The 115247-nt window shown below is 64.8% G+C and carries 94 protein-coding genes, 3 tRNA genes and 2 pseudogenes; 47 read left to right on the forward strand and 52 right to left on the reverse strand.

Annotation, left to right across the window (positions count from 1 at the left end):
• Positions 1–257 precede the first annotated feature (257 nt).
• Positions 258–1181: an acyl-CoA thioesterase gene (locus ZAL01S_RS05370; protein ID WP_370664270.1), complete on the reverse strand. Its 924-nt coding sequence runs from the start codon at positions 1179–1181 to the stop codon at positions 258–260.
• Between the two features lie 127 nt (positions 1182–1308).
• Here ZAL01S_RS05370 and ZAL01S_RS05375 point away from each other — a divergent pair, with 127 nt between their 5' ends.
• On the forward strand, positions 1309–2010 hold the full coding sequence (locus tag ZAL01S_RS05375; RefSeq protein WP_159421600.1) for a hypothetical protein: 702 nt from the start codon (positions 1309–1311) through the stop codon (positions 2008–2010).
• 139 nt (positions 2011–2149) lie between these two features.
• The gene (gene gdhA, locus ZAL01S_RS05380) at positions 2150–3490 is read left to right on the forward strand and encodes an NADP-specific glutamate dehydrogenase (protein ID WP_066080857.1); all 1341 of its coding nucleotides are present in this window, start codon (positions 2150–2152) and stop codon (positions 3488–3490) included.
• Between the two features lie 33 nt (positions 3491–3523).
• On the opposite strand, the gene ZAL01S_RS05385 is transcribed toward gdhA, so the two are convergent.
• The 5 genes from ZAL01S_RS05385 to ZAL01S_RS05405 form a co-directional block, all read right to left on the reverse strand.
• Positions 3524–4003, reverse strand: a complete 480-nt coding sequence (locus ZAL01S_RS05385; RefSeq protein ID WP_066080859.1) for a globin — start codon at positions 4001–4003, stop codon at positions 3524–3526.
• An 8-nt stretch (positions 4004–4011) separates the two neighbouring features.
• Positions 4012–4983 (reverse strand): mechanosensitive ion channel family protein, encoded by a 972-nt coding sequence (locus ZAL01S_RS05390; RefSeq protein ID WP_066080862.1) that lies wholly within the window; start codon positions 4981–4983, stop codon positions 4012–4014.
• Positions 4984–5082: 99 nt separating this feature from the next.
• Positions 5083–7635 carry an aminopeptidase N gene (gene pepN, locus ZAL01S_RS05395; protein ID WP_066080865.1) on the reverse strand — a complete coding sequence of 851 codons (2553 nt, stop codon included), beginning with the start codon at positions 7633–7635 and terminating at the stop codon, positions 5083–5085.
• 108 nt (positions 7636–7743) lie between these two features.
• Positions 7744–8379 (reverse strand): response regulator, encoded by a 636-nt coding sequence (locus ZAL01S_RS05400; RefSeq protein ID WP_066080867.1) that lies wholly within the window; start codon positions 8377–8379, stop codon positions 7744–7746.
• Positions 8376–9590, reverse strand: coding sequence for a sensor histidine kinase (locus tag ZAL01S_RS05405; protein ID WP_083523102.1), 1215 nt, complete (start codon positions 9588–9590; stop codon positions 8376–8378). Before ZAL01S_RS05405 ends, ZAL01S_RS05400 begins: the two co-directional genes overlap by 4 nt.
• Before the next feature lie 142 nt (positions 9591–9732).
• Between ZAL01S_RS05405 and ZAL01S_RS05410 the strand changes: the two genes are divergently transcribed.
• Genes ZAL01S_RS05410 through ZAL01S_RS05430 form a run of 5 tightly spaced genes read left to right on the forward strand, consistent with a single transcriptional unit; the run spans position 9733 to position 13724 of the window.
• A complete protein-coding gene (locus ZAL01S_RS05410; protein ID WP_066080873.1) occupies positions 9733–10815 on the forward strand; it encodes an FtsX-like permease family protein in 1083 nt (360 codons plus the stop codon).
• Between the two features lie 26 nt (positions 10816–10841).
• Positions 10842–11555: an ABC transporter ATP-binding protein gene (locus ZAL01S_RS05415; RefSeq protein WP_066080876.1), complete on the forward strand. Its 714-nt coding sequence runs from the start codon at positions 10842–10844 to the stop codon at positions 11553–11555.
• Positions 11556–11602: 47 nt separating this feature from the next.
• Entirely contained in the window at positions 11603–12220 is a 618-nt protein-coding gene (locus ZAL01S_RS05420; RefSeq protein WP_066080879.1) for a mycothiol-dependent nitroreductase Rv2466c family protein, read from the forward strand.
• Positions 12220–12762 (forward strand): ribose-5-phosphate isomerase, encoded by a 543-nt coding sequence (locus ZAL01S_RS05425; RefSeq protein ID WP_066080882.1) that lies wholly within the window; start codon positions 12220–12222, stop codon positions 12760–12762. Before ZAL01S_RS05420 ends, ZAL01S_RS05425 begins: the two co-directional genes overlap by 1 nt.
• Complete coding sequence (locus ZAL01S_RS05430; RefSeq protein ID WP_066080885.1) at positions 12762–13724, forward strand: Fpg/Nei family DNA glycosylase; 963 nt, start codon at positions 12762–12764, stop codon at positions 13722–13724. The genes ZAL01S_RS05425 and ZAL01S_RS05430 overlap by 1 nt, the downstream gene beginning before the upstream one ends.
• 17 nt (positions 13725–13741) lie before the next feature.
• Here ZAL01S_RS05430 and ZAL01S_RS05435 read toward each other — a convergent pair whose 3' ends face one another.
• The gene (locus ZAL01S_RS05435; protein ID WP_217995470.1) at positions 13742–17311 is read right to left on the reverse strand and encodes an SCO7613 C-terminal domain-containing membrane protein; all 3570 of its coding nucleotides are present in this window, start codon (positions 17309–17311) and stop codon (positions 13742–13744) included.
• Between the two features lie 762 nt (positions 17312–18073).
• On the opposite strand from ZAL01S_RS05435, the gene ZAL01S_RS05440 reads away from it, so the two are divergent.
• The 5 genes from ZAL01S_RS05440 (at position 18074) to ZAL01S_RS05460 (ending at position 29005) form a co-directional block, all read left to right on the forward strand.
• Positions 18074–19615, forward strand: a complete 1542-nt coding sequence (locus ZAL01S_RS05440) for a SpaH/EbpB family LPXTG-anchored major pilin (protein WP_066080892.1) — start codon at positions 18074–18076, stop codon at positions 19613–19615.
• Positions 19616–19707: 92 nt separating this feature from the next.
• Positions 19708–20568, forward strand: a complete 861-nt coding sequence (locus ZAL01S_RS05445; RefSeq protein ID WP_066080895.1) for a class C sortase — start codon at positions 19708–19710, stop codon at positions 20566–20568.
• The gene (locus tag ZAL01S_RS05450; protein WP_066080898.1) at positions 20565–21800 is read left to right on the forward strand and encodes a SpaA isopeptide-forming pilin-related protein; all 1236 of its coding nucleotides are present in this window, start codon (positions 20565–20567) and stop codon (positions 21798–21800) included. Before ZAL01S_RS05445 ends, ZAL01S_RS05450 begins: the two co-directional genes overlap by 4 nt.
• 5 nt (positions 21801–21805) lie before the next feature.
• Complete coding sequence (locus tag ZAL01S_RS10300; RefSeq protein ID WP_159421602.1) at positions 21806–28087, forward strand: DUF5979 domain-containing protein; 6282 nt, start codon at positions 21806–21808, stop codon at positions 28085–28087.
• Between the two features lie 81 nt (positions 28088–28168).
• On the forward strand, positions 28169–29005 hold the full coding sequence (locus ZAL01S_RS05460) for a class C sortase (RefSeq protein WP_159421603.1): 837 nt from the start codon (positions 28169–28171) through the stop codon (positions 29003–29005).
• Here the strand turns inward: ZAL01S_RS05460 and nrdG are convergent.
• Positions 29002–29532 carry an anaerobic ribonucleoside-triphosphate reductase activating protein gene (gene nrdG, locus ZAL01S_RS05465; protein ID WP_241179841.1) on the reverse strand — a complete coding sequence of 177 codons (531 nt, stop codon included), beginning with the start codon at positions 29530–29532 and terminating at the stop codon, positions 29002–29004. The genes ZAL01S_RS05460 and nrdG overlap by 4 nt on opposite strands.
• Positions 29529–31559 (reverse strand): anaerobic ribonucleoside triphosphate reductase, encoded by a 2031-nt coding sequence (locus ZAL01S_RS05470; RefSeq protein WP_066080903.1) that lies wholly within the window; start codon positions 31557–31559, stop codon positions 29529–29531. Before ZAL01S_RS05470 ends, nrdG begins: the two co-directional genes overlap by 4 nt.
• A 385-nt stretch (positions 31560–31944) precedes the next feature.
• Between ZAL01S_RS05470 and ZAL01S_RS05475 the strand changes: the two genes are divergently transcribed.
• From ZAL01S_RS05475 to ZAL01S_RS05515, 9 genes are all read left to right on the forward strand, one after another.
• Positions 31945–32018: transfer RNA gene (locus ZAL01S_RS05475), tRNA-Pro, on the forward strand.
• 45 nt (positions 32019–32063) lie between these two features.
• Positions 32064–32597, forward strand: coding sequence for a hypothetical protein (locus ZAL01S_RS05480; RefSeq protein ID WP_066080906.1), 534 nt, complete (start codon positions 32064–32066; stop codon positions 32595–32597).
• 64 nt (positions 32598–32661) lie between these two features.
• Positions 32662–32732, forward strand: a tRNA-Gly gene (locus tag ZAL01S_RS05485).
• Positions 32733–32912: 180 nt separating this feature from the next.
• Positions 32913–34445 (forward strand): trigger factor, encoded by a 1533-nt coding sequence (gene tig / locus ZAL01S_RS05490; RefSeq protein ID WP_066080909.1) that lies wholly within the window; start codon positions 32913–32915, stop codon positions 34443–34445.
• 144 nt (positions 34446–34589) lie between these two features.
• Positions 34590–35060 (forward strand): GNAT family N-acetyltransferase, encoded by a 471-nt coding sequence (locus tag ZAL01S_RS05495; protein ID WP_066080912.1) that lies wholly within the window; start codon positions 34590–34592, stop codon positions 35058–35060.
• Positions 35061–35160: 100 nt separating this feature from the next.
• Positions 35161–35787 (forward strand): ATP-dependent Clp protease proteolytic subunit, encoded by a 627-nt coding sequence (locus tag ZAL01S_RS05500; protein ID WP_066080914.1) that lies wholly within the window; start codon positions 35161–35163, stop codon positions 35785–35787.
• 24 nt (positions 35788–35811) lie between these two features.
• Entirely contained in the window at positions 35812–36489 is a 678-nt protein-coding gene (locus ZAL01S_RS05505) for an ATP-dependent Clp protease proteolytic subunit (protein WP_066080918.1), read from the forward strand.
• 126 nt (positions 36490–36615) lie between these two features.
• A complete protein-coding gene (gene clpX, locus ZAL01S_RS05510) occupies positions 36616–37899 on the forward strand; it encodes an ATP-dependent Clp protease ATP-binding subunit ClpX (RefSeq protein ID WP_066080921.1) in 1284 nt (427 codons plus the stop codon).
• A 176-nt stretch (positions 37900–38075) separates the two neighbouring features.
• A complete protein-coding gene (locus tag ZAL01S_RS05515; RefSeq protein WP_217995471.1) occupies positions 38076–38837 on the forward strand; it encodes a hypothetical protein in 762 nt (253 codons plus the stop codon).
• A gap of 146 nt (positions 38838–38983) precedes the next feature.
• Here ZAL01S_RS05515 and ZAL01S_RS05520 read toward each other — a convergent pair whose 3' ends face one another.
• Positions 38984–40357 (reverse strand): aspartate aminotransferase family protein, encoded by a 1374-nt coding sequence (locus tag ZAL01S_RS05520; protein WP_066080927.1) that lies wholly within the window; start codon positions 40355–40357, stop codon positions 38984–38986.
• Positions 40358–40579: 222 nt separating this feature from the next.
• Complete coding sequence (locus ZAL01S_RS05525) at positions 40580–41539, reverse strand: hypothetical protein (protein WP_066080932.1); 960 nt, start codon at positions 41537–41539, stop codon at positions 40580–40582.
• Positions 41540–41802: 263 nt separating this feature from the next.
• Between ZAL01S_RS05525 and ZAL01S_RS05530 the strand changes: the two genes are divergently transcribed.
• The 3 genes from ZAL01S_RS05530 to ZAL01S_RS05540 all read left to right on the forward strand — a co-directional run bounded on the left by ZAL01S_RS05530 (position 41803) and on the right by ZAL01S_RS05540 (position 46245).
• A complete protein-coding gene (locus ZAL01S_RS05530) occupies positions 41803–43512 on the forward strand; it encodes a PHP domain-containing protein (protein ID WP_244875344.1) in 1710 nt (569 codons plus the stop codon).
• Between the two features lie 131 nt (positions 43513–43643).
• A complete protein-coding gene (locus tag ZAL01S_RS05535) occupies positions 43644–44855 on the forward strand; it encodes a M20 metallopeptidase family protein (RefSeq protein ID WP_066080937.1) in 1212 nt (403 codons plus the stop codon).
• 64 nt (positions 44856–44919) lie between these two features.
• On the forward strand, positions 44920–46245 hold the full coding sequence (locus ZAL01S_RS05540; protein ID WP_066080939.1) for an MFS transporter: 1326 nt from the start codon (positions 44920–44922) through the stop codon (positions 46243–46245).
• A gap of 66 nt (positions 46246–46311) precedes the next feature.
• On the opposite strand, the gene ZAL01S_RS05545 is transcribed toward ZAL01S_RS05540, so the two are convergent.
• From ZAL01S_RS05545 to valS, 5 genes are all read right to left on the reverse strand, one after another.
• Positions 46312–48393: a M3 family metallopeptidase gene (locus tag ZAL01S_RS05545; protein ID WP_244875345.1), complete on the reverse strand. Its 2082-nt coding sequence runs from the start codon at positions 48391–48393 to the stop codon at positions 46312–46314.
• A gap of 41 nt (positions 48394–48434) precedes the next feature.
• The gene (locus ZAL01S_RS05550) at positions 48435–48686 is read right to left on the reverse strand and encodes a hypothetical protein (RefSeq protein WP_066080942.1); all 252 of its coding nucleotides are present in this window, start codon (positions 48684–48686) and stop codon (positions 48435–48437) included.
• A 40-nt stretch (positions 48687–48726) separates the two neighbouring features.
• On the reverse strand, positions 48727–49182 hold the full coding sequence (locus ZAL01S_RS05555; protein WP_066080945.1) for a PRC-barrel domain-containing protein: 456 nt from the start codon (positions 49180–49182) through the stop codon (positions 48727–48729).
• A 223-nt stretch (positions 49183–49405) separates the two neighbouring features.
• Positions 49406–50245: a PRC and DUF2382 domain-containing protein gene (locus ZAL01S_RS05560; protein WP_066080948.1), complete on the reverse strand. Its 840-nt coding sequence runs from the start codon at positions 50243–50245 to the stop codon at positions 49406–49408.
• A gap of 261 nt (positions 50246–50506) precedes the next feature.
• The gene (gene valS / locus ZAL01S_RS05565) at positions 50507–53116 is read right to left on the reverse strand and encodes a valine--tRNA ligase (RefSeq protein WP_066080951.1); all 2610 of its coding nucleotides are present in this window, start codon (positions 53114–53116) and stop codon (positions 50507–50509) included.
• Between the two features lie 166 nt (positions 53117–53282).
• Here valS and ZAL01S_RS05570 point away from each other — a divergent pair, with 166 nt between their 5' ends.
• On the forward strand, positions 53283–53690 hold the full coding sequence (locus ZAL01S_RS05570; RefSeq protein ID WP_159421604.1) for an amidohydrolase family protein: 408 nt from the start codon (positions 53283–53285) through the stop codon (positions 53688–53690).
• A 73-nt stretch (positions 53691–53763) separates the two neighbouring features.
• On the opposite strand, the gene adhP is transcribed toward ZAL01S_RS05570, so the two are convergent.
• On the reverse strand, positions 53764–54783 hold the full coding sequence (gene adhP, locus ZAL01S_RS05575; protein ID WP_066080957.1) for an alcohol dehydrogenase AdhP: 1020 nt from the start codon (positions 54781–54783) through the stop codon (positions 53764–53766).
• 206 nt (positions 54784–54989) lie between these two features.
• Entirely contained in the window at positions 54990–56849 is a 1860-nt protein-coding gene (locus tag ZAL01S_RS05580) for a phosphoenolpyruvate carboxykinase (GTP) (RefSeq protein ID WP_066081119.1), read from the reverse strand.
• Positions 56850–57102: 253 nt separating this feature from the next.
• On the opposite strand from ZAL01S_RS05580, the gene ZAL01S_RS05585 reads away from it, so the two are divergent.
• Positions 57103–58536 carry an XRE family transcriptional regulator gene (locus ZAL01S_RS05585; protein WP_066080961.1) on the forward strand — a complete coding sequence of 478 codons (1434 nt, stop codon included), beginning with the start codon at positions 57103–57105 and terminating at the stop codon, positions 58534–58536.
• A gap of 92 nt (positions 58537–58628) precedes the next feature.
• On the forward strand, positions 58629–59207 hold the full coding sequence (locus tag ZAL01S_RS05590) for a TetR/AcrR family transcriptional regulator (protein WP_066080964.1): 579 nt from the start codon (positions 58629–58631) through the stop codon (positions 59205–59207).
• 163 nt (positions 59208–59370) lie between these two features.
• On the opposite strand, the gene ZAL01S_RS05595 is transcribed toward ZAL01S_RS05590, so the two are convergent.
• The 5 genes from ZAL01S_RS05595 to ZAL01S_RS05610 form a co-directional block, all read right to left on the reverse strand.
• Positions 59371–60603 (reverse strand): AAA family ATPase, encoded by a 1233-nt coding sequence (locus ZAL01S_RS05595; RefSeq protein WP_066080967.1) that lies wholly within the window; start codon positions 60601–60603, stop codon positions 59371–59373.
• A 226-nt stretch (positions 60604–60829) separates the two neighbouring features.
• The gene (locus ZAL01S_RS05600) at positions 60830–61102 is read right to left on the reverse strand and encodes a helix-turn-helix domain-containing protein (protein ID WP_066080970.1); all 273 of its coding nucleotides are present in this window, start codon (positions 61100–61102) and stop codon (positions 60830–60832) included.
• Between the two features lie 87 nt (positions 61103–61189).
• Positions 61190–61753 carry a HipA N-terminal domain-containing protein gene (locus ZAL01S_RS10770; RefSeq protein WP_083523105.1) on the reverse strand — a complete coding sequence of 188 codons (564 nt, stop codon included), beginning with the start codon at positions 61751–61753 and terminating at the stop codon, positions 61190–61192.
• 6 nt (positions 61754–61759) lie between these two features.
• Positions 61760–62056, reverse strand: a complete 297-nt coding sequence (locus ZAL01S_RS05605; protein ID WP_083523106.1) for a helix-turn-helix domain-containing protein — start codon at positions 62054–62056, stop codon at positions 61760–61762.
• Positions 62057–62300: 244 nt separating this feature from the next.
• Complete coding sequence (locus tag ZAL01S_RS05610) at positions 62301–62771, reverse strand: hypothetical protein (RefSeq protein WP_066080977.1); 471 nt, start codon at positions 62769–62771, stop codon at positions 62301–62303.
• Positions 62772–63050: 279 nt separating this feature from the next.
• Between ZAL01S_RS05610 and ileS the strand changes: the two genes are divergently transcribed.
• The 15 genes from ileS (at position 63051) to ZAL01S_RS10485 (ending at position 78368) form a co-directional block, all read left to right on the forward strand.
• Positions 63051–66311 (forward strand): isoleucine--tRNA ligase, encoded by a 3261-nt coding sequence (gene ileS, locus ZAL01S_RS05615; protein ID WP_066080980.1) that lies wholly within the window; start codon positions 63051–63053, stop codon positions 66309–66311.
• Positions 66308–67810, forward strand: a complete 1503-nt coding sequence (locus tag ZAL01S_RS05620) for a bifunctional folylpolyglutamate synthase/dihydrofolate synthase (RefSeq protein ID WP_066080983.1) — start codon at positions 66308–66310, stop codon at positions 67808–67810. Before ileS ends, ZAL01S_RS05620 begins: the two co-directional genes overlap by 4 nt.
• Entirely contained in the window at positions 67807–68247 is a 441-nt protein-coding gene (locus tag ZAL01S_RS05625; RefSeq protein ID WP_066080986.1) for a DUF4233 domain-containing protein, read from the forward strand. Before ZAL01S_RS05620 ends, ZAL01S_RS05625 begins: the two co-directional genes overlap by 4 nt.
• Before the next feature lie 169 nt (positions 68248–68416).
• Positions 68417–68839: a nucleoside-diphosphate kinase gene (ndk, locus tag ZAL01S_RS05630; protein WP_066080989.1), complete on the forward strand. Its 423-nt coding sequence runs from the start codon at positions 68417–68419 to the stop codon at positions 68837–68839.
• A gap of 298 nt (positions 68840–69137) precedes the next feature.
• Positions 69138–71843 carry an Rne/Rng family ribonuclease gene (locus ZAL01S_RS05635; protein WP_066080991.1) on the forward strand — a complete coding sequence of 902 codons (2706 nt, stop codon included), beginning with the start codon at positions 69138–69140 and terminating at the stop codon, positions 71841–71843.
• Positions 71844–72054: 211 nt separating this feature from the next.
• Positions 72055–72363, forward strand: a complete 309-nt coding sequence (gene rplU / locus ZAL01S_RS05640; RefSeq protein ID WP_066080994.1) for a 50S ribosomal protein L21 — start codon at positions 72055–72057, stop codon at positions 72361–72363.
• 18 nt (positions 72364–72381) lie between these two features.
• Positions 72382–72633 carry a 50S ribosomal protein L27 gene (rpmA, locus tag ZAL01S_RS05645; protein WP_066080996.1) on the forward strand — a complete coding sequence of 84 codons (252 nt, stop codon included), beginning with the start codon at positions 72382–72384 and terminating at the stop codon, positions 72631–72633.
• 99 nt (positions 72634–72732) lie between these two features.
• Entirely contained in the window at positions 72733–74268 is a 1536-nt protein-coding gene (gene obgE, locus ZAL01S_RS05650; protein WP_066080999.1) for a GTPase ObgE, read from the forward strand.
• Between the two features lie 47 nt (positions 74269–74315).
• Positions 74316–74534 carry a hypothetical protein gene (locus ZAL01S_RS05655; RefSeq protein ID WP_066081002.1) on the forward strand — a complete coding sequence of 73 codons (219 nt, stop codon included), beginning with the start codon at positions 74316–74318 and terminating at the stop codon, positions 74532–74534.
• A gap of 19 nt (positions 74535–74553) precedes the next feature.
• On the forward strand, positions 74554–75186 hold the full coding sequence (gene nadD, locus ZAL01S_RS05660) for a nicotinate-nucleotide adenylyltransferase (protein WP_083523107.1): 633 nt from the start codon (positions 74554–74556) through the stop codon (positions 75184–75186).
• On the forward strand, positions 75183–76655 hold the full coding sequence (locus tag ZAL01S_RS05665) for a hypothetical protein (RefSeq protein WP_066081008.1): 1473 nt from the start codon (positions 75183–75185) through the stop codon (positions 76653–76655). Before nadD ends, ZAL01S_RS05665 begins: the two co-directional genes overlap by 4 nt.
• A gap of 109 nt (positions 76656–76764) precedes the next feature.
• Positions 76765–77166, forward strand: coding sequence for a ribosome silencing factor (gene rsfS / locus ZAL01S_RS05670; protein ID WP_066081122.1), 402 nt, complete (start codon positions 76765–76767; stop codon positions 77164–77166).
• A gap of 6 nt (positions 77167–77172) precedes the next feature.
• The gene (locus ZAL01S_RS05675; RefSeq protein WP_066081011.1) at positions 77173–77973 is read left to right on the forward strand and encodes a sulfite exporter TauE/SafE family protein; all 801 of its coding nucleotides are present in this window, start codon (positions 77173–77175) and stop codon (positions 77971–77973) included.
• Positions 77974–78069: 96 nt separating this feature from the next.
• Positions 78070–78142: transfer RNA gene (locus tag ZAL01S_RS05680), tRNA-Ala, on the forward strand.
• 22 nt (positions 78143–78164) lie between these two features.
• Entirely contained in the window at positions 78165–78368 is a 204-nt protein-coding gene (locus tag ZAL01S_RS10485; protein WP_159421605.1) for a hypothetical protein, read from the forward strand.
• 375 nt (positions 78369–78743) lie between these two features.
• On the opposite strand, the pseudogene ZAL01S_RS10775 reads toward ZAL01S_RS10485, so the two are convergent.
• The 8 genes and pseudogenes from ZAL01S_RS10775 to ZAL01S_RS05730 all read right to left on the reverse strand — a co-directional run.
• Positions 78744–79826, reverse strand: a pseudogene (locus ZAL01S_RS10775) (recombinase family protein); the annotation flags it as partial.
• 144 nt (positions 79827–79970) lie between these two features.
• On the reverse strand, positions 79971–80168 hold the full coding sequence (locus ZAL01S_RS05700) for a hypothetical protein (RefSeq protein WP_066081022.1): 198 nt from the start codon (positions 80166–80168) through the stop codon (positions 79971–79973).
• A 2-nt stretch (positions 80169–80170) separates the two neighbouring features.
• Positions 80171–80791 carry a hypothetical protein gene (locus ZAL01S_RS05705; RefSeq protein WP_066081025.1) on the reverse strand — a complete coding sequence of 207 codons (621 nt, stop codon included), beginning with the start codon at positions 80789–80791 and terminating at the stop codon, positions 80171–80173.
• A 16-nt stretch (positions 80792–80807) separates the two neighbouring features.
• A complete protein-coding gene (locus ZAL01S_RS05710) occupies positions 80808–81257 on the reverse strand; it encodes a single-stranded DNA-binding protein (RefSeq protein ID WP_066081028.1) in 450 nt (149 codons plus the stop codon).
• A gap of 83 nt (positions 81258–81340) precedes the next feature.
• On the reverse strand, positions 81341–83116 hold the full coding sequence (locus tag ZAL01S_RS05715) for a TraM recognition domain-containing protein (protein ID WP_066081031.1): 1776 nt from the start codon (positions 83114–83116) through the stop codon (positions 81341–81343).
• Entirely contained in the window at positions 83113–83661 is a 549-nt protein-coding gene (locus ZAL01S_RS05720; protein ID WP_066081033.1) for a hypothetical protein, read from the reverse strand. The genes ZAL01S_RS05715 and ZAL01S_RS05720 overlap by 4 nt, the downstream gene beginning before the upstream one ends.
• On the reverse strand, positions 83661–85145 hold the full coding sequence (locus tag ZAL01S_RS05725) for an ATP-binding protein (RefSeq protein WP_066081036.1): 1485 nt from the start codon (positions 85143–85145) through the stop codon (positions 83661–83663). Before ZAL01S_RS05725 ends, ZAL01S_RS05720 begins: the two co-directional genes overlap by 1 nt.
• The gene (locus ZAL01S_RS05730) at positions 85142–85930 is read right to left on the reverse strand and encodes a hypothetical protein (RefSeq protein ID WP_066081039.1); all 789 of its coding nucleotides are present in this window, start codon (positions 85928–85930) and stop codon (positions 85142–85144) included. The genes ZAL01S_RS05725 and ZAL01S_RS05730 overlap by 4 nt, the downstream gene beginning before the upstream one ends.
• Positions 85931–85994: 64 nt before the next feature.
• Between ZAL01S_RS05730 and ZAL01S_RS05735 the strand changes: the two genes are divergently transcribed.
• Together ZAL01S_RS05735 and ZAL01S_RS05740 are read left to right on the forward strand one after the other, a co-directional pair.
• Entirely contained in the window at positions 85995–86636 is a 642-nt protein-coding gene (locus ZAL01S_RS05735; RefSeq protein ID WP_159421606.1) for a hypothetical protein, read from the forward strand.
• A 41-nt stretch (positions 86637–86677) separates the two neighbouring features.
• Complete coding sequence (locus ZAL01S_RS05740; RefSeq protein ID WP_066081045.1) at positions 86678–87055, forward strand: VOC family protein; 378 nt, start codon at positions 86678–86680, stop codon at positions 87053–87055.
• 14 nt (positions 87056–87069) lie between these two features.
• On the opposite strand, the gene ZAL01S_RS05745 is transcribed toward ZAL01S_RS05740, so the two are convergent.
• From ZAL01S_RS05745 to ZAL01S_RS05825, 16 genes and pseudogenes are all read right to left on the reverse strand, one after another.
• On the reverse strand, positions 87070–88557 hold the full coding sequence (locus ZAL01S_RS05745) for an SCO6880 family protein (protein WP_066081047.1): 1488 nt from the start codon (positions 88555–88557) through the stop codon (positions 87070–87072).
• Complete coding sequence (locus ZAL01S_RS05750; RefSeq protein WP_066081050.1) at positions 88554–89927, reverse strand: conjugal transfer protein TrbL; 1374 nt, start codon at positions 89925–89927, stop codon at positions 88554–88556. Before ZAL01S_RS05750 ends, ZAL01S_RS05745 begins: the two co-directional genes overlap by 4 nt.
• 39 nt (positions 89928–89966) lie before the next feature.
• Complete coding sequence (locus tag ZAL01S_RS05755) at positions 89967–90287, reverse strand: DUF6112 family protein (RefSeq protein ID WP_066081053.1); 321 nt, start codon at positions 90285–90287, stop codon at positions 89967–89969.
• Between the two features lie 275 nt (positions 90288–90562).
• Positions 90563–92521 carry a hypothetical protein gene (locus tag ZAL01S_RS05760; RefSeq protein WP_159421607.1) on the reverse strand — a complete coding sequence of 653 codons (1959 nt, stop codon included), beginning with the start codon at positions 92519–92521 and terminating at the stop codon, positions 90563–90565.
• Positions 92522–93883: 1362 nt separating this feature from the next.
• On the reverse strand, positions 93884–94150 hold the full coding sequence (locus tag ZAL01S_RS05765) for a DUF6112 family protein (RefSeq protein WP_066081059.1): 267 nt from the start codon (positions 94148–94150) through the stop codon (positions 93884–93886).
• Between the two features lie 5 nt (positions 94151–94155).
• Positions 94156–95773 (reverse strand): annotated as a pseudogene (locus ZAL01S_RS05770) (M23 family metallopeptidase).
• Between the two features lie 7 nt (positions 95774–95780).
• Positions 95781–96479 (reverse strand): hypothetical protein, encoded by a 699-nt coding sequence (locus tag ZAL01S_RS05775; protein ID WP_066081062.1) that lies wholly within the window; start codon positions 96477–96479, stop codon positions 95781–95783.
• Between the two features lie 45 nt (positions 96480–96524).
• Entirely contained in the window at positions 96525–97565 is a 1041-nt protein-coding gene (locus tag ZAL01S_RS05780; protein ID WP_083523108.1) for a ParB N-terminal domain-containing protein, read from the reverse strand.
• Complete coding sequence (locus ZAL01S_RS05785; protein ID WP_066081065.1) at positions 97562–98455, reverse strand: hypothetical protein; 894 nt, start codon at positions 98453–98455, stop codon at positions 97562–97564. The genes ZAL01S_RS05780 and ZAL01S_RS05785 overlap by 4 nt, the downstream gene beginning before the upstream one ends.
• Positions 98456–99098: 643 nt before the next feature.
• Complete coding sequence (locus ZAL01S_RS05795; RefSeq protein ID WP_066081071.1) at positions 99099–99914, reverse strand: DUF2637 domain-containing protein; 816 nt, start codon at positions 99912–99914, stop codon at positions 99099–99101.
• 17 nt (positions 99915–99931) lie between these two features.
• Positions 99932–100852: a bifunctional DNA primase/polymerase gene (locus ZAL01S_RS05800; RefSeq protein WP_066081074.1), complete on the reverse strand. Its 921-nt coding sequence runs from the start codon at positions 100850–100852 to the stop codon at positions 99932–99934.
• Positions 100849–101934: an ArdC-like ssDNA-binding domain-containing protein gene (locus ZAL01S_RS05805; protein ID WP_066081077.1), complete on the reverse strand. Its 1086-nt coding sequence runs from the start codon at positions 101932–101934 to the stop codon at positions 100849–100851. Before ZAL01S_RS05805 ends, ZAL01S_RS05800 begins: the two co-directional genes overlap by 4 nt.
• Before the next feature lie 231 nt (positions 101935–102165).
• Positions 102166–102528 (reverse strand): helix-turn-helix transcriptional regulator, encoded by a 363-nt coding sequence (locus ZAL01S_RS05810; protein ID WP_306301592.1) that lies wholly within the window; start codon positions 102526–102528, stop codon positions 102166–102168.
• Between the two features lie 67 nt (positions 102529–102595).
• Positions 102596–103987, reverse strand: a complete 1392-nt coding sequence (locus ZAL01S_RS05815) for an MFS transporter (protein ID WP_066081084.1) — start codon at positions 103985–103987, stop codon at positions 102596–102598.
• Positions 103984–104652, reverse strand: coding sequence for an NAD(P)-dependent oxidoreductase (locus ZAL01S_RS05820; RefSeq protein WP_066081087.1), 669 nt, complete (start codon positions 104650–104652; stop codon positions 103984–103986). The genes ZAL01S_RS05815 and ZAL01S_RS05820 overlap by 4 nt, the downstream gene beginning before the upstream one ends.
• On the reverse strand, positions 104649–105566 hold the full coding sequence (locus ZAL01S_RS05825; protein ID WP_066081125.1) for an EamA family transporter: 918 nt from the start codon (positions 105564–105566) through the stop codon (positions 104649–104651). Before ZAL01S_RS05825 ends, ZAL01S_RS05820 begins: the two co-directional genes overlap by 4 nt.
• A gap of 79 nt (positions 105567–105645) precedes the next feature.
• On the opposite strand from ZAL01S_RS05825, the gene ZAL01S_RS05830 reads away from it, so the two are divergent.
• Entirely contained in the window at positions 105646–106566 is a 921-nt protein-coding gene (locus tag ZAL01S_RS05830; protein WP_066081090.1) for a LysR substrate-binding domain-containing protein, read from the forward strand.
• Here ZAL01S_RS05830 and ZAL01S_RS05835 read toward each other — a convergent pair.
• From ZAL01S_RS05835 to ZAL01S_RS09775, 4 genes are all read right to left on the reverse strand, one after another.
• Positions 106512–107801 carry an MFS transporter gene (locus ZAL01S_RS05835; RefSeq protein WP_217995472.1) on the reverse strand — a complete coding sequence of 430 codons (1290 nt, stop codon included), beginning with the start codon at positions 107799–107801 and terminating at the stop codon, positions 106512–106514. The genes ZAL01S_RS05830 and ZAL01S_RS05835 overlap by 55 nt on opposite strands.
• On the reverse strand, positions 107728–108615 hold the full coding sequence (locus tag ZAL01S_RS05840; RefSeq protein ID WP_083523109.1) for an NAD(P)-dependent oxidoreductase: 888 nt from the start codon (positions 108613–108615) through the stop codon (positions 107728–107730). The genes ZAL01S_RS05835 and ZAL01S_RS05840 overlap by 74 nt, the downstream gene beginning before the upstream one ends.
• Before the next feature lie 172 nt (positions 108616–108787).
• The gene (locus tag ZAL01S_RS05845) at positions 108788–109120 is read right to left on the reverse strand and encodes a helix-turn-helix domain-containing protein (RefSeq protein WP_244875346.1); all 333 of its coding nucleotides are present in this window, start codon (positions 109118–109120) and stop codon (positions 108788–108790) included.
• Between the two features lie 110 nt (positions 109121–109230).
• Positions 109231–109428 carry a zinc-binding dehydrogenase gene (locus ZAL01S_RS09775; protein ID WP_083523110.1) on the reverse strand — a complete coding sequence of 66 codons (198 nt, stop codon included), beginning with the start codon at positions 109426–109428 and terminating at the stop codon, positions 109231–109233.
• Positions 109429–109581: 153 nt separating this feature from the next.
• Here ZAL01S_RS09775 and ZAL01S_RS05850 point away from each other — a divergent pair, with 153 nt between their 5' ends.
• Positions 109582–110412, forward strand: coding sequence for a helix-turn-helix transcriptional regulator (locus tag ZAL01S_RS05850; protein WP_306301593.1), 831 nt, complete (start codon positions 109582–109584; stop codon positions 110410–110412).
• Positions 110413–110829: 417 nt separating this feature from the next.
• On the opposite strand, the gene ZAL01S_RS05855 is transcribed toward ZAL01S_RS05850, so the two are convergent.
• Positions 110830–112050, reverse strand: a complete 1221-nt coding sequence (locus ZAL01S_RS05855; RefSeq protein WP_244875347.1) for an MFS transporter — start codon at positions 112048–112050, stop codon at positions 110830–110832.
• A 628-nt stretch (positions 112051–112678) separates the two neighbouring features.
• Between ZAL01S_RS05855 and mobF the strand changes: the two genes are divergently transcribed.
• Positions 112679–115247, forward strand: a 2569-nt coding sequence (gene mobF / locus ZAL01S_RS05860) for a MobF family relaxase (protein ID WP_066081128.1), incomplete at its 3' end; no start/stop codon positions are given.

Below are 115247 nucleotides of genomic sequence, written 5' to 3' on the forward strand. Positions count from 1 at the left end.
TTTTTTTGTTGTGTGGTCGGGCTGTTCCCGGATGGCCCCTTTTGTTATCGCCTTGGATGGGCGGCGTAGCTGGGGGAGCATGGGCGGAGGGTCGGGCTCTTTTACGGGTTGCGGAAAGGGCTGGGCCGAGCCGCGATACTCGTGGGCTTCGCCCCCGAGAATCACGTCCCAGCCCAGCCCAGCCCAGCCCAGCCCAGCCCAGCCCAGCCCAGGTGGGTCAGTTGTAGTGGCAGTTCTCCTTGGCTGTTGCTGGAGCTCTACTCGGCGCTGAGGTCTTTCAAACGCACCATGCCCTCTTGCGTGATGCTTGCGACGAGCTCACCGTCGCGCGTGTAGATGCGCCCGAGCGTGAGGCCGCGTCCACCCTGTGCAGCGGTTGAGTTCTGCACGTACAAGAGCCAGTTATCGACACGCGCAGGACGGTGCCAGTGGACGCCGTGGTCGAGGCTCGCGAGCCTCAGGCGCGGATCCGTCCAGGTAATTCCGTGACGGCGGAGCACGGGTTCGAGAATCGTGTAGTCGGCGAAGTATGCGATGGCAGCCTGGTGGAGCACCGGATCATCGGGCATGGTGTCGACGGCCTTCACCCAGAGCGCCTGCTGGGCCGTCGCTTCCGCTGCCGGCGTGGTGTAGATCGGCTGATCCACGTGCCTCGTGATGAACGGTCGACGATGCATCCAATAGTTCGCCAGCTGCTCGCCGGCCGCTTCGATCTCTCCAGCCTCGGCGGGAAGATCCTCGGGAGCCGGCAGCCCTTCCGGCATCGCTTCACAATGCGCGAATCCGTCTTGTTCCAGCTGGAAGGAGCAAATCATCGACCAGATGGTCTTGCCATACTGGTAGGCCTGTACCCGTCGCGTCGTAAAGCTTCCTCCATCGTGAAGACGAGCCACGCTCAACGTAATGGGTGAGTGGATGTCACCAGGGCGAATGAAATAGCCATGCATCGAATGGATGACGCGATCTTCGGGCACCGTGCGTGCCGCGGCGACAATCGACTGCGCCGCCACCTGCCCGCCGAAGACTCGACCGTGCGGCATCCACTGGCTCGGCCCCGTGAAGATGTCTTCATTGGTGCAGGCGCCAGTGTCAATGAGGTTCAGGGTGCGCAGGAACGCCTCGAGCGGCGGTAGCTGCTCGAGCTCCTCCAGGCTCAACGGTGCCGGTGCTTTGACACTCACGGGATCCCAAATATGGGAGCGGTGATGTTCCCGCAATCCATCCGAAGTGTGAGATGCGGCGTGTCGTTCACCTGCGGTTTCCTCGGGCGCCTGGTTTGTCGGTGTCACGACGACTACCTTATGGGCCATGAGCGCAACTATTCGATTTGCAGACCCGGCCGGTGGCCGTGACCTGATGACCTACCTCCGCCGCGCGGCACGTATCGAGGACGGCTCGGTGCGTATCGTCGCTGAGCCCGGCTTCATCGCCGTGTGGACCCCCGTGCTTCGCCCCCAGGGCCTGCTCGACGCCGAGCCGATCGTCCTCGGCCTCCGCGTCATGAAGGGCGAGATCGTCGGTGCCGACGAGAGCGACCTTCGCGACGGTGTCTTTGACGCGGTCATGCCGATCCGCGGCTTCCTCGACCGCTTCGCCCACGAAGCACCGGGCCAGGAAGTTGAGCTTCCGGTCGAGCGTCGCAACGACGCCTGGGCCGGCGTCCTCCCGAGCCGCGAGGGCTGGCAGGCGATTGGCGAGCTCGATGAGCCGTCGCTCAACAAGGTCGCCCGCTCGGGCATCCAGCAGGTCGGCAAGGCGCTCGACGAGCTCAAGCAGGCTGGTAACGAAGACCAGCAGAAGCTTGCTGAAGCCCGCACCGCCACCTGGATGCGCCCGATTCCGCACGGCCTCCCGGCCGGTGTCGCATTCGGTGCCTTCGCGCTCGGCTTCCTCGCCCCCGAAGGCAGCGAAGCTGGCCGCGTTCAGGTTGCCGAGCAGCGCGGCTGGAAGCGTCTCTCGACGCTCCGCGGCCACGTGCTCGTCCGCGTCAAGGAGCGCCCCGCGGCGTAGCCTTCAGGCCTGACACAGTTCAGAGCCGATAGCCTGTCCGCCCCCGTCAGCCCACGCCGACGGGGGCGGATTGCTGCACCGGGACCTGCTCCCGGCCCCTGACCGACGCCAATGATGCCGTTGCAAGGAAGGAACGCGCATGACTCTCGAGACGATCAAGGCGGACATCTTCGCCCGAAATGCGGGCGAGCCCGAGTTTCACCAAGCCGTTGCTGAAGTGCTCGATTGCTTGGGGCCGGTGCTGGAACGGCATCCGGAATATTTCGACCTCGACATCATTCGTCGCCTCTGCGAACCGGAACGCCAAATTATCTTCCGTGTTCCGTGGATTGATGACAGCGGACGTGTGCACATTAATCGCGGGTTCCGTGTGGAGTTCAATTCCGCCCTCGGGCCGTACAAAGGCGGCCTTCGGTTTCACCCCTCAGTGAATCTCGGCATTGTGAAGTTTCTTGGCTTTGAGCAGATCTTCAAGAATTCGCTCACGGGGCTTCCACTTGGTGGGGGCAAAGGCGGTGCAGACTTTGACCCGCGTGGCAAGTCTGAACGTGAAGTGATGGTCTTTTGTCAGTCGTTCATGACAGAACTCCACCGCCACATTGGTGAACACACGGATGTCCCGGCCGGCGACATCGGTGTTGGAGCACGTGAGATTGGCTTCCTCTTCGGTCAGTACAAACGCCTCACGAATCGCTTTGAAGCCGGTGTCCTCACCGGCAAGCACACGCACTGGGGCGGATCGCAAGCACGCACCGAAGCCACCGGCTACGGGCTCGTGTTCTTCGTGCGAGAGCTACTGGCCACGAAGGGACGCGCACTCGATGGCGCATCAGTTGCCGTTTCCGGCGCCGGAAACGTCGCCATCTATGCCATCGAGAAAGCGCAGCAGCTCGGTGCCAAGGTCGTCACCGCTTCCGATTCGTCCGGCGTCATCTACGACCCTGACGGGATCAAACTCGAGGCGCTCAAGCGGATCAAACTCGAGCGCCGTGGCCGAATCCACGAATACCTCGACGAGGTTCCGGGGCAGGCAGAGTTCCGTGAAGACGCTACCTCCGTGTGGGACATCCCGGTTGATGTGGCGCTGCCCTGTGCGACGCAAAACGAGATCGATGCTCCACACGCGAAACGGCTCATCCGCAACGGCTGCTTGTGCGTTGCGGAAGGGGCGAACATGCCCAACACCGCCGCTGCCATTGAGATCTACCGTGAGACGCCGGGCATGCTGTTCGGACCCGCCAAAGCAGCAAACTCTGGCGGCGTCGCGACGAGCGCACTGGAGATGCAACAGAACGCGAGCCGCGACTCGTGGAGCTTCGAACACACAGAGTCCCGGCTTGAGGACATCATGCGCCAGGTACACCAGCGGTGCCGAGACACAGCGGAGGAGTTTGGTGCCCCCGGCGATTACACCCTGGGCGCGAACATCGCCGGATTCTCGAAGGTGGTTGAAGCGATGATCGCGCAGGGCGTCGTCTAGACGAGCAACCGCTGAGCCAGCCCGCGCAGCCGTCTAGGCGAGGATGCCGAGATCGGTGTCACCCTTCGGGCCACGCTCTCCAACGGGCGGCGTTGGCTCGAAGGTGTTGATGAGCGCGCGTGATGCCCGGTCGAAGTAATCGAGCATGGCCTCGCGGTGGATCGGGGCCGGCCCCATCTCTTCAACCGCGCGCGTCATGTGCTCAAGCCAGTGATCACGGGCTTCAGGATTCACGTGGAAGGGCGCATGGCGCATCCGGAGGCGCGGATGTCCGCGCTCAGCCGAGTAGCTGCTCGGCCCGCCAAAGAACTGAGCGAGGAAGGCGGCGAGGCGATGGATGGCGCCGTCAAGATCGTCCGCCGGATACATCGGCCAGAGCACCTCATCCTCGCGGACGCGCGCGTAGAAGCGCTCGACGAGCTCCTGGAAGAACGGTTCGCCGCCAACCTCGTCATACAGCGTCGGCAAGGCTGTGTCGCCGTCTTCGCCGCGGCGAAGGTGCACCTGGGCCATGAGTTGTCCTAACGGGTCGGGGGAGTCTGGTTGATGCGATCAATGCCGGTGCCATTGCACGGCTGCACATCAAGACCGTTCGGGCCGTCGAAGACGATCGTATTGAGCGCGGGGAGCTTGATGCCCTCGCGCTTGAACTCTGCCTGGATGTGCTGGCGCAGCGCACGCTCAACCTCCCAGCGCATGCCGGCGCGGGTCTTCGCCACAAGGCGAACCACGACAGCTTCGGCCGAGAGGGTCTCCATACCCCAGACGTTCGGTTCCTCAATGAACTTTTCCATCCATTCCGGCTCGTTCGCGAGGGCTGCGGCACCGCGCAGCATGACCTGCTTGGCGTGCTCGACGTCGACGTCGTAGGGGATTGCGAGGTCGATGATGGCGCGGTTCCACCCCTGCGAGTTCGAACCGACGCGGGCGATCTCACCGTTGCGGACGAACCAGAGCGTGCCGTGGACGTCGCGAACCTGCGTGATGCGCACGCCGACCTTCTCGACGATGCCCGTTGCGTGCTCGACATCCACTTCATCGCCGACGCCGAGCTGGTCTTCCAGCACCATGAAGAGGCCGTTCAGGACGTCACCGATGATGCGCTGGGCACCGAAACCGAGACCCGCACCGATCGCTGCCGAGAGCAGCGAGAGCGAGGCGAGCAGGTTCGGGTCGATGCGGTTCACGCAGAGCACGATCACGATGATCGAGAGGACGACCGTGACGACGTTCTGCAGCACCGAGCCGATCGTGCGCGTACGCTGCACGGTACGGACGGCGCTGAGTGGCGAACGCATGGCAATCGCCTGCGTGTCGGTGGTGCCGCGGCGACGCTTCACGCCCGAGACGATCTCTTCGACCGAGCGGCGGATGACGCGGCTCAGGATCCAGTGCAGGATCACGCCGCCCACGATGTACCCGACGAGCCAGAACAGGGTCTCGAACGGGGAAATCGCATCCTGGACCTCGGTCCACGTGATCAACGGATTCATGGGGCGTCCTCCTGAGGAATGTCGAAGCAGCCGAGTGTGCCACACGGGGCCGGACATCTGCTCGAAATCCGGCCCCGTGGCGGTGCAGCTCAGTGCGAGTTACTCCTGGTCCTGGCGGTCGCGGGCCTGCGCAGCGAGGGCACGCTCAACGCCAGCGCGGCCCTCGAGGACCATGCGGCGAAGGGCGGGCGAGGCATCCTCGTGCGAATCAAGCCATGCAGTAGCGGCGTCGCGGACTTCTTCATTGGCGAGCTCTGCCGGGAAGAAGCCCTCGATGATGAACGATGCCATGTGGAAGGAACGCTCTGCCCACACTGTGTCGAGCGCGTCGAAGTAGCGCGACACGAACGGCGCGATGAGCTCGGCGTCTGCGCGTGCAAAGCCGAGTGCCGTCGCGCGTACGACATCATTCGTGGCACCCGGGGTGACCACGGCACGCTGCCAGGCAGCTTCCTTGCCCTCTGCTGTCGGAAGCGCGGCAAGCGCGTGCGCTGCTGAGCGGGTACCGTCGGCCGTGCGGTCTTCCTCGAGACGAGCTTCAACGTCATCCGCGCCGCGGCGGCCACCAGCAACGAGTGCGATGAGCAGCTCCCAACCGAGGTCGGTGTCGATGTCGAGACCGACGAACACCTCGCGGCCCTCAAAGAGCGCCTCCACCGTGTCGAGCTGTGCGGGCGTGTGAGCGAGGCTCGCGAAGGCCTTCACGAAGCCGAATTGGGCGTCCGAGCCGGGCGCCGCGGTGCGGGCAAGCTCCAGTACGCCGTCGCCGGCCTCGGCGAGGAACTCGGCACGCACGCTCGGGTCGACGTACATGCGCGCAACCGTCTCGAGCTGGCCGAGGATCGTGCGACGGGTCGTCGACTCCGACTCTGCACCGGCAGCACCGAGCACGAGCTTGATGAAGTCGCGCGGGCGCATCTCGGCGTCGCGAGTGGCATCCCACACCGAGCCGAACACGAGGGCACGGGCCATCGGGGAGTCGAGCTCCGCGAGACGGTTGATGGCGGTCTCGAGCGAGTGCTCGTCGAGGCGGATCTTGGCGTAGCTGAGGTCGTCGTCGTTCAGGAGCAGGAGCGCGGGCTGCTTCTTCCCAACGAGCTCCATCACCTCGGTGCGCTCGCCGTCAACGTCCAGCTCGAGACGCTCAACGCGCGTGAGCTTGCCGTCCACCTCGTCGTACAGGCCAACGGCGAGGCGGTGCGGGCGGATCGTCGGGTAGTCGGGGTGTGCGCTCTGCTCGATGACGACCGAGGTGTAGTTTCCCTGCTCGTCCACCTCGACGACCGGGCGGAGTGTGTTCACGCCCGCGGTCTCGAGCCACTTCGCCGACCAGTCGCGCAGGTCGCGGCCGCTCGCCGCCTCGAGCTCGCTGAGGAGGTCCTCAAGCTCGGTGTTGCTCCACGCGTGCTTGTGGAAGTAGTTGCTCACACCCGAGAGGAACTTCTCGCGGCCAACCCAGAAGAAGAGCTGCTTGAGGACCGAACCGCCCTTGGCGTAGGTGATGCCATCGAAGTTCACTTCAACAGCCTGCAGGTCGGGGATGTCGGCGACGATCGGGTGCGTGCCCGGCAGCTGGTCCTCGCGGTACGCCCAGGCCTTCTCCATTGAAGCGAAGGTCGTCCAAGCTTCGGTCCACTCGGTGGCCTCAGCGGTGGCGAGTGTCGAGATGAACTCGGCGAAGGACTCGTTGAGCCACAGGTCGTTCCACCACTTCATCGTGACGAGGTCACCGAACCACATGTGGGCGAGCTCGTGGAGGATCGTGACGACGCGGCGCTCCTTGACGGCGTCCGACACCTTGGAGCGGAACACGTACGTCTCGGTGAAGGTGACGCAGCCGGCGTTCTCCATCGCGCCCATGTTGTATTCGGGGACGAAGAGCTGGTCGTACTTCTCGAAGGGGTAGGGCACCTTGAACGCGTTCTCGAAGAACTCGAAACCCCGCTTGGTGATGTCGAAGATGTAGTCGGGGTCGATGAACTCCTCAAGCGAAGAACGGCAGAACACGCCGAGCGGAATGGTGCGGCCGTCGCTCGAGGTGAGCTCGTCGCGGTGGACGACGTACGGGCCAGCAACGAGAGCCGTGATGTAACTCGAGATGCGTCGGGTGGGAGCGAACGTCCAGCGCGAGCGGGCGTCATCCACGACCTCGGGTTCGGGGGTCGTCTGGTTCGAGACGACCTGCCAGTGGTTCGGCGCGACGACCGAGAACTGGAACTCGGCCTTGAGGTCGGGCTGCTCGAACACAGGGAACATTCGGCGAGCATCCGGCACCTCGAACTGCGAGTAGAGGTACACCTCACCATCGACCGGGTCGACGAAGCGGTGCAGGCCCTCACCCGTGTTCATGTAGATCATGTCGGCCTCGACGACGAGCGTGTTGTGCTTCGCGAGCGAGGGAAGCTGAATTCGGATGCCATCAGCGTGCGTGGCGGGGTCGAGTGATTCACCGTTGAACTCGATCCGGTGCACGGTCTTCGTGATGGCGTCGATGAAGGTGCTCTCACCCTCAACACCGTCGAAGCTGATCGTTGAGACGACGCGGAACGTATCTTCGGCGGTCGTCAAGTCGAGCGAGACGTCGTAGCGGGCGTTGTCGACGACGCTGCGGCGCTGCTGCGCTTCGACACGGCTGAGGTTCTTTCCTGGCATGAGCAACCTTTCAGACGAGAGCGGGGAAGTCCCGGCGCAGCGGGACGCTGCGGATATGCCGCATCCTAGCCGGGCAGTGTGGGGTGGACGCCAGTGATTGTGGAGCCCCTACGGAAGCAGGCCCAGCGACCTCGCGCGTGCAACAGCCGCGGTCCGGCTGGGGACGTCAAGCTTGCCGTAGAGGCGGGCGAGATGGCTCTTCACGGTGGTTTGGCTCAGATGTAGCCGCTCGCCGATGTCCTGATTCGAGAGGCCCTCGGCGATGAGTTCGAGGACATCCCGTTCGCGGGCCGTGAGCTGCACGCTCGGTGCGCGCAGGTGCTCGACGAGCCGCATGGAGACGCGCGGCGCGAGCACAGTGCGTCCCGCGGCGGCGAGGTGGATCGCTTCGAGGAGCTCTGCGGGCGGAGCGTCCTTCAAGAGGTAACCGCTCGCGCCGGCCTCGATGGCCCCGACGATGTCAGCGTCATCCTCATAGTTCGTGATGACGAGTACGGCGGGCGCTGGCTGGCGGGCGCGGATGCGCTTCGTACCGATGACACCGCCATCCGACGGCCCAAAGCGAAGGTCCATCGTGACGACATCCACCGGTTCACCCTTGGCGTCGTGCGAGTCCAGGCGGGCGATCGCTTCGTCCACGCTGGCAGCCTCATCCACGACAGTGATCTCGGGGTCGGTGGCGATGACGGCGCGAAGGCCCTGACGAACAATCGGGTGGTCGTCGGCGATGAGGACACGAATCATGTGGTGGGCTCCTCAGCGTGAGCGAGGGGAATGGGGATGGATGCGCGCACGAGCGTGCCCTCGCCGGGGGCAGTCACCACGGCGAGATACCCGCCAAGCGCGGCGGCACGGGCGCGCATGCCCGGGATGCCGTAGCCCGAGCTGCCATCTGGTGCGGGCCCTGCCTCTTCAAGCACGAAGCCAGGCCCCTCGTCGGCAATCTCGACAACGACCTGGTCGTCTTCGCATTCGACGGCGACTCGACGTGGTGCATCGCCCGCGTACTTTGCTGTGTTCTGGAGGGCCTCTTGCGTGATGCGTACGAGCGCGGCCTCAACAGGTACAGGCAGTTTCGTGACGGTGCCCGTGCACTCGAACTCAGCGCCAGCATCGCGGGCGAGACGCTCGAGGACAGCCTCAAAGGACGCTTCCTGCAGAGGAGTGGGCGCAAGATCCTTGATGAAGGCGCGGGTGTCTGCGAGCGCAGCCGCCGCTGCTTCACGGGCTTGGACGAGCGCACCCGCGCTCGCGGCATCGCGGCCAGCACCGTGCGCTTCCGCCGCGTGAATGAGGAGCTGAATGCTCGAGAGATGCTGTGCCACGGTGTCATGCAATTCGCGGCCAAGGCGGGCACGCTCAGCAAGGACTCCCGCCTCGCGTTCGGTCTCGGCAAGGCGCGACTGCGTCGCCCGCAGCTCGGCGATGAGCGCGGCGCGCGCCGCCGACTCCGCCATGAGCGCGCGGAAGCCGATCATGACGACGATGAGGATTGCGGCACCGGCGAGCGGGCCGAGCACGGCGCCCGAGGACCAGCCGTGGTGGACACCCTGACCGGTCGCGGTGAGCGCCGCCAGCACGATCGCGGCGACAGATCCGGTCACCGGCGGCAGGAGCCAGAGGGCGAGGAAGTAGAGGGCGAGGCCGAGATAACTGGCGTCCGGGGTCAACACGATGAGCCACGACCACGGCACGCAGATGAGCGCGAGCCAGAGCGTATTGCGGACATTGAGCAACTGCGCGGGGCGGTCCAGGCTTGAGCGCACCACGAATGCGGGATGCAAGGCCGTGAGCAGGAGCACTGCCTCCACCGCGACAAGTCCCACGATGAGCGTGAAGACATCGGGACGATGTTCGAATGCGTCGCGCAGCGGCAGGGCGAGCAGGAGGAGCGCAAGCCCAACCGAACCGGCGAGCACACTGCGGCCGACGGGGGATGCCGCAGTCCTTGTCATACCTCGATCGTAGAGCGGCACGCGGGCGTCACTTCATCCTTTTGGACGAACTGAAGTCTGCTCCTTTGCATCTACTGCGTCCTTCTTCTCCCACCGAGAGTGGAGATGTGCTCGGGGACGTCCCGGGCCAGGAAGGACCACCGTGTTTGTTGCACTTCGCGAAATCCGCGCCGCCGCAGGACGCTTTGCCCTCATCGCGGGCGTCGTTGCGCTCATGACCCTCCTCGTCGGGTTCGTGAGCGGCCTCGCCGCTGGCCTCGGCGAAAAGAACGTCTCGGCGCTGCTCGCGAGCAACGCTGAACACGTCGTCTTCGCCATGCCCGACGGGCAACGTGAGAGCTTCGCCGATTCCGCCATCGACGAAGCGGTCGCTCAGCAGTGGGAAGCCGCCGCTCCCGGGGCTGTGACAGCCCTCGGTCTCGCGCAGGTGCCGCTTGAGCACGGCGCGACTGGCTCCGACAGCGCCCCGGTCACGATCTTCGGCGCGGATGTTGCGCTCCCCACCGCGGGTGAGCTGCCCGCGGGCGCCATCGCGCTCGACGCGGAGACTGCCGACAAGCTCGGCGTTGCTCAGGGCGAACAGATCGCCGCCTTCGGCGCTGAGCTCACGGTCTCGAGCATCGTGTCGCGCACCGACCACGCCCACATGCCTGTCGCGTACATGACCCTCGACACCCTCCACAGCGTGCTCGATGGCGCCCGCCAGCCCCACGCCTTCGCGAACGTTCTCCTGATCGATCAGGATGCGCTCCCGGCAGGATTCGACACCGCCGCACTCGACACCCACGCCGGTACGACCACCACGCCGATCCTGCCTGCCCTCCTCGCCATCGAATCGTTCAAGTCAGAACTCGGCTCGCTCGGCCTCATGGTCCTCATGCTCATGGGCGCTTCGGTCCTCGTCGTCGGAGTCTTCTTCCTCGTCTGGACCATGCAGCGCCGCGGCGACATCGCGGTCCTCAAGGCCCTCGGTGCGCCCACCGCGTGGGTTGCTCGCGACGCCCTCGCGCAGGCGGCGCTCGTCCTCGCGGCAGGGGTCATCGTCGGTGGCATCGCGGTCTTCGCCCTTGGTTCGGCCGCATCCGGCAGCGTCCCGTTCCTCGTGAGCTGGTGGACGCTCGGCCTTCCCTCGCTCGGCATGTTCATTGCCGGTCTCCTCGGTGCGCTCGTGTCGCTTCACCAAGTCACGAACGCCGACCCGCTCACCGCGCTCCAGAACGCTTAACCCGCAACAACCTCCAAGGACTCATCATGTTGGAACTTCACCAGATCACCTACCGCGTCCAAGACGGCGACAGCATCCGCGACATCCTCCGCGATGTGAGCCTCACCGTCACCGACGGCGAGATCGCAGGTCTCACCGGGCCGAGCGGCTCCGGCAAGTCGACCGCGCTCGCGGTGGCCTCGCGTCTCGTCCGCCCCGCTCGCGGCACCGTGCTCCTTGACGGCCGCGACATCACCGCCCTTCCAGAACGAGCCGCCGCTGCCGCCCGTCTCGAACACCTCGGCATCGTGTTCCAGACGCCGAAGCTCCTCGGCGCGCTCACGGTCCGCGAGCAGCTCGAACTCATGGTGCGGCTAGGCGCAGGCGATCTTGCGCGCCTGTCGACGGCAGAACAGAACGCACGGATCGACGAGACGCTCGAACTCGTCGGCATCAGCGATCTCGCGAAGCGTCGACCCGCCCAGCTCTCCGGCGGTCAACAGCAGCGCGCGAACATTGCCCGCGCGATCATCCACCGTCCCGGAACCCTCCTTGTAGACGAGCCGACATCGGCGCTCGACGTCACCCGCAGCAACCACATCATGGAACTGCTCACGAGCCTTACACACGAGCTTGGCACTGCCACCCTCGTCGTGACGCACGAACAGGCACACCTGCCACTCTTTGACACGGTGTACCGGATGCAGGACGGCGTGCTCGAAGCGCGGGAAGGACGCACGAGCGTTGGGGTCATGTCGTGAGCGAACGCCCAGCGCACGACGCTTGCTCCAGCATCTAGGCTTGCGGTATGGCTACGACGACGGTTGAGTTCTGGTTTGACCCGGCATGCCCGTGGGCATGGATAACCTCCCGCTGGATGGAGGACGTTGCCCGCCAGCGTCCCGAGCTGGACGTGCAGTGGACCCCGATGAGCCTCTGGCTCCTCAACAGCGCCCAGCACGCGGATGCCGATTACCTCTCGGGCCACGGTGCTGCCCACCAGCGCACCTTCGTCCTCACGAAGGCGCTCGCGGGCCTCAAGCAGGAAGCTGGCAACGAGCACGTGAAGGCGCTCTACGACGCACTCGGTGAACGCATCCACCACGAGGGCCGCAGCGACGACGCCCTCGTGGGCGAGGCGTTTGAAGCCGCAGGCGTCGACGCATCGTTCCTCGCTCGCGCCGAAGCTGGCGAATTCGATGAGGCGCTTGAAACCTCGCACCGCGACGGCATCGGCCGCGTTGGCCAGGACGTCGGTACTCCAATCATCGCCGTCAACGGCGTCGCCTTCTTTGGCCCCGTCATCTCGCCCGCACCGAAGGGCGAGCAGGCTCTCCGCCTCTTCGACGGCATCGTCATGGCCGCCGAATACGACGGTTTCTTCGAGCTGAAGCGTTCACGCACCCGCGGACCGGAGTTCAACTAATGCGTATCCATATCGCCACCGACCACGCAGGCCTCGAATTCTCGAAGGCACTCCAGGAGCACCTCGCCACGCAGGGCCACGAGGTCATCGACCACGGACCGGTCGAATACGACGCACTCGACGACTACCCGTCGTTCTGCATCAACGCCGCACAGGCCGTCGCGAACGACTGGCGCGAGGGCGCGTTTTCGCTCGGTGTCGTCTTCGGCGGCTCGGGCAACGGCGAGCAGATTGCGGCCAATAAGGTCGAGGGCGTGCGTGCAGCACTCGTGTGGAGCGTTGCCACCGCAAAGCTCGCCCGCGAACACAACAACGCGAATGTGTGCTCGATCGGTGCGCGCCAGCACACGCTCGAGGAAGCACTCGAGTTCATCGACGTCTTCATCGCTGAGCCGTTCCCGGGCGAAGAACGTCACGTGCGCCGCATCTCGCAGCTTGCCGAGTTTGAGCAGATTGGCCTCATCAGCGGCAAGGAAGTGCTCGAGCCGACTGAAGGCGCAACGCCTGCCGTGCTCGAGAGCGACGAGGCGGCGGCGAACTAGTGCCCGAAGGGCATTCCGTCCACCGCATCGCGCGCCAGTTCAACGCCAATTTCGACGGGCACCGGATCGCGGTCTCCAGCCCGCAGGGCCGCTTCGCGGACGGTGCTGCGCTCCTTGACGGGCACCTCCTCGAAGAGACCTTTGCCGTTGGGAAGCAGATGTTCTCGCGCTTCGAGCATGGCCTGTGGCTGCGCGTGCATCTCGGCATTTACGGGGCGTGGGACTTCTCGGGCGAGGTGTCGACGACGCTTGGACAGACGGGGGAGTATTCTCGCCCGAGCGGCAGCATCCAGGTTGAGGACTCGCGCGGCGAGACATCACTTGCCTCAATCGGGGCACCGCGGCGGACGCGCCTCCGTATGGCGGAGCATGAGGCCGAGGGTGAGCTGGCTGCCTGGCCGCCGGAGCCGGTCGGAGCGGTCCGTGTGCGTCTCCTCACCGAGTCCAGTTGTGCAGATCTCCGCGGGCCGACCGCCTGCGAAGTGATCGACGAAGCACAGCTCGAACGTCAACTCGACAAGCTCGGCCCGGATCCCCTCGTTGATCGCGGCGCGAAGGCTCGGGAACGCTTCGTCTCACGCGTGCTGGCGAAGAAGACGCCGATCGGGATCCTCCTCATGGACCAATCGGTGGTCGCCGGCATTGGCAATGTGTACCGCGCGGAGATCCTCTACCGAGCGGGGCTTGACCCGCATCGACCTGGCAACTCGCTCACGCGTGACGAAGCCGAAGCGCTCTGGACTGACTGGTGCAAGCTCTTGAAGATCGGCGTCGAAGTCGGACAGATGATGACGATCGACGGTCTCCGCGGCGCCCGCAGGATTGCTGCGCTCCGCAATCGTGAAGACCGGCACTGGGTGTACGGCCGCGCGGGGGAGCCGTGCCGCAGCTGTGGTACCCCGGTCGCGCTCGAGGAGATGCAGGCCCGCAAGCTGTACTGGTGCCCCGGATGCCAGCACTAGCTGGCTAGATCGGGCCACTAGCGAAGCTTCGAGAACGCCGTCGCCATCCGTTTCGCGTTGCGGATCTGCGCCTCGTAGGTGGCTGCGAAGACGACGAGCACGATGCCGGCAAGCGCCGTCCACATCCACCACGGGACGCTCGTCCACACGAGCACGGCGACCGCCCAGAAGGTGATGAAGGCGTGCAGTAGCGTCGTGACGGCACCGATGAGCAGCGGTGCCTGCATCCGGAAGACGGCTCCGAGGATGACCGCGAGCACGGTGCACACGGCGAGTACGATCGCCCGGATGCCGTGCGGCGCAGCAAGCTCCGCGAGCAGCATCGGCAGCGACAGGACGAGCAGCCCCGGCGCGAGGGCCTGCCATGACGACACGGCACGGTAACGGCGCAGGAGCAGAGCCCCGACCACGAGCCATGCGAGACCGAGGGGGAGGACGAGTGCTTCCGTGCGCCACCATGACGCGAGCTCGAGTGGGCTCGTCCCACCGACGATGAGTTCGGTGATGGCGGTGCAGATGATGACACCGGTCGTGAGCACGAAGACGAAGCCAGCATTTCGGGGCGCGAGGGCCTGACCCACTCGCTCCGGGGCAGCAGCAAGCGCCATCGTGAGCACCCCGAGGACGACGACCAAGGCGATACGGGTGAGGTCTTGCAGCAGCCGTTCTGGTGACCAGAACGCTGTGGTGAACACGAGGAGTTCGAGCATACAGAGCATGAGGACGAGCGCCGCGCGCGGGGTGGCCTGCTGTCGTGCCCGGGCGAAGGCGCTCGCGGCGAAACACCCGCCGATCGTGAGGACGACGAGGGCGGCGGCAGCGCCGAGCACGCATGGGATGCGCGTGGCGACCGGGGCAGCGAACCACAGGAGCGTCGTGATGCATGAGGTTGCGACGCCGCTCCACGCGAACAGCTGCAGGAGTCGACGAAGCGAGGCTCGGGTGAACGGGATGACGGTGACGCACGCGACGACAAACACGGCGGCGAGTACGGGGAGCGCAGTGTGCGGTTCGAGGTTTGGTGACCCGAGCGCTGCGACGAGGTGCGGCGTGAAGAGGAGCAGCGGCGCGAGTGCAGCGTAGAACGCGACGTTGGGGGCAAGCTTCGGCGACGTTGCCGCGCGCGTGACGCTCCACAGGAGCCAGGCACTCGCCATGAACAAGCCGCCGATGACGGTCATTCGCCAGCTTGCGGCGAGGCCTGGCATCCAGGCCTCGCACGCTGACCAGAACGCCAGCGAAACTAGTGCCGGCACCGGTGTGAGGAGCGAGCGGCGAACGCGTCGCGCGGCGGGTGAAACCGTGTGTGCATCCGTGACTCGGCTCGGGAGAGCGAGGAAGCTCAGCGTCAACGCGAGGCCCAGAAGGGTGATGGTTGCGGTAGCCGGTCCGCTCGCGAAGATCGTTGGCAAGGCCGCGCCGACGAGGCCAACCACTGTCCATTCGGCCGGGCGCAGGGCATCAGCCTGCGGGCCCCGCCGCGCGCTGCGCACGATGAGGACGATGCCCGCCGCGAGGAGTGCCCCAAGCATGAGCGTGAGCGGGGCGGACCCGATAGGCCCCATCGATTCGGCAGGCCGCTGCGGGAACGGCTCGAAACTCCGAAGGAGGAGCATGCTGATGCCCGGCAGCGCCGTGAGCGGGAGGATGGCGCTGGCTGCCGCGCCGAGGCATCGCTCGGGCAGCACCATACGCGCCCACACGAGCGTTGCCGCGAAGAGTACGAGGCTTCCCACGATGGCGATGGTGGCGAGCACGGGCAGCTCTGGCGAGTCGAACACGGTCCCAACCACGAGCACGAGGAACGGCAGCGCGAGCGTGCCGAGGGCCACACCAGTCGCCGTGCTGAGCACGCGAGCCAGCTGCTGGCGGTCAAAGGCGAGCGTGCGCGCAAGAAGTGCCGTGTTCACAAGCACACATGCAGTGAGCACCGGTGAGAACTCGAGCGGCTGCAGCTCTGCGGACCACGTCATGACAGTCACGACCGCGAGGAGCGTGAGCAGCGGCGGCATGAGTGACCAGATGACGGTGCGGGTCATTGCGCCGCGGCCCAGCGTCACAAGCCAGCAGATGCCAGCGATGACGAGGATCGTCGCCGCGCTCGCGGCGGCGTGGGCGAGAGCGAAACCGATCGTCTCGAGGAGGAGGTACGCAACGGCTGCGAAGACACCAGCAGACCGAGCTTGCACACCGGTCAGCGGCGGGGGTGTCGACTGGGCTCGCCGTGCGTCAAGCACCGCCAACATCGCCACGCCAAGGAGGCCGAGCCCTGCCACAAGCCACGCGGCGAGCCAGATCGGCATCCCGTTCGCGAGAGCTGCGACGGCTGCCGCAGCGGAGAGTGGCACCGCGAGCGAGGCAAGACGGCTCCGGCGGTGTCCGACCGTGAGGAGGATGGCGGCCGCGATGAAGCCGAGACCAAGACCGAGACGGTGACCGGCGGCCTCCGGCCAGACTGCAAGGAGTACGCCGTCGAGCTCCTGAACCGATGAGGTCGTGAACGCCCACTCGAAGGGCGAGACCAGGAGCAGGAGCAACCACACCGCGACCGGGATCGCGAACGTTGCGCTCGTGACGATGAGGAGCGGCAGCGTGTGCCCGGCGAGTGCGCGGACTCGGGTGTGCAGTACGTACGCCAGCGCGAGGGCGACCGGCAGCATGAGCGTGAAGACCGTGTCTCCTACGATGCGCGCCGCAGGGATGTCAGCGGAGAGGCTGAGCGCCAGGCCCATCACAGCGAGCGCAGCGAAGGGGAGCGTGAACGCCAGGAACCATGCACCGAGCGAGAACCGAGAGCGGGGTCGACGCTGCCAGCTGAGCAGCGCATGGCCTGCGGCGACGCAGGCAGACAGCGCGGCGAGCACACATCCCGTGAGGAAGAATGGCGCCCCAGCTGAGACGACGCTTCCTCCGAAGACGCTCCCGAGGAGGATAAGGAGGACAACCGCGAGTGAAACGACCGCGGCGGCCTGCAGCATCCGCGGCTCAAAGGAGCGGCGCTTGGGCGGCTGACCGGGAGCCCCGGCCGCAAGACCGTGCAATGCGCTTCGACGATCGAGGACAGCTTGGTAAGCAGGATGAACGAGCGCGAGGCCAGCCACAGCCAGGAACGCCATTGCGGCGGGCAACTCGATCTCGAGCACATTCGTGAGGCCATCAACCGTGACGAGGCCCGCGAACGGGAGCAGGAACGCCGACACAATGAGCGGCGCCCGAAGAAGCCCGATGGCGGCCCATCCCAGGTGGAGCGCCGACACCGCAACGAGCGCCGCACCCCAGGAGATGCCCGTCAGATGTGACGGGATGTTGAGGAGGTCTTCGCTCTGCAAGCCCCAACAATCCAGCAGCAACAGCACTGATCCGAGGACCGCGAGACCCTCCGCAGTGCCCCGTAGCTTGCCGCGTGCGAGCACCGCGGAGAGCACGAGCACGGTGAGCGTGAGGAACCCAACGACGATCGTTCGGCCAACGACACCCGCGATGACCCAAGCAAAGATGAGGAAGACGATCGAAGCGACCGACAAGAGCGCGATACCAAGCACGAGCATGAGGATCTGCACAGCGGAGCGCTTGGGTGCCGGCGGCACGGGTGCTACGGGGGTGTGCGCCGGTGTCGGGTGAGCACGTGGCGTGGGGTGCTGGTGGGGAGGCGCGCCGGATTGTAGCGCCGTGGCTTGCGGCGCTGGGTGCGGCGGGCGCCCCTGCGCGTGCGAAGCCTTGGCCGCCACGGCGTGCGCCCGGGCGACAGCCTCCCGCTGCTGGAGGAGGAGGGCCTGGCCGCGCTGATGCGCGAGTTGCAAGAGCTCCGCGCGGCGCTGGAGCGCACCAACCGCCTGTTCAGAGGCGCGCCACGCTTCGCCCGCTTCCGCGCAGCGGAAATCGAAGCCACAGGCTGGGCAGAGCGGCGCAGCGACTGGGCCGAAGGAACACCAGGGGCACCTCGACGGGGCGATGAGAAGATCGGCGCGGGGCGGAAGTGGAATCACGTGTGCTGGCATCACCCGCGGACGAGGCAATGCCGAGGAATGCGCGGGCCGGTCGTCCTGGCCCGTGTTCGTGCTGCCGATCATGGTTCGAGGCTAGGCCGAAACAAGGGCGGCGGGGACGGGCTGTGGATAACCCGCGCTCGAAGTGCTACCTGAGGATAAGCGAGGGCAACTCGCAAGATTCGCGGATGCGTGACAAATCGAACTTGTGGGACTGCTCAAAAACGAGACGTGCTTTATCCAACGTCACCCTGAAGGCGTAGTGTCGTGTAAGTGTTGCTTGCCCTGCAACTGCCCTGCCAGTGATGTTGAGTGTGCGCTTGCGGTCCGGTGGGGTTCGTCGTCACTACCTTGAGGTTGACAGTGAAATCACGTACCTGGAAGGCCGCTCTTGGCCTCGTTGGCGCCTGTGCAGCCGTGTTTGCTGGAGCGGTTGCTCCTGCTGCACCGGCTCAGGCAGCCGACACGATTGACCCGAACGCTGCCGTCACGCTGAACATTTATAAGTACGTGGGGGACCCGGTCAGCCCGCAGCCGGCCCCGGGAACCGCTCCCACAGGCCTGGACCCCCTGCCGGGTGTCACCTTTGAGGTGAAGCGCCTCACGAACGTGGACCTCACCACGAGCGCTGGCTGGGCGACGCTGTCGAGTGTGACGGCGGCTCAGCTTTCTGACGGAGACACCGCGAATGATGGCGGCGTGACCCTCGGCGGTCCCGTCACGAAGGTGACGGATGCGCAGGGCCTTGCGAGCTTTACGAATCCGGACATCAAGGTTGGTGCCTATCTCGTCACCGAAAAGCAGCTCGGCAACTACACCGTTGCAGCCCCCTTCATCGTGACCCTTCCCCACGAGGGTGCCAACGGTGCATGGGACTACACGCAGAACGTCTACCCCAAGAACCAGAAGATTCAGCCGACGAAGGCCGTGAACGATGACAAGGCGACGCTCGGCCAAAACATTGACTACACCGTGAACCTCCCGGTTCCAGCTGGCGACCTCACCGCCTTCGGTATGGAAGACCAGCTCGTGGCTGACCTCACGCTGGTTGCGTCGCCGGTCACGGTGAAGGCCAGTAACACGAAGGTGACGCTTGATCCTGCCACCGACTACACGATCGACACCGCCAACAACAAGCTCACGGTGACCTTCACCGAAGCTGGCCGCAAGAAGCTCCAAGAGCAGCGCGTGAGCGACCCGGCTCTCGCCGTGAGCGTCGGCTTCTCGGCCACCGTGAAGTCGATTCCGACTTCGGGCGTTATCACGAACACCGCTACGTTGATCGGCCCGAACGGCATGCGCATTACGACCGACGTGGACGCGAACGGTGACGGCAAGCCGGACCCGGCTTCGACTACCTTCGCGAACCTCGTCGTGACGAAGACTGGCCCGGCTGGAACGGACAACGCGGCCCTCAACGGTGCCGTCTTCGAGCTCTACCGCTGCACCGAGACCGCACCCGGCAGCGGCAAGTATGCGCTGAGTGGCAATGCGCTCACCATGTCGACCGACGCTGAAGGCAAGAAGGGTACGACCATCACCACGGCAAAGGGTGTCACCGGTGGTGCTGCCTCGACCGCGCAGGCCTTCGCCGTTCCGGTGTCGTCGACGAACACTGACGCGACCGGAACGATCTCGGAGACCTACTGTGTGCTCGAAACCGACGCTCCTGCAGGCTTCGTCCGTAACCCGGAGCCGATCCTCGTGACGTACACGCCGGGCGAGGGCGGCAACGCTGGCACGCTCACGGCTAGCGTGATGAACCAGAAGAACACGATCCTCGGCAACCTTCCGGCAACCGGTGCCTGGGGTGTTGGCCTCATCCTGCTCCTCGGTCTTGTGCTGGTGATCCGCGGTATCGTCACGAGCCGCCGCGACCGTGAGGACCAGCCCACCGTCGCCTAGCGTGAGGGCCTAGCGGTGACGGTGAGTGTGCCCTGCACTCACCGTCACCGGCCACAGCACGATCGGGGCATCAGCAGGACGAGGGGAGCATCGTGGCCACAACTCGGCGGCGACACCGCTACCGCTCAACGGTCTACCTCGCGCTCGGGATCCTCGTCCTGCTGACCCCCGTGGTGCTGACACATATCAACAACGTTGAACAGCAGCGAATTGCCGAACGGTATTCGCAGCATGCCTTGAATCTGAGCGAACAGGATCGATCCGCACTGCTCGACGAAGCACGGCAGTACAACCAGGATCTCGGCGAACACCCCGTCACAGACCCGTGGGGAGGCGTTCCTGACCGGCACTCCGCTGAATACCAGCGATACGAGCACTTACTCGCATCGGATGCCATGATGGCCCGCGTGCGGATTCCGTCGGTGGGCATTGACGCTCCCGTCTATCACGGAACGAATCAATCAACGCTCGCCATGGGCGTTGGCCATGTCTACGGCACTGCGTTGCCCGTGGGTGGCGAGAGCACCCACAGCGTCCTGGCAGGGCACACCGGTCTTGCCACGGTCACCATGTTCGACAACATCTCGCACGTGAAGGACGGTGACATCATGATCGTTGAGGTCGCGGGCGAAACGCTTGCGTACCGCGTCGATCAGATCAAAACTGTCCTGCCCAACCAGCTTGAGGATGTCATGCCTGAAGCTGGTCACGATCGCATCACCTTGGTGACCTGCACGCCCTACGGCATCAATACGCACCGTCTGCTCATCCGTGGTGAACGCACCGAGCTTCCCGCAGACGCGCTGACGCAGAGCTACTTCAGCCCGTGGCAGCCGTGGATGGTCTTCGCGATCATCATGGCTTTCATCGCCCTCATCGTCTTGCTCATGCGCGCGAGGAAGCGTCACCAGCGGAAGACTCAGACTCAGAACGAAAGGACAGCGGGCGCATGACGCACACACTTTTCGTGCGCATCCGGCTCATGGTGCTCCTGGGGGTAATCGTGATGTCGTTCGCTGTCGTCTGCGCCCCAGCCGCGAGCTCAGCTGCTGACCTTGGAACCTTCACGTTGCACAAAACCGAAGGAGAAGGAGACACCCCGGGGACTCCCATCGAAGGAATCCAGTTTCAGCTGCAACAGTTGCAGGGCATATCCGTCACCGACCAAGCCAGCCTCAACGAGCTCTCCACTCGTGACCCACGGGTTCTCGCCGACGGGGATGAATACCTGCTCGCGGCACCGATCGCGATGACGACTGATGCACAGGGCATTGCTACGGCGTCCGGTTTGGCGGACGGCGTGTATCTCGTCAAGGAATTGCCGAGCCGGTCAGGCGACGTCGCCTACAGCGTGATCGAGCCCTTCCTGATTTCGATCGGCTATGAGGGGAAGCGTGACATCGTGGTCTGGGCGAAGAACCAGGCCGTCTCCATCACACTGGCTGTGTCGAAGAATCCCGTCGTGGAAGGTGACGTGTTCTCGGTCACCGCGCAGGGGACGGTTCCTGCACCCGACCGTGACGGAAAGCTGCACCGCTACGTGGTGGTGGTCGAAACTGATCCACTCTTTCTCGACCCGATGGTGGGACGGGTGTGGATCTCCTCTGCCCTTGGCGACGTTGAGCTGCAGGAAGGTCGTGACTACACGGCCACGTGGAACAGCGAGTTTCGGCAGATGATGGTGACGCTGACGCCCCACGGGCTGTCGATGCTGGCACCGATTCGTCTGCACGCTCCCGATACTCATGTGAACGTACGCCTGGATGGTCGAACGGGAACACCGAGCTGTCACGCGGGCACGCCCGGCAACAGCAGCAGTGGTGACTCCGCAACGCTGATCTGCGAGCGACTCACATTCATGTCCGCGCTGTTCGTGGACGGATGGGCGGTACCAACGACACAAGACAAGCTCCTATCGCAGGGCATCTTGTCGAACCCTCAGTTCGTCGACGTTATTGTTCCCAATGCCACAGACGAAGTCGTTGACCCGTCTATGCGGCCGGGTTCAGAACCGACGCGATTGCCAGACATCTTGGTCGCGAGCGGTGGGCTGTTTGCGGGAGGAGCGTTGTTAACGGCAGCAACCCTCTGCGTGCTGTTGTTTTTCATGTTCACTCGGAGGCGCAGCGACGAAGATGAGGAACAAGAGCTAGTGCATGGAATGAGCGGGAGTGAGAGGAAGTGACGAAGATGGGGAACGAATATTTGATGCCTCTGCGGAAAATCCTTGTCCTGGTGCTCTCCATCGTGATCATTGCTGCCGGTGCGACCGTACTCTTGCCGCCTGCGCGCAAGGCTGCGGCAGCGTCAATCAGCGATATGGGGGATTGTGAATTTCGCACCTCATCGACGAATTCGGTGTCTTACAATGTTTCTCGGCAACTTTGTTTTCTTGATTTGACGGGTATTGACCCGAATATTACGGGTTCCCAGCCGGTAACGAAGCGGGTCGGTGCTTATACGCTGAAGTTCACGTGGAATACGATCCGCGCGCGGGCGACCGGTGACCCGGTCTACCTGGAATCTCGCGCAACATACAGCACGCGCGCCGCCTTTGGTAATGTCAACAATGACGGTGCCATGTTTCCTGGCGGTTCTGGGCGCCCGATTGTGCACCAGAAGGGGAGCCCTTGGACGGTTGCTGACGATAGTTTTGTTCGGTTTCAGATTAGTAATATCTCTATAACCGATACTCAAACCGGCGAACCCGTCAACAACTATGCCTTTAACGTTATTGACGCGGAAGAGACCTCGATTGGTGAAGGTATTAGTATCGATAACGGTGATTCAAGCTATGCTTCCCTTCCCATCAAGTACTTGACTCCTCCCGAGAATGGCCAGGCTTGTAGCATCCGGGCGGCTGCGGGAAGTGAGGTAACGGGCCGAAGTGTGCTGGAGCCGCGCCCAGCTTTGGACCGCGACTTCGTCTGTGAAAACGATCGAACAAATCCCGGTTCTTTCGTCGCAACATTGAACAATCCCAAGCAGTTCACGGTCACGACGTGGACAGACGCCGAGCAGGCGTTTGCGCTTTCGCTGACGCTCGGCCGTGCCGGTGGCGAGCTGAAGGGCGATACCCTCGCGCTGAACGGTGGCACTTCTGGGCCTTCCGCTTATGAGCAGCTTGTCTATGGTGCAGAAACCGGGTTCGACCTCAAGGTATGGAATACCGTATCGACGGAGTCTTCGCCTTTTGTCTACGTTCCGCGCTCTGGCGCAGATAAGTCTATCGGGCCCCAGGATGGCAGTACGGTGGGGTATTTTCGAGTTCCGGGTGTGGCGGCCGATGGATCCCCAACCGGAGCAGGCACACTCTACTATCAATCAACTGGTGACAACGTGCCGGGAGGTAATCGCTCGCTGGTGTTCCTTCGCTACAAGCCGAAATGGACTTGTTCCGTGTCTGTGGGGCAGAAGGATCAAAAGGTGGTGGATTTGCCACCAGCTAACCCAACATCCACGTTCAAAGCGGTATCTGATATCAGTGGAAGCGCGGTAACATTTCTGACGCGGAATGACACGGCAAAGGGTACCAGTACCGTTGAAGTGACGAACCCGGACAATCTTCCGATCTCGTGTCGGGTGAACTGGGTATCGAATTACGAGGCCTCTACGTTGGACGTGACCAAGCTTGTATCCGGTACCGCCTCTGGGTTTCCCGAAGTGCAAAACCGCAGCTATGTCCTCAACTACAGTTGCACGCTCGCTGGCTACAGCAAGGCTTATCCAAGCTTGCCACTCAGCGGTAGTATCCCCATCGAGCGCAACGCAACCGAACGAATGGTGTCTCTTCCGCAAGGTGCAAGCTGCACGTTTTCCGAGTCGTTTCCGCCAACGGCCGATCCGAATAACCCTGGTTTGACGACGACACAACCAGCGCTACCTGGAAAGACACTCACCCTTACCTGGGGCGATAATGCGACGGGTACAGGCACGTACGACAGCTTCGACGGCAGTAACACTCTGCCGAATTCGAGTGTGACGCTTGGCGCCCAGACGAAGGTGTCCGCAACGAACCGCTTTGACTACCGCGGTGGCACGGTCGACTTCTCGAAGACGATTACGGGTGAGCCCGTCCGAGAACTCGCCAACACCACTAGGACCTACAACTTCGCATGGGGCTGTAAGGACACGGACCGTTCCGGTACATTTTCAATGACCGTCACCTATGCCGCAGATGGCACTGCCAGCGGTACAGGCCCCACCCTCACTGATGTTCCCGTGGCGCGCGATTGCTGGGTTCGAGCAACGTCGAACCTCACCGACAAGGAGTCGGCCCGAGTCGAATCGCTGCCACGAACGATGACCACGAGTGGAGACGCGGCCGATGCTTCTGCTGATCAAGCAGCCGAGTCGGATCCAAATACATACCATTTTCGACTCAAGGACTACAAGGAACCGTCTGGCGAAAACTCGAATCTCATCACTTCTCCGAATGCTTCCCGCATGAGCGTGCATTTGGTGCATCCGTACCGGTATAAGACAGAAGAACTGAGAGTTCAGAAAACGCTCACTGGTACGGGTGCCGAAGGTGCCCGACGAGAGATCGGTTTGGCTGCCACTCCGTTTACGGTGAACTACCGTTGCACCTATGGAATTGATCGGGTGAAGGAAGGCACCGTTCACATCGGGTTGGACCCAACTCAGCCCGGCGTCGTGCCGAGTGTCCCGTTGGGAGCCAGCTGTTCAGTCTGGGAAACCACTGCGTCGGCCCCGAAGGGGACGAATGTGCAGTTTGTTGAACGCGATAGTTCTGGCAAGCCGGTTACAACAGTCGAAAGCGCTGACCCCAACGACGCGACAACGAAGCTCGACAACGCCGCAGCGCAATCGACTCCCGTACACACGATGCACGAAGCATCGAACGACAATTCGAACCTCATCAAGATCACCAACCGCTACGACCAGCGATTGGGAACGGTGTCATTGACAAAGCTCGTTGACCGCGGCGGTATCGTGGGTACGTTGCCCACCACCTACGATTTCAGCTTCACGTGTGGTGTCCGAACCGTACAGAACGCTGACGGCAGTTATGTGGGTGTCCCTATTGCAGGAACTGTAACCGCCCGAGAAGGTACGAGCCTTGCACTTCGAGCTACTGAAGGTGACGCTGCTTCGCTTCAGCTTCTCAATGACGGCGACAACGGTGAGTTGCGTGTCCCCTTCGGCAATGATTGTGAAATCACCGAACGCACCCCAGCGAAACTCCCGCCGGGTGTCTCGCTCGTTTCGGACCGCTCTGTCGTCGAGGTGGTCGACGCTGCCTCAAATTCAGTCACAGTCACGAACACATTTGCGGCGGCCGGAGCCGGTCTCACACTCGATCAGCAATTCCTTGGCAACAGCAAGCTTGCCCCGGCAACAGGGGCGAACTATCAGCTCACGTGTGAGAACGGATTCACCCAGGCCATCACGCTCACCCCAACGACACCGCGGACGACCATCTCTGCTGCCTCCACACCATCTGGCACCGCTTGCCGACTCGTTGAGACCGCGCGGGATGCAGGTGTGCGCACCATAAATGGGGTCACCTTCCCGATCGACCGCACCTCATCAGCATCGTTGCCTGCAGATGGTTCTCACCCGGGCATCGATGTTTCCTTGCCTGAGACAAACGGCGCGCCTCAAACGATCGACGTGAGCTTCACGGTCGGTGACTCGTCAGTGCTCACGCTGTCGCACGATTATCGATATGAGTTTGCCCCCGTCTCAGCAGAGAAGGTTGTGGCTTTCGATGCGGCAACCCAGCAGTGGATCTCGGAGACGAGAAAGCAGACCAAGCGTGACCGTTCCTTCACGCTCACCCTGACGTGTGTTCGACCAACTGGCGAAGTGAGTGCCAGTGAAATCACGCTCTCAGCGAGCGAGACCTCACTCGCTGGTGAGCTTGCCTCCTTGGGTGATGAAGCGGTCGGGTCGAGCTGTACCGCGGCGGAACTTGCCTCAACTACTGCTGCCGGCGTGAAGCTCACTACGGAAGCGAGCTACAACGGATCACCGGACGCAGACCCTGCTACGCCGTCGCAAGCGGTTGCCTTTACCGTGGGTGCAAGCAACACGATGACGTTGACGAACACCTATAGCCGCGACCTCATCAACGTCGAACTGAACAAGATCGCGCGCTTCCCGCACAACGTGGATTCCTCGATCCGCAGTCTGTACGGGGCTGCACTCAACGAGTACCTGCACGATCACACATTCACTCTTGACTGCCGCGACCCCGAGGCCGCGAATGCGCCGCTTGGATCGCCTCTCACCGGAGCGATCAAGGGTGAAGGGAGCTATAGCTTCACCGGAGTCCCCTCCGGTTTGAACTGCCACATCAGTGGCGACGGGTTCACGCAGCTTGACCTCGCTGATTCCACAAGCGGACGTGCACTTGAATCTCACTTCACAACGTCCAAGGTGGAGTGGATTGTTGACGACAACGCGGCCACGGAACATGTCGACACGAACCTTGGCGACGGCATCACGGATTCTCCGTACTGGCTCGTGCCGAGCAATGACAGCGCAACGCATCAGATTGATGTCGTCAACAACTACGAGTTTGTGATGCAGGACGTGGTGCGCTCGAAGCAGGTTATTGCAACTCAAGCTGGTTTGAATCTCCTGGACCAGACGCAGCCAACCTTCTCATTCACCTTCCGGTGCTCGGGCGTTGGATACGGTGACTGGGCGGGTATCAACGATCCGTCTATTCCAAACCCGCTGTCGTACCGCAGTTTTACCGATGCTCCCGTCACGACGGGAACCCCTGCCTCGGGCGAAACTGAACGCTTCGTCCGCACGTACACCTCTCCGAGTGTGCAAGTTCCTGCGGGCGCACTTTGCGAAGGTACAGAGCTTGACCCGACGGGAACTCCACCGGAGCTTCAGCACACGGCGAAGTGGCTCGACGTGGCGGGCAACCAGCACGACGGAACAACAATGAGGGCACGTATTGCTGATGGGTACGGACACGGTACGAACAACCTCACGTTCATCAATGAGTACACGCGACGTATGGTTCCGGTGCAACTGTCGATGCTGCATGCTGGCTTTTGGGCGGACGCTGATGCACGCGGCTACACGCTTCGCGTCACCTGTACTGATCCAAGTGCGACAACCGCCGAAACGACCGTTCCCTTGACATCTGCGATCGTTGACTCATCTGTTGCGCAGGCCTCTGCGCCGCAACGAGGTACCCTCGTCTCGCTTCCTGCGGGTGCAGACTGCTCATTGTCTGTAGCAGACAGTTCAGCACTGGCCCCGCGGAGCGACCTCGAGATGCTGCGTGGTAGTAGGACGCCGTTCGTGAGTTTTGGGCTGTGGACGGGCGAAGGAACCGCCTACCCGCCGAACGGGGCCGAAGCGAGCAACCCACGATTGGCTCCCGCCGAGAATCTTCCATATTCTTCCTCGGTTACTGACGCAATGAAGGACTACACCTTTGCGTTTTCGGTCCCCGCAAACGCGAACGTTGGAGCTGGCCGGACAGCTGCTCTGACGGTTGCGGCTGAGGCGGTCCATCCTCAGGCATATGCGGACATCACTCTGACCAAGAATGTCGCCGGCGACATTGGCAGGAGCGGGGAGTTCCGTTTCGAATCATCGTGCCTTCACGGAGGTAGTGTCACCGTTCGACCCGGTGAATCTTTCACCCTGCCTCGGGTGCCGGTCACCAATCGCTGTACCTTGACCGAGACAGATGATGGCGTTGCTGGATCGGAAGCACAGTTGAGCGTGACGTCACACGGTGAGCACATCAAGTTCGATGCTGCACGTGACCTCGAGAACGCCCCGTCGGCTCTGACTGGCCAGGCAGGGGAACACTCCGTCACGTTTGAGGTGCGGCCAGTGACAGATCCAGCCGACCCAGGCACATCTGGGTCTCGCTGGGCGATGGACCTTCTCAACACGTTCCCCGCGATCGATATTGAGAAGACCATCGCAGGTCCTACCACCCTGGTCCCGCCCGATAACGCGGTGCTGGATCAAAACGCGACGAGCTTCGAGGTGACCTATGCGATCCGGAATAACGGTGGCGTGGGGGCCTCAAAGCTGACGCTCAGCGACCCGAGCCTTGCTGGTCGGACCTTGACACGTGGGAACCAGAGCTACACGGTTCCGTCCGATGGCACGATTGACCCAGGCTTCTGTGGATTCGATGCCGCCGGAACCATTGCCCCCGATGCCACGCTGAGCTGCACGTTCACGGCATCGATTGCAGAACCGGTTCCGCAATACCTCGAGATCGACGGTGGGCCGGTGACGGTCACCGCGGCCACAGCAAGTGGTACGGTCAGCGATCAAGATTCCTTCAGCGCTGTGCGTCCCATCGTGGGTTTCCTGCCCATGACCGGCATGCAGACGCTTGTGCTCATCCTGCTGTTCGGCCTTGCGGTCGTCGCCTATGGGCTCTGGCGGAAACGTCGGTCCAGCCGCGATGAGTCGCGTGAAGTCGCGCCGATTAATGAGCTGGTGCACGGCTAAGTGCCCTGGCAACGTCAGGTGATGCCGTGGGCACGGAGGGGGCGGGGAAGAAGCCGAGGTGAACGGCGCCAGTCAGGCACCTTGTGGGTCGCGCTCGGCATCCTCATCCTGCTGACGCCTATTGTGCTGACCCTCATCAATGACTACCAGCTCAACGCGATTGCGGAGCAGTACAGTGAATCCGTAGAACACATCGAGCCCTCAAATCGAATCCGGGAGTACCTGGCCGAAGCTCAGGCGTACAATGAGCGTTTGGCGGCGACTGGCCATCATGCGATGCCGCCCAACGACCAGTCACCTGGATTTGACGACTACATGGGCACGCTAGACGCGCCGGAAACGAATGGCGTCATGGCCCGTGTGCGGATCCCAGACATCGAACTCGACCTTCCCATTTACCACACGACCAATCCCGAGGTGCTCTACCACGGTGTTGGGCACATGTTTGGCAGTGACCTCCCGGTCGGTGGGCAGGCACGAACATCGGTGATCTCGGCTCACACGGGCATGATGAGTGCCTCCATGTTCGACCAGATTGTGGCGCTCGGGAACGGCAGCGACATCTACATCGACGTGATGGGGGAGAAGCTCCGCTACCGCGTCACGGGGCGGCAGGTCGTTGGGCCGCAGGATGTGTCAGCCATCACCTACGAGGCCGACAAGGACAAGCTGATTCTCATCACGTGTACGCCGTACGGGATCAACACAGACCGACTCCTCATTGAAGCGGAGCGTGCGCCTTTGCAGGAGCCGCTCGTGCTCGACGGCGCCTGGCATCCTGTGCTGAGCTGGTGGATGATCCTCGACCTCTTGCTCATTCTCGCGATCATCGTATACCTCCTTGCGAGCCGCCGGAAGCGGCGTCGCGACGAGGAAGATGACAACGCTTCGTGCGTCCCCGACAGGGTTGTGCCTTAACCGCTGCCAAAAGGCACCGCCTCGTGCGCGTTCAGCGTCGCCGGCATATCAATGAGACGCTGATTCGTACTGCCTCGCCACGGGATCTCGAGAGAGCGTCGTGCAATCTGGAACGGGCCGTCGACGAGCACATCGACTTCGTGAAGGAGCTCAGCGAGGGCTGAGGAGTGCTGTGCCTCACGAAGCAGTGCCTCGACGCGGAACCCCGAATAGCACCACACATTCAGGCCACGCTCGTGGGCAAAGCGCGCCAGCTGGGCACACGCCGCAGGCTGCCGACTCGGCTCACCACCCGAGAGTGTCAGACCCGTAATCACTGGGTTTGCGGCGATCTCGCGCATGAGCGCGTGCGTTGACGAGCAGCGACCGCCCGCAGCATCCCAGGTCGAGGGGTTGTGACATCCCACGCACTTCAATGGGCACCCCTGGACGAACACGGTGGTGCGCAATCCCGGGCCGTCCACGATCGAATCGTGGACGATGCCCGCGATGCGGATGGGGAGATCAGGGCCAGGGAATTCGCTCATGACCGAGACACGGAGTGACGGACACGGTCGCGCTCTTCGGCACGCTTCGCGTCGTTGAAGCGTTCGAGCGTACCGACGAGGTAGCCGGTGATGCGGCGAATCCGGTCAAAGGGCTGCCCGTCGATCTCACGGCGACCGCAGCGAGGGCATTCATCACCGATCGTGCCGGTGAAGCCGCACATCGGGTCGCGGTCGACCGGGTGGTTGATGGCCCCGTATCCGATGCCTGCGTCGTGCATGAGACGGACGACGGTCTCGAACGCCTCCGGGTTGCGCTCAGCAGCGCCATCCAGCTCGATGTACGAGATGTGGCCGCCATTCGTGAGCGCGTGGAAGGGTGCTTCACGGGCGATCTTCTCGTAGGCGGTGATGGGGAAACCGACTGGGATATGGAAGGAGTTGGTGTAGTAGTCCTTGTCGGTCACGCCCGGGATGACGCCGAAGCGCTCGCGGTCCATGCGCAGGAATCGGCCCGACAGGCCCTCCGCAGGGGTGGCGATGAGCGAGAAGTTGAGGCCATGAGCCGCGCTCGTCTCATCCATGCGGGCACGCATGTGGCGCACGATGCGCTCGCCGAGCTCTTGCGCCTCGTGGGACTCGCCGTGGTGCTCACCGGCCAGCGCGGTGAGCGTTTCCGCGAGACCGATGAAGCCGAGGGCGAGGGTGCCGTGGCGCAGCAGCTCGCCGATCCGGTCATCCGGGCCGATCGTGTCGGAGTCGATCCACACGCCCTGTCCCATCAGGAAGGGGAAATTGCGGGCACGCTTCGCGGACTGGAGGGCGAGGCGGGCGAGGAGCTGCTCGATGACGAGATCGATGTGCTCGTCGAGGCAGGCGAAGAATGCATCAAGGTCGCCGTTGCTCGTGAGCGCGATGCGGGGGAGGTTCACCGAGGTGAAGGAGAGGTTGCCGCGGCCGTGCGTGATCGCTCGCTCTGGGTCTGCCGCGTTCGCCATGACGCGCGTGCGGCAGCCCATGTAGGCAACCTCGGTCTCCGGGCGGCCAGGGACGAAGTACTCCTTGTTGAAGGGAGCATCGAGGAACGAGAAGTTCGGGAAGAGTCGCTTTGCGCTCACGCGGCAGGCGAGCTGGAAGAGGTGGTAGTTCGGTTCGCCCTCACGGAAGTTCACGCCCTCTTGGACACGGAAGATCTGGATGGGGAAGATCGCGGTCTCACCTCGGCCAAGGCCCGCTTCCGTGGCGAGCAGGAGCTGCTCGATGACGAGCTGGCCCTCGGGGCTTGTATCGGTGCCGTAGTTGATGGACGAGAACGGCGTCTGGGCGCCGGCCCGCGAGTTCATCGTGTTGAGGTTGTGGAGGAGTGCCTCCATCGCCTGGTAGCAGGCGCGCGTCGTCGCGGCCAGGGCGCGTTCACGTGCGTGCTCCTGAGCCTTGGCGAGAGCTTGCCGGGCAAGGCTCGGGCAGGCCGCGAGGATGCGCTCCCGCTCGCGCAGGATCTCTTCATCGCTGGCGGACATGTGGTCGGCGAGGGGGAGGTCTGCGAGCGGAGCGGCTTCTGCAACCGGTGCCAGAAGCTCGAGCGCATCCTGCAAGCGCGTCCGATATTCGCGTGCGAAGGTCTTCGCAACGCCCGGGGCCATGTCTCGGTCGAAATTCGGCACGGCCTGGCCACCGTGCTGGTCGTTCTGGTTCGACTGAATCGCGATGCACGCGAGCGAGGCGTAGGCGCCGATCGATTGCGGCTCGCGAAGAACACCGTGGCCAGTGGAGAAGCCGCCCTCGAAGAGCTTCGACAGGCTGATCTGGCAGCAGGTCATCGTGAGCGTGAGGAAGTCAAGGTCGTGGATGTGGATGTCGCCGCGACGGTGCGCTGCCGCGTGGCGCGGGTCCAGAACGTGCTGGAGGTTGAAGTGCTTGGCAGACTCCGTGCCGAATCGCAGCATCGCCCCCATCGCGGTGTGGGCGTCAACGTTCGCGTTTTCTCGTTGCGCGTCGCTCAGGCGGTCGCTGTAGGTGATGTCGGTGAAGACCTGGGTGAGGTCGTCTCCAAGCGTCGTGTGTGGCATGACTTCTCCTGGCTCGTGACCCGCGGGAGTCGCGGGCGACTTGGAAGGTGTGCGGTCTGGCGTCGACGGCAGGCGACCGGAAGCGGTCGGGTGCGACGTTGGCGTGCAGGCCATTCCGGCGGACGCGACGTGATCGCGTGGCGGAACCCCATGCAGGGACCGCGACAACCACAAGATCTAGTGGTTGGAGCGTGGTCGATGCACTAGATACGGTAGGGCTTTGTCATCCGAAGTGGCGTTCATCTCGCAGGGTGTGTCGAGCGTGTCGCGCGGATGTGAGGTGAACGTTTCGTGACGGGCCGGGGAGGGGCCGGCCGTCCCTTGCTCGGTCGTGGCGGGAATTGCAGCCGCGAGCGGCTAAGCTAGACGGCGCTGCATGCAGCACCGGGACATAGCTCAGTTTGGTAGAGCACCCGCTTTGGGAGCGGGGGGTCGCAGGTTCAAATCCTGTTGTCCCGACCGTAGGAGACCACGAGCCCAGTCCAACCTGAATCAGGAACCGACATGACCCAGCCTCCGCAGTATCAGCCCATGTACGACGGGCAGGGGCCCACATGCGGTGCCCAGCAGCCTGGCTACGCACCGCAGCAGCTCGGTTATGGTGCACCTGCCGGTGAGAACGGCAAGTCCGCCTGGATGGTGAGCCTTTTCGCGTTCATTCCGTTCCTCGGCTTCATCCTGTGGCCGATCTTCGCGATCATGCAGAAGTCGAAGCTTGCTGCGCGCGGTGGCGCTCCCGCGGCCCACGGTCGTGGCGGCGCGAACTTCGCGCTCACCTGCATTGCGGCCTTCGTCATCCCTCTGGCTCTTGGCATCATCACGATGGTCATCACGGGTGTCGTGCTCGGCCAGTCGAACATTCGCTTCGACGATGCGCCCGTCTCGTTCGTCATCGCGATGGGATCGATGATCGTCTGGGCGATCGCCATGTTCGTCCTTGGCATCACCTACTGGGTTAACCTCTTCGTTGGCATGAGCAAGGCCGACAGGGGAGAGCCGTTCGAGGGCTACCTCGTGCTGCGCTTCTTCAAGGGCTAGACCGAAACTGGCGAGTGCGCACCCTCCGGGGTACACTTGCTTGGCTCGCCTCGTCGCGAGCAATGGGGATGTAGCTCAATGGTAGAGCCCCAGTCTTCCAAACTGGTCACGCGGGTTCGATTCCCGTCATCCCCTCACTGAGCAGCCACCCCGGCACCCGCGCTCGCGGATGCCGGGGTTCGTTGTTGCGTGCCACCCGCCGGGCAGAGCGCGTAGACTTGCCTAGATTCTGCCCAGTTCGGCTGGGCATGATGCACTGTGCACGCGCAGCCTGCGTGGTGCGCGGCCCAATCCCGCAATCAGGAGAACCAACACGTGAAGACTTCGGTCGAACAGCTCAGCCCGACGCGCGTCAAGCTCACCATCACCGTGGAGCCCGCCGAGCTCAAGCCCTACATGGACGCTGCCTACAAGGAGATCGCGAACCAGATCCAGGTTCCCGGCTTCCGCCGCGGCAAGATTCCGGCCCCGATCATCGACCAGCGTGTCGGCCGTGAGGCAGTCATCGAGCAGGCCATCAGCGAGGGCATCGACACCTTCTACCAGCAGGCCATCCGCGAACAAGAGCTCCAGATGCTCGGTCGCCCGACCGCTGACGTCACCGAGCGCCCCGACGCCAAGACCATGAAGGGCAACGCCGTCATCGTCATCGAGTCGGACGTCCGCCCGACGATCGAGCTGCCGAAGTACGACGGCATGAAGATCAAGGTCGACGAGGCCAAGGTTGAGGCTGCTGACGTTGACGCCGAGCTCGACGAGCTCCGCGGCCGTTTCGGCACGCTCAAGACGGTTGACCGCCCGATCGCTGAGGGCGACTTCGTGACCCTCGACCTCAAGGCCACCGTTGATGGCGAGGTCGTTGACGAGGCAAACGGCATCTCGTACGAGCTCGGCTCGGGTCAGCTCCTCGAGGGCATCGACGACGCCATCCTCACCCTCACCGCTGACGAAGAGACGACGTTCCGCTCGACCCTCCTCGGTGGTGAGCACGAGGGCGCCGAGGCCGAGATCGCCGTCAAGATCGGTGCCGTCAAGGAGCGCGAGCTTCCCGAGGCCGACGACGACTTCGCCCAGATGGCGTCGGAGTTTGACACGATCGCTGAGCTCCGCGAGGACCTCGAGAAGCAGGCACTCCGCAAGAAGACCTTCGCTCAGGTTGAGCAGGCTCGCGAGCTCGCGCTCGAGCAGCTCCTCGATAAGGTTGAGATCCCGATTCCGGCCGGCCTCATCGATGACGAGGTCGCCGAGCACCTCGAGCACGAGGGCAAGGCTGGTGACGACGAGCACGGCGTTGAGGTTCGCAAGAACGCCGAGCAGTCGTTCCGCCAGCAGATCCTCCTCGACGAGATCATCAAGGCTGAGAACGTCCAGGTTGAGCAGGACGAGCTCACCCAGTTCCTCCTCCAGTCGGCCGCACAGTACGGCATGGCTCCGCAGGAGTTCGTGGACATCCTCCAGCAGACGAACCAGCTCCCGGCGATGGTCGGCGAGGTTGCCCGCTCGAAGGCCATCCTCCACGTCCTCGACAAGGCTGAGATCGTCGACGAGGCTGACAAGGCTGTCGATATCTCGGAGTTCACCGCGTCGATCAAGAAGCAGGACGACGCTGAGGATTCGGACCACGAGGCTGCCAAGGACGAGAAGCCGGCTAAGAAGCCTGCCGCCAGGAAGACGACCGCGAAGAAGACCGCAGCCAAGGACGCTGAGGCTTCGGACGACACTGAGGCTGCCGCTGAGGAGAAGAAGCCTGCCGCGAAGAAGACGACGCGCAAGCCGGCCGCCAAGGAGACGGTTGCCAAGGCTGACGACGCGAAGGCTGACGACGCGAAGGCCGCTGACGCCGAGTAGTCATTCCACGCACACGGTGGGCCCGCTGCACAACTGCAGCGGGCCCACCGCTGGTTGTGGACGTGCATCCGGCGAGCACGGACTCCTGAGAGCCACATGGAGCCTTGTCTCGTAACGTCGAAGGACCGACGGAAGGAACGCGCAATGACGAACGCCACCAGCATCCGCCACATCGCCGCGAGCGACCGCACTGAGTGGGAGCGCCTCTACGCGGGCTACTGCGACTTCTCGGACGCTGCGCCAGATGAGGCTGCGCGAGATCGACTCTTCTCGTGGTTCCTCGACGAGAACGCTTCGATGCGATGCCTGGTCGCTGAGGGCGAGGACGGCGGCCTCCTCGGGTTCGCGAACTACACGCCGTATCGCAGAACGGTGACGGCCACGATCGGCATTTACCTTGACGACCTCTACGTGTCGCCGGAGGCCCGGGGGAGCGGTGTCGCGGATGCGATCTTCCATGCGCTCCGTGACATCGCCCTCGAGAACGGCTGGACCCTTATCCGCTGGATCACGCAGGATGACAACTACCGCGCGCGCTCCAAGTACGACCGCCTCGCGACGCGCACGCACTGGATCACTTACGACATGGATCCGAACGCACCAATCGACGACTGATGCCGCTACCACTGCCGGGCAGGGAATCCTATGGCGAACAGGCCCGCGCCCACCGGCGTGCGGCAGGTAGTGTCAGAGCATCCACAGACAAGGAGCGACCGTGGCTGAACTGCAACTGCCCAATAGCGTCTTTGAGAAGCTGCTCAAGGACCGCATCATCTGGCTGGGCTCCGAGGTCCGCGACGAGAACGCAAACGAGATCTGCGCCAAGATCCTCCTGCTCGCCGCCGAAGACCCTGAGCGCGACATCTACCTGTACATCAACTCGCCCGGTGGCTCGATCACCGCAGGCATGGCGATCTACGACACGATGCAGTTCGTGCCGAACGACATCGTCACGGTCGGCATTGGTATGGCCGCCTCGATGGGCCAGCTCCTCCTCACCGCCGGTGCTCCGGGCAAACGCTACATCACGCCGAACGCCCGCGTTCTCCTGCACCAGCCGCACGGTGGCTTCGGTGGCACGGCCAGCGACATCCAGACTCAGGCCCAGCTCATCCTCTCGATGAAGCAGCGCCTCGCCGAGATCACCGCTGAGCGCACTGGCAAGACCGTCGAGCAGATCAACGCTGATGGCGACCGCGACCGCTGGTTCACCGCGCAGGAAGCCCTCGAGTACGGTTTCGTCGACCACATCCGCGCGAGCGCCTCCGAGGTCGTCGGCGGCGGCGGAACCGACCAGCGCATCAGCGACAACCCCTCCGAGACTGCAGGCCAGCCCGAGTAGCGCTCGAGCGAGAAAGCGAGAACCATGCACACGCCCAACTTCACGGCGGCAGGCACTGCGTTTGAAGGCATGCGCGCGCCCGGCAGCCGATACATCCTTCCCTCCTTCGAGGAGCGCACGGCCTACGGCTACAAGCGCCAGGACCCGTACGCGAAGCTCTTCGAAGACCGCATCGTTTTCCTGGGCGTCCAGGTGGATGACGCATCCGCCGACGACGTCATGGCCCAGCTGCTCGTGCTCGAGTCGCAGGACCCGGACCGCGACATCACGATGTACATCAACTCGCCCGGTGGCTCCTTCACCGCCATGACGGCGATCTACGACACGATGCAGTACATCCGCCCGCAGGTGCAGACGGTGTGCCTCGGGCAGGCCGCTTCGGCAGCGGCCGTGCTCCTCGCGGCAGGGCAGCCCGGCAAGCGTCTCGCGCTGCCGAACGCACGCATCCTCATCCACCAGCCGGCGACCGGTGATGCTGGTCACGGCCAGGCCTCGGACATCGAAATCCAGGCGAAGGAAGTGCTTCGCATGCGCACTTGGCTTGAGGAGGCGCTTGCTCGCCACTCCGGCCAGGATGTCGCCAAGGTGAACGAAGACATCGAGCGCGACAAGATTCTCTCGGCCCAGGAAGCCAAGGACTACGGTCTCGTCGACCAGGTGCTCACAAGCCGCAAGGGTGCACAGCCCGTCATCGTCGAGTAGGCACCGCGGGGTCGCCCCGACAAGAGATGCTCGATGCCCGGCGGAGGAATCTGCCGGGCATCGGGTCGTAGTACAGGGAATGTCCGAGGTCGCCGTTATGCTGACAGGCACAACGGGAGGAGTCACATGGCAGGCATGAGGGAGAGCAGCGATCTGCTCAAGTGCTCGTTCTGCGGCAAGAGCCAGAAGCAGGTCAAGCAGCTCATCGCTGGTCCTTCCGTGTACATTTGCGACGAGTGCATCGGCCTCTGCAACGAGATCATCGAAGAGCGCATGGCCGCCGAGCAGAAGGACGAGCACTCGGGTGAGGTCGACCTTCCCAAGCCGCGCGAGATCTTCGACTTCCTCGAGGAATATGTCATCGGACAGGTGCCAGCCAAGAAGGCGCTCGCTGTTGCGGTCTACAACCACTACAAGCGCGTTCGTGCCCTGAACTCGCCCCGCGCTGCCGACTCTGACGACGACGTCGAAGTTGCAAAGTCGAATGTCATGCTCCTCGGCCCCACGGGGTGCGGCAAGACGTACCTCGCGCAGTCGCTCGCGAAGCGCCTCAACGTGCCCTTCGCGGTGGCCGATGCAACCGCCCTCACCGAGGCGGGCTACGTCGGCGAAGACGTCGAGAATATTCTCCTCAAACTCCTTCAGGCGGCTGACTTCGACGTGAAGCGTGCCGAGACGGGCATCATCTACATCGACGAGATCGACAAGGTCGCCCGCAAGGCAGAGAACCCGTCGATCACGCGCGACGTGTCGGGTGAAGGTGTGCAGCAGGCCCTCCTCAAGATTCTCGAGGGCACCGTTGCTTCAGTGCCGCCGCAGGGTGGGCGCAAGCACCCGCAGCAGGACTTCGTCCAGCTCGACACCACAAACGTGCTCTTCATCGTCGCGGGTGCCTTTGCTGGCCTCGACGAGATCATCTCCTCGCGTGCGGGGAAGAAGGGCATCGGCTTTGGTGCCCCCATCCACACGAAGGACGACAACGCCGACATTTACGGTGAAGTGCTCCCGGAAGACCTCCACAAGTTCGGTCTCATTCCCGAGTTCATTGGTCGTCTCCCGGTCATCACGACGGTGTCTCCGCTCGACCGCGACGCACTTATCCGCATCCTCACCGAGCCGAAGAACGCGCTCGTGAAGCAGTACCAGAAGACCTTCGAGCTGGATGGCGTTGAGCTCGAGTTCGACGAGGGCGCGCTCGAAGAGATCGCCGATCTCGCCGTCGCGCGTGAGACCGGCGCACGTGGCCTGCGTGCCATCCTCGAAGAGGTGCTCGGTCCGATCATGTTCGAGGTGCCGAGCGACAGTGACATCCACCGGGTTGTCATTACGCGCGACGTCGTGCAGAAGAACGCTGCACCCACGATCGTGCGCCACAGCGAAGAGCGCACCTCAGCCAAACGGAGCGCCTAAACGGGTGCGCTGACCCTGCTCGGTGATGCTCGTTCCCTCCGATGGAGGACGCGGCTCAACGAGTTTCGCGGGAGAATTGATCCATGGGTAGGAGGTTGTGGCGTCGCCTGTCCGAGTGGACACGCAAGCTCACCACGAAGCGGTGGTGGTGGCACCTAGGCCATGCCCTTGATGCATTGTTCAGCGTCGCCATGGTGCTCTTCTTCGCTGGGATGCTGCAGACGGCTCTCTCTGCGCTGAAGAACGGTGCGCTTTCGGTGCCGCCGATGGCCACGCTCGTCCCGGGCTCAGCTTGGGGGATCGCGATCATCTTCGTCACTTCCTTACTCACGGGGGTTACCCGTCTCATTGACAGTGTTGAACTGCAAGACCTTGATGCGTCAGGGCTCACTGAGGAAGAGCAGCGTCGCCGTCCTTCTGAGCGTGCTCGGGCAAACCTCGCCAGTTTTGCCGCAATCGAGATGACACTTCTCACCAACAGTTGGTTGCAGAACATGATGAGCGGTCAGAGCTTCGATACGCGCGGGCAGGATCCATTCCTGAACTGGATGGTGTACGGCGTCGGAGTCATGTTCCTCGTGGCCTCGCTGGCGTGCGTGGCGATTTCTACGGGCGCACGCGAGCGGGGGAGCGTACCTGTGCTGGAGCGCGCACTGTATTTGCTTTCCGCACTCACGACGTTCTCGCTCGGCCTGCTCTTTACACTCTGGGCCTGGCTGACCTCGTGGGGCGGCGCTCTGTCGTTCACGGGAGTCATCGCTGACGTGAGTGTTGCCGCCGGTGGGAACGGCCTCTTCATGGTGCTTGTTCCCGCTGTAGCCGGCATTGTGACGAGTGGTCTCGGTATTGCGCAGGCGGGCATTCGTTGGTCGAATCCGCCAGTCACTGGCCTCGAACCAGTGCAGCCAATCTCGGACGAGGGTGCCGCTGGCGATTAGCTCGCCGCCACGTCACACCGTGTCACGAGGGCTCCGCCTTGTCTCGCTGTGGCCCGCTCGCATTGTGGCATCCAGATCTCCAGCGGAACATACGGAAGAGGGCCCCGAAGCGGAACGCTTCGGGGCCCTCTGAGCGACTCAGCCGCTTACGCGGTGAGCTCCTGAGCCATCTCATCGAAGACAGTGATGTAGCGGTCGATGGCCTCGTCGGTGTGGACGACCGAGAGGGTCCACTCTTCCTCACGACCCGGCGTCATGAAGATGCCGCGGTTGAGGTTGTAGAGCCATGCGAGGTCGGCGAGCTCGCCGTCCTGGTTGGCCTTGTACGTCTCGTAGTCGACGACCTTTTCGGTCGAGAAGGTGACGCAGCCCTTCGAGCCGATGCCTACGGCGTAGCCAGCGAGGTCGTACTTGTCGACGACGGCCTGGCAGCCCTTGACGATGCGGTCGTTGAGGTGGGTAAGGTGCGCGTAGGCCTCGGGGGTGAGGACCTGCTCGAGCGAGGCGCGAGCTGCGACCATGGTGAGCGGGTTGCCGTTGTAGGTACCGACCTGGTAGACGGTGCCGTCTTCAACGAAGTTCATGATCTCTTCCGAACCACCGATGGCACCCGAGGGGAGGCCGCCACCGAGGGCCTTGGCGAGGGTCACGAGGTCAGGCTTCACGCCGAACTTCTCGGTTGCGCCACCAGCAGCGATGCAGAGACCGGTCTTGACCTCGTCGAAGATGAGGACGATGCCGTGCTTCTTCGTGATCTCGCGGACCGCCTCGAGGTAGCCGGGCTCGGGGAGCACAACACCGAGGTTCATCATGGCAGCTTCCATGATGACGCAGGCAGGCTTGCGGCCTTCCTTGTCGAGAGCGATGATGCGCTGCTCCATGGCCTCGGCGTCGTTGAACGGAACCGGGATGGTCATGTCGACCGTGGCCTGCGGGATGCCGCCGCCGTATGCGAGCGAGTTGTAGTTGTCGCGGGGACCGGTTTCACCGAGCGAGGTACCGATCGACACCATGACGGTGTCGTGGTGGCCGTGGTACGAACCGAAGATCTTCATGACCGTGTCGCGACCGGTTGCGGCGCGGGCGATACGGATGGCGTCCATCGTGGCTTCCGAACCCGAGTTCGTGTAGCGCCACTTGGGGAGGCCCCAGCGCTTGGCGAGCTCGTCAGCAACGACGATGTCGTCGTCGGTGGGGCAGCCGAAGTGCGTACCCATCGGGTAGCGCTTGGCGATGGCCTCACCGATGGCGGGGTGCGCGTGACCCTGCACCATCGAGCCGAAGCCGTTGTGGAAGTCCCACATCTCGTTGCCGTCGACGTCCCAGATCTTCGCGCCTTCACCGCGCTCGATGTAGATGGGCCACGGGTCACGGAGCTGGTAGGACGAAGCGACACCGCCCGAGAGGTGCTGTGCGGCGCGCTCGTACATGGCCTTCGAAGCCTGGGTGCGGGCGTTGAGGCGCTCTTCTTCGCGAGCGGTGAGCTCGGCAATACGAGCGCGGTCGAGGGTAATGGGCATCGGGTTCTCCTACTCGGCCGGTCTGGCGCCGAGATTCGCGAGGTGACCCCGATCGACCTGGCATCGGGGTGGAGTCGTCTGTGACTCTCCTCTCTAAAATATCGGAGATTCATTTCGATGTCGAGAGACTCGACGCCGCGATTCTTGGTTTTCAGTGAATACAAGGAAATTGGGGGCACAAGCGTTCGTTGCTCGTGCCCCCGAACTCCCTGTTCGGAAGAACTAACCGTTCGTGATGCGCCGCTTGTGCGCGAGGTAGCCGCCGCCAAGGAGCACTGCCGCGGCGCTCAGTGCGATGAGCGCAGGCAGGACACTCCCACCCGTGGAAGAGAGATCACCCTCCGTGGTTGCCTCGGGTGTTGTCGTCGCGGTGTTGGTGTCAGACGTCGCTGAGGCGGACGGTGCGGGGGCAGGAACGCCCGCGATCGTGATCGCGACGGGAGCACTCTCGCTTTCGGCAACAATCCGGGCATCCGCCGGTGTGAAGAGTGCCTTGATCGTGGCCGACGCGGAGAGGGTGAGCTCTGTGCTCGCGACGCCATTGGTGAGCGCAGCCGAGCCGAGCTCGACGCCCGTCGTGGCATCAACAAAGGTGATCGTGCCGTCTGCGGCAGGGTCGACGGTCACGTTCGCGGTCACGGTGGCGGGAGCGGTGCTCGGCTCGACCGGATCGACCGTGAGCGTCACCGTCGAAGTGTCTGGCACAGGAAGCGGGTCAACGCGGTAGGTGGTCTCCGTCGGGAACGTCACGTGGAGCGTCGTCATCTCGGGTGCAGGGTTTGGGAAGTCATCGGGTTCATTCGCGAGGCACTGGATCCCGAGATCACCAGCAGGCGCGCCACCGGCGACATCGATGAAGGGGATCTCCGGCGTGAGCTCTGCAGGCTTTGCTGGGTCGGCGAGCTTCGTGTCGGCTGAGATCGCAATGGGCTCGCCGCCTTCCGGCGTGAACATGAGTCGTGCCGAGGTGTTGTAGCCGCTTGGGCACGGGGCGGGCGCGATGGCTCGCTCGAACATTGGGGTGCCGTCGGAGGGGCCCTCGACAATGAGCAGACCCGCGGCGTCGCGAAGTGTGATCGTGCTCTGCTGCTGGGGGAGTGCGACCGCCGGGGTAGCAGTGAGCGTCGCGGCGAGAACGATGCCGCTTGCGATCGTGCCGATGCGGGTGAGGGAGAACGTCATGATGCCTCGAGATTCGACGAGAGGGCCTGGACGGGACTGTTTGTAGTGGGGGTAGGTGGCCATCTGTTGGACGACTGACCAACAGTAGGTAGACGGAAGCCGATGATCGGTCACGTACAGTTTTTCTCGCGTGAACCTCAGGGAATTACCGTGCCGCGAGGGCCACTCGGCTCCATGTCGTTCGTCACTCCCCGAGATCAGGAATCCATATGTGCAACAGCTGTTCGCATGCGCCAGAACGCCCCGACTGGGCTCGCTCCGAAGTGAGCGATGACGCGCTCGACGAACTCTCGCTCAGCCGCCGTCGCCTCATGCAGGCTGCCGCAGCCATCGCAGGGACCATGGCGCTCGGTGCAGCCGGAACGTCGCAGGCTCCCGCTGCCATGGCAGCACCGCTCGCGCCGCGAGTGAACAACACGGGGGAATACGACTACCTCGTGGGTGACCACCACGTGCACTCGCAGTACAGCTACGACGCGAAGTACAAGATCTCGATGCAGCTCGACAACGCTGAGAGGTTCGGGCTCGACTGGATGGCCTTCACGGACCACTCAAACATCGGTTACGCCAACCGTGGTGGCCTGCTCAACTCTCACGCAGAGATCGTTCGGGAGCGTGCGGCACGTCCGAACCTCATGATCTTCCAGGGCCTTGAATGGTGGATCCCGGGTGCCGAACACGGCACCCTCCTCGTCCCGCCCTGCACGAACGACACTCGTCTCATCCGGCTCTTCCAGCTCGCCCACGACGGCCGCCTCAACGGCATGGAGAAGCCCGAGCGCGGCACACAGCAGGAGCAAGACTGGGAAGCCAAGGCCGTCAAGGCGATCCAATGGCTCAAGACACAGCGGGACAACGGCTTCGTGGATGACATTGTCGTGCTCGCGAACCACCCGATGCGTCTTGGCATCAACTCGCCCCACGAGATGCGTGCCTGGCGCGATGCTGCGCCGGAACTGTTCATCGGGATGGAAGGTGCACCGGGGGCGCAGGCCTACGCCTACGCGACGAACGTCGACCCGGGTGACGTCCGCGGCGAGTACACGAACGGTCCTGGCGGCAGCTACGGCCAGTCCACCTATCTCGGCTACGCGGAGGCGCTGTACAAGACCTTTGGCGGTTTCGACTCCATGACGGCGCTTGTCGGCGGCCTCTGGGACTCGATGCTCGCCGAAGGCAAGCCGTTCTGGATCACTTCCAACAGCGACAACCACCTCACGGCCCGCGACACGTGGCGGTTCGACGAAACCAAGTACCCCGACACGCCTGCCTACCAGGCGGCTGGCTCAGAGCGGAAGAAGTACGAGGTCGCGGGGCGGCGCCCCGACCCGGTTGCGACGAACACCCCGCAGGGCGGATCCGATTTCTGGCCTGGTCAGTTCTCGCGCACCCACACCGGCGTCACCGAGCGAAGCTACCGCGGCGTCCTCGACGCGATGCGGGCCGGGCGCATGTGGGTCGACCACGGTCATCTCATCAACGGATTCGAAGCTCGCGTTCGCGTGGTCGGTTCAGCAGAGCGGGGCGTCACGCTCGGCGGACGCCTCCAGGCACCGAAGGGCTCGGATATTGAGATCGAGCTGACCGTTACCCCGACCACCTACGCAAACTCGTTCGGGATCACGCCGAAACTTGCGCACCTCGACATCATCGAGGGCCTCGTGACGGGACCAGTCACCGACCCGGACACGCTCACGACGCCGAATACGAAGGTGCGCGAGCAGATCGATACGAGCAGCAACGGGAGCGAACCGTTCACGATCAAGCGCGTGTTGCGCGGGGTCGACAGCTCGCGCTACGTTCGGTTCCGCGGATCGGATGGCCGTCGAAACGGTCCCGGGTACTACGGCGCGGACATCGACCCGGCTGGCCCGCAGCCTCACGGATACGACGTGAGTCCGACCGCAGACGAAGGCAACCCGTGGCTCGACACGTGGTTCTACTCGAACCCCATCTTCATTGACGTGAAGTAGGTCGATCCCTGAAGGCGGGGAGGAGCAGCACGCTGCTCCTCCCCGCCATCGTTTGCTCATCACCGAGGGAACATCGACAATGAACAGATGCCAACCGCCCGCAACGGAGCAGGGCATGGAAGGACATCCACGTGAATCTCTCCGACACCGCACGTCAGATCGAGGCCGAGCTCATCGCACTTCGCCGTGAGCTGCACTGCCACCCTGAGCCTGGTCTCGAGTTGCCGTGGACGCAGCGACGGCTCCTGGACGAACTTGAGCAGCTCCCGGTCGAGGTCACGCTCGGAACAACAAGCTCGTCCATTACCGCGGTGCTACGTGGTGGCGCCGTGACAGTGGCTCCAGCACCCGCCGTCCTGATCCGGGGTGACATGGATGCGCTTCCGGTCACCGAGGACACTGGTCTGAGCTTTGCTTCAGAGATTCCGGGTGCCATGCACGCCTGCGGCCACGATCTGCACATGACGATGGCGGTCGGCGCAGCAAAGATCCTCGCGGCTCATCGCAAGGAACTCGTCGGCGACGTCGTGTTCATGTTTCAGCCGGGCGAAGAGGGGCATGACGGTGCCCAACGGATGCTCGACGAAGGTGTGCTTGACGCATCCGGTACGCGAGTGAGCGCCGCGTACGCGCTGCACGTGTTCAGTTCGCAGATTCCCCACGGGAAGTTCATAGTTCGTGAGGGCGCAGTCATGAGCGCGTCCGACACGGTGATCTTCCGGGTGCGGGGGAAGGGCGGACACGGCTCGACACCGCATCGTGCGATCGACCCGATTTCTGCGAGCGCCGCGATGATTCACAGCCTGCACCAGATGGTCACCCGCGAAATCAGCCCATTCCGTCCAGTCGTCCTGAGTTTTGGTGCCATCAACGGCGGCCACATCGAGAACGTCATTCCCGATGTCGTCGAGGTGAAAGCGACGGTGCGCAGCTTCGATGACGAAACGCGTCGTCACATGCAGGAAGCGATAATCCGGGTGCTCCGCGGGGTTGCCGAGGCGCACCGCGTCGACGTCGAGATCGACTACACGCTGCTCTATCCGCCGACGGTGAATGCTGCAGAGGAGTGCGAACTCGCGCGCGAGGTCATCACAGAACTCTTCGGTGAAGATCGCGTCTTGACCGCTGTTGAGCCGATGTCGGCCTCCGAGGACTTCTCGAAGGTGCTCGCCAAGGTGCCCGGCATCTTCATCCCGATCGGCGCCGGTCACCCGGACGTCGAGGTCGAAGATGGCCCCTTCAACCACGCACCTCAAGCCGACTTCACCGAGGGCATTCTCTGGGAGGGCGCTGCACTTCTCGCAGGACTAGCTAGCGCCCGGCTCGCGCGCCTCGTAGGCTGACACTCTCTCGAATCGGAATGCGATTTGAACCACCGCGAATCATCGCCCCACGCAAGGAGACTTGATGACCGAAACCACCGCGACGACGGGAACGGCTGCACCGTCGCAGCTCACCCCCGCCGAACGGCAGGCCGTTCGCAAAAACCTCATCGGCATTGGCATGGGCAATCTGCTTGAGTGGTTTGACTGGAACGTCTACACCACTTTTGCCGTCTACCTCGCTGCCCAGGCGTTCTCGAAGGAAGACCCGACCTCGGCGTTCCTGCAGACGCTCGCAACATTCGCGGTCGGCTTCATCGCTCGCCCCTTCGGTGGCTTCCTCTTCGGATGGATCGGTGACCGCCGCGGCCGTAAGTTCTCGCTCACCCTCGCGATCCTCTTCGCATCCTTCGGCAGCCTCCTCATCGCCGCGCTCCCGAGCTTTACCGACGTGGGCGTGTTCGCCTCGCTCACGCTCGTGGTCGCCCGCATCATCCAGGGCCTCGCACACGGCGGTGAGCTGCCCTCCTCGCAGGTGTTCCTCTCGGAGGTTGCTCCCGACCGTCACCGCGGCCTCTGGTCGAGCTGGATTTACGTCTCCGGTACCGCGGGTGTGCTCCTCGGTGTCATCTTCGGCGCAATTCTCAATATGACCCTCACGCCGGAGCAGCTCGACAGCTTCGGCTGGCGCATCCCCTTCGTCGTCGGTGCGCTCGCGGGCCTCTACACGCTCTACCTGCGCCGCAACATGAAGGAGACCGACAACTTCACGGAGGCGCAGGAGGCGGGCCTCATCCGCGAAAACATCTTCCTGCAGCTGTTCCGCCACTGGGACGCCGCACTCAAGGTTATCGGCCTCACCGTCGGCATCACGGTCGCGTACTACGTGTGGGCGATTAGCGCGCCGACCTATGCGAACAAGGTGCTCGGCATGGACCGCGGCGAGACGCTGTGGGCGGGCATCATCGGCAACATCGTGCTTATCATCGCTCTGCCGATCTGGGGCATCGTTGCCGATCGTTGGGGCCGTAAGCCCGTCATGATGCTGAGCGCCTTCTCGACGGCGGCACTCACGCTCCCGCTCAACGCGATCGAGCTCGACAACTTTGTCTCGCTCACGCTCGGCATCTCGGGCATGTCGATGCTGCTCGCGGGCGCGCTCTCCATCATGCCGGCCCTGTTTGCCGAGCTGTTCCCAGCAGAGGTTCGCACCGCTGGAGTTGGCCTTCCCTACTCGATCGCGGTGGCGCTCTTCGGCGGTACCGCGCCGATGCTGCAGGCATGGTCGGCGGACCTCGCCTTCGACTTCTTCCCGTACTACGTGGTGGGCCTGCTCATCCTCACTGGATGCACGGTCTTCCTCACCCGCGAGACGAAGGGCATCGTGCTCGACGAAGCACACAAGCACTAGCGCGTAGCACAGAACACAGTGGTGGCCCCGGGGAACGTCCCCGGGGCCACCACTGTTGGTGGGACGCTATGCGGCGAGACCGCGGCGCTTCAAGAGCGGCTGAATCTCAGCATCCCGGCCCATGAAGGAGCGGAACGCTTCCATCGGGTCCTTCGCGCCACCAACGCTGAGCACTTCGCGGCGGAACCGCTCGCCATTCTCGCGAGTTGCGCCGTTCTTCGTGAACCACTCGGCCGTGTCGGCATCCAGCACCTCAGCCCAGATATAGCTGTAGTAGCCCGCGCTGTAGCCACCCGAGAAGATGTGCTGGAAGTACGGTGTCGAATAGCGAGGCGGAACGACAGGGTTGAGGAGCCCCGCACGTTCGAGGGCAGCACGTTCGAAGGCCTCAACATCGGTGACGGCGTCGGCTTCTGCGCGGGAGAGCGTGTGCCATGCGTGGTCAACGACCGTCGCGGCGAGATACTCGCTCGTGCTGAAACCTTCACCCCAGAGTGATGCGGCACGAATCTTCTCGATCGTCTCGCGGGGGAGCGCCTCATCCGTCTCAATGTGACGGGCGTACTTCGCCGCGAGCTCCGGCCACAGCATCCACATCTCGTTCACCTGGCTCGGGAACTCGACAAAGTCACGCGGCACGTTCGTACCACCGAAGCTCGGGTACTCCACCTGCCCAAAGAGGCCGTGGAGGGCGTGCCCGAACTCGTGGAACATCGTGATCGTCTCGTCGAAGGTGAGCAGCGTCGGCATGCCCTTCGGCGGCTTCGGCACGTTGAGGACGTTGACGACGACGGTGGGCTTGTTCTCGAGACGGTTCTGCTGCACGAAGTCGGTCATCCACGCGCCACCGCGCTTCGAGTCACGCGTGTAGAGGTCGAGCATGAAGAGACCCACGGGGGAGCCGTCCTCGTTCGAGACCTCGAACACGCGGACGTCCTCGTGGTAGACCGGCAGGTCGTGACGCTCGGCAAAGGTGATGCCGTAGAGCGCCGTCGCACCCGCGAACACGCCATCCTTGAGCACGCGCTCCGCCTCAAAGTAGGGGCGAAGGGCTGCCGCGTCAACCGCGTAGTCGTGGGCACGAACCTTGGCCGCGTAGTAGGCGAAGTCCCACGGTTCGAGCGTGAAGCTCTCCTCGCCGCGGGCAGCCTGCTCTTCGTCGATGAAGCGCTGCAGACGCTCCTGCTCAGCGGCAGCGTTTCGAGCCGCGGGAGCAACGAGGAGCTCGAGGCGTTCCGTGATCGCCTTCGCGCTCTTGGCCATTGCATCCTCGGCGACATAGTCGGCGTGGCTCGCGTAACCGAGGATCTCGGCGCGCTCGGCGCGAAGCTTCACCATCTCGAGGCCGATCGCGCGGGTGTCGTGCTCGTTGCCGCGCGAACCACGGGCACGAGATGCCTCGAAGAGGCGCTGGCGCGTCGGGCGGTGTTCGAGAGACTCCATGATCGGCTGGCTCGTCGGAAGCACGAGCGTGAGCACGAACTTGCCGTCGAGACTGCGTTCCTTCGCAACCGCCCTAGCCGCCTCGATGTCCGCTTCGCTGAGACCCGCGAGTTCCTCGCGGCTGTCGACGACGAGAGCCAGATCGTTCGTGTCGGCAAGCAGGTGCTGCTCGAATGACGTGGCAAGGCTCGAAAGGCGTCCGTTGATTTCGCTCAGTCGCGACTTGCTCGCCTCGTCGAGGAACGCGCCTGCCCGTCGGAACGCGGCAAGCGTCTCGGTGACCAGACGCTGATCTTCACTGCTGCGCTCGGCAAGTGAAGGGTCATTGGCGACAGCCTGCACCCGCTCAGCCAGTCGTGTGTTTTGCAGGATTGCGTCGCTGTGGGCGGCAAACTTCGGTGCGTACTCACTCTCCAGCTCGTCGAGAAACTCGTCGCTATCGGTGCCGGAGAGATTGTTCATGACCGTGCTCACACGATTGAGAAGCGCGCCAGCACGCTCCAGTGCAACGAGCGTGTTGTCGAAACTTGCCGGTTCAGGATTGCTCGCGATTGCCTCAACCTCGGCACGTTCTTCACGGAATCCAGCCTCAAGGGCAGGGCGGAAGTGCTCATCACGGATGGCGTCAAACGGCGGCATCTCAAACGGGAGCGTGCTCCGTGACGCGAACGGGTTGGTAGCAGGAAGCGTCATTGCATCAGTCATGCCGACCAGCGTATGACGCTCCATGCGGTAAGACGGTGCCCTTATGGAAAGAGTTCGTCGTCCTCGTCTGAATCGTCCAACTCGCTCTCAGCACTCTGGCGACCGACTGAACCGTCGGGAAGCTCCCGCAGCCGGAGGCCATCGTCGTGTTCCGCAACCGCCCGGCCTTCGAGCCAGGTGAGTGTCCACCAGCCATCCGGCGTTGCTTCTGCCGCGAGCACGGCGTCGCGAAGCGCCGAAGGCAGGGACGAGGGCGGAGCTTCGGTTGTGCGCCAGCGGGTTCCGATCTGCATGCGAGACATCCTTTCATGGCGCAGCTCTGCGACGATCAACTTACGTGTACGACGATGTTCGGCCTGGAGCGCCAAGCTGTTCCACCGGGCCCTCGGAGGTAACCGTGGAAGGCTCCTCGCGGCGCCTACGTTGGCTCTTGGGCTCGCGAGTCACCTCGACCGGGCCAGTGTCGCCGGACGGCACCGTAATGCCGTAGTGCTCGTAGAGCGTTGTTTCTTCATCGGCTGTGAGATGGCCTTCGCGGTGTTTGATTCGGGGAGCACGCTGAATGGCGCGTCGGGTGACGGCGACGACAACGCCTCGCGGGCGGATCCTGGCATCCTCCAGCGGAACAAGTGCGCTGTGCCCCCAAAGAAAGCCCGTTCGGACTATGGCCCAACTGGGGAGTCGATACCGGTCGTCGAGAAAAATGCGGTCGAGTGTGCCGAGCGCCGCGCCGTTGCAGTCGTAGACGCGGCGCCCAAGGAGCCGCTGCAGCGGCATCGCAGGAAGCATCGCGGTCTCCTTTCTTGAACCCAGAACTCACGATCCTGTGTGTGAGGAGCATAGGCAGCGGTTCTGCGTAGATCTTGGCCATAGGCCGGTCATCAGCTGGGACTTCTGCGTTTGAGCGGCGTGCGGGGAGCACCGGGACCGTGGTGGTGGCGGACGCGGGCGTACAAGCGTTTGGCCCCGGACCGAAGTCCAGGGCCAAAGGTGATCGCTGGCAGAGTGCGAACTAGTGGCGCGCCTGACCGTTGTTGTCGAGGTTCTCGCCTTCGACCTCAATGTGCTCGCGGGCAACTTCACCCTGCACGGTCTGCTGCTCGGTGACCTGCTCCTTGCCGATGCGGACGTGCTCGGTCTCGACGGTCTCCTTGCCGACCACGGGGCGCTCCTCACGGAGGGTGATCGTCTCGTCGATCGTCTCGGCGTTGTCGTGGTCGATGCCACCAGCAACCGGGCGACCCTCAGCGGGCTCGCGGTCGACGACGAGGCGCTCCTTTGAGACGGGAACCGAAACCTGCTGCTGCTCGGTGGTCACGTACTTGCGAATGCGAACCTGGCCCGCCTGGCGCTCCTCGGTGCCGACCTTGAGACGCTCCTCGTGCGCCGTTGCGTCGATGTCGCCGTGAGCAACGTTGCGCTCGCGGTCGAGGTCGCGGTCAGCGACGTCCTGGCCGGCAACGCCCTGGCCAGCAACGCCCTGCGTGTGAGCGTCACGGTCTGCGTCACCAAGCTGTCCGTGCTGGGTGGTGGTGCCTTCACCGAGGTCGTAGTAACGGTAGAGCTCAGCCTCTTCCTCAGGCGTGAGGTGGCCGTTGTCAACGTCGATGTTCGGTGCGTCCTTCACGAGACCCTTCTCGTAGGCGACCTGAAGGTCGTCGCCGTTCTGCTGCGCGCCCTGAAGCGGGATGAAGGTTTCCTTCGTGCCAAAGAGGCCGGTGTTGACCGTCACCCAGGTGGGCTCGTTCGTGCGGTCGTCAAGGAACACCTGGCCGACCGAGCCGATCTTGTCGCCGGTCGAGTCGATGGCCTTGGCGCCGATGACGCGGTCAATGTTGTCGTGCGTGAACATTCGTCCTCCTGCTGTCGGTGTGAACAGTCCCTGACCAGAGCGAGCAGATCTCGCGTTCTGTCTGATCAACAACAGCTTCGACGTTAGGAGGCGAACATTGGGATGCCATGGCCGTCGGCACAGCGTCCCATGACCGTCCACTGCACGTCCCATGACCGTCGACCGAGCGGTGTCTGATCGGCTGCAGTGGATCCCCTGAATGCGGAGCGGCTCCGGCATCCCCACGAAGGGGACGCCGGAGCCGCTCGATGCCTGGCCTGGCTAGGCTTGCTTCGGGGGAAGCTCGCCGAGCTCGATGTCGCGAACGCTGAGCTCGTCTGCAGCTTCGAAGCTCAGCGACTCGATCCGACCGACGCTCGCGAGATCGCCCTGCACTTGCTCGAGGAGCGCGACGTCCTCTGCCGGAGCCGCGATCGTTGCGCGCAGCACCGGCGTCTTCTGCGAGGCCTTCGCGTCGGTCTTCGCACCACGGATCGAGGTGAGAGCCTGGCTGGTGAGCTCGAGCAGGCGCGTGTCGCCTGCCTCGGCAGCGAGTGCATCTGCCGGAACCGGCCAGCTCGCGAGGTGCACCGAGCTCTCGTGCGTCCACGACCAGGTCTCTTCGGTGGCGAAGGGGATGAACGGCGCGAACAGACGGAGCATGACATCCACGGCGCGACGCATGGCCACAACCGCCGAGACGCGTGCCGGGTCGTTGACGTCCTCCGTGTAGGCGCGCTCCTTGACGAGCTCGAGGTAGTCGTCGCAGAACGTCCAGAAGAACGCCTCGGTGACCTCGAGTGCGCGGGCGTGGTTGAACTCGTCGAAGGCTGCCGTCGCCTGCTCGATCACGGTGCCGAGGGCGGTGAGCATGGCGCGGTCGAGCGGCTCGGTGACGCGCTCGACGCTCGCCTCACCCTCGAGCTCGTAGCGGAGGACGAGCTTTGAGGCGTTGAGCACCTTGATCGCGAGACGGCGACCGATCTTGATCTGCGTCGGGTTCTTTGGGTCGAAGGCGGCATCCGTGCCGAGGCGGCTCGAGGCTGCCCAATAGCGGACGGCGTCCGAACCGTGCTGGTCGAGCATGTCGGCCGGCGTGACCACGTTGCCCTTCGACTTCGACATCTTCTTGCGGTCGGGGTCGACGATGAAGCCGGAGATCGTGGCGTTCTTCCACGGCACGACGCCGTGCTCGAGCTCCGAACGAAGGAGCGTCGAGAACAGCCACGTGCGGATGATGTCCTGACCCTGCGGGCGGACGTCGTAGGGGAAGACGAGGTCGAAGAGTTCCGGATCGCGCTCCCAGCCACCCGCGAGCTGCGGGGTGAGGGAGGAGGTCATCCAGGTGTCCATGACGTCCACCTCGCCGATGAAGCCGCCAGGCACGCCGCGCTGCGATTCCTCGTAGCCGGCCGGGACGTCGGTCGAGGGGTCAACCGGGAGCTGCTCGGGCGTTGCCGCGATGGCCTTGTCGTAGATCGGCTCACCCTCGGCGTCGAGCGGGTACCACACCGGGATCGGCACACCGAAGAAGCGTTGACGCGAAATGAGCCAGTCGCCCGTGAGACCCTCGACCCAGTTCTCGAAGCGCACGCGCATGAAGTCGGGCCAGAAGTCCATCTCGCGACCGCGCTGGATGAGGCGGGCGCGGAGGTCCTCATCGCTCGCACCGTTCTTCACGTACCACTGGCGCGTGGAGACGATCTCGAGCGGCTTGTCGCCCTTCTCGAAGAACTTCACGGGGTGCTGGATGGGCTTCGGGTCGCCAACCATGTCGCCCGAATCCTGCAGCATCTCAACGATGGCCTTCTTCGCCGAGAAGATCGTCTTGCCGGCGAGCTCGGCGTAGGCAGCCTTGCCACCCTCGGAGGTGATGGCTTCCGGTGCCTCGGCGATGATGCGGCCGTCCTTGCCGATGACCGAGCGGTTCGGGAGGCTGAGCTCGCGCCACCAGATGACGTCGGTCACGTCACCGAAGGTACAAATCATGGCGATACCGGCGCCCTTGTCGGGCTGAGCCAGCTTGTGGGCAAGGACAGGCACCTCGACACCGAAGAGCGGGGTCGTGACGGTCGTGCCAAAGATCGGCTGGTAGCGCTCGTCATCCGGGTGGGCCACGAGCGCAACACAGGCGGGAAGCAGCTCAGGGCGGGTGGTCTCGATGAAGACCTTCTCGCCGTCGGGCTTCGTGAAGCCGAGGCGGTGGTAGGCGCCGGGCTGGTCGCGGTCCTCAAGCTCGGCCTGAGCAACGGCGGTGCGGAAGGTGACATCCCAGAGGGTAGGGGCATCGGCCTGGTATGCCTCGCCACGCTCGATGTTCTTCACGAAGGCAAGCTGCGACTGCGCACGGGCCTCGTCACCGATCGTGCGGTAGGTCTGCGTCCAGTCGACCGAGAGACCGAGCTGACGCCAGAGCGCCTCGAAGGCCTTCTCGTCTTCGACCGTGAGCTTTTCGCAGAGTTCAATGAAGTTGCGGCGTGAAATCGGCTGCTGGTCGGCCGCCTTGATCGACTTGCCGTCGCCACCGTCGTGCGGCGGGACGAAGTTCTCGATGTAGGGGAGGGACGGGTCGCAGCGCACACCGTAGTAGTTCTGCACGCGACGCTCGGTGGGAAGACCGTTGTCGTCCCATCCCATCGGGTAGAAGACGCGCTTACCCTGCATGCGCTGGTAGCGGGACACAACATCCGTGTGCGTGTACGAGAACACGTGGCCAATGTGGAGCGAGCCGGATGCCGTCGGCGGGGGAGTGTCGACCGAGTACACCTCGGCGCGAGTGGCACCCTCACGGTTGAAACGGTGGATGCCGTCCGTCTCCCAACGTTCACCCCACTTCGACTCGAGGCCTTCGAGCTTGGGCTTGTCCGGGATATTCGCGGGCGTGGAAGTCATTGGCCATCCTTCTGTCGATGTGGGCGGCACCGAGTCCTGGGGTGCCTTGATGTGACCTCGACAACCCTACCCGGAGCGGAGCGAACTTCCCACGATCATGCGGGCGACCACCGACATTGTTGAGGAGGCCGACCCGAGCACTGCTCAACGGGCGTCGCCTGACTGCATGATGTCGCACGTGCTCCTCCGCAACGTTGACATTCTTGATCTCTCGTTGTCGGCTGAGTCGCGAGTGGGTGAGGCGCTTGATGTGCGAATCGAAGGTGGCCGCATCACCGAGATTGGTGAGGGCCTCGCAGCGGGTGGCGCCATCGTCCACAAGGGCAACGGCGGCTACCTTGCGCCGGGACTCTGGGATGAACACGTCCACCTGAGCCAGTGGGTGCTCGGTTCGCAGCGCATCAACACGGGCGGCGGCGTGCGTGAGATCGTCGAAGGGATGACGGCAGACCTCATCTTGCTCGAGGAGAACCCGCTCGAGTTCACCGGCAGCTCGCGTGAGGTGTTCGAGCGGCTCACCGCCGTGCGACCGCTCGCAACCTTCCTTGAAGGCGAGCTCGTCGCCGAGCGCTAGGCCCGGCCACCGAGCCAGGCACGACGAGGGGCCACGCCGCACACCGGCGTGGCCCCTCGTGTTCATCGCGGTACTACTTCGAGTAGTCGATCACGATGCGGCCATCGATGGCACCGCGGTGCATTTCGTCGAAGATGTCGTTGATCTCGTCGAGGGTGCGGGTGGTGAGCGTCGGCTTGATGAGGCCACGAGCGAAGAAATCGAGCGCCTCGACCATGTCCTGACGCGTACCCACGATCGAGCCGCGAATGGTGATGCGGTTGAGGACGATGTCGAAGATCGGCACCTCGGTCTTCGCCGGCGGAAGGCCAACGAACACAATCGTGCCGAGCTTGCGCGACATGCCAATGGCCTGATCGAAAGCCTGCGGGTGGACTGCGGTCACGAGGATGCCGTGCGCGCCGCCCTGCGTGGCTTCAACGACAGCCGGAACCGGGTCGCCGTCCTTGGCATTCACGACGACCTCTGCACCGTGCTTCTTTGCCAGCTCGAGCTTGTCGTCAGCGATGTCGACGGCCACGACGCGCATGCCCATGGCGACGGCGTACTGCACCGCCACGTGGCCGAGACCGCCAATACCCGAAATGACGACCCACTGGCCGGGCTTCACCTCGGTTTCCTTGAGGCCCTTGTAGACGGTGACGCCAGCGCAGAGGATCGGGGCCGCCTCGATCGGGTCAACGCCCTCCGGAATGCGCGGTGCGTACCGGGCATCGACGAGCATGTACTCGCCGAACGAGCCGTTCACCGTGTAGCCACCAAGTTGTTCGTCGGCACAGAGCGTTTCCCATCCCTGGCGGCAAAACTCGCACTTGCCACAGGCCGACCACATCCATGCGTTGCCGACCATGTCGCCAACCTTGAGGTCGTCGACGTCGGGGCCGACTGCCTCAACTACACCGACGCCTTCGTGGCCGGGCACGAACGGGGGAGCCGGCTTCACCGGCCAGTCACCCTCAGCAGCGTGAAGGTCGGTGTGGCACACGCCTGACGCGACGAGCTTCACGAGCGCCTGGTGCGGTCCGGGCGTGGGCTTCTCCATCTCGTTGACATCGAGCGGAGCATCGAACGAGCGAACAATTGCAGCCTTCATGGCGGGTTCCTTCCCTCGGGCAGGGACCGAACGGGCATCGGCGCCTCTGCCGCACTTCCATCGTGACTGCTCAATCCGTCGAGGTGGTAGCCCTTCGGCGACATCGTGAGGAACTTCACGGATGTAAGGACGAACCATTCTCAACATGAAGGGCGGGGCTGCAGCTTTTGCCGCAACCCCGCCCCGCAATGTGACGTGCTCAGTGCTTAGACCTCGGCGTTGTCCTTGAGCTTGTCCTTGAGCTCAGCGTCGACACGGGCGAGCTCGGAGCGGATGGCCTCCGGCAGCTTCTCGCCGAGTTCGTCGAAGTACTCGCTCGTGACATCCATCTCGATGAGCCATGCGCGAGCCGGGACGTCGAAGAGCTTCTCCATGTCGCGCTCGGACACCTCGATGCCCTCGAGGTTGATGTCGTCAATCTTCGGGAGGTAGCCGATCGGCTCGTCAACAGCGTCCACCGCGCCATCAAGGCGGTCCATGATCCACTGCACGGCCCGGATGTTCTCGCCGAAGCCGGGCCAGAGGTACTTCCCGTCTTCGTCCTTGCGGAACCAGTTCACCTGGAAGATGCGCGGAGCCTTGTCACCAAGCTTTTCGCCCATCTTGAGCCAGTGGCCCCAGTAGTCGGCCATGTGGTAGCCAGCGAAGGGCTGCATGGCGAAGGGGTCGCGGCGAAGCTTGCCGACCGGGCCCTCAGCGGCAGCGGTCTGCTCCGAGGCGAGCGTGGCGCCCATGAATGCGCCGTGCTGCCAGCTCTTCGACTCCATGACGAGCGGGACGTTCGAGGCGCGGCGGCCACCGAAGAGGATTGCGTCGACCGGCACACCGTCAGCCTCCTGCCAATCGGCAGAGATCGAGGGGCACTGCTCGGCGCGGACGCAGAAGCGGGCGTTCGGGTGTGCTGCGGGGGTCTCGGACTCGGGCGTCCAGTCGTTGCCGAGCCAGTCGATGAGGTGCTCGGGCGCCTCCTTCGTCATGCCCTCCCACCAGACGTCGCCGTCATCAGTGAGTGCAACGTTCGTGAAGATCGTGTTCTTTTCGATCGACTCCATGGCTACCGGGTTCGTCGAGAAACCCGTACCGGGTGCAACACCGAAGAATCCAAACTCCGGGTTGATGGCGTGGAGGCGGCCGTCCTGGCCCTTGCGCATCCACACGATGTCGTCGCCGAGGGTCTCGACCTTCCAGCCCGGAAGCTTCGGACGCATCATGGCGAGGTTCGTCTTGCCGCAGGCCGAGGGGAAGCCCGCAGCAATGTTGCGCGAGACGCCATCCGGCGAGGTGACCTTGATGAGGAGCATGTGCTCGGCCATCCACATCTCGTCACGAGCCATGACGCTCGCGATGCGGAGGGCGAAGCACTTCTTACCGAGCAGGGCGTTGCCGCCGTAGCCCGAACCGTACGAGATGATCTCGCGGGTCTCGGGGAAGTGGGTGATGTACTTCGTCTCGTTGTGCGGCCAGGCGACGTCTTCACGCGTGTTGCCGTCAGCGTCAACAAGCGGGTAGCCCACCGTGTGGAGTGCCGGAACCCACTGGGTGTCGGGCGTGAGGTACTTGAGCGCCTCGTCACCAGCACGCGTCATGAGCGCCATGCTCGCGACAACGTAGGGGGAGTCGGTGATCTCGACACCGTACTGCGTGATGGCGCCGCCGAGGGGGCCCATCGCGAAGGGAACGACGTACATCGTGCGGCCGCGCATCGAACCGTCGAGAAGCGGGTTGAGTTCAGCCTTCATCTCGGCCGGTGCACGCCAGTTGTTCGTGGGGCCGGCGTCTTCTTCACGCTCCGAGCAGATGAAGGTGCGGCTCTCAACACGGGCGACGTCGTCCGGGTTCGAGCGAGCCAGGTACGAGCCGGGGCGCTTCTCTTCGTTGAGCTTGATGAGGGTGCCTGCGGCGACCATCTCTTCGGCGAGGCGGTCGAACTCGGCCTGCGAGCCGTCGCACCACACAACCTTCGCGGGCTTCGTGAGCTCCGCGATGCTCGCGACCCAAGCGTTGATCTCAGGGTTTTCGGAGCGCTGAGGGATGTCAGCGGGGGACACGATGGAGGTTTCGCTCATGTGTGGTGCCTTCACGTTTTCCGGTGGGTAACGGCTTCCTTCAAGTGTCGCGCATTCGCCAGGATTTCGCTCGCAGTTCACCTATAAAATTTCGGAAAAATTCACAAGCTCGCAAGAATCTGGGGCTGTTGTGGTGGGATCTCTGGGGTTTACGCTCGAACAACGAGAGAATTTTGCTCAAGGGCACGAAGGCGCGTTGTTGGCGTCAACGCGCAGGTGACCACCAGGTCAACTCGAGAAAGGAAGCGTTCGTATGGACAAGCTCGTCCTCGGACGACGCATCCGCTTCTTCCGGAAAGAGCGCGGGCTCACCCTTGAGGGCCTCGGCGAACTCGTCAACATGCTGCCGAGCCAGCTCTCGCTCATCGAGAACGGCAAGCGCGAGCCGAAGCTCTCGGTGCTGCAGGCGCTCGCGGAGGCATTCGAGCTTGAACTGAGTGAACTTGTCGCCAACCGTCCGCCCGACGAGCGTTCGCGCCTCGAGCTCGACGTTGAACGGGCGCAGAGCTCTGAACTGTACGCGGGACTCAACCTTCCTCGCCTCGGCTCCACGAAGGGCCTCTCTGATGACGTCCTCCGGGTGATCGCGGGGATGCACCGCGAACTTGAACGACGTGAAGTTGAAGCAAGCCTCACACCCGAAGAAGCTCGTCGCGCGAACACGGAACTGCGTCTGTGGCTCCGCGAACGCAACAACTACATGCCCGAGCTTGAAGAAGCTGCCGACCGGCTCATGTCGAACGTTGAGCCCGCTCGCGGTGCGCTCGCGCATCACACAGTCGCCAAGCTCGCCAAGCACCTCGGCTTCGAGCTCATTTACGTCAATGACCTGCCTGATTCGACCCGGTCGATTACTGATTTGGAAAACGGCCGCATCTACCTCCCGCCGGCATCCATCCCTGGCGGGCACGGGCTTCGCGCCATGGCGCTGCAGGCGATGGCGCACCGCGTCCTCGGCCACAACCGCCCCCGCGACTACGCCGACTTCCTCCGGCAGCGCCTCGAAATCAACTACTTCGCCGCGGCCTGCCTCATGCCACGCGACCGCTCAGTGGCATTCCTCGCCGAAGCGAAGAAGCGCCGCGATCTCGCGGTAGAAGACTTCCGCGACGCCTTCGGCGTGACGCACGAGGCGGCAGCGCTTCGCATGACGAACCTCCTCACGAGCCACCTCGATATTCCGCTGCACTTCCTGCGCGTGAACGATCAAGGCGCGATCATGAAGGTGTACGAGAACGACGGGCTGCCGCTGCCCGAGGACGTCACCGGCTCCATCGAAGGCCAATTTGTGTGCCGCAAGTTCTCAGCCCGACGCGCCTTCGAGCGCACCAACCGCACGACCGAGACGTACCAGTACACCGACACCCCGCAGGGCACCTACTGGTGCTCGACGCAGACCGGCCACACCACGCGTGGCGAGTTCTCGATCACGATCGGTGCGCCCTTCGACGAAGCGCGGTGGTTCCGTGGCCGTGAGGGAAGTGGACGCCTCACCTCGACCTGCCCGGACGACCCCACCTGTTGCCGGACCGCGCCGAAGGAACTCAACGAACGCTGGGCGATGAAGGCGTGGCCAAGTGCACGCGTTCACGCGCACGTGTTCTCGCCGCTGCCCTCGGGCGATTTCCCGGGCGTCGACCAGCGCGAAGTCGTCGAGTTCCTCGACCGTCACGACCGCCGCGAGTAGTGCTCGGCGTTTCGCAGACACCGTAAGCTCACTAGAGAACGCGCAACGGCGAGACGTTCCTCGCCCGCTCGACGCATGTGAAGAGGGGACACATGGCACGATCCCGGGGACGCCCCGCACTCGCCGACCGCGCGCAGATCGACGAGGCTGCAGCCGAGCTCTTCCTGGAACAGGGCTACGAAGCGACGAGCGTCGACGACATCGCCCGTCGGGCCGGCGTCGCCCGCAGCTCTTTCTTCAACCGTGCCGCATCGAAGGCTGACCTCCTGTGGACCTCGGTCGACCACTGGCTCGATGTCGCAGAGCGTGAACTCCTCGAAGGGACGGAGGCTGCGGAAACCGCGCTCGAGCGGGTGGCTGCGCTCTGTGATCGCATCCCGGACGAAGACAAACCTTGGGCCATCGTCCACCGCGACGCCATGGGGACCCGCGATGCACTCCTCATCGGCGTCGGTCCTCGCCTTGCCCGCTACGAGCAGCTCCTCACCCTCGTCTTCGGTGGGCCGCGCACCGCGGAGGCGACTCGTGTACGGGTGCTCATGGCTGTCGTCGCCACGCGGCTCGCAGGGGAGCGATGGGTGCGCGGGAGTGGCGTTCCGCTTGGCGTGCATCTTCGTGAAGTGTGCCGCGAACTTGGCCTTATCGATGCTGATGGCAACCCCGGGAGATAGCCCCCTCCGATCGCTTCAACGGACAACTGCCTTCACTGGTACATGGCGGGCTTGTCGCGCTGCTCGCCCGGCTGCTCGATGGACTGCCGGGATCGAGTGGCACCGGGTTGCTGCACCGTTCGGGTGGAGGGGACGAACGTTCAGCCGCTCCTGCTGTGTGGGCCTACTCGTGGAGCGCCGCAATGTCGGCGGCACTGAGCCGGGTGAGGCCGTGCAGCTCGAGGAGGTACCGGTCGAATCCCGGAGCAGTGAAGCGAAGCGCGCCCCGCTGCGGGGATGCGATGAGGCCCTTGTTGATGAGGCGGCGGCGGAGCTCACTCGTGTCTTGGGCGGTCTTCCCGAGGAGTGCGTTGAGGTCGCGCGCCTGCGCGATGTAGTCAGGGCCCATGACCTGCGCCATAGCCGTGAGGTACTCGCGCTCGGCTGGGCTCGCGTTTCGCCACCGGCTCGGGAAGGACCCCTGTTCGAGGGACTTTGCCACGGACTCGATCGCGCGTGAGGCCATCGCCGTGGTGATCGTGCTCCCGTTCGTGAGCTGCGCGTCCATCTCTTCGGCGGCTCGCCAGCTCGCGTCCCCGAGCTGCTGGATGCGCCACGGATTTCCTTGCGCTGCGCTGAGCGTGAGTTCAATCGCTTCGGGGGACCACGAGACCCCCACGCGTCGCGCTGGTTCGACGAGCGCCTCGAGCGCCGCATCCGGATCGAGGCTGCTCACGGGCAGGAACTGGCTTCGCTCGCCGAAGCTGCTGCCGGAGGCGCCAATAATGACCGGTGTGTCGGGTGTGCCCGCCGCGATGATGGCGAAGGGATGCTTCGAACGCTGAATCATGTGCTGCGTCGCCATGTAGAGCATGTTGATGTCGGCGGGGGAGCCGGTGTGAAGCTCGTCGATAAGCAGCATGAGACCAGCCTTGCCGTTTTCGACGTGCGCGGCGGTGGCGGTCTCGAGGGTTTCCGCGAGCCCCATCGGTCGGTGGTCGCCGTCCTGGAACTCCTTCGTGACCGTGACGAATCCCGTATTGATCTCGATCGAGAACCCGGCGAGGTAGTGCGCGAGCTTCTTCATGAGGGGACGCTCGGCATCGAGCCCATCTTCGAGGCTTTCGGCAACACTCGTCGCAAGCTGCTGCGTGTTGTTGCGGCCACTCGCGACAAAACTCAGGGATGCGGTCGCGAAGCCGTGATCCCGGGCCTGCTCCTCGATGAGGCCAAGGCTCACGGTCTTCCCCATACCTCGCGGGCCCACGAGCACGATCGGCGCGAAGTGCGGCTGGTTGAAACTCGTCATCGCGACCATGGCGTGCTTCGTCTCGCGCAGCAGCTGCTCGCGACCCGCGACGACGAGCGGACGCGCGCCGAAGCCGGGGCGATAGGGGCTCAGGGGAGTGGTGTCCACGCAACCTCCAGGGTTGTTATACAAGGGTCAATGTATAGCAAGATTGGATGCTGTACCTGTTGGTCGAAGATGAAGGCTGCCGAGCACGTGTGCCAGCAAGTGGTGTCAGAGGTGTGGTCTTGAGGTTGCTCACCGGTGAGCGCTGTCGTAGTGGAACGTGACGCGGTGGTCATCGTTTCGGTGGAACTGTCCCACGTGCTCCCCGTCGCGAAAGTCTTCGAGAATGTCAGAGCTCATGGGAGGTTCCGTCAGGGTCAGGGCCCGCGGTCCAGTGGTGGGGTGTGGGGATCGCTCGGGGTTCGATGTCGAGTGCGTTGAGGACGGCGAGGACCTTGGCGAGTTCTGGCCTGTGTTCTGCGGCTTCGATGGACTCGATGAAGCGGGGTCCGACGCCTGCTCGTTGCGCGAGTGTGGCGGTGGTCCAGTGTCGTTCGGTGCGCGCCTGGGTGACCGTGGACGCGAGGCGTTCACGGTTGTGGAGGAAAGGGCGGCTGACCATATGAGTCAGCCTAACTTTGGGACTCCGGGTCTTTTCGAACTGGCTTAGTGGTTGGCGCAGCTTGGTCCGATTCCGCGCGCGATTGACTCAGCAGAGCGAAGGGGGGCGGCCGCATCGTGCGCATGCAGTCTCTGTGGTTCCCGGTGCAGGTGCGAGGTCAATCCGGGTTGGGGTATCTGGGACGTGGTTTCGGGCGTGTTGTCGCGGTGGGCCGACGAACCCTGGTGCAACATGGCGGTCTTGGCGTTCGAGGTCCAGCATTTTGGGGATGCGGGAGCTGGTGTCGAGGTGTTCTCCGTCGTGGGTATAGCGGAGTGCGCCCATGCGGAGTCGATCGTTGACTGCAAGGAGGCAGTCAATGTCGCTGGGTTTGCCTCGGCCTTCGTTCTGCCAGGCTCGTTGGATGACGCCTCTGCCCCAACGGTCGGGTGCCGAATCGGAAAACACTTGCGGGATACGGCCTGCCTCAGCCACGAGGGGTTGTGCGCCGGTGACGAGGGGAAGTGTTGGAGAGAGTGCGTAGCCGTTGACTACCCAGTTGGTGTCGTATGTGAAGACTCCGCCGCTGCGTGGATGTGGGTACCAGGTGCCCACGGGTTGCTCGTGGCCTCTTTCCAGGGAGGTCACGAGGATGGGGGCCGTGGCAGACATGGTGGTCTAGTCCTTGAGAGTGCGGGTGGTCATGAGCGCGCGGCCGCGGCTGTGCTCGTAGGGGTCGGTGGCTGACACGATCTGATCCATGATCGGCACGGTTCGCGCGATGCGGAGGAGGTTCTCGAGGCTTGCCCCTTCGCCGGCTTCGAGGCGTCGAATGGTGGCGACGCTGACGCCGGAACGCAGCGCGACGAGTTCACGGGAGACGCCGTTGAGCGTGCGCCACATGCGCATGTTTTCGCCGATCTGCAGTAGTGCGGATTCAACTGCGCGCGGTGTCCGCTTCCTGGTGGTGCTCATATTTGACACTATAGGCCGCAAACCAGGTCAAATGTGAGTAGTTGTGGGGCTGCTAGTTGTCCTCGCGATTGGTAGGTCAGCAGTTCTGCGTGGAAACAACGTGTGTAGCACGCATAGCCGGTGGTGTCAGCAGTTCGGCTGGCACTTACTGGACGGAGAAACCGATGTTGCGTTGTTGTTCACGCTGTGCGTGCGAGCGGGGACAGGTTCTCGCTCGTCGTTGGTGGGTGCCCTGAAGACACTTCTACTGGTCGCAGTACTTCGAGAGCTCGCCCGCGGCGGTCTGCAGCTCGCTCGACTTCGCCGCGAGGGCACCAGCCTCCGACCAGCTCATGCCGTCCTGCAGCATGGTGGTGATCTCATCGAGCTTGGCGGTCACTGCATCCACGCGCGTCTTGAGCTGCGGGTCGTCGATCCCCTCCGCAAGCTGCTTCGCGTCATCCGCGACGCCCTGGAGATCAGCTGTGCCACCCGCCACATCACCGTTGGTGATCGTCGTGACGGCAGTTTCGATTTCCGTCTGGATCTCGTCGGTCTTTGCCGTGATGTCGGCACAGGTCACAGCCGTGCTCGCGGGAGTCGAGGGCGCTGCCTCGCTCGGCGCTGCCACTTCGCTCGGCGACAGCGAAGAGGCCTCAGCCTGACATCCCGTGAGGGCAAGAGCAGCCAGCGCAAGGCTGACCACGGCAGTCGTACCGCGCAGCGACATCGTCACAAGATCTCCTTCTGTGTGGGGTTCCCGAATCCAAACACACACCACCGACAAAGCTCCCGTAGACTGTCCGGCAACGACTGCGATCCGCCATCAACGGGGAGTCTTCGGAAGAACGGCAGATGCTTTGGCATCCGCTCACTAGAACCGAACGGGGCTGGCCCGTCACAGCCAAGGAACGAGAGGCCTCCACACCAGAGGCAATCGAGGTGGTACCGCGCCCCATAGGCGTCCTCGAGGAAGAGCGCACCCGCGCGAGCACACCTCGAGGAGATTCCCCCAATGAGCGACACGAGCTACCCCAAGTCCGCGTTCGGCCAGGCCGCCGACACGCGTGGCGTCACCGCATCGCCCTCCTTCCCCGACATTGAGGAAGCGGTGCTCGCGCGCTGGAAAGACGACAACACCTTCCAGGCCTCCATCGACCAGCGCGAAGGCGCACCCGAATGGGTCTTCTACGACGGCCCTCCCTTCGCGAACGGCCTCCCGCACTACGGACACCTCCTCACCGGCTACGCCAAGGACCTCTTCCCGCGCTTCCAGACCATGCGCGGCAAACAGGTCAAGCGCGTCTTCGGCTGGGACACGCACGGCCTGCCGGCCGAACTTGAAGCGATGCGCCAGCTCGGCATCCAGTCCAAGGACGAAATCGAATCCATGGGCATCGACGTGTTCAACAACTCCGCCAAGGAGTCGGTACTCCGCTACACGCGCGAGTGGAAGGACTACGTCACCCGCCAGGCACGCTGGGTCGACTTCGACAACGGCTACAAGACTCTCGACATCACGTACATGGAGTCGGTGATCTGGGCCTTCAAGCGCCTCTACGACGACGGCCTCGCCTACGAAGGTTTCCGCGTTCTCCCGTACTGCTGGAACGACGAGACGCCGCTGTCGAATCACGAGCTGCGCATGGACGATGACGTCTACAAGGACCGCACCGACCAGACGCTCACCGTCACCTTCCCGCTCGTTGGTGAGAAGGCCGCCACGCTCGGCCTCGAAGGTGTGCTCGCGCTCGCCTGGACGACGACGCCGTGGACGCTCCCGACGAACGCCGCGCTCGCGGTCGGCCCCGAGATCGAGTACCTCGTCGTGACGGCAGGCCCGGATGCTGCAGCCCCCGAAGGCACGAAGTACCTCCTCGCAGCAGAGCGCGTCGGCGCGCACCTCAAGGAGCTCGGCTACGAAAGTGTCGAGGACGCCACCGCAGCTGCCCAGTCGTTCCGCGGCACCGAGCTCGAGGGCCTCCGCTACGAGCCCGTCTTCCCGTTCTTCGCGGGCAAGGACGGCTACGGTGAGAACGCCTTCCAGTTCCTCGTCGCCGAGTACGTGACGACGAGCGACGGTACCGGTATCGTCCACCAGGCACCCGCCTACGGTGAAGACGACAAGGCCGTCTGTGACGCCGCAGGCATCCCGACCCTCCTCTCCGTGGACGAGGGCGGCCGCTTCCTCGACCGCGTGACCCCGGTTGCCGGCGTCCAGGTCTTCGACGCGAACTCGACCCTTATCAAGCTCCTCAAGGAAGATGGCCGCGTCTTCAAGCAGGCAAGCTACGCCCACTCCTACCCGCACTGCTGGCGATGCAAGAAGCCGCTCATCTACAAGGCTGTCTCGAGCTGGTTCGTGCGCGTCACCCAGATCAAGGACGAGCTGCTCGCCCTCAACGACCAGATCGAATGGGTGCCGGAGAACGTGAAGTACGGCCAGTTCGGAAAGTGGCTCGAGGGTGCCCGCGACTGGTCCATCTCGCGCAACCGCTACTTCGGATCGCCCATCCCGGTGTGGAAGAGCGACGACCCGAACTACCCGCGCATCGACGTGTACGGCGCGCTCGATGAGATCGAGCGCGACTTCGGTGTGCGCCCGGACGACCTCCACCGTCCGTACATCGACGAACTCACGCGCCCGAACCCGGACGACCCGACCGGCAAGTCGACGATGCGCCGCATCCCGGACGTGCTCGACGTGTGGTTCGACTCCGGTTCGATGCCGTTCGCGCAGGTGCACTACCCCTTCGAGAACGAAGACTGGTTCGACACGCACTCGCCGGCCGACTTCATCGTCGAGTACATCGGCCAGACGCGCGGTTGGTTCTACGTCATGCACGTGCTCTCAGTGGCACTTTTCCACCGTCCCGCCTACAAGCGCGTCGTGAGTCACGGCATCGTGCTCGGTGACGACGGGCAGAAGATGTCGAAGTCGCTGCGCAACTACCCGGACGTCGCCGAGGTGTTCAACCGCGACGGCTCCGACGCGATGCGCTGGTTCCTCATGTCGAGCCCGGTGCTGCGCGGCGGCAACCTCTCGGTCACCGAGGGCGGTATCCGCGAGGGCGTGCGTCAGTTCCTGTTGCCGCTGTGGTCGACGTACTACTTCTTCACGACCTACGCGAATAACGGCCGCGGTGCCGGTCAGCCGTACGAGGCAACATTCCGCACCGACTCGACGGACGTGCTCGACCGCTACATCCTTGCGAAGCTGCGCCAGCTCGTTGAAGAGCTCACCGACGACCTCGAGCAGCTCGACTCGACGACCGCCGCGGCGCGTCTGCGTGACTTCGCCGATGTCCTCACGAACTGGTACGTGCGCCGCTCGCGCGACCGCTTCTGGGAGGGTGTCGCCGAGGACGGCAGCGGCAGCGAAGCCTTCGACACCCTCTACACGGTGCTCGAAGTGCTCACGCGTGCCGCCGCTCCGCTCGCGCCGCTCGTGAGCGAAGCCGTGTGGTCGGGCCTCACCGGTGGTCGCTCGGTGCACCTCGAGTCGTGGCCGGATGCCGCTTCGCTCCCGGCCGACGATGAACTCGTGCAGACTATGGACACGGTTCGTGCGATTACGAGCCAGGCCCTCGCCCTCCGCAAGGCCGAAAAGCTCCGCGTGCGCCTGCCGCTCGCCGAGCTGCGCGTGGTCGCTCCCGAGCCCGCCCGCATCGAACCGTTCGAGGCGATCCTCCGCGACGAACTCAACGTGAAGCGCATCGTCCTTGAAGAGCTCGAAGAGCAGTCGGCCGCAGCCCTCGGCATCTCGAAGGCGCTCGTCGTGAACGCCCGCGCCGCAGGTCCCCGCCTCGGGAAGCAGGTCCAGCAGGTCATCAAGGCCTCGAAGTCCGGTGACTGGAGTGTCGACGGCGACCGCGTCGTCGCGGGCGGCATCGAACTCGTCGAAGGCGAGTACGAGGTGCGTCTCGAAACCTCCGAGACGGTCGAAGACCGCGCCCTCACGCTCCTCGACGACGGCACGATCATCCTCCTCGACACGAAGGTGACCGAGGATCTTGCCCGCGAAGGCCTTGCCCGCGACATCATCCGCCAGGTCCAGGATGCTCGAAAGGCTGCTGGTCTTGATGTCTCCGACCGCATCGAGCTCACCCTCGAACTCGATGGGGAATCGTTCGCGGCCGCCGAGGCGCACCGCGAGTTCATCCAGTCGGAGACGCTCGCGACGAGCCTCTCGCTGGGCACGAACCCAGGCGAAGATGCTGAGACCACGACGACGATCAAGGCCATCCGCATCAGCCTCGAGAAGGCGGGCGCATGATCGACGCGTTCTCGCGCGGCGACCGCGACGAACGGGACGAAGCCTTCGACCGCGCCATCAATGGCAACATCGAAGGCTTCGAGCCCGACGCCGACGACCTCATCGCTGATCTCGAAACGGATGGGGGAGGAGTCCCCGACGCGGACGAGCTCGAAGCAGACGTTGAGCGAGTCCTCGAAGCGCTCTACTCCCGCATTGGCGAAGGCTCGCCCGAGCCACGCCTGCACGCCACGCGTCGCGTCGTCGAACTTCTCGGCGACGTGCACGAGGCGTACCCCGTCGTCCACGTGACGGGCACGAACGGCAAGACCTCGACCTCGCGCATGATCGAAAGCATCCTGCGCGCTGCAGGCCTTCGCACGGGCCTCATCACGAGCCCGCACATCGAGCGGCTCAACGAGCGCATCCAGCTCGACGGTGCGCCGATCGACGACGAGCGCCTCGTGCGGATGTGGGACGACGTGAGCCACTTCCTCGACCTCGTCGACCGTGAGCTGGAGCAGCAGCACGAGCAGCCCCTCACCTTCTTCGAAGCCCTCACTGTGCTCTCGCTCGCGGTCTTCGCCGACGCCCCCGTCGACGTCGCCGTGATCGAGGTCGGTATGGGCGGCGAGTGGGACTCCACGAATGTTGTCCGCGGTGACGTGGCCGTCTTCACCCCGATCGGTCTCGACCACATGGATCGCCTCGGTAACACGCTCGCCGAGATTGCCGCGACGAAGGCGGGCATCGTCAAGGACGGTGCGAGCGTGGTGAGCGCTGAGCAGGCGCCCGAAGCACTCGAGGTGCTCGCGGCACGCGCCGCCGAGCGGGACGCCTCGTTCGCGGTTGTCGGGACTGATGCTCGCCTCACGGCCGACGCGACGGCGGTCGGTGGCCGACTCATCAGCGTGCAGGGCCTCGCCGGAAGCTACCAGGATCTCTTCCTGCCGCTGTTTGGTGCACACCAGAGCCAGAACGCGGCGCTCGCCACCGCGGCGGTCGAGGCATTCTTCGGCGGCGAACGTGAGCTTGCTCACGACGTCCTCGAGGAAGGGCTCGCAGAGGTGCGTTCCCCGGGACGCCTCGAAGCGATTGCGAAGGATCCGCTCGTCCTCATTGACGCGGCCCACAACCCGCACGGAGCGACAGCCCTGGCCACCGCTATCGAAGAGAACTTTGCCTTCGACAAGCTCGTGCTCGTATTCGGTGCCCTCGAAGGGAAGGACGCCGAGGGCATTATCCGTGCCCTTGAGCCGGTTATCGATCACATCGTCGTCACCGAATCCGATTCGCCGCGTGCTCGCCACGCAGAGGAACTCGCCGAGGACGTCCACAGCTGGACGTCGCTCGAGATCGACGTCGAACCGGAGCTGGACCGCGCACTCGACCTCGCCCGTGGTCTGGCAGGGCGAGGCGACGACAACGCCAGCCAGCAGGGTGTGCTCGTGGCCGGTTCCATCACCGTCATCGGCGCCGCCAAGACCATTGCACGCGAGGAAGGATGGTTGAGCGCATGAGCCGCACACGAGTCACCACGATGACCGCAACGCTCGGCATGATCCTCCTTGGCAGTCAGCTGTGCGTGACGTTCCTCTGCGTTCTCGCGATCGTTGGCCTCAAGGTCGTTCCGATGGAGCTCGGTCTCTGGGCTGGTGGTGGCATCCTGCTCTTCCAGCTCGTGGCAATTGCCGTTCTCAAGCTCACGAACTACACGTGGCTTGGCTGGGTTGTCGAACTCATCTCGGTCGCAGCCGGATTCCTGCAGCCCGCCATGTTCATCGTCGGCGGCATGTTCCTCGCGGCCTGGATCTACTGCATGATCCAGGGCAAGAGGATCGACGCGGAACGTGCCCCGGTCATTGCCGAATACGAGCGTGCTCTCGCCGAGGGCGCAAGTGAAGAAGAGGCCGCAGCACGGGCCCGCGAGTTCACCGCGAACCGTGGAGCCGCGTAACTCGATCCGCTCGGGAATCTGAGGGAACCGAGTGTTGCCAGAGCATCTCCTTGTGGGCATCTGACAGATTCCGGATGCCGTGAACTGGCCTCGATATCGTGAGGTGTCCGCCGGTGCGCGGCCATTGGTTGACCCGCACTCCACCGACCACATACCTAGGAGTCCAAGTATGTCCGCCATCGAAGAAACCCTCGTCCTCGTGAAGCCTGACGGCGTCCAGCGCAACCTCACGGGAGAGGTGCTCGCTCGCATCGAGCGCAAGGGCTACTCGATCGTTGACCTGCGCATGGTTCAGGCCAAGCGCGACCAGCTCGCTGCCCACTACGCCGAGCACGAGGGCAAGCCCTTCTTCGAGTCGCTCATCGAGTTCATGTCGTCGGGCCCGATCGTTGCTGTCCGCGTTGCCGGCACCCGCTGCATCGAGGGCTTCCGTTCGCTCGCTGGCGCCACCGAGCCGACGACCGCTGCCCCCGGCACCATCCGCGGTGACTTCGGCCGTGCCTGGGAGGATGGCATGGTCCGCAACATCGTGCACGGTTCGGACTCGCCCGAGTCGGCACAGCGCGAACTCGCCATCTGGTTCGCTGACTAATCACGATCTTCGCGTAACGACCCCGGCCATCCAGTCGGGGTCGTTTGCTGTCTCGGCAAGGGGCAGGGGAGGGCGTGCGATAATGAATCGGCTCGCCAACCGGCGACCCCACAGAGAAGACTTTGCAAGCTGTGCGCCACCGCGCCGCTTGAGAGCCGCGCACGCGGCACATGAACACCGAAGAACATGTGGCCCGTCACCACGGATGGGCCGTGAAGACACCGAGGATGCGCCGCATCCCAACAGCTTTTCCGGACCGCACACGCAATCGTGGCGCCGGGGTAGGAGTGCACCAGGAATGGTGGAAGACACAACGAAGACGCAGCCCGAGGACGAATCGCGCACCGCGGAAGCCGGTACATCAGACGCAGCACTCGAGGCGAAAGAATCGGGCGACGAACAGGCCAGCGCTGAGCACGATGACGCTCAGATCGATCAGATCGACGTGAACGCCGAGGCAGTGGCCGAGACCGAAGCCGCCGCTGACGCCGCGGACGTTGAAGGCGACGAGACGGCTTCAGCAGCTGAGGCATCGGACGCTGAGGACGCTTCGGCTGAGGACGAGAACTCGTCTGAGACGGATGCTTCCGCAGGGGCTGAGAGTTCGGCAGAGACTGAGCAGGGGAGCGATGCTCCCGCTGAGGAGAAGCCCTCACCCATCCCCGCGGAAATCACGACGACGACGCTCTTTTTCCTCGCCCCTGACCTTCCCCCGATGCCGGAGCGTCCGCGCCGTGAGCGTGACGACGAAGACCGCCCGGGACGTAAGCGCCGCAACCGTCGCCGCGACGACGACGCGCAGGACAACGACAGCGAGAACGAGCAGACGAACTCTGGCTCGAGCGACGAGGAGCGCGAGGGCAAGCGTTCGCGTCGCCGGGGACGCCGAAACCGCTCGAACAGCAACAGAGAGAGCGAGAGCTCGAACGACGAGCCGATCACCGAACCGCAGAAGATCAAGGGTTCCACGCGCCTTGAAGCGAAGCGCCAGCGCCGCCGCGAAAGCCGCGAGACGGGACGCCATCGCCAGAGCATCACGGAGACCGAGTTTCTCGCGCGCCGTGAATCCGTCGACCGCACGATGCTCGTGCGCGCGAAGGGCGGCCGCGTGCAGATCGGTGTGCTCGAAGACCGCGTCCTCGTCGAGCACTACGTGGCCCGCTCGTCTGAGGCTTCGCTCATCGGCAATGTGTACCTCGGTCGCGTCCAGAACGTCCTTCCTTCCATGGAAGCCGCCTTCGTGGACATCGGCCGTGGCCGAAACGCCGTCCTGTACTCGGGCGAAGTGGACTGGTCGAAGGCCTCGCTGCCCTCGAACAAAGCCCGCCGCATCGAGAACGCACTCAAGGTCGGCGACCGTGTGCTCGTCCAGGTCTCGAAGGACCCGGTTGGCCACAAGGGCGCTCGCCTCACGAGCCAGATCTCGCTGCCCGGACGCTACCTCGTGTACGTCCCCGGCAACTCGCTCAACGGCATCAGCCGCAAGCTGCCGGACACCGAGCGCAACCGCCTCAAGAAGATCCTCAAGGAAGTCCTCCCCGAGGGCATGGGGGTCATCGTTCGCACCGCCGCTGAGGGCGCGACGAAGGAGCAACTCGAGCGCGACGTCAAGCGCTTGAAGTCGCAGTGGGAATCGATCGAAGCCCGCGTCCAGCGCGGCAATGCGCCGGCCATGCTCCACTCGGAGCCGGACCTCCTCGTCAAAATCGTCCGCGATGTCTTCAACGAAGACTTCAACCGGATGATCATCCAGGGCAAGCAGGAACTCGAAACCATCCGCGAATACCTCGAGGCAGTCGCCCCGGATCTCGTGGACCGCATCGAAGAGTTCGAAGGCGACGACCTCTTTACGGCGCACCGCGCGAACGAGCAGATCGAGAAGGCCCTCGACCGCAAGGTGTGGCTGCCCTCGGGTGGCTCGCTCGTCATCGACCGCACCGAGGCAATGACCGTCGTCGACGTGAACACCGGCAAGTTCGTTGGCTCCGGCGGCAACCTCGAAGAGACGGTCACGAAGAACAACCTCGAGGCTGCTGAGGAAGTCGTTCGCCAGCTTCGCCTTCGCGACATCGGCGGCATCATCGTTGTCGACTTCATCGACATGGTGCTCGAATCGAACCGCGACCTCGTGCTGCGCCGCCTCGTCGAATGCCTGAGCCGTGACCGTACGCGCCACCAGGTGGCCGAGGTGACAAGCCTGGGCCTCGTCCAGATGACCCGCAAGAAGATCGGTCTCGGCCTGCTTGAGACGTTCTCGGAGTCCTGCGACTGCTGCAACGGCCGTGGCGTCATCATCCACCACGAACCGATCGACCAGAAGCCGGCCGCTGATGCGACAGGTCGTGGCCGCCGCAGCCGCAAGAACCGTGACGCCGACCGTCGCACGCGCACCTCCGGCTCCTCGAGCCAGATGCACGAGGTGACGGATGCCGCTCGCAGCGCGCTCTCGCAGATCGCCGCCTCCACCATTGCTGGCAGCAAGGATGAGACGCGCGACGAGGACGTCAAGGAGACGGTCCCCGTCGACATGCCGGACGTCGCTCCCAACTCGACTGAGGAGTCGGGGCAGCAGGAACGTCGCTCGAAGCGTTCGCGCCGTTCGCGCCGCAACAAGAACCGTGACCGCTCGGAACAGAGCGAAGCGACGACGAACAGCGACGCGACCGCGGGGGACGCGCCGACATCTCTTGCTGAGGATGAAGCGGCTCCGGAAACGCTGATCGCTCAGGATCTCGCACAGCTTGTGCCGCAGACCCCCGAAGCGTCGAGCGAGGAGCCGACGCCGGACCTCGCCGCCCTCGACAAGGTGCTTGCCGCCCTGCCGAACCCGGATGTGGACGACGAGGCTGAGGCTCCCGAAACTGTTGCAGAGGGTGAGGAGCAGGCCCCTGCGGCCGAAGCGCCTGCCGCTGCTGCCGAGGAGCAGGGCACGAGCTCGCGTGGCCGTCGCCGTCGCGGTGGTCGACGCCGTGTGACGACGGACACGATTTCCACGGACGAATAGCGTTCGTGCGGCGTGTCCGGGCGATACCGCGTCGGGCGCGCCGCGCGCTTGCGCCACGCTGCATGCTCCGGTAAAGTTGCTCGCTGTTGCACGCTCTCAAGATCTGCGAGGCGCTCCCGCGTTACTCCGATCACGGAGCGACAAGGAACTTCCTCGTTCACGAGAACGATTAGACGCCCGCCAAGTTTGGGCACGAAGAAGAGGTACTGAAGTGGTATTCGCAATTGTGCGCGCCGGCGGCCGTCAGGAGAAGGTCGAGGTCGGCTCGATCGTCACCATGAACCGCGTCGTCGCAGACGACAAGGGCAAGGTCACGCTCCCCGCTGTTCTCCTCGTGGACGGCGACACCATCACGAGCGACGCTGAGAAGCTCGCCAAGGTGCAGGTGACGGCTGAGGTTCTTGAGGACCTCCGCGGCCCCAAGATCAGCATTCAGAAGTACAAGAACAAGACCGGCTACAAGAAGCGCCAGGGCCACCGTCAGGAGCTCACGCGCGTCAAGGTCACCGACATTAAGTAATCGAGGAGCGAGACTTCAATGGCACACAAGAAGGGTGCGAGTTCGACTCGCAACGGCCGCGACTCGAACGCTCAGCGCCTTGGCGTGAAGCGTTACGCCGGCCAGGTTGTCAACGCAGGTGAGATCATCGTGCGCCAGCGTGGCACGCACTTCCACCCCGGCGTCAACGTCGGTCGTGGTGGCGACGACACGCTGTTCGCGCTCTCGGCCGGTACGGTCGAGTTCGGCGAGAAGGGCCGCCGCAAGGTGGTTAACATCGTCGCGGCATAGTCCGACGATTCACGATTTTTCAGCGAGGGGCGGTCATATCGGCCGCCCCTCGCTTGCATGTTCGCAAGAATATGCAGAGACAAGCCTTAAGGAGGCGAGATGGCGACCTTCATCGATGAGGTGACCCTGCACCTGCGCGCCGGGTCCGGTGGCAATGGCTGCTGCTCGGTCAAGCGTGAGAAGTTCAAGCCCCTCGCCGGCCCCGACGGCGGCAATGGTGGCGACGGCGGCGACATCGTCCTCGTCGCAGACCCGCAGGTGACGACCCTGCTCAACTACCAGCACAAGCCGCACCGCACGAGTGAATCTGGCGGCTTCGGTATGGGCGACTTCCGAAACGGCACCACTGGTGAAGATCTCTTCCTGCCGGTTCCCGTCGGGACGGTCGTTCGTGACGCGAACGGCGTCGAACTCTGCGACCTCGCCGAAGCTGGGATGACCTTCCTTGCCGCCGAGGGGGGTCAAGGTGGACTCGGCAACGCAGCCCTTGCGACCACGAAGCGCAAGGCGCCCGGCTTCGCGCTGCTTGGCACCGAGGGTGAAGAGACGAGCATCATTCTTGAGCTCAAGGTCGTCGCGGATGTTGCCCTCGTGGGGTTCCCCTCGGCAGGCAAGTCGAGCCTCATCGCAGCGATGTCGGCAGCGAAGCCGAAGATCGCCGACTACCCCTTCACGACTCTCCACCCGAACCTCGGCGTCGTGCAGGCCGGCGACTACCGCTACACGGTTGCCGATGTGCCCGGCCTCATTGAGGGCGCGAGCGAGGGCAAGGGCCTCGGACTCGAGTTCCTCCGCCACGTGGAGCGCTGCTCGGCGCTCCTGCACGTGCTCGACTGCGCGACGCTCGACCCGGGTCGTGACCCGTTGAGCGACCTCGACGTCATCCTCGCAGAGCTTGAGGCCTACCCCGTCCCGCCGGGCCAGACGCCGCTGCTTGAGCGTCCGCAGCTCATCGCCCTCAACAAGGTCGATGTACCCGATGCACGTGAGCTCGCAGAGTTCGTGCGCGCCGATCTCGAGGGTCGCGGCTACCGCGTGTTTGAAGTCTCGGCGGCAAGCCACGAGGGTCTGCGCGCACTCACACTCGCCCTTGGCCAGCTCGTGGAAGAGAACCTCGCCCGTCGCGCGGAAGAGGCCGAGCACCGTCCGCGCATCGTGCTGCGCCCGAAGCCCGTCGACGAGCTTCCTTTTGAACTCAAGGTCGAAGGTGGCACCTACGGCCCGGTCTACCGCATCCTCGGCCAGAAGCCCGAGCGCTGGGTGGCGCAGACCGACTTCGGCAATGACGAAGCCGTCGGCTACCTCGCGGACCGCCTCAACAAGATCGGTATTGAAGAGGCCCTCTTCAAGGCTGGCGCGCAGGCCGGTTCGACCGTCGTGATCGGCCCCGGCAGCGGCATTGTTTTTGACTGGGAGCCCACGCTCACCTCAGCTGCTGAAGTCATGTCGAGCCCGCGCGGTACCGACTCGCGTCTTGACGAGAACACGCGCGCGACCCGTCGTGAGCGTCGCGAGGCGTACTTCGAGCGCATGGATGCTAAGGCTGAGGCCCGCGAAGAGCTCGAGCGTGAGCGTCGCGCCGGGCTCTGGACCGAGTCGGTCGAGCGCTACGACGACGACTGCGACGACGAGTAGCCAGCGGCTGGCAAATCGCCAACAGGGAACCAGGTACGATAGACCGCATGACCGACCTCACTTCTGTTCTCGCGTCGTCGGGCCACGTCGTCAATGAACTGCCGATGCCGCCGTTCATGTTCGGCGTTGTTGCCTTTGTTGCGCTTGCTGCCCTCGCCCTTGTGACCTGGACGTTCCGCAACGTCGCCGAGAAGGGGCCGGAGACCTCGCGCGTTATGCCGCCGAAGGCACCCCTCGGTGGTCACGACGTCGACCCGAGTCACTAACTCGAGTTCGCACGCCCGAATGACCAGCCCTGCTGTTTCGTCCGCGGCCGCGCCGCGACGACAGCGGCTCGGCATTATGGGTGGCACCTTCGACCCCATCCATCACGGACACCTCGTCGCTGCGTCGGAAGCCGCTGAGCATTTCGACCTCGACGAGGTGATCTTTGTTCCCACGGGAAATCCCTACCGCAAGACCGGGGTTTCGGCGGGGGAGCATCGCTACCTCATGACCGTCATTGCGACGGCATCGAACCCGCGATTCCGGGTGAGTCGGGTGGACCTTGACCGCAAGGGGCCGACCTACACGATCGACACGCTCCGCGATCTTCGTGCCGTGTATCCGGACGCTGAGCTGTTCTTCATCACCGGCGCGGATGCTGTTGAGCAGATCCTGAGCTGGAAGGACGCGGAGCAGATGTTCGACATCGCACACTTCGTTGCGGTGACGCGTCCCGGGCACGAGATGAACGTTGGTGGCCTCTCGCACGACGATGTGAGCGTGCTCGAGATTCCCGCCCTCGCCATCTCGTCGACTGACTGTCGTGCCCGCGCTCGAGCAGGAATGCCGGTCTGGTATCTCGTGCCGGATGGCGTCGTGCAGTACATTGCAAAGTACTCGCTGTACACGCGTGAGGAGGCTGAACTTCGATGAGTGAGCAGCCGATGACGCGTCGCGAGCGGCGAGAGCTTGAACGCCGCGAGGCCGAGCGCCTCGAAGCAGAGCGCAAGGCGCAGGAAGCGGCGGCTGCGGAGGCGGAGCGCAAGGCGCGCGAGGAAGTGGCAGCCGAGGCTGCTCGCGCTGCTGAAGCAGCCGCGCAGACGCAGGCTGAGTCGGAAGCCGTGTCGGTGGCAGAGCCCGCCGCGGGGATGCCCACAGCGTCCGACATGCCGGTCGTCGAAGTCGCCCAGCCGATGACGCGGCGCCAGCTTCGCGAGCTCGAGCGTCGCCGCGAGGCGGAAGCAGCCGCAGCTGCTGCCGCGGCTGCTCCTGCAGAGGCGTCCGCTGCAGACGCGTCAGTGATGGACGAACCAAAGGCTGCCCCAGAGGCCGAGAGCGCGGTTGAACCGACTGCCGAGGCCACTGTCGAGCAGGCCCCGGACACCACGACCGAGGCTGTCGAGGACGACGTCCAGACCGCTCCTGCGGACGACATCCAGGTCGAGGACGTCACCGCCGACGCGACGCCGGTCACTTGGTCGATCCACGACATGGACGATCCCGCGCCCGCCACTGGCCAGCCGAGCCCGCTCTTCCCCGAAGTGAGCGCACCGCGCAGCCGCGACGAAGGCCCCGTGCTGCTGTGGAACCCGAGCGCAACCGCAGAGGATGCCCCGCGCCGCGCTCGTGCCAGCTTTGGCCTGCCTGTCAACGAGCAGCTCCCCGTCGTGCGGGACACGCACCAGACGCCCGAGCCGGGATCCTCGCCCGAAGACATCGACGACTACTTCTCGCGCCTGCTCGAAACTGGTCAGCAGGATGAGCCGCCGACGGGCAGCATCACCATGCCCTCGAGCCTCAACGTCGACGAAACCGATGCGCTGCCCCGCACCGCCATCGAGCGGCACGAGGAGCAGAACGAACCCGGCTGGCGTGACACCCTCAATCCGGCTGGCGCCGCTGCCGTCGATGACGAGACCGACGGTATCGACGACCCGGGTATCCTCGAGGAACTCTTCGGTCCGCGTGCTGCGAATTCGGCAGTCTCGGCAAAGACGGTGACTGGCTTCACGGCACCCGCTGATGCTGGCGAGTACGTCGATCACCTCTCGCGCTCGGGCGCGGTTGACAGCGATCCGCTCTCGTGGCTCCCAGCTGACCGTCCCGACACGACGCTCATGATGCCGGCCGACGATGACGCAGACGCGACCCTGCGACTCCCCGCTGCAGTGGCGCCCGTCGTCACGACATCGGAGTCGACGCCCACGTCCGAGGCAGACGCCGACGACGCACTCGTGCCGCAGACTGGATCCCACATGTGGAAGGGCGCCGAATCGGCCTCGCTTGAGGACGACACCGAAGCCATCCCCACCTCGTGGAAGATCGCGGCGGTCGGCGCAGGCGCTGCCGCCGTCGGCGTCATCATCCTCGCGTGGAACCTCATTCAGGGGTGGTTGGGCTGATCATCGCCCACGCCCACATCGACGGATGTTCTCCGGCATCCACACATACCAAGCTGGCACGATGCTCATGCCAGGCATCACCCGCAACGACCCTGGAGGTCCTGCCCCTATGACCGCAAGCGAACGCGCCCACGAACTCGTCGCCAAGGCTGCCACCGCAGCCGACGAGCGATCCGCCTTCGACCTCGTCGCCCTCGACGTGTCGGAGACGATGCCGCTCACCGACGTCTTCCTCATTGCCAGCGCCCGCAACGAACGCATGGTGCTCGCAATCGCAGAGGAAATCGAGGACGCCCTCGCCGAGATCGGCCAGAAGGCAATCCGCCGCGAAGGACGCGAACTCGCCCGCTGGGTGCTGCTCGACTTCGGCGATCTCGTCGTCCACATCTTCCACGAAGAAGACCGCATGTACTACGGCCTCGAGCGTCTCTGGAAGGATGCGCCGGTCATCCCTCTCGGCATCGCTGGCCCCAACGGCGCCGGTGGTGAGCACACAGGTGCCGCCGAGTAGCAACAAGTGACGGCCACGCGAACGGTAGCAATTGCCGCCATCGGCGTTGCTGCGGGGCTGCTCTCTGGGCTCTTCGGCATCGGCGGCGGCATCATCCTTGTGCCGGCGTTCATCGCGATCGCCAAGCTTGACCCGAAGACAGCTGCGGGAACTTCGCTCCTTGCCATCGTGCCGCTCGCTGTGTCTGGTGTCGCGAGCTACGCCCTCATCGGCGGCAGCGTCGACGTCGTGCTCGCGGCTGGGCTAGCGGCAGGATCCGTCTTGGGGGCACCGCTCGGGGCGAAGATACTCTCGATCATCTCGCGTGCGCAAGCACGATGGGCGTTTCTTGTCTTCCTCGTCGCCGTTGCCATCTCACTTGTGCTCACGGTGCCATCGCGTGACGGCGTGTTTGTGCCGAGTGTTGGCGCGCTCGCAGCGATCACCGGGCTTGGTTTCGTTGTCGGCATCGTCTCGGGCGTGCTCGGTATCGGGGGAGGGGTGATCGTCGTGCCCGCGCTCGTGCTTGCCTTTGGCATCAGTGACCTCGTCGCGAAGGGATCTTCCCTTCTCATGATCATTGCAACGGGGCTGAGCGGAACGATCGCCAACGCAAGGCTCCGACAGTTTGACGCGTCTACCGCGCTCATCGCAGGAACCGCAGCGGCCCTCACGGCGCCCATCGGTGCCCTCGGAGCTGCTTGGCTGAGTCCAGTCGCGGCAAACATCGCCTTCGCGGGACTCCTGATGGTCATCGGAGCCACCACGTTGCGCGGGCTCCTGCGGGAGCGTCGGAAGCAGCGGCCAGGGGGTAAGGAATCCAACTAAGGTCCTCACGACACGCGAACACGCCGAAGTTGCACGACGTCATGTCGGGTGGGTATATTGGCGTAGTTGCTTCGAGAGCAGCAGCAAAGTGAATATGGGTCTGTGGCGCAGCTGGTAGCGCACCTGCATGGCATGCAGGGGGTCAGGGGTTCGAGTCCCCTCAGATCCACGTAAGATGAGAAAATCGAAACTTGCCCCGCCTGATGGCGGGGCAGTTTTGTTTCTGCGGTGACGTGGGCCGGGGCATCGATGCTGGTGTGTGCGAGGACGCTGGCGGTGGTCTGCTCGGGGGTGTAGGTGGCGTTCTCTTCGTCGTCGATGGTGATGCGGGTGAACAGGGCGCGGTTGAGGATGCGTCGTTCGGCTGGTTCGCACTTGTTGTAGAGGTCGTCTAGGTCGACCAGGAGTTCAGTGAGCTGGTCCAAGCCTGTTCGGGCCTCGGCGTAGGTGTCGGTGAGGTTGTCGAGCCGGGTGGTGATCTGGTCGAGGCTGGCGCGGATGCGGTCTTGTTCGCTTTTGAGGAGGTCGAGTGGGATCGCGTCGGCGTAGTGAGCTTGGACGAGTTTGAGGCGTTCGGCCTCGAGCTTGTCGCGCTGGGCGGTCAGGAGCTTGCGTTCGTCCTCGCTGGATCCTTCGAGCTGGTCGAACACGTCGTTGAGGACCTTCCGGACGTGCTCCGCCTGGGCGTGGCTGAGGGAGTTGCGCTGGTAGGTGCGTTCGATCTCGGCTTCGGCGCGTTCGGCGAGGATCGCGGAGCGGGTGCAGTTGGTGGTCTTGCGGCGTCGTCCGGAGCAGGTGAAGTACTCGTAGCGGTCCCCGGACTTGTCGCGGGGGCGTTCGATCATGAGCTTGGCTCCGCAGGCGCAATACAGGGAGCCTTTGAGGTAGTGGTCGTACTTCTGGGGTCGTTCGCCGCGGGCGTTGTTGGCGTCCAGGTTGGTCTGGACGCGCAGCCACGTCTCCGCGTCGACGAGGGGCTGGTGGGTGCCGTCGTAGGTGACGCCGCGGAAGGTGACGGTGCCCTGGTAGTAGGGGTTGGTCAGGATCTTGTGCAGCCCGGTGGTGGTGACCGGTTTGGCCGGCTGCGAGGGGGTGGGCCGGGTGGTCAGGCCGCGGGCTGTGAGTTCCTTGGCCAGGCGCGACAGGGACCAGTCCCCCGTGGCGTAGGCGGTGAAGGCGAAACGGACGAGGTCGGCGCGTTCGGGGTCGATCTCGATCTCGCGGGACTCGCGTCCTCGGGCGTCGGTGGTGCGGACGTTGAGGTAGCCCAAGGGGGCTTTGGTGGGGGTGCCGCCAATAGCGGCCTTCTGGGTCATGCCTTTGAGGACTTCCTGGGCCAGGTTCAGCGAGTAGAACTCGGCCATAGAGGCCAGGATGCCGTGCATCAGCATCCCTGAGGGGCTCTCGTCGATGTTCTCGGTGACCGACACCAGGCTGATGTTCGCATCCCGTAGCGCGGCGTGGATCATGGCGTCATCGAGCCGGTTGCGGGCGAGGCGATCGACCTTGTTGATGATGCAGTACCGCACCGGGTGCGTGGTCGCGTAGTCGAGCATCTCTTGGAGCGCGCGTCGTTGGGCGGTCTTGGCGGACTCGCCGGGCTCGATGAACTCCTTGATGATGACCGCGCCGAGCTGTTCGGCCTTGCGCTGCGCGGCTTCGCGCTGGGCCGGGATCGACAGGCCTTCTTCCAGCCCGTTGCGGGTGGCCTGATCCTTGGTCGAGACCCGCAGGTAGCTGATCGCCGCCACCTTCCCGTCACCCGTAGGCGCTGTGGCGTCTGGGCTTGGTGTGGTGCGGGCGAGCCGTCGAAGGCCTGAGATGTCGAGGCCGGAGAGTTGATCGAGTGTCATGGTGACCGCCTTTCACAAGCCCCCACATGTCTGGGGGCGGGTGGGGCGCCGGAGGCGGTCACGTCAGAGTCGAAAAGAACACCCCCGCGAACGGGGCTTAGCAAGGCAGGTGCCAACAGCGCCGAAACTTGATGTGGAACCAGTTTAGCGATCGGCTACGAGCAGGCGACGAAGATGGGCACCGGACTGCCCCACGGGCTGGTCGCCAGCGGTGCGCAGCGCGATCAGGATCAACACTTCCGCGACCTTCGCGGCATCGATCTCCTCACGCGGCTCGTACTGTACGCTCAGGGGCCTATCCGCCTCGACTCGGGCGGTGGTGCGGTGATACCGGCGCACCATCCTCATCCACCCTCAGGACCCAGAACATCGTCGCGAACCTCATCGGTCGCCGGGTCGATCCGGTCATCCAGGCTGGCGTAGAAGGCGTCTTCGGCAGCCTGTCGTTCGTTGACTTGGTCGAGGACGTATTGGACGAAGTCGGCGTCTCGGTCGGTGATGATGGATTCGTCGTGGGTGGGTTGGGGTTCTTCGCCGGGCCAGGTGGTTTGGCGGGTGGGGCGGTCGCGGTCGAGGCGGGTGCCGGAGGCGGTGACCCAGTCGCGCAGGCGGTGGCGGGCGTCGGCGAAGTCGCGGTGCCAGCCCAGGGGTGCGGAGCCGTTTTGTTCGGGGTCGTAGGCGCATAGCCAGTGCAGGTGCAGTGCGGACAGTTCCCAGACCAGTTCGGGGTGGCGGTGCCAGTAGGGCGGGATGACTGAGGCGGGGAGGCCGTAGGTGTGGCGGAGCCAGTCGACCCACCGGTTCAGTTCCAGCAGTTCGGTTTCCAGATCTTGCGCTGACAGGAGGTTCCAGTTGATCGGGTGCGGTGGTTCGGGCAGCGCGCTGGTGTCGGGGGTGTGGGGGTGGTCGTCGAGGATGTCGGGGTCCTCGTACTGGTCGTCGGGCTCGGGGCCGTGAGTGCTCATGATCAGTCCCCCCGGGTCACATGCTGAGGCTGTCGGCGGTGGGCGTGGCCTGGTGGTGCTGGGGTGGTTCGAAGGCCTGCCCGGCCGCCTGGCGTTCGAGTGCTTGGCGGGGTGTGCGGTCGACGTCGTAGCGGGTGCGGGCGGTGTCGTGGCCGATCTTCTTGGCGACGAACTCTTCGCCGGCGATGCGTTGGCCGTCGCGTTCGTAGGTGTAGTCGTGGGCGTAGCCTTCGGCGACGAACTGGTCGCCTTTGGTGAAGCGTTCGAAGGCGCGTTCGGCGGTGGCGCGGTAGAGGACGAGGTTGCCGAAGGAGGGCTCGAGTTTGGTGAAGGTGCCGTCTTCTTCGCGTTGGAAGTTCTCCTGGCCGAAGCGGGCGTAGAAGCGGGCATCGCCGCGTTCGGTGTAGGTCAGCTGCGGGTCGGATGCGATGAACCCGGACAGGGATTCCTGGGTGCGGATGGCCATGACGCGGTACCTCTCAACTCGTGGACTGCAGCCCGCTGGTGGTGTGGGTTGCTGGTACCGGTCAGGTGCACCCCGGGCCCCGGTCAGGGGTTCTGCAGGAGCTGTTCGAGGCGTGCGCGATCCTGTTTGAGGGTCTCGGCGTCGGGGCGGGTGGGCCAGGCGGTCAGGTCGGTGATGATCGGCGGGGCGGAGCGGAGCAGGGTGACGCCGGTGCCGAAGGGGAGGGTGCGGATGCGGTCGGGTGGCAGGATCGGCACCCGCCGTACGGAGCGCTGGTTCGACCTGTTGCCGTGGTCACCGAGGGTGACGGAGTCGGTGTATTCGTCGCGTTCGCCGATGAGGGTGGTGAGGTCTTGGAGGTCGCGGCTGCTGGAGGCGCCGCCGAGGATGAGTTTCACGATGGCGGCGTCCCAGATCGCTCCGGCTTGGTGATCGGACCACTTGTCGCGTGCCTGGGCGAGCGATTGGAGGACCGGCAGGGTGGTGATGCCGGTGCCGCCGCCTTCGGCCATCAACGTCGGCAGGGACGGCAGCGGTGCGAGGTTCCCGATCTCATCCAGGGCGAGCAGGAGGGGTGGGTCGAGGCGTGCGCCGGGTGAGCGGGCGGCGAGGCGGCGGGCGGTTTCGATGAGGTCTTCGATGAACGCCGCCACCAGAGCGGCCGATGCCCCGGCACCGGCACCGGTGGCGAGTAGGTAGAGGGTCCCGGACTCTCGCAGGAAGGTTTCGGGGTCGAAGGGGGTCTCGCCCTCGCGTGGTGTGACTGCGTCGAGGACGCGGGGATCGGCGAGGGCGCCGAGGGCGAGGGCGACGCCTTGCCAGATGGAGTCGCGGGTTTTGGGATCGGCGTCGATCATCGCCCCCAGCGAGTCAGCCCATCCGGCCGCCGCGTCGGGGTGGTTGGTGAGGATCGCGACGGCTTCGGCCGCGGCGGCGGGGTCGAGGGTCCACCGGAACAAGTCCGCCGGCTTTCGAGAGTCCAACGCGGCGGCGTGGAGGAGGGCTTGGAGGGCGGTGCGGGTCTTGCCTTCCCAGAACCCACCTGACTCCACCCCACCAGCCGACAACCCGGTGGCAGACGCCAGGCCGGTCGCGCGGATCATCGCCGTCAGCGGGTCTTCACAGCCCCGGACGGGGGACCAGCGCATCCCCGCCGGGAGCCCTTCGGCCAGGTGCTGGGGGTCAAACACCGCCACCGGGCCACGACGCTGCCGGGCGCGCAGGGTGGCGGTGAGATTGTCCGGCCGGGTCGAGGTGGTGACCACGGGGCCGGGGGCGTCGAGGATGGCGGGGATGACGATGTGCAGGCCCTTGCCGGAGCGGGGCGGGCCGATCAGCAGGATCGAGTCCTCCACACTCGCCCACACCCCCTGTCCCTTCGACGTCCCGAGCCGATACCCCACCTCACCCGGGGCCGGGTCCTTCAGCGACGGCCGCAACGTCGAGGCCCGTTTCAGCAGCACCTTCTCCGAGGCGACCTGCGCGATCTCGTGCCGCGTCGCCGTGCCCGCCAACCGATGCGGATCCACCTCCTGAGCATGGCAACGGCGCCGCCAGACGACCCATCCCCAGCCCGCGAATCCGACCAGCCCGCCCAGAACCACGACAGTCGTGACCCAGTACGCGACCGGACTGAGACCAGGCGCCCCCAACGCGACTGCGGGGTTGGCGGGGTTGAACAACACCCCAGCGCCGGCAGCCCAACTGCCTGCTGGTTGTGGGATACCGGTCAGGAACGCAGCCACCGACCCAGTCGCGCGGAGTACGAGGGTGAGGAGGAACAGGGCGATGAGGCCGAGGAGGGCGGCGTTGGTCAGTTCCTCACCCATCGACCCACTCTGCCGCTGCGAGGCACTCATCGCGCCTCCAGCACGATCAGAGTCCCCGAGGTCCGCCCAACCACCACCACCGGCGTCACGGTTGTGCCGGGTGGGGTGATGGTGCCGTTCTCATCCGCCGCCACTTCCTCAACGATCTGGGCGAGGAGCACCGTCTCACCGGGCAGGAACCCCACCAACCGCTCCGATTCCGCCGTCCGATTTGCTTCCTCAGGTTCAGGATCACCCGTGGCGGCTTCCTCGTCGGCAGGGGCTGGGGTGTCTGGCTCGGGTTCGGGGTTTCGGCGTGGTCGGTGGGCGTGGATGATGTCGGTGAAGTGACTGCCGTCGGACTCGTACACATCTACCCGCACGGGAATACGGCGCTGCTCGGTGAGGTCATCAAGGATCGCTGCGAAGTCACTCCGACCCCACACCTCACCGGCCGGCGGAAGATGCGGCTGTTGGTCGACGGTCACCGTCAGGGTGCCGGTGATGTCGACGGTGATGACCACGTGCCGCAACACCACCGGCACCGTCTCGCTCGGGTCGTTGCGGCGGTGTCTCAGGGCGGGAAGCTTGGGCATTACTTGACTCCTGCGGTGAGGCGGCTGCTGGTGTCGAACAGCTCCAGCTCGCCGGGGTGGAGCTGGTGCTGGATCACGAACGAGCGGTTCTTGATCCGCCACAGCCCCTGACCCACGCCAAGGTTTGGCAGCAGGGTCTGTTCGGTTCCGGTCAGGCCGAGGGCGGTGGCGGTGGGGCCGAGCTGGTCGGATTCCTGGCGGTAGACGATCCGCGTCTCCGCATTCGCCAACAGACTGTTGGCCAGCGAGCGCATGGCGGAGCCTTCGTCGCCGACGTTGTCGAGGTCGGAGAGTTTGTGGAAGATCAGCATGTTCGCGATCCCGTAATGCCGGGCTAGACGCCAATGCGCATCCATCCGCTTCAACAACGCCGGATGGGACATGAGCCGCCAGGCCTCGTCGTAGATCACCCACCGCTGCCCACCATTGGGGTCCAGCAGCGCGGATTCCATCCATGCCGAGCTGCAGGTCATCAACACGCTGATGAGGGTGGAGTTCTCGGTCACCCGGGACAGGTCGAGGCTGATCATCGGCAGATCCGGGTCGAACGCCACGGTGGAGGGGCCGTCGAACAGTCCGGCGAGGTCACCGGCCACCAGACGCCGCAGCGCGTGGCCGACCAGGCGTCCGTCTTCAGCGAGGCGTCCGTCGGGGTCGTGGCTGGGGGTGAGGATGTGGTCGACGACCATGGGCAGGATCGGTACCTCGTTTTCTGCCACCGTGGCGGTGAGGGCGAGGTCGATCGCGGTGTGTTCCAACGGCGTGAGCCCCCGCGCCAGCACTGTTTCGGCCAGAGCGCCGATCAGGTCACGGCGCCGGGAGGCGACGGTGCTCGCCCACTCCTGGTCGGTGAGCCCGCCGGGTCGGTGTCCCTCATCCAGGGGATTCAGGCGGGTGTGGAGGCCGTGGCCGAGCACGATCGCCTTCCCGCCCACCGCTTCGGCCACCGCCGTGTGTTCGCCCTTGGGGTCGCCGGGGACGTAGACGCGGCGCCCGAACGGCAACGACCGCGTATACAGCGACTTCGCCAGCGACGACTTGCCCGACCCGACGATCCCCGCCAGCACCAGGTTCGGGGCGGTGATGATCCCGCGGGCATACAGGACCCACGGGTCGTAGACGAAACTGCCACCCGAATACAGGTCCTGCCCGACGAACACCCCATCCGACCCCAGACCCCCTTCGGCCATGAACGGATACGCCCCGGCCAACGTGGCCGAGGTGTCCTGATGCCGCGGCAACCGCAACCGGCCCGGAGACCGCAACGCCGCCGGCCCCGCCTCACCCGCCGCCGGCAGAAACGTCGTCGACCTACGCTCCTCCCGCTCCGCGGCAGCTTTCGCCTTCGCCGCCTCCCGCTCGACCCTGGCCTGCTCAGCCTGCAACCGGGCCGCAGCCTGACGACGAGCCTTACGGGCCTTCCGCCGTTCCGCGGCCGGGGACACCAACACCGCAGCGTGCAGCCGTTCCTTCTCGCCGCTCACAGCGACTGCCCCACCGAAGACGACGTTGCGCCACCCGCTTTGGGCGCGAACCAATCTGTGCCCTCGGCCGCACGACGCGGAGACTCAGAGGTGACACCGCTGAACGCGTCCCGTGCAGCGACGACCTCCTCCTCGTCGGGTGTTGGGGTGGTGTCGGGGTGTTCGCGGACCAGCCCGACATACCCCATCTGCGGGTTGTAGGTCAGCACATACCCGTCGGCCTCGAAGCTGCGATCCCACTGCCCGCCCGGCAGCTCGTCGTACACCTCACCATTCACGAACGCCGCGCCAGTGGTTTCGTCGCCGAAGTCCCACTGCGCCAGATGCGCAATCCCCGCCTGCTCCCCCTCAAGATCGATCAGGTCCAGCACCTCATCGGCCTCACTGCCCTGGAGGAACACCACATTCACCCACCGCCGCGAACGCTCGGGCTCGGGGTTGGTGTGGGTGTGCCAGGCGATCCGACCGGACGCTTCGTGCGCGCGCATGACCCGGTCAGCGACCTCATCCAGCCCGTCGGCGGCCTGATGCAACTCATCGGCCGCCGCCAACGCCACTGCCTCCGCCGGCGCGCGGTCATCGGTGAACGCGATGTCGCGGTGATCAGCATGAGCGCGCGACAGCTGGTTCAGCACTTGCCGTAACAGCCGCACCGACCCTGATACCTCGCCCAAGACCCGGTACATGTCAGCCGGATCCTCAAAGGTGCGAGTGGCGTGTGCCAACCCGCGCAATCCCTCATAGGCCTCAGCAGCATCCGCAATCGGATCAACAAACGTCGCCATCCCAACAGTCCTCTCTACGTAACGGCGGTACGCCTATGAGGGAGGTGTGCGATGGTGTCCTCTAATGGCTGTAATGGAGGACAGCCGAATCGACGGATGCGAGGTGCTCATGGAGTTGTCAGTTCCTGTGTGGATGCCCGCGTTCTGGTGGAGAGGCGCAGCGCAGCATGTCCGAGAATGGGTGCTCGAAGACCCGGACCAGGAGGATCACCGTGAACCTCGTTGGAGTGACACTTCCGAGCAGCGCTGGAGACTGATTGCCTCTACCGTTGCCCTCGTCGGAGACGAGCTTGCCGCGGGGCGGTGGACCATCGATGAAGATGACGACACGTACTACGGCATGGTGGCGGCTCCGGTACCGGAACCACTGACGGAGACTGAGCGGCACATCGTGACCTCATGGTTCTCTGCCGGCGAAGCAGTGTGCGTCGACCCCTGGTTCGAGCCCATCACCAACGGGCGGCACCGTCTCTGGAACACGTTGACGCACTTTGGCGATCGGTTGGTTCCCGTCGCCAGCGATGCACTGGGATACGCGACACCGACCAACACCGAAGTTCTTGGCGAAGCGTGGCCTGAGCTGTATCGAGCGCACGTCGACGACCTCGCAGCGATCGAGTGGTTCGACCTGCACGACCCGATGAACTCCCGCTTTGCCCATGCGATCGATCAGGCAGCACGCGGTGAGCACCCTGCACCCCGATAGAACCGTTCGGCTGGTCAGGTAATGCGTCCTAGCATGGAGAGATGCCAGCAATCGGACGCTTCACGCAACTCGTCTTTGAGTGCAAGGACCCCACAGCGGAAGCACTCTTCTGGCAGAAAGTCCTGGATCTTGCACCGGCCACCGGTGATGACCAGTGGTTGACGCTGGAGTGGGAGCCTGTTGGACGCCTCTCTTTCCATCGCGTCTCCGATTACGAACCCCCGCAGTGGCCGGGCCACAGAGGCGAGCTGCAGGTTCACCTTGACCTGCTAGTCGATGACCTCTCGGAGGCATGTGCCGCCGTCGAGGTAGCAGGCGGCCACCCACTCACTGACGTCTTGGATCCCGGCCCGAAAGCCTGGCGCATCTACGCTGACCCCGCGGGCCATCCCTTTTGCCTCGTCACAGTGCCCGAATGACCCCTTCCTAGTCGTCAGACCTGGCGGCAAAGTGGGAGGGCTGCGGCGGTGAAGGCTTTGGCTTGTTGTCCGGCGAGGAGTCGGGTTTCGCAGTTGGCTTGGATGGCGGCTTGTTCGAGGGCGGCGACGTGGGCGTCGAGGCCCTCGATCGTGGTGGCGGTGACGGTGATCAGGCCGGTGTAGCGCAGGATGCCGTGGCCGGCGGTGAGGTCGGCTTCTTGCTGGAGGACATCGTGGTACTCAGCCGTCTGGGAGGCGTCTTCGATCTGCCCGATTTTGGCGCGTTGGGCTTGGTCGGAGATGTGCTCGACCTTCTTCTTGCGGATGTCGCGGGCGGCCTGGTCGGAGCGCATGGGGGTGCAGATCAGGGAGAACGACCGTTGGATCCCGCTGGAGAGCAGGATGGGTGAGAGGAAGCCTGGGTAGACCATGGAGCGGGGCCATTCGCTGATCCACAGCACGGCGTGGTGGGCGGAGTCGGTGCGGATACGACTCCAGGTCTCGTTGACCGCGACGGGGCCGGCGGTGGCGAGGTCGTGGCCGATCTCGCCGTGGCGTTCCAAAGTGGCGGCGATCGCAGGGTCGTAGGCCGAGCGCAGGATCACCGCAATCTGTCCGGGGGTGCGCCAACCGGATGGGGTGAGGTCGGCCGAGCGGAGCGCGGCGGTGAGGGTGTTCATCTCTTGGCGCAGGACGGCAGCGGCTCCACGGATACCGCCGCCCGCTGTGCGGATCTGCCGCGCCGCGTTTCTCATGTCGAGGGATAGCGACAGGGTGGTGGCGTGGCGTTCGCCGGCGGGGCCGGCACGGTCGATGAGTTCGGCGTAGGTGGTGGCAGCCCAGCTCGTGTCCTCGGGCTGGCCATGGGTGGTCCACCATTCGGCCAGTCCGGTGCCGGAGTCGGGCAGGGTGCGTTCCAGGATCTGCAGGGTGGCGATCCTGCCGGAGCGGCAGACGGTGGCCAGGACGCGGCCCCAGGCGGTGACACGGCGTTCTTGTTCAGCGGGGTCGAGGAGCACGAACGCGGGGTGGGTGATCTCGCACACCACCGTGAGCGTGTTCTGGTGGGGGTCGTGGATCATACCCGCCCCCGTGGTCGGGTCCTCGTACTCGCGCAGCCGCGCCTGGTCGCCGGGCAGGGCGAGGGTTCCGGCGGGGCGTGGGGTGACGATGCGACGCCGGTAGAGGAGTTGGCCGATGGTGGTGCGGTAGACCCACCAGCCGGCCACGGGCACCCACTCGATGACCGGGCGTCCCGCGACAGGTACCCAGGTGAGGAGGACGGCGGTGGCCCAGACGGGGGCGGTGTAGGCCAGCCACATCCCGCCCCCGGCATACAGAGCGGTGATGATGGTGGCGATCGCGATCCCGACGGTGACCAGCTGGGCCACGGACAGGCCAAGCAGGATGCCGCGACGGGTCAGCCGGGAGAACTTCACCGGCACCAGCGCCGAACCGGTCGCGTCCGGGTCGTGGTTGTTGTTCTTGTTGCGGCGGCTCATGACTGCGGCTCCTTCCCAGCACTCGACGGCGGTGGCGGATTATCAGCGGGCGGCGGGTTCGGTACCGGCGCGGACGGCGACACCTGCTCACCCCCACCAGGCGAGGACGACCCCGCGGGTGCCTGCGGCTGTGACCCCGGTGTGGGCTCCGCACCGGCCGACGGAGTGCCCTGCTGTGGCGGCGTCCCACCGGGCGCAGACGCCGGCGGAGTACTCCCACCATCGCCTCCGCCTCCGTTGGGGCTTGGGGTGTGGTCGGCGGCGTCTGCCGCGGTCTCGGCCTGCTGACCGAGCTCGGCGCCGGCTTTCGGTCCCGCGATGGCGGCATCCTTGGCCACCTGTGCCCCGATCACGGCCGCAGCCGCAGCAGGACCCGCAGCGGCAGCAGACCCACCCGAGGCCGCACCCGATCCGGAAGCCCCGGCCGCCCCACCAGTGCCAGCTCCGGCTTCGGCTCCGCCCTGGGATGCGGAGGGGTTCGGGGTACTCGGTTTCGCCGGCTGCTTCCCGCCACCACCGTTGCTGTCACCGCCACTGCCGTCGAGGACCTGCCGGGGGTTGCCTGGCTGACGGTCTGGGAGCGGGATGGGGCGGTTGAGGGAGTTCTTGGCGTCTTGTTCGGCGCCGATCGCGTGGTACATGTCGAACCCGACGAAGCTGATGAACCGGTACGTCAGGTAGGGGGCGAACGCGGCCATCGCCATGAGCACCACCCCGGCCAGCGGGTCACTGATCGAGGACAGGTCCCCATCAATCGGCGCGGCGACCTGGGTGATCGCGACCAGCAGCAGGGCCTTGCGGACCAGCAGCGACAGCCACACGATCGCTGCGGAGGTGATCGCGAGGCCGGCGAGGAAGATCGTGATGATCGCCCCGACCCCGGGGGCGGCGATGTTGATCCCCGCTAGTCCACCGGCGAGGGTCGTGATCTTGTCGCCCATCGATTCGGTGGTCTCGCCGGCGGCTTGGACGATCCCGACACACAGCTGGTCGACCACCTCCAGCAGCAGCCCGGTCAGGGTGATCACCACGAACGACCCCAACACGCTCTTGGCGAGGCCGAGGGCGGCCCGGGTGAGAGCAGTGGGGTCACGTCTGATGAGGCCGGTGATGAGTTGGAGGCAGAAGAACAGCAGCATCACGAACACCGCGATGCCGAACAGCAGGTTGTAGACCGACAGGTAGCCGTCACTGGTGATGTCGACCAGGGTGGTGGCGTCGAAGACGTTCCACACGGCCTCGAACAACCAGCCCGCGGCTGAGCCCATGGCTTGGGCGAGCCAGTCGAACGGGGCCGACACCAATGAGGCGGCGGCTTCGCCAGCGGTTTCGCAGACTCCAGAGATGACGGGCAGATCACAGATCCCCACCGCAATCACTCCTCACACACGTGGGTTGACGGGTAGGGGTTAGACGGACTGGCCGACGTTCCAGAAGAAGTTGATCAGCGTGACCGCGGCGCCGCAGATGATCGCTGCCCCACAGGAGACCAGGACGCCGACCTTGCCGCGGCCTGCCAGGTGCGGGTTGGACGAGTTCGCGCCGAAGCCCCACACGATCGCGGAGATGATCAGCGCCAGCACCGATAGGATCAGCCCGATCGTCATCACCGCGCCCACGATGTTGCGCAGCTGCGCGATCCCCGGCAGCCCATCATCGTTTGGCGTGATGTCCACCTCCATCGGCAGCATCACCGGCAGAGTCGACAGATTCGGCACAACACAGCTCATCAAATCAAACACAGCAAGCTCCTTCGAAGCAGACGGCCGTCCCGCTGCTGCGGGCGGGCCCTTGGTTGGGTCTGCCTGTCAGGTGCGCGGGTATGGCCGGGCCCAGGTGCGCGCACGCAAGTCTGCCGGTGAGGCTGGCCCATGCTGGCTAGCAATCTCTGAGTGAGACTCCGTCATCGGCGGTCAGCTCACGAACTATCCGGCCGAGCTCCTTCGCGGTTGATCTTGTCATTGGCCCTGGACGGTTACGTCAGAACGGCATCCGCAAAAGGCGGCTAGAAAAGCCAACCGAAGATTTTGCGCCACCAAGGCGTCAAAGAGTTCTGATTGTCCGTGCATGACTGGTTCTTTCTGGTGGCCAGGGAAATCCAGCCACTCAGACGCGGATCTGTGGAATGAGTAATTGCCAAATCTGCGTAGATGAGCGTCAAGCCCCCATGGGCGCAAATTTTTTCCATGATCTGGGGTGGAATATCCTCGACGGTTACCCAGGGGGTGCCTTTCGCGTCAAGGATGTTGATCCCGTCCGTGGTGAGTCGGGCTAGCCAGCCAGGGGTGGGCTGCGGCGGTTCGTCGTGAGCGACTTCCGGAAGTCCTGCGCGCTCCATTCCTTGACGGACTGGGTCGATGCGGCCCGAAGAGCTGACGGTGACAATTGCTGGCGCGTGCACCCAAAGCTCGGGTGTCGCGGGTCCGGTGTCTCGCCACCAGACGTTGAGTTGGTCGCCCCCATCGATACTGTGCGTAACGGAAACGGATGGTGGCGGATTGCTGAAGATCTTGCGGTAGCGCATGGATTCGCGCTGTTCTCGCAGGATCATTCCCAGTTGGGCCCAAGCATCCAACTGGTGCGTGCGCTGCTTGGGAGGCGGCAGTTTCCCAATTACGTCGGAGAGCGGCCCGGGGCCCTCCTCCGTGAAGGCCCTCAGGATCGCAAAGCGATACTGGTGATTGCTCTCGTCTAGCGCAGCGGAATTTTCATCCAGCCACACCACGAGCCGCACAGCTGAAGCAATGAGAAGCTCGGGGGTTTCCAGCGGACGCTTACTTGCTTCGATCATCAGTTCAAGCCCCACGTCAAGAAGGCCATCCACCAATTGATCGACGAGGGCTCCTTCCTCCAGAGCTTGGTTCGCGGCGCTCAGCACGGTATCCACCCCGGCCTGCCAGGCACTGCGCTCCACCAGCAGGAGCGCTGTCATTCTTTCGATGTGAAGCTTGTTGAGTAGAGTGTTTCCTGCCCCGCTCACTGCTGGTTCAGGTGCTCCTAGAGGCACCAAGGCGTCTAGCGCATTTAGTGCGCGGCGAGCGCGACCCGGACTGGAGTCAGGCAGGCACAAATGCAATACATCCCGGATCGTGCGCAACGCATTTTGGGTGGCCACATCGCACAGAGTTTCCTCGTTGCCCATTTGCAACACTGTTTCGGAGAAGAGCGCGACTTCGACAACCTCCTCAGTCTTATGAAGACGCGCGGCAGTGATGGCAATCACGGATAGGGTTTGAAGCTGCATCTGTACCCACGTCGCATGGTCGCGAACCAACTCCAGCTGGTCCTGCCGGACCTGGAAGGCCACGCGTGACCAGAGGCGGGCGATCGCAGCCTGCGAGGTGATGAAGGCCAACTGTGCGAAGTTGTGCATAGACACGCTGGCCAAGGTCAAGGTTTCAGGGCTGTCTTTGAATACCTCGACCGTTTGTCGAAGGAAGTAGTCGATGGGGTGAATCAAGGCAGTACCTTCGCGAAAGCGCCCATCCTCGGTCAGCTGTCGCACCCATTTGTCGCAGGTGCTTAGGATGGCCCATATCTCGGGCCCGTTCAGTGGGATGCCTTGTTTCGTCATAACTAGCTGGACGAAACCGTGAATTGTTAGAACTTCATCCAAATCATGGGGCCGATCTGGCGTGAGGATCTCTTGCCTAATGAATCCGGAGGAAAGGAGGTCTTCCACTGCCTTTTGAGTCATTCCAACCTGGGCGAGGGCGTCAAGTAGCAGGCGGCGAGGAACGCGGCTTCCACCTGTAACCAATAGAAATGAGGCCAGTTTCCTCGCTTCGGGAGATAGTTCCCGCCAATCAGCTAGGATCACTTGGGCTGCAGTTCGAGGATATCCATGTGGGAGCAATTCCTCACTGTCCAGGTCGAGGCGATCCAGTCGGTCAGTAAACTGCAACATGGCTTTTTTCGGACCGCCACGTCGAGCAATCCAGCCAACAGCCAGCTCCAGAGCCAAGGGCCATCCAGCGAGCGCTCTTGATATGGCATCACAAGCGGATAGCTGCTGGGCTGACCACGACTCGACTGCTTGCCCAAATCGTCGAGCCACAAACCGTCGCGCCTCGATCTCGTCAAATGCATCCAGTGAAGTTGTTGGCGCGAGAGAGTCCGGCCAGGTCGCCACTCGTGTGGTTATGAGGACTTGTCCATAGCCGCTGCGTGGTATCCAGGGGTAAACTTCCTCGAAAGAGGAAGCTCCATCTAGGACTAGCAACCAAGGTACCGGCGATCCCGACAAAACATCCACGAGATCGCGTCTCGGCATGTCGGTGGGAGTAGTCGCTGCCCCCAGTTCTTGAAGTGCCATCGGAACTTGTGATTCGAGCACCCCTCGTGAACTCGCGTCTAGCCATAGGACGAACGCCACATGTTCCAAGAGTGATCGAGCATGTAGATAGGCGGCTGCGGATTTTCCACTACCGGACATGCCTTTCAAGACCGCGATCTTGGGGGCGCCATTATATAGAGAGCCGGCGGGGAGGTGTTCCCTAAGGAACCGAGAGGACTTCTCTCTCTCGATGTAATTTCCTACTGGGACCTGAATGCACTTCCCCCAGGCTCGTGATCCAAGGGCGCTAGACAGCAAGGGATTTGAACCCGTTAGAATCTGACGAATGTCATCGCGGGACAAGCGTTGGTTATGTGTGTTGGAGCCGGCCTCGTGAACGCGATCAATGAGTTGGCGCAGAATCAGATACTGCAGTTCGCGGCCAGTTCCTCCCTCTCTGGTGGTGCGCAAACGTCCGATGGTGCGTAATAGCTTCTCGGTCATCTGATGAAGTGGTTCCTGATGGGAGGTGAACCGCTCGCCTTGTCCGAGGAGTGTGCAGTCCTGCCGTTCCAGTTCTGTTTCGAGTTCAGCAGTCTTGATTCGGTTGGTGAGAATCTCGCGTAGTCGAGCTTTAGGGTGTTCGCGGCGCAGCCCGTCTAGTATTCGCCGGGTTTCGTCGATTCCGATGGTAGTTGAGGAGCTCGACAGAGACGCCTTTACCTGTATCGCGCGGTCAGGCGGGCTGCCTGTTGACAATCGAACAATTATGTCTGCTGAGTTCTGGTCGACAGGGTCAACGTCGATTGACCAGTCAGACGAAGAATTGGCGTACAGTTCCAGGAGCAAGTCAACCGTGGTTAGGTACTGGTACCTGAACCCGAATGCAGCCGCAACACCGCCGCCAGATCGTTTCATGGCGCCCACCCTACGTGGGGCGGCCAGGGCATGGGTAGCCTTCCGTCGCCCACGGCATTGGTCAGGACTTCGTGCGAGTTACGTTGGCTGACACGCAGTCATTTCAGGGCGAGGCCTCTGAAATGATCGTGTTCAGAACTGGTCGCCAAGCGCGATGAGCCAGTTGAGCCAGGTGATGCCGGCGCCGGCGAGGGTGGCTGCGCCGAGGGCGACGAGGAGTCCGGTGCGGGCTTTGGTGGCGGTGGTGTGGTTGCCGTTCGCTGTGGCGATGGCCCAGGTGATGCCGGAGATGAGCATGGTGAGGACGGCGGTGACGAGGACGAACGTGAGCAGCGCACCGATCACGTTGTGGAGGGTGGTGTTGTCGCCGAAGGCGCCGAAGTCGGGGTAGATGTTCACGGGTATCAGCTGCCTTCTTTGACGGTGATGTGGACGTGGTCGTAGTGGCCGCCGGTGACGTCGTTGGGGTCGTGCATGCCACCGCCGTTGTAGGGGCGCCAGCCCTCGGCATCGCGAGCGAGGGACCAGATCTGGCCTTGCCAGATGAGGTACTCGACGCCGAGGGTTTCAGCGTTGTCCTTGAGCCAGTTCGTCAGCGCCCATCCGGCTTCGAGCTGCTGGGGTGTGGGTCGGGTCCCGATGGCGTTGCCGAAGGTGACATCGCAGGCCCGCCCGAGGGGGTGTTCGGATTTGGTGCCGGGGCGGGGTGAGTAGCAGGCCCAGGAGCTGTCGGGGTAGGCGGTGAGGGCTTGGGCGTAGACGTGGAGCATACGGGCGGTGATCTTTCCGTTGGTGGTGGGGTCATCGACCTTGCGGTCCGGGTCCCCGGCATCGGGTCCTTGGGGCGGCGCGGGCTGCGTCGCGGCCGGGTTGCAGCCTTCCTGCTCGACCGGTGTGGTGGGGGCTGGAAGGTTGCCGGTGGTGTATTCGTCGAGCCAGGGCTGGGGGTCGGTGAATTCGCCGTCGCTGCCCCCTTGGCGGAGTTCGAAGTGCAGGTGCGCGCCGGTGGAGTAGCCGGCCGAGCCGACATCGCCGATGTGTTGTCCGGCGGTGACGTGGTCGCCGACGTTGACGTGAAAGCCGGTCTCCCACACGTGGGCGTAGGCGGTGGCGATCTTCTGCCCGCCGATGGTGTGTTCGATGATGATCAGCCCGCCGTACCCGCCGGACATCGAGGCGTGGGTGACGATGCCGTCGGCGGCGGCGAGGATGGGGGTGCCGTCGGGGGCGGAGTAGTCCGCGCCGGTGTGGAGCTTGTTCTCCCCGGTGATGGGATGGACCCGCATCCCAAATGGCGAGGTGGCGACCCAGGTGCCCTCAGGCAGCGGGAAGACCACACGCCCGGTCTCCGGCAACGATGGACTGGTGGTGCTGGGGGTGGTGAGGGTGGTCAGGATCTGTTCGGCGACGGGCTCGTAGTTCGCATACCGGTCGGGGTAGGCGGAGACTTCGACGGCTTGGGCGGCTTCGCCCTTCGACAGGGTCTGCCAGCCGGGGATGTCGAGCAGTCCGCGGGGTGAGGGGTGGTTGGGGCCGGTGGGTCCGCCGAAGAACGCGCGGGCCTGGTAGACGGGGTCCATGAGGTCGGCGACGGTTCCCCATCCGGCTTGGGGTCGCATCTGGAACAGGCCGAGGCTGTCGTGGTCGGAGGCGTCCCCGTCATTGGGGTGATTCCCGGAGTCGGGGTAGACGCTGGTGTTGGCCAGCATCCGCAGATTCGACTCGGTGAGGGCGGCCATGAGCGCGATCTGCAGCCCGTCACGGGTGACGCCTTCGACTTGGGAGCCGGTCTGGATGATGGTGGCGGCGTGGGTGAGCTGGGTGGTGTTCAGCGTGAAGGTCTGCCCGTCAGCGGTCGTCACTTCCAGTGAGTCCGGCGCCGGCCCCACCACCGACGGGCCAGAGGTGCTGGTGGTGCAGGAGGCGTTGGCGCCGGGGCTGAAGATCATCCCGACCCCCCAAGAGCAGGAGGGCGGGGCTGAACAGCACGAGCACGGCAGCGATGACGGCGAGTTTCTTCACGGCCGGGTCACCGCAGTGGGTTGTCGAGCTGTGACAGGCGCAGTAGGTGGCAGGTGTCGTAGGTCGGCGCGCAGACCACGAACACCGTGAACTCCACCTTGTGGGCCGAGTCGACTGGTTCGCCGTTCCAGGTCCCGGTGCGGTGCCGGGTGCCCTCGATGGTGTAGGCGACCGTGCCTGGTGCGAGTTGCCCCTCGGGTGCCTGGGCAAGGGCTTCGCCCCACTGGTCGGGGATGTAGGCGCGGTCGATCGTCAGCTGCTGACTGGTGCCGTACTCACGCAGGTCCTGCCATGCGGTCCGCGAGGGCAGGTAGGCGGCGACGTCGGTGGCGAGGCCGGCTTGTTCGGCGCCGCTGGGGTCACCGACGGCGAGGATCGCCGAGGTGTAGTCCAGCGGCAGCAGCCCGGTGGTGGTGTCCCACGCGAACAGCGTGGTCGCGACATTGCGAGCGAACTGCTCCGGATCAGCGCTCCGCGCAACCGGTGGCACCGACGGCGCCTCTGATGCTGAAGGGCTCGCCGTGGCGGTGGTGGTCGAGGAGGGTGACGGGCCGGTGGTGATGGTCGGTGACGTGCCCGGGGTGCTGGTCGGCGTGTGAGGGCCAGTGGCCAGCCCGTAGATCCCGACCCCACACACCAAGGCCGTGACCGATCCGGCAGCAATCAGCACGAGCCGGCGACGCGACGAACGATCAGAAGTGTCCATGCCCAGCAGGTGCACCCACCCACCCCACACACCAGCAGGCAGAAGCTAGATGGCGCGCAGCTGCGGACGCCCACCCGCCGGTGCGTCATCCCTCTCATCGACAGGGTCGGAGGCGGCGGTGGTGTCGTCGGGGTTGGTGAGGGCGGCTTGGAGGGCGTCGGCGAACGCGACGGAGTGTTCGATCACGCGCAGGAACGTGGCGACCTGTTCGTCGGTGAGTTCGACGGCGAGCACAGCCGGGTCGTAGTGGGTCCACCACTGATCCAGTTCGGTCCACGTCACCACGAACGCCCGCACCGGATACTGCACCGGCGCGCCCTCAGCGTCGTCCTTGGGCTTCTTGACCGGAGCGGGCTTCGGTCTGTCACCGGATTGGATGCGGGCGAGGGCGTCGGCCGCGGCCTGATGCAACGCCTCATCGCCAGCATCGGGGCTGGCGGTGTGGTTGCGGATGGTCTCGTAGATCGGATGGACCGGGCTCCCCGCGTCGATCTCCTCCAACCCCCGCTGCGCCGCTGCCCGCACGTGTTCGGGCAGCGTCTCGTCGTGGGCGGCCTGTTCGAGGAAGCCGATCTTGTCCAGCGTCTTGTACGAGGCCCCACCGGGAATCATTCCGGCAGCCTGCTCACGAGCCTCACCGGTGGCTCCCGACGGTTCCGGAAATTTTCCGGGACCGTCTGTTCCGGGCTGGTTGTCACTGCGGAACTGGGTCGCGGCCTTGCGACGCGCAGCATCCTCGGCCATGAGGGATTTCAGTTCGCGATAGAGGGCGGCGGCTTCCAGCGCGGTCAGTGGCTTGTGCAGGACGTTGTCGTCTTGTTCGGCCAGCAGATGACCGAGACGGTCGGAGATGCCAGAGCGGACCCACACGTTGACGGTGCGCCAGCCGAGCTGCTTGATCGCCGCCAGCCGGCGTGCCCCGCAGATCAGCACCCCGTCGGGGCTGACCGTCAACGGCTGCAACAACCCATCGCGCTCAATCGAGGCCGCCAGCGCGTCAATGTCACCCAGGTCGGCGCGGTGACGTCGGCCGACCTGCAGGGAGTCGACGGCACGGTCCAGCTCGATGTGCCCCGGGGTACTCATGACCGCACCCGTTCCCGTCCCGGTATTGCGCGGACGATGCAGGCGACCAGGGCGTCATCACCCAACAGGTCAGCCAGGGTCTCTCCGAGCAGCAGACGCAGCAGGATCCCGCGCCCAGCCGTCGTGGTGGCGTAGGCAGGTTCGGGATGTCCCAGCAGAACCCTCAACAGACACGTCCAGGCCGGGGCGGGGAGGTCGAGCAGGGCGCGAGCGTGCTTGTCGCGCCGCAAGGCTTCGTAGGTGCCGCGCCGGGACCCGATCCGGGCCAGGGCATTGGTGACGTGATCCACCCCGGCCCGGGCGGAGGCTTCGGGCCAGCCCAGCAGCACGAACAATCGGGTCGCGTCCGCGACTGCTGCCTGCACGCTCGCATCCACATCCTCGCTTGGCTCCGCATCCTCACGGTGGTGGGGGTCGGTGAGCTGGAACGCGGGATGGTATTCGTACAGGGGTTTTTCGCGGTCGGAGAACCGTTCGGGGTCGTGGTGGGCGGAGATGTGGGCGCGGCGGGCCTGGTGGACCGAACACAGGAGCCCTTGGGCGCGTTCTTCGTAGATGCAGGTGATCCGCACCGCATGCGTGACCACCGCCCACGGATCCGCGGCGTTCCGCGCCGCAGGCGTTCGCATCACATCAAACGCCGCCGAGGCCGCCTCCCACACATCCAGGCCGTGCTTGCGCGCCAAGGGTGCGAACCGCTCCGCCGCGAACTCCAGCAACTGTTTGGCTTGGGGGTTGTTGCGCCATCCGTGCTCGGCCAGATGCTCCAGCAGAGCCCGCAGCCCCTCACTGGTGCGGAAGTCAGCACTGTCGCGATGGGGTGTCGACGACGTTGTCGACGACGTCCCGGTCTCAGCGGTGCCGGTGGTTGGTGTTGTGGTGTGGGTCATGGTGGTGCCTCCTGACAAGCAGGTGCGCACCTCCACCCCAGACAGCGGCGGCAGTGGTGTCGTCGTGGTGCTGGCGAGAGTCGTCATTGCTGGTCACCACGCTCAACTCATCCCCACCGCGGACCGCCCCGGCACCGACTGTGCCCGGCCCCGGCCGAAGGCCGACAACGGCGCCAACCGTCCAGCCCGATCACCCACGCGCCGTGCACCCACCGTGATGCCGTGGCGGGTCTTCTGACTCAGCGCGGTCTGGAAGTGAATGCCGCGGCCAGCGACCGTGGCGCCACGTCGGGCCATCAGATCGGTCGGACGCACCCACTCCACACCCCGCCCCACCTGCCCACTCACAGGCCGGCTTATCGTCCGGGCGGTGCGGGCCTTGACCGCATCCGGCACCCCTTCCGCACCCTCACCCAGCCCCGGAGCACCAGCGTCTGGTCCGTCGATGTCGGGGGCGAGCTGTTCGTCGAGATCCGCTGGCGCAACCTCCGGCGGGACAAAACCGCCTCGCTCACACACCGTCTCCTGGTCGAGATTCTCGGCGTGGGTGCCGGGGTGGTCAGGGCGAGTTCTTCGGGATCGGGTGGGCCGTAGTCGTCGTGGACCGGCGGTGCCACGGGGCCGTGCTCGTGTTCGTGGGTGCTCATGATTCCTCCTTGATCGATGGGCTGGTGTCAGGTTCAGAACTCCTCGTTGTTGGGGAGGTGAGCCAGCGGCCCACCGTGGACGGATGCACGCCCAGCTCGGCGGCAATCTGCTTGTTCGACCACCCCTCACTCCGCAGCCCGGCGGCCCGTTCCCGCCGGCCCACCCCAGCCGTCTCGGGAACGCCTCGAACGGTCTCCTCATCAGGAGCTGTCGGAGTCGAAGCCTCGGGCGCGGGCTTCTCCTCGACGTGCTTCATCAGAGACGGACCGGATTCCGGTGTGGTCGGTCGTTCATCGCCAAGGCCGACGGTGTCGCTGGCTTCGTGCTGCAGGAGTGCCGCCGGTGGCAGTTCTGCCTCGATGCCCGGTCTTGGGGCTGGTGTGGGCTGGTCGTTCTGTTGGGCGATGGTTTGCCAGATCACGGTCTGCGTCTCGGGGCTGGTGGCGCGGGTGAGGATGACGGTGAGGTGGGTGATCGCCAGCAACACCACGGGCGGAACCGCCGCGATCGCTGCCGCCAACAAGGCCGGGACGCCGGCGTCGGCGGCGACGATGGCGTGCAGGGCGTTCGCGGTGACCGAGACGACGGCACCGCCGATCAACAGAGCCCAGGGATACCAAGCAGCCTTCTGCCCAGCCAGAGCAACCACCGCGACGGTGGCCACCACGATGATCCCGTCAACGATCAACGGCCACGCCCACGCCTGACCCGCCCCGATGCCCGAACGGGCCGCGAGATCAGCCAGAGAGGTGAAGGACAGCCAGAACGCCCCGATCGCGATGAACACCGTCCCCGCGACCGCCGTCCGCACCGCCCACCGCCGCGCCCTCACGCCAACCCCCAACCCGCGCCCACCGGCACCCGCACCGGCGACGCCTCCGCAGGTGCAGCAGTCCTGGATGCTGGGGAACTTGTGGGGTGGGTGGTGCGGTAGGCCGACCGCACGGTGGTCGCGATCTCCCGCGGACCTAGCCCCGCCTCGGAGGCAGCCGCACCGAGTGCTTCCACTGCGGTGGCTGGTGGGATGTCGTGTTCCGCGGCCCGGCAGGCTGCCCAGAACAACCCCCGATTCCGCTCGCCCTCACTCAAACCCGCCACCCACGCAGCCAGCCGCGCCACCACCACCCCAGGCTCGCTCTGAGCCATGCCGCGATCAGCAGCGCGCGGCTTCAGGGCGGGCCGGGGGTCGAGGAAGTCCCGCAGCGCGTCACTGTCGATCCCGACCGCCGCGCCCTGCCGGACCGTCGCCAACCGATACGAACCGGCAGCGGTGTGTGAGGGTGGGATGACGATGTAGCCGCCATCCCCGCGGAAATCCACACCGGCCCGGGCAGCCTGCCACGACCGTTGCACCACGCCCGGTGTGGCCGGGTAGTAGCCATGCCGTCCACCCGAGGGGGAGACCACCGTGAACACCGGCACACCTGCCCGCCCCGCATCGAGGGCGCGGCGCATGCTCTCCCCGCCATCCACGTGCTCGCGGACATCAACATCCACAACCACGACACCGGACGCCGCCCCGGTCGGCAGCCCCAGGTTCGCGTCGGGCCACCGCGTCCACCATTGCTCGATCTGGGCGAGGTCGGTGGTGGCGTCGTGGAACCCCCGGGCCGTGAGGGGGCGCTTCTGCCCGGGCACGCACGGAAACACCGGCACACCCGCCGATGCGAGATCACCCGCCACCCGCCCCAGCGGCCGATCTGGGCGAGGGGCCACGAGACTGGCGAGATGGTAGAGGTTCAGGCTCATAGCGCCACCGCCTCACGCCCCGACACCACCCGCCCCACCGGCTCCGACACCGCCGGCGCAGCAGGGGCCTGCCGTGTCGCGGGTTCGCGAGCGGGGGTCTCGCGTTCCAGACCGGGCGGGGTGCCGTTGCCGACCTGAACCGTGTCGAGCTGCTCCAAAATCCCCAGCGCGGTCTTGCGCACCCGTTCCCCGGTGGTCTTGACCACCTCGACCGGGTCCTGGCCCTCCACCCGGGCCGCCCACGTCGAGACATACGGGACCGTGTAGCCGGAGGTATCCATTCCATGCGCGGCACCCACCATCAACGCCACCGATTCGGCCTCCACCTCACCGATCCCGCGATGCTGTCGCGCCTCACCCGCATCCGGGCCATGCAACAGGACGTGTCCAAGTTCGTGAGCCAGGGTCTTCACCCGCGCAGCCGGGTCCATATCCGCACGCACCGACACCACCCGGTTGCTGTAATCCGTCAGCCCGTTCGCCCCGAAAATCTCCGACGCATCCGCAACCAGCCGCAGCCCAAACCCGGCAGACTGGACCTGGGCGGCGAGGCCCTCCCACAATCCGGCAGGAGCCTGCCCCTCCAACAGCCGCGGCGCCGGCGGCTCAGGGATCGGCTCGCCGGTGGTCTGGGAGGCGTCCCAGACGTAGGCGGGACGGACGCCGACCATCTTCGTGCGCACCGTCTCACCCGCACGCGGCTTCTCACCCTTACCCAGCCGTCGCCACGACTCAGCATCCTGCGGGGTCGCCGACGCGAAACGTCCCGTCACCGGCGCCAGAATCTGATACCCCGGCTGGCCCTTGGAGACCTGACGGCCCAACTGCTGCCACTGCCGATACCCGGCCACATGCGACGGCACCGGGTCCGGCACCAGCCCCAGCCCGTAAGCCTCCCGATGCTGGGTCAAGATCAGAATCGTGTTCGCGAACGACCGCGCCCGAAACCGGGCCGCGAACGCCAACGCCCGGGCCCAATCCTCACCCGACACCAGCTGCTCGACCGCACCCGTCAGCCGCTCATGCAGCGCATCAAGCTTCGCCTCCCGCGCCGCCCGGGCATCCTTGCCCGACGTTGCCATGCCGGTCTCCTTCCGCGAACCTGCCCACCGGGTCGAAGAACCGACCCGGTGACCATCAGGTACGCCGGAACCACCAGCACTAGAAGACGGACAACAAGGAACCCCTACAGTGACCGCCAGGAACTCCTGCGAACCTGACGTGTCATACCGGACCTACCAAACCCCGCCAGGAAGAGTCCAGAAATCACGGCAGATCAGCACAGATCGCAGTGACGTTCTGTCATATCACCGTCACGGCGCATGCGAATCCTCCACCGGCTGCCCGCACCACAAACACACCACCACAGCCGACTCACGGGCCTCGCTTCGGTACTCGGTCGGGCTCCGTCCGGTGAGCTTGCGGAACTGCTGCGCTGCATGGGCTTGATTGGTCCAGCCGACGGCTCGGGCGATGTCGCTCATGGGTTGATGGGTCTCGCGCAGGAGGCGAGCCATCTCTCGGACACGTTGGTGGGTGAGCCATGTGAAGGGGCTGACGCCGTGGACCTTGGAGAATAGTTGCCCGAGTCCCGAGGGCGAGAGGTGTGCGATCGCCGCGAGCTCAGACAGGGTCCAGCGGTGGGAGATGTCTGCGCGAACGGCAGCCTCCACCACGATGACCGTGTCGCACGGGTGCTGTCCTGGGATGACCAAGGTTCCTCACCGCAACTCTTTGTAGGAGTCATGTCGCCTTGGCCGGGCGAGTGTGGCGCGCGCTGATGCGGAGCGCGACGGGAATCGTGGCGAGGGCGAGCGCGCCGGTGAGGGTGAGAATGGCCGCAACTCCAACATCGGGACTGCCGTCGGCGCTGCGTGTTGCGGCAAGAATCGCTGTGCCTATCCCTGCGATCAGGGCTGTGGCAAGGGTCTGTGCCATCTGGATGGTTCCGCTCATTGCTCCGATGGCTGCCGGTTCGGTCTGCGCGAAGGTCTCGGCGGTGGTGGCGTTGTACGCCATTCCCATGCCGAAGCCACCGATCGCCCATCCCAAGGTCGCGACACCGATGGGAAGGGCAGTCACGAACAGCGTCGCGGCAATGATCCCGATGCCCAGGCTCAACGTGACCAATCCGATGATGCTGTCGCCGCGTCGGGTGTGGCTGCCCACTCGCTGTTCGCGACGGCTCTGGACCATTGAGCCTGCGACCCATACCAGGGCTCCTGCTGCCAGGGTGAGACCCGCTGAGAGCAGGCTCGCGCCTCGCATCTGGGTCATGGCCAAGGGAAGGAACACCTCGATGCCGAAGAACGCCAACGACAACACGGCGCGGGTCGCGATCCCCGACGGCATTCCTGGGGCCAATCGAAGTGTTCCTGCTGGCAGCACGTGACGTAGTCCGAGGAACATGCCCACCAGCCCGACGACCGTGAGTCCCGCGCCCGTGACCCCTCCGCGCTGTTCCAGCCCGAACAACAACACGGCAGCAGAGGCAGCCAGCAACACGCTGTAGGCGAGACGCTGACGCACACCGGTTGGAGGTGCGTCCATGGATGAGCCCAGCTCAGGCAGTCCGCGCGTGGTCATGATCATGGTGACTCCCACGATCGGGATCAATGCGAGAAACAGGACCCGCCAGCTGGCCACTTCCGTGAGCACGCTGGCCGCAAGCGGCCCAACCAGAGCGGGCACGGTCCAGGCTCCTGACAGTAGGGCGAGGGCACGTGACTGTAGTTCCGGCGGGTACACCCTGCCGATGAACACGTAGGCCATGCTGAGGATGGCTCCCACCCCGAAGCCTTGGATGACACGGCCGAGCAGAAACGGCGCCCAACCCGTCGCGAGGCCGGAGACCACGAGTCCTGCAGTAAAGATCCCGAAGCCCGCCAGGTAGGGTCCGCGCGGGTTGTGCCGGTCTGCGAGGAAGCCGGCGATCACGGTGCCCGCGACACTGGCAAGCATCAGTGCCGAGACCGCCCACCCGTAGGTGGCCATCCCTCTCAGGTCTGAGGCGATGGCAGGCAGGGCCGTGGTCACGCCCAGCCCGTCGAAAGCGACGATGCCCACCGAGACCAGCAGGCCGATGGTGACCAAGCGCAGCGCGGGCGAAAACACACCTTCAGCAGTAGCCGTCATGCGCGGTTCTCCATCGTCTCGTTGTCGGAACCGAATGTCGCCACGGTGAAGTGGTTGTCTTCGCCGGGGTCCTCCAGTTCGTCGATGATGGCGATCGCGAAGTCCGCCGCACTGATGCGAGAGGTTCCCCGCTCGTCCACCAGGAGCGTGTCTGTGCCTCGTTCGTACCGTCCGGTTCGCGGTCCCGGTTCGAAGAGTGCTGGTGGGCTGACGTACGTCCACCGCTCATGCGGATGCTGTTGACAAGCGGTGAACTGGTCCAGGCTCGCCTGAGCGATGGTGCGCCACGCTGCTGGAATGTAGGCGGGGTCGTCGAAGACTCGACGGCCCGGCATGGTGGGGGACCACAGGGGTGCCGACCCGCCCACCACGACCACGCGAACATCGTGGAGCCGGGCGGCATCGAGCATGTTCCGGGTGAGGGCAGGCAGGCTGCCCTCCTGGCCCGGCGCGGGGCGGACTGCGACAACGGCGGCGTCGGCGTCGCCCAGAGCAGCGGCTACTGAGTCGATGTCTGCGACGTCGACGGCTCGGGATTCGACGTGGGGTGAGGCGTCCTCGCGCGGGTGGCGGGATGCGGCGAGGGCCTGGTGGCCGCGTCGGACGGCTTCGTCGGTGATGGCAGAACCTGCCATGCCCGTGGCTCCGAATATGGCGATCTTCATGCCTTGTCCTTTCGTCGAATGGGTGGTGGAAGTTGCCCCGAGGCCAGGGCGATCAGTGCTGTGGCGAAGCCGACGAGCTGGATCGCGGTGAGCGCTTCACCCGCGATGAGCGCCCCCAATGCCGCAGCGGTAAGGGGTGAGAGCAGCCCGAGCAGGGCGGTCGGCGTGACGGGCAGATGGCGGATGCCTGCGAACCAGATCGTGTACGTCAGCAGCGCCCCGACGAGGCCAAGCCACGCGTATCCGGCGAGCGCGGCGGTGTCGATGCCCGTTGGGATGCCGTCGATCACCAGCGCGGGCAGCAGCAGGATCAGCCCGGCTCCGGTGAGTTGCCATCCCGCGATCCCGACGGCGCTCACGTTCGCGGGGCGTCCCCACTTCTTGGTGAGCACGACGCCGGTCCCCATCGATACGGCACCCGCGAGGCCGGCCATCACGCCGAGCGGGTCCAGCGCGGCCTCCGGTCCGAGGACCACGAGGCCCACGCCCACCATGCCGACCACGCCCCACAGCAGCCGCCAACCAGAGAGCTGCTCGTGCAGGACCACGACGGCGAGGAACGCGATCACGATCGGCTGCACGGCGCCCAAGGTGGCAGCGACCCCACCGGGCAGACGCTGAGCTGCCACGAACAACAAGGGGAAGAACGCCCCCATATTCAGTCCGCCGAGCACCAGACTCTTCCACCACCAGTCGCCCCGGGGGAGCTGTCGGGCAATCGCCAGGGCGATCAGCCCCGCCGGAAGGGTGCGCAGCAGCGCGGCGAACAAGGGATGCCCCGGTGGGAGCAAGTGCGTGGTCACGATGTACGTGGTGCCCCAGACCATCGGCGCAAGCGCCGTGGCAGCAATCCAACCGGCACGCACCGCAGAAGTTGTCGCGCCGTCCGTGCCAGGCGCCGTCGTGGTGGTCATGTAATCCACCCTCACGCCAGCAAGTCCATGAGTCCAACACATGTTTGTCATTCCTGGCATGCACAGGGATCATGGAAGGATGGAGTTGCAGCAGATGCGCTATGCCGTGGCAGTCGCCGAGGAGCGGAGTTTCACCCGCGCCGCCGAGCGCTGCTACGTGGTCCAGTCCGCGCTCAGCCACCAGATCAAGGCGCTCGAACAGGACATCGGGATCCAGCTGTTTGCGCGCACCTCACGCCGCGTGGAACTCACCCCGGCGGGGGAGGCCTTCGTCCAGGCGGCACGGCAAAGCCTGGCCGCTGCCGAGCGTGCCGTCACCGACGCCGCCGCAGCCACCGGCCAGATCCGCGGCACACTGACCATCGGAGTGATCCCCACCGTCACAGCCATCGACGTGCCGCACCTGCTCGCGTCATTTCACGCCCAACACCCGGCAGTTCGCATCGCGCTGCGCACCGGAGGCAGTGAGCAGTTCGTGGGCGACATCCGCTCCGGCCGCCTCGACGTCGCCTTCCTCGGACTGGCCGAATGCACACCCCCGCACGGGGTCACCACCAAGGAGCTCTCGAGAGAATCCCTAGTCGCGGTACTGCCAGCGGCACACCCACTGGCATCGAGCACGCACGTGACCCTGGAGGACCTCACCCACGAACGGTTCGTAGACTTCCCCAGCGGAACCGCCGGCCGCGCCCAAGCCGACCTCGCATTCAGCGCGGCCGGCCTGCAACGCGAGGTGGCGTTCGAAGCGATGACCATCGACCTCATCCTCGGACTCATCCGCAACGGACTGGCAGCCGCTCTCCTGTCCGCCCACGTCGTCCCCGCAGACCACACGCTGGCAGCCATCACCGTGAAGGACGCGCCACGGCGAGTGGAATACCTCGCCTGGAACGACTTCAACCCCAGCCCCGCCACCACCGCGTTCCTCGACGCCGTCACCCTCCATCAATCACAGTGCGCCGAGCACTCCGCGGTCCCAACTGGCGAGTCGCCATCGTGACGTCTACCCGGCGGAAACGCCCACCGCGCAATGCTCACGGCCACTACGGCTACGACACAGAGCCCCGCCGATGACGTGGCAATCCCGACCGGCCCCGCTGCCGAGAGGATGAGCCCGCCCACGAAGCCGCCACCGGCGACCGCCAAGTTGAACACGGTGACGAACACGGACTGTGCCGCGTCGGTGTGCGCACCTGCGCGATCAGCAAGAGCTGTCTGTAGCAGGACCGGAGCACCACCGAAGCCCAGCCCCCACGCGACCACGAGCACTACAGCCAGCACCACCCCCGCCTCAGGAGCGACCCATCCGGCCGTAGTGACACCCATCGTGGCGATGCACGCCAAAGTGACCAGGCGGAGCGCCCGGTCAATCACCACGCCGACCAGGCCGATCCCCACCATCGATGCCACCCCGAACACAGCAAGGCCCACATCAAGACGCAACCCCGTCTGGTTCAGCAGGGGAGCGACGTAGGTGTAGAGCATGTTGTGGGCGAGAATCCAACAACCGGTCACGCCGAGCACAACGCGCACCCCGGGCAGCCTGACCACCTTCCTCAGCGGGGCCCGTCGTCGCAGAGCGGTCCCCGGGACGTCAGGGACGACGGCCACGATCCACACCGCGAGCCCCGCGGAAATGATCGAGATCGCTACAAACACCCACTGCCAATCCATGACCGATGCCGCGAACGAACCCAGCGGAACCCCGCCAGCCAAGGCAATCGGCTGCCCGAGACCCGTGACCGCCAACGCCCGACCCTGCAAGTCCGGAGACACAAGCCCACGCGCATACCCAGCAAGCACACCCCACACCAGCGCAGCCGAGGCACCGGCCACAAACCGAGCCGCGAGGATCGCAGGGAACCACGGCGCGACTGCCGTCACCAAGTTGAACGCCCCCAGCGTCCCCACCGCAACAAGCAACACCTTCTTGCGGCTCACCTGCTGCGTCCACGCGACCAGGGGAATGGCCGCGACGACCGCCCCCATGGCATACGCCGTCACCAACTGGCCAGCAGCAGACTCAGACACGCCCAGCCCACGAGCTAGATCTGGCAGCAGACCCGCCGGAATAGTCTCAGTGAAGATCGCGAGGAACCCCGACGCCGAAAGCGCCAGAAGCGCCGCCCACGGCAGACGACCATGGGAGCCAACCGAGCTCCTACTCATCGTGACATCCGGCGCCCGCGCGTCGACGCTGCATGTCAGCCAGCACAGCCCAATCCCGCGCCGCATGGCCGGACGCAATAGCCTCGCTCAACAACTCAGACAGCAAATCACCCAGCGGGAGACGAAGCCCCACAGCATCTGCCAGATGCCGTGCCAGGTCAACGTCCTTGCGTCCCAGAATCGGGGTGAAACGGGCGGGCTCATAGCAAGCATCCGCGATCAGGGCCCCGTACATCGAATACACAGGACCAGGAGTAATCGTCGAGGTCAGCACCTCAATCGCCCGGTGGGCATCGCCACCAGAGCGCTCAACGATGCTCACGGCCTCTGCCATCGCCTGAATCGCCGAAGCAATCAGAACCTGGCCCGCCACCTTGAGTACGGTCGCCTGCGCAGGATCATCACCCACCGGCCACAGCGCCGCACTGAACTCTCTCAAGTAGGGACGCGCGAGCTCCACTGCCTCAACACGCCCGGCAATGACCACGTTCAGCCGCCCAGCCTCGGCCACCGGAACCCCACCGAACATGGGTGCCGCCACGTACTCCAAGCCTGCCGCGTTATGCAACCGTGCTGCCTCTGCGGCAAGTGACGGGCTGATCGTCGCCAGATTCACATGCACCGAGCCCGGCTGCATCGCAGACAGGGCCGATGACTCCACGAAGACTTCACGTACCGCAGCGTCATCAGGCAACACCGATAACACCAGCGCAGACCCAAATCCTCCCTCAGGACCTGGAGCGGCAGACGCGCCCAAGCCCAGCAGTCGCTCCGACCGGGCCAGATTCCGGTTCCACACCCCCACGTCGTAGCCAGCCTCAATCAAGTGCGACGCGATCGGCGCCCCCATCGCGCCAGTACCCACCACCGTGACATCCATGCGTACAACCCTTCGCCCGACGAACGAGTAATCAGGCACGCTCCGCCAGCCGATAGCTGCATGACACCGCGCCCGTCACAGACAACCCTGCTGCTACCCAACCCGTGAGTCCAATACATCTTTCTCATCACAGCCATGAGCCGCCGACATGAATACAGCTGCCAGCACTGCGCTAACAGACATGACCGCACCACGGGCACGCCCGCACGCCTCGATCGCGGTACGCAGCCCGATACTCGGTCGGTGACCTCCCTGTGAGCTTGCGGAACTGCTTCGCTGCGTGAGCCTGGTTTCTCCAGCCGACCTCGGCTGCTGCCTGTCGGATGGTTGCGTCTGTGGTGCTGATGGTTCGGGCCATCGCTCGCACCCGTTGAAGGGTCAGCCACGCGATCGGCGGCATCCCGAAGATCTCGACGAATAACTGTCGCAGCCGCGACGGTGACAGATGCGCGATGGCGGCCAACTCCGCCAGTGACCACGGGTGTGCCAAGTCAGCCTGCGTCACCGTCAGCAGGGTAGCTACCTCCGCGCGTGACCTACCTGCTTGACTGCCTGCGAGCTCCATCTGGAGGTGCCGCTGGTGGCACGGGTGGAGGGTCATGGATCGTGGGCTGCTCAGACGGAGATGACGACTTTGCCGTCCAGCCCGCCGGCCTCGACGGTTCGGTGTGCGTTCTGGATGTCTGACAGGGGGTAGTGGTAGGCGACTCGTAGCCTGAGCGCACTGACTGTCACCAGTGAGGACAGCTTCTGTGGCTGTCGGCTTGAGGGCAGAAGCTGGTTGGTGCCTGATGTGATGTCAAGGTTGCTCATGCGCCCAACGCTCTCGGCATTCTCGGGCGGTAGCCAGAGCCTTGTCTAGCCTGCGCTGTCGTTGCCTAGCACTCATAGGGTCAGGCATCGAAGCATGATCACTGCGATAGTTGGTGCATGGTCGCCTCGTTTTCTGTGGACACCGACGGCCCAGTGACCGAGCTGGGAGAGTTCCTGCGTTCCCGCCGTGACCGCATCACTCCCGAAGCCGCAGGCATCAACAGTTACGGACGCCGTCGGGTGCCTGGACTGCGTCGTGAGGAGCTGGCCCAGCTTGCTGGTGTCTCCGTGACGTACTTGACTCGGCTGGAGCAGGGACAGTCCCAGAACGCTTCTGACGCGATCATCGATGCTCTCGCCCGTGCCCTCCAGCTGGATTCGGACGAACGTGCCCACCTGTACGCGTTGGCCCATCCTGCACCCAAGGAGCATATGCGCGAGTCAGCGCCTGAGATCGCCAAGGCTGGTGCCGAGCGGCTCATGCACGCCATGGGCGACGTGCCGGCCGTGCTCTTGGGGCGCTTCAATGACCTCCTCGCGTGGAACCGTGCTGGCCACCTGCTTCTCGCTGGCCATCTGGACGGTGAGGCGCCCTCGCGCGTGGCTGATCGACCCAACCAGCTGAAGCTGCTGTTTCTGGACGAGCACACGCGTGACCTGTACGTCGATTGGGAGGAGGAAGCCGCCTTGGCGGTCTCGTCGATGCGCTACGTGGCCGCCCAGTTCGCCCATGACCAGACACTGGCGGCGCTCGTGGGCGAGCTGAGCATGAACAGCCCCGAGTTCGCACGCCTGTGGGCCGGTCATGACGTACGCCTGTGCACAAGCGGGACCAAGAGGCTGCGCCACCCGGAAGTCGGCGAGATGGAACTCGGCTACGAGGTACTCCATCTCCCCGAGGGCAACGGGCAGAGAATCCTGACCCACACTGCCGAACCCGGGAGCACCTCGTCTGCGGCACTGCGGCTGTTGCTCTCCGCGTAGACGCCCTACCTTCTCAGAGCTGCCTCAGCGCGCCGCCGTCGACGGTCCACTCTGCGCCGGTGACCGGAGGCAGGTGACCGTTCTCGCGACATCGTCGGGATGCCCGATCTTGCCGAAGGGCAGGAGGCGTTCCTCGCGGATGAAGCGCTCGACTGCTGTATCCGGGTCGGTGTTGAACCGGGTGGCCAGCTGGTCTGCGAACCGCCCAGGGCATCGAACGGGCCGAAACGACGTTCGAGCGGATCCCGAGCGGGCCGAGCTCGATCGCCAGCGACTTCGACACGTGAGCAGCGCTGCCTCTCATGCCGCGTAGGCGGCCATGGTCAGATCGGGCATCCGCTCGTTGTGCTAGTGACGATGACGACGTGATCTCGCGCGTTCGACTCCACGATGGTCTCCCTTGCCAGAGGTGGCACGTTAGGGGCAGTCGGTAGTGGTGGCGGTGCTCGAATCGAACGACGGCCGTGCGGATGAGCGTCGAGTGAAGACGACGATGACAAGCCCGGCGAGGGTGAGCGCAGCGCCGGTGACGGTGGGACTCCGCAGACCCCACCCGGCGCCGATCGCGGCACCGGCGATGCTGACGCCGATGGTGTTGCCAAGGTTGAAAGCGGCGATGTTCGTGGCAGAGGCGAGGGTGGCAGCCCCTCGGGCGTGCCTCATGACCCGCGCCTGCAGCCCCGGCACGGTAGCGAAACCGACCAAGCCGAGCAGGAACAGGCCGATGCCCACCGGCACGGGTAGAGCAGCAACCGCGCCCAGTCCAAGAATCACCACCGGAAGCAGGATGGCCAGGACAATGACGGCCTTGTCGGGGTCATGGTCAGCGGCTTTGCCTCCCACGATGTTCCCGGTGAACAGCCCGATCCCGAAGACCACGAGCAGCCAGGGGATGGCTTCGGCTGGGTAGCCGGTGACCTGGCGCAGTAGAGGCTCGATGTAGGTGAAGACCCCGAACATCCCGCCGAACACCAGAGCGGTCGTGGCCAGTGCTCCGAGGACCTGCGGGCGGGCCAAGGATTGGAACTGGGACCTCAGCGGCAGTTGGTCGCGTTCCGGGTCGGTCGTGGGCACCAGTGCGATGACACCGGCAAGGGCGAGCAGGCCGACAGCGGAAATGATCCAGAACACCGCACGCCAGCCCAAATGTTGCCCCACCCAGGCACCCATGGGCACACCCAGCACGTTCGCGATCGTGAGACCCGCGAACAGTGCCGCTACCGCTGAAGCACGTTTGCCTTCCGAAACCAGGGATGAGGCCAGCATCGCGCCGATACCAAAGTAGCCACCGTGCGCGAGCGCGGAGATGATACGGCCGGCCAGCATGACCGCATAGTTCGGCGACCAGGCAGACAGGACGCTCCCGACCACGAAGAAGCCCAGGAGGATCACCAGTCCGAGCTTCGGGGTTCGACGCATGAGCATTGGAGTGATGATGAGGGCCCCGGGTACGACGGCCAAGGCATAGGCACCCACGAGATGTCCTGCCGCAGAGATGCTCACGTGGAGGTCACTGCCGACCTCGGTGAGCAATCCCGCAATGATGAACTCGGTCAGCCCGATCCCAAACCCGCCCGTGCTCAATGCGAGCAGAGCAAGCGCCGGCGTCCGGCGCGGCAGTTCGCGGGCAACTTCCACGGGCATCGTCCGATCAGCTTGAGGGAGTGGCTGGGGCTGATGGCTCGACCTGCGAGGGCGAGGTGTGGTCATGCGTCCATGCTGCTTGCCTCGAACCGAGGTAGCCAGAACCCCCAGTTGCCTACCCCCGACAGGGCCAGGACGGGACTGCTGCGCGGTTGGGTGACATCTCGAACTGCTTCGCAGTGGTAGGCCGAGCCACTTCCCGGACCCTCTAGATGATCGGTCACATGATCGGGCTTGTTCCATGTGCTGCCTGGAACGGCTGGCTCAAGCGAGACCGAGACGGGCGGGCCAACGAAGCGAGGTCGGTCAATGACCAACAGTGGCTCAGCTCCTGTCTCATCGCCCTGATGGCAACTGACGCCTCGTCTCGAATCGCGCGAAGAGTTGTGTCGCAGCGTGCAGGGCGCATCGTTTCCGTCACATTCGCCCCTCAGTCGTCGCGGCCCGCTTCGGTTGTGCCCTAAACGGCGAAGCGTCGGCCCGCCATCGATGTGCCCAGAGCTCATCGGCCCGCTCTGACACCGTCACTCCGAGCTATCACGCGTCTTGCAGATCGAGGTTGGGAGGGCGCCGGCTCACCTGTGTGACGAACAGGTGAGGGGTGGTTTGGGTGACGGTGTCGATGCGCGTGATGTCGGCCGGTGACGGCTACAAGTACCTGCTGCGCACCGTGGCGGCTGGCGATGGTGACCGGTCGCTATCGACTCCGTTGACCCGCTACTACGCCGAGGCAGGCACCCCACCCGGACGCTGGCTCGGCTCCGGCGTGACCGCTCGGGGCCACGGTGAACTCACCCCTGGCGCCCAAGTGTCGGAGGCGCAGCTTCAGCTTCTGGTCGGTATGGGGCGGGACCCGATCACGGGTGACCCGCTGGGGCGGGCGTATCCGGTGTACAGCTCGACGGCGGAGCGGGTCGCGGACCGTGTCGAGCAGCTGGACCCGTCGCTCGGCTCTGGGGAGCGGGAACGCTCCGTTGCGCAGATTGAGGCGGAGGAGGCTGCGCGGGGGTCGCGGCGTGCGGTGGCGGGGTTTGATTTCACGTTCAGTGTCCCGAAGTCGGCGTCGGTGTTGTGGGCGGTTGCAGACGCGGGGACGCAGGCGTTGATTGCGCAAGCCCATCATGAGGCGGTTGCGGCGGTGGTTGCGTTCATGGAGCGCGAGGTTGCAGCCACCCGCGCCGGTGCAACCGCTGGGGATGGCGCGGTTGCACAAGTCGACGTCACCGGGCTCATCGCGACCGCGTTTGATCACTTCGATTCCCGCGCCGGGGACCCGCACTTGCATACGCATGTGGTGATCAGCAACAAGGCCCAAACGGTCTTGGATGGGAAGTGGCGGAGTCTGGATGGGCGGCCGATGCATGCCGCGGTTGTCGCGTTGTCCGAGCTGCACGAGGCCGTGTTCGCCGACCACATGACCCGCACCTTCGGCGTGAGCTGGGAGCCGCGGGAGATGGGACAGGACCGGAACCCATCCTGGGCGATCACCGACATCCCCGAGGAACTGGTGGCGGCGTTCTCCACCCGGGCGCGGCATATCGAGGTGGAGAAAGACCGGCTGGTAGCCGAGTACGTGGCCACCCACGGACAGCAGCCATCAGATGCCACCGTGATCCGGTTGCGCGCCCAAGCCACACTCGCGACCCGCCCAGAGAAGCAGGTCCGCTCGTTGGCGGAGCTGACAGCCGAGTGGCGCACCCGCGCCAGCAGACTCTTGGGCAGTGATGCGACGGTGTGGGCGCGCACCGTCACTGCCGGGGAGCAGCAGCTGCTGTTGCGGGCTGATGATGTGCCGTTGGATCTGATCGGACAGGTGGGCCGGTCGGTGGTCGAGGTGGTCGGTGAGAAGCGCTCGACGTGGCGGCGCTGGAACCTGATGGCCGAAGCCGCCCGCCAAACGATGGGGTGGCGATTCGCCACCGACGAGGACCGCGAAGCCATCACCGCCATGATCGCCGACGCCGCCGAACAGGCCTCCCTGCGCCTGACCCCACCCGAGCTGACCACGAGCCCGGTGGAGTTCCGCCGCCTGGACGGCACCAGCGTGTTCCGTCCGAAGCACTCGACCGTGTTCTCCTCCGACACCCTGCTCTCGGCTGAGGACCGTCTTCTCACCCGGGCCCGTGCCACGACTGGCCCGAGTATCGACCTCGCCACCGTCGAAACGATCACGAGCAAGCCCGATGCCGAGGGTCGGATGCTCGGTCCCGACCAGGCCGCAGCCTTGGCCTCGGTCGCGGTGTCGGGCCGGGTGGTGGATGTGTTGGTGGGGCCGGCGGGGGCTGGCAAGACGACCGCGATGAACGCACTCCGCCGGGCGTGGGAAACTGAGCATGGTGCTGGGTCGGTGGTGGGGTTGGCCCCGTCGGCGGTGGCGGCGCAGGTGCTGGCCGACGATCTGGGCATTCAGACGGAAAACACGGCGAAGTGGTGGACCACCCACCAACACACCGGCGCCACCTTCCAGCCCGGTCAATTGGTCATCATCGACGAAGCCTCCCTCGCCGGCACCCTCTCCTTGGACCGGATCACGCAGGCAGCCGAGGAAGCGGGGGCCAAGGTGCTGCTGATCGGCGACTACGCCCAGCTCCAGTCCGTCGACGCCGGCGGCGCGTTCAGCCTGTTGATCCACGACCGCCACGATGCCCCCGAACTGGTCGATGTCCACCGCTTCACCCACGACTGGGAGAAGACCGCATCCCTGGAACTGCGGCACGGCCGCACCCCGGTCATCGACACCTACCTCGACCACCATCGCATCCATGATGGTGACGCCGAGGCCATAACCGATGCCGCCTACACCGCCTGGCGCCACGACCGCCAGGCGGGATTGGCGTCGGTGCTGATCGCCGAAACCCGCGAGAACGTCACCGCCCTCAACATCCGAGCCCGCGCCGACCTCATCCTTGACGGCACGTTGAAGCCCGGCCCCGAAATCACCCTGTCCGACGGATCGGCAGCAGGTGTGGGGGACACGATCATCACCCGCCGCAACGACCGGCGGCTGCGGAACCGGCACGGCTGGGTCCGCAACGGCCAAACCTGGACCATCACCGCCGTACGTGACGACGGGTCCATCACGATCCGCCCACCCGGGACCCGGTTCGGCAACAGCATCGTCGTTCCCGCAGACTACGTGGCCGAGCACGTCGACCTCGGCTACGCCGTCACCGCCCACCGCGCCCAAGGCA

It is taken from the genome of [Zimmermannella] alba NBRC 15616, assembly GCF_001570905.1.
In the GTDB taxonomy this organism is placed as follows: domain Bacteria; phylum Actinomycetota; class Actinomycetes; order Actinomycetales; family Microbacteriaceae; genus Pseudoclavibacter; species Pseudoclavibacter albus.

What these genes read in the sequence shown, in the direction of transcription:
- ZAL01S_RS10300 (WP_159421602.1), top strand. Translation starts at nt 21,806, where the DNA reads ATGGGGAACGAATATTTGATGCCTCTGCGGAAAATCCTTGTCCTGGTG.
- ZAL01S_RS05470 (WP_066080903.1), bottom strand. Translation starts at nt 31,559, where the DNA reads ATGCCACACACGACGCTTGGAGACGACCTCACCCAGGTCTTCACCGAC.
- ZAL01S_RS05480 (WP_066080906.1), top strand. Translation starts at nt 32,064, where the DNA reads ATGACCCAGCCTCCGCAGTATCAGCCCATGTACGACGGGCAGGGGCCC.
- ZAL01S_RS05540 (WP_066080939.1), top strand. Translation starts at nt 44,920, where the DNA reads ATGACCGAAACCACCGCGACGACGGGAACGGCTGCACCGTCGCAGCTC.
- ZAL01S_RS05550 (WP_066080942.1), bottom strand. Translation starts at nt 48,686, where the DNA reads ATGCAGATCGGAACCCGCTGGCGCACAACCGAAGCTCCGCCCTCGTCC.
- ZAL01S_RS05755 (WP_066081053.1), bottom strand. Translation starts at nt 90,287, where the DNA reads ATGAGCTGTGTTGTGCCGAATCTGTCGACTCTGCCGGTGATGCTGCCG.
- ZAL01S_RS05735 (WP_159421606.1), top strand. Translation starts at nt 85,995, where the DNA reads ATGGCTGTAATGGAGGACAGCCGAATCGACGGATGCGAGGTGCTCATG.
- ZAL01S_RS05400 (WP_066080867.1), bottom strand. Translation starts at nt 8,379, where the DNA reads ATGATTCGTGTCCTCATCGCCGACGACCACCCGATTGTTCGTCAGGGC.
- obgE (WP_066080999.1), top strand. Translation starts at nt 72,733, where the DNA reads ATGGCGACCTTCATCGATGAGGTGACCCTGCACCTGCGCGCCGGGTCC.
- ZAL01S_RS05655 (WP_066081002.1), top strand. Translation starts at nt 74,316, where the DNA reads ATGACCGACCTCACTTCTGTTCTCGCGTCGTCGGGCCACGTCGTCAAT.
- ZAL01S_RS05495 (WP_066080912.1), top strand. Translation starts at nt 34,590, where the DNA reads ATGACGAACGCCACCAGCATCCGCCACATCGCCGCGAGCGACCGCACT.
- ZAL01S_RS05420 (WP_066080879.1), top strand. Translation starts at nt 11,603, where the DNA reads ATGGCTACGACGACGGTTGAGTTCTGGTTTGACCCGGCATGCCCGTGG.
- ZAL01S_RS05830 (WP_066081090.1), top strand. Translation starts at nt 105,646, where the DNA reads ATGGAGTTGCAGCAGATGCGCTATGCCGTGGCAGTCGCCGAGGAGCGG.
- ZAL01S_RS05730 (WP_066081039.1), bottom strand. Translation starts at nt 85,930, where the DNA reads ATGGCGACGTTTGTTGATCCGATTGCGGATGCTGCTGAGGCCTATGAG.
- ZAL01S_RS05800 (WP_066081074.1), bottom strand. Translation starts at nt 100,852, where the DNA reads ATGAGCCTGAACCTCTACCATCTCGCCAGTCTCGTGGCCCCTCGCCCA.
- ZAL01S_RS05415 (WP_066080876.1), top strand. Translation starts at nt 10,842, where the DNA reads ATGTTGGAACTTCACCAGATCACCTACCGCGTCCAAGACGGCGACAGC.
- ZAL01S_RS05740 (WP_066081045.1), top strand. Translation starts at nt 86,678, where the DNA reads ATGCCAGCAATCGGACGCTTCACGCAACTCGTCTTTGAGTGCAAGGAC.
- ZAL01S_RS05705 (WP_066081025.1), bottom strand. Translation starts at nt 80,791, where the DNA reads ATGAGCACTCACGGCCCCGAGCCCGACGACCAGTACGAGGACCCCGAC.
- ZAL01S_RS05820 (WP_066081087.1), bottom strand. Translation starts at nt 104,652, where the DNA reads ATGAAGATCGCCATATTCGGAGCCACGGGCATGGCAGGTTCTGCCATC.
- ZAL01S_RS05745 (WP_066081047.1), bottom strand. Translation starts at nt 88,557, where the DNA reads ATGAGCCGCCGCAACAAGAACAACAACCACGACCCGGACGCGACCGGT.
- ZAL01S_RS05375 (WP_159421600.1), top strand. Translation starts at nt 1,309, where the DNA reads ATGAGCGCAACTATTCGATTTGCAGACCCGGCCGGTGGCCGTGACCTG.
- adhP (WP_066080957.1), bottom strand. Translation starts at nt 54,783, where the DNA reads ATGAAGGCTGCAATTGTTCGCTCGTTCGATGCTCCGCTCGATGTCAAC.
- ZAL01S_RS05570 (WP_159421604.1), top strand. Translation starts at nt 53,283, where the DNA reads ATGATGTCGCACGTGCTCCTCCGCAACGTTGACATTCTTGATCTCTCG.
- ZAL01S_RS05715 (WP_066081031.1), bottom strand. Translation starts at nt 83,116, where the DNA reads ATGAGTGCCTCGCAGCGGCAGAGTGGGTCGATGGGTGAGGAACTGACC.
- ZAL01S_RS05700 (WP_066081022.1), bottom strand. Translation starts at nt 80,168, where the DNA reads ATGGTGCGCCGGTATCACCGCACCACCGCCCGAGTCGAGGCGGATAGG.
- ZAL01S_RS05505 (WP_066080918.1), top strand. Translation starts at nt 35,812, where the DNA reads ATGCACACGCCCAACTTCACGGCGGCAGGCACTGCGTTTGAAGGCATG.
- valS (WP_066080951.1), bottom strand. Translation starts at nt 53,116, where the DNA reads ATGACTTCCACGCCCGCGAATATCCCGGACAAGCCCAAGCTCGAAGGC.
- rsfS (WP_066081122.1), top strand. Translation starts at nt 76,765, where the DNA reads ATGACCGCAAGCGAACGCGCCCACGAACTCGTCGCCAAGGCTGCCACC.
- ZAL01S_RS05775 (WP_066081062.1), bottom strand. Translation starts at nt 96,479, where the DNA reads ATGGACACTTCTGATCGTTCGTCGCGTCGCCGGCTCGTGCTGATTGCT.
- ZAL01S_RS05525 (WP_066080932.1), bottom strand. Translation starts at nt 41,539, where the DNA reads ATGACGTTCTCCCTCACCCGCATCGGCACGATCGCAAGCGGCATCGTT.
- ZAL01S_RS05600 (WP_066080970.1), bottom strand. Translation starts at nt 61,102, where the DNA reads ATGGTCAGCCGCCCTTTCCTCCACAACCGTGAACGCCTCGCGTCCACG.
- ndk (WP_066080989.1), top strand. Translation starts at nt 68,417, where the DNA reads ATGTCCGCCATCGAAGAAACCCTCGTCCTCGTGAAGCCTGACGGCGTC.
- ZAL01S_RS05545 (WP_244875345.1), bottom strand. Translation starts at nt 48,393, where the DNA reads ATGACTGATGCAATGACGCTTCCTGCTACCAACCCGTTCGCGTCACGG.
- ZAL01S_RS05780 (WP_083523108.1), bottom strand. Translation starts at nt 97,565, where the DNA reads ATGAGTACCCCGGGGCACATCGAGCTGGACCGTGCCGTCGACTCCCTG.
- ZAL01S_RS05825 (WP_066081125.1), bottom strand. Translation starts at nt 105,566, where the DNA reads ATGACCACCACGACGGCGCCTGGCACGGACGGCGCGACAACTTCTGCG.
- ZAL01S_RS05840 (WP_083523109.1), bottom strand. Translation starts at nt 108,615, where the DNA reads ATGGATGTCACGGTGGTGGGTACTGGCGCGATGGGGGCGCCGATCGCG.
- ZAL01S_RS05590 (WP_066080964.1), top strand. Translation starts at nt 58,629, where the DNA reads ATGGCACGATCCCGGGGACGCCCCGCACTCGCCGACCGCGCGCAGATC.
- ZAL01S_RS05665 (WP_066081008.1), top strand. Translation starts at nt 75,183, where the DNA reads ATGAGTGAGCAGCCGATGACGCGTCGCGAGCGGCGAGAGCTTGAACGC.
- ileS (WP_066080980.1), top strand. Translation starts at nt 63,051, where the DNA reads ATGAGCGACACGAGCTACCCCAAGTCCGCGTTCGGCCAGGCCGCCGAC.
- ZAL01S_RS05720 (WP_066081033.1), bottom strand. Translation starts at nt 83,661, where the DNA reads ATGCCCAAGCTTCCCGCCCTGAGACACCGCCGCAACGACCCGAGCGAG.
- ZAL01S_RS05835 (WP_217995472.1), bottom strand. Translation starts at nt 107,801, where the DNA reads ATGCGGCGCGGGATTGGGCTGTGCTGGCTGACATGCAGCGTCGACGCG.
- ZAL01S_RS09775 (WP_083523110.1), bottom strand. Translation starts at nt 109,428, where the DNA reads ATGAGCAACCTTGACATCACATCAGGCACCAACCAGCTTCTGCCCTCA.
- ZAL01S_RS05390 (WP_066080862.1), bottom strand. Translation starts at nt 4,983, where the DNA reads ATGAATCCGTTGATCACGTGGACCGAGGTCCAGGATGCGATTTCCCCG.
- ZAL01S_RS05520 (WP_066080927.1), bottom strand. Translation starts at nt 40,357, where the DNA reads ATGCCCATTACCCTCGACCGCGCTCGTATTGCCGAGCTCACCGCTCGC.
- ZAL01S_RS05560 (WP_066080948.1), bottom strand. Translation starts at nt 50,245, where the DNA reads ATGTTCACGCACGACAACATTGACCGCGTCATCGGCGCCAAGGCCATC.
- ZAL01S_RS05605 (WP_083523106.1), bottom strand. Translation starts at nt 62,056, where the DNA reads ATGAGCACCACCAGGAAGCGGACACCGCGCGCAGTTGAATCCGCACTA.
- ZAL01S_RS05385 (WP_066080859.1), bottom strand. Translation starts at nt 4,003, where the DNA reads ATGGCCCAGGTGCACCTTCGCCGCGGCGAAGACGGCGACACAGCCTTG.
- ZAL01S_RS05425 (WP_066080882.1), top strand. Translation starts at nt 12,220, where the DNA reads ATGCGTATCCATATCGCCACCGACCACGCAGGCCTCGAATTCTCGAAG.
- ZAL01S_RS05405 (WP_083523102.1), bottom strand. Translation starts at nt 9,590, where the DNA reads ATGACAAGGACTGCGGCATCCCCCGTCGGCCGCAGTGTGCTCGCCGGT.
- ZAL01S_RS05555 (WP_066080945.1), bottom strand. Translation starts at nt 49,182, where the DNA reads ATGCTTCCTGCGATGCCGCTGCAGCGGCTCCTTGGGCGCCGCGTCTAC.
- pepN (WP_066080865.1), bottom strand. Translation starts at nt 7,635, where the DNA reads ATGCCAGGAAAGAACCTCAGCCGTGTCGAAGCGCAGCAGCGCCGCAGC.
- ZAL01S_RS10770 (WP_083523105.1), bottom strand. Translation starts at nt 61,753, where the DNA reads ATGTCTGCCACGGCCCCCATCCTCGTGACCTCCCTGGAAAGAGGCCAC.
- gdhA (WP_066080857.1), top strand. Translation starts at nt 2,150, where the DNA reads ATGACTCTCGAGACGATCAAGGCGGACATCTTCGCCCGAAATGCGGGC.
- ZAL01S_RS05710 (WP_066081028.1), bottom strand. Translation starts at nt 81,257, where the DNA reads ATGGCCATCCGCACCCAGGAATCCCTGTCCGGGTTCATCGCATCCGAC.
- ZAL01S_RS05580 (WP_066081119.1), bottom strand. Translation starts at nt 56,849, where the DNA reads ATGAGCGAAACCTCCATCGTGTCCCCCGCTGACATCCCTCAGCGCTCC.
- rpmA (WP_066080996.1), top strand. Translation starts at nt 72,382, where the DNA reads ATGGCACACAAGAAGGGTGCGAGTTCGACTCGCAACGGCCGCGACTCG.
- ZAL01S_RS05625 (WP_066080986.1), top strand. Translation starts at nt 67,807, where the DNA reads ATGAGCCGCACACGAGTCACCACGATGACCGCAACGCTCGGCATGATC.
- clpX (WP_066080921.1), top strand. Translation starts at nt 36,616, where the DNA reads ATGGCAGGCATGAGGGAGAGCAGCGATCTGCTCAAGTGCTCGTTCTGC.
- ZAL01S_RS05585 (WP_066080961.1), top strand. Translation starts at nt 57,103, where the DNA reads ATGGACAAGCTCGTCCTCGGACGACGCATCCGCTTCTTCCGGAAAGAG.
- ZAL01S_RS05805 (WP_066081077.1), bottom strand. Translation starts at nt 101,934, where the DNA reads ATGGCAACGTCGGGCAAGGATGCCCGGGCGGCGCGGGAGGCGAAGCTT.
- ZAL01S_RS05620 (WP_066080983.1), top strand. Translation starts at nt 66,308, where the DNA reads ATGATCGACGCGTTCTCGCGCGGCGACCGCGACGAACGGGACGAAGCC.
- ZAL01S_RS05815 (WP_066081084.1), bottom strand. Translation starts at nt 103,987, where the DNA reads ATGACGGCTACTGCTGAAGGTGTGTTTTCGCCCGCGCTGCGCTTGGTC.
- nrdG (WP_241179841.1), bottom strand. Translation starts at nt 29,532, where the DNA reads ATGAGCGAATTCCCTGGCCCTGATCTCCCCATCCGCATCGCGGGCATC.
- nadD (WP_083523107.1), top strand. Translation starts at nt 74,554, where the DNA reads ATGACCAGCCCTGCTGTTTCGTCCGCGGCCGCGCCGCGACGACAGCGG.
- ZAL01S_RS05450 (WP_066080898.1), top strand. Translation starts at nt 20,565, where the DNA reads ATGACGCACACACTTTTCGTGCGCATCCGGCTCATGGTGCTCCTGGGG.
- ZAL01S_RS05785 (WP_066081065.1), bottom strand. Translation starts at nt 98,455, where the DNA reads ATGACCCACACCACAACACCAACCACCGGCACCGCTGAGACCGGGACG.
- ZAL01S_RS05635 (WP_066080991.1), top strand. Translation starts at nt 69,138, where the DNA reads ATGGTGGAAGACACAACGAAGACGCAGCCCGAGGACGAATCGCGCACC.